The sequence below is a fragment of the Agrobacterium sp. MS2 genome, from assembly GCF_003261015.1.
GTDB classification, from domain to species: Bacteria; Pseudomonadota; Alphaproteobacteria; order Rhizobiales; family Rhizobiaceae; genus Agrobacterium; species Agrobacterium pusense.
Genome location: NZ_QLNF01000026.1, coordinates 57,672 through 169,607, shown reverse-complemented (window position 1 = coordinate 169,607; position 111,936 = coordinate 57,672). Strand labels below are relative to the sequence as shown.

At 59.6% G+C, this 111,936-nt stretch carries 109 protein-coding genes (1 of these 109 cut by a window edge); 55 read left to right on the top strand and 54 right to left on the bottom strand.

Annotated features, from left to right (window positions below):
* Positions 1-38: 38 nt before the first annotated feature.
* On the top strand, positions 39-647 hold the full coding sequence (locus tag DOU54_RS12250; protein ID WP_113381248.1) for a DUF2026 family protein: 609 nt from the start codon (positions 39-41) through the stop codon (positions 645-647).
* Between the two features lie 170 nt (positions 648-817).
* Here DOU54_RS12250 and DOU54_RS12245 read toward each other — a convergent pair whose 3' ends face one another.
* Both DOU54_RS12245 and DOU54_RS12240 read right to left on the bottom strand, forming a co-directional pair.
* Positions 818-1,867, bottom strand: coding sequence for a bifunctional monoglucosyl/glucuronosyl diacylglycerol synthase (locus tag DOU54_RS12245; protein ID WP_113731333.1), 1,050 nt, complete (start codon positions 1,865-1,867; stop codon positions 818-820).
* Positions 1,868-2,005: 138 nt separating this feature from the next.
* Positions 2,006-2,926: a sugar kinase gene (locus tag DOU54_RS12240; protein ID WP_162749597.1), complete on the bottom strand. Its 921-nt coding sequence runs from the start codon at positions 2,924-2,926 to the stop codon at positions 2,006-2,008.
* 155 nt (positions 2,927-3,081) lie between these two features.
* On the opposite strand from DOU54_RS12240, the gene bglA reads away from it, so the two are divergent.
* The 3 genes from bglA to DOU54_RS12225 all read left to right on the top strand — a co-directional run bounded on the left by bglA (position 3,082) and on the right by DOU54_RS12225 (position 6,015).
* Positions 3,082-4,746 (top strand): beta-galactosidase BglA, encoded by a 1,665-nt coding sequence (gene bglA / locus DOU54_RS12235; RefSeq protein ID WP_113381247.1) that lies wholly within the window; start codon positions 3,082-3,084, stop codon positions 4,744-4,746.
* On the top strand, positions 4,743-5,198 hold the full coding sequence (aac(6'), locus tag DOU54_RS12230) for an aminoglycoside 6'-N-acetyltransferase (protein ID WP_113381246.1): 456 nt from the start codon (positions 4,743-4,745) through the stop codon (positions 5,196-5,198). Before bglA ends, aac(6') begins: the two co-directional genes overlap by 4 nt.
* Positions 5,199-5,319: 121 nt before the next feature.
* Entirely contained in the window at positions 5,320-6,015 is a 696-nt protein-coding gene (locus DOU54_RS12225) for a hypothetical protein (protein ID WP_286079895.1), read from the top strand.
* A gap of 67 nt (positions 6,016-6,082) precedes the next feature.
* Here the strand turns inward: DOU54_RS12225 and ade are convergent, their stop codons facing one another.
* Positions 6,083-7,777 (bottom strand): adenine deaminase, encoded by a 1,695-nt coding sequence (ade, locus tag DOU54_RS12220; protein ID WP_113381244.1) that lies wholly within the window; start codon positions 7,775-7,777, stop codon positions 6,083-6,085.
* A 276-nt stretch (positions 7,778-8,053) separates the two neighbouring features.
* On the opposite strand from ade, the gene DOU54_RS12215 reads away from it, so the two are divergent.
* Positions 8,054-8,998, top strand: coding sequence for an HD-GYP domain-containing protein (locus tag DOU54_RS12215; protein ID WP_045532087.1), 945 nt, complete (start codon positions 8,054-8,056; stop codon positions 8,996-8,998).
* On the opposite strand, the gene DOU54_RS12210 is transcribed toward DOU54_RS12215, so the two are convergent.
* The gene (locus tag DOU54_RS12210; protein ID WP_113381242.1) at positions 8,995-9,504 is read right to left on the bottom strand and encodes a GNAT family N-acetyltransferase; all 510 of its coding nucleotides are present in this window, start codon (positions 9,502-9,504) and stop codon (positions 8,995-8,997) included. The two genes, DOU54_RS12215 and DOU54_RS12210, sit on opposite strands and share 4 nt — an antisense overlap.
* Positions 9,504-11,693 carry an anthranilate synthase gene (locus tag DOU54_RS12205; protein ID WP_113381241.1) on the bottom strand — a complete coding sequence of 730 codons (2,190 nt, stop codon included), beginning with the start codon at positions 11,691-11,693 and terminating at the stop codon, positions 9,504-9,506. The genes DOU54_RS12210 and DOU54_RS12205 overlap by 1 nt, the downstream gene beginning before the upstream one ends.
* A 282-nt stretch (positions 11,694-11,975) precedes the next feature.
* Here DOU54_RS12205 and DOU54_RS12200 point away from each other — a divergent pair, with 282 nt between their 5' ends.
* Positions 11,976-12,914: an extensin-like domain-containing protein gene (locus tag DOU54_RS12200; RefSeq protein ID WP_113381240.1), complete on the top strand. Its 939-nt coding sequence runs from the start codon at positions 11,976-11,978 to the stop codon at positions 12,912-12,914.
* 56 nt (positions 12,915-12,970) lie between these two features.
* Here DOU54_RS12200 and DOU54_RS12195 read toward each other — a convergent pair whose 3' ends face one another.
* Positions 12,971-15,211, bottom strand: a complete 2,241-nt coding sequence (locus DOU54_RS12195) for a TonB-dependent hemoglobin/transferrin/lactoferrin family receptor (RefSeq protein WP_113381239.1) — start codon at positions 15,209-15,211, stop codon at positions 12,971-12,973.
* A 353-nt stretch (positions 15,212-15,564) separates the two neighbouring features.
* On the opposite strand from DOU54_RS12195, the gene DOU54_RS12190 reads away from it, so the two are divergent.
* The gene (locus tag DOU54_RS12190) at positions 15,565-16,086 is read left to right on the top strand and encodes a TIGR00645 family protein (RefSeq protein ID WP_004443046.1); all 522 of its coding nucleotides are present in this window, start codon (positions 15,565-15,567) and stop codon (positions 16,084-16,086) included.
* Between the two features lie 95 nt (positions 16,087-16,181).
* Positions 16,182-16,898: a helix-turn-helix transcriptional regulator gene (locus tag DOU54_RS12185; protein WP_004443044.1), complete on the top strand. Its 717-nt coding sequence runs from the start codon at positions 16,182-16,184 to the stop codon at positions 16,896-16,898.
* Between the two features lie 30 nt (positions 16,899-16,928).
* On the opposite strand, the gene DOU54_RS12180 is transcribed toward DOU54_RS12185, so the two are convergent.
* From DOU54_RS12180 to DOU54_RS12170, 3 genes are all read right to left on the bottom strand, one after another.
* The gene (locus tag DOU54_RS12180; protein WP_113381238.1) at positions 16,929-18,086 is read right to left on the bottom strand and encodes a DUF2333 family protein; all 1,158 of its coding nucleotides are present in this window, start codon (positions 18,084-18,086) and stop codon (positions 16,929-16,931) included.
* Between the two features lie 236 nt (positions 18,087-18,322).
* Positions 18,323-18,772 (bottom strand): pseudoazurin, encoded by a 450-nt coding sequence (locus DOU54_RS12175; RefSeq protein WP_072494710.1) that lies wholly within the window; start codon positions 18,770-18,772, stop codon positions 18,323-18,325.
* A gap of 111 nt (positions 18,773-18,883) precedes the next feature.
* Entirely contained in the window at positions 18,884-19,465 is a 582-nt protein-coding gene (locus DOU54_RS12170; RefSeq protein ID WP_113381304.1) for a thymidine kinase, read from the bottom strand.
* 373 nt (positions 19,466-19,838) lie between these two features.
* Between DOU54_RS12170 and DOU54_RS12165 the strand changes: the two genes are divergently transcribed.
* From DOU54_RS12165 to DOU54_RS12150, 4 genes are all read left to right on the top strand, one after another.
* Positions 19,839-20,741: a choline ABC transporter substrate-binding protein gene (locus DOU54_RS12165; RefSeq protein ID WP_502695965.1), complete on the top strand. Its 903-nt coding sequence runs from the start codon at positions 19,839-19,841 to the stop codon at positions 20,739-20,741.
* A 187-nt stretch (positions 20,742-20,928) separates the two neighbouring features.
* On the top strand, positions 20,929-21,780 hold the full coding sequence (gene choW / locus DOU54_RS12160) for a choline ABC transporter permease subunit (RefSeq protein ID WP_004443035.1): 852 nt from the start codon (positions 20,929-20,931) through the stop codon (positions 21,778-21,780).
* Complete coding sequence (gene choV / locus DOU54_RS12155; RefSeq protein WP_004443032.1) at positions 21,777-22,823, top strand: choline ABC transporter ATP-binding protein; 1,047 nt, start codon at positions 21,777-21,779, stop codon at positions 22,821-22,823. Before choW ends, choV begins: the two co-directional genes overlap by 4 nt.
* A 536-nt stretch (positions 22,824-23,359) precedes the next feature.
* Positions 23,360-23,680, top strand: a complete 321-nt coding sequence (locus DOU54_RS12150; protein WP_003524068.1) for an ArsR/SmtB family transcription factor — start codon at positions 23,360-23,362, stop codon at positions 23,678-23,680.
* Between the two features lie 128 nt (positions 23,681-23,808).
* Here the strand turns inward: DOU54_RS12150 and DOU54_RS12145 are convergent, their stop codons facing one another.
* Positions 23,809-24,984 carry a DUF3095 domain-containing protein gene (locus tag DOU54_RS12145; protein ID WP_113381303.1) on the bottom strand — a complete coding sequence of 392 codons (1,176 nt, stop codon included), beginning with the start codon at positions 24,982-24,984 and terminating at the stop codon, positions 23,809-23,811.
* Between the two features lie 286 nt (positions 24,985-25,270).
* Between DOU54_RS12145 and DOU54_RS12140 the strand changes: the two genes are divergently transcribed.
* The 4 genes from DOU54_RS12140 (at position 25,271) to queF (ending at position 28,382) form a co-directional block, all read left to right on the top strand.
* Positions 25,271-26,374 carry a branched-chain amino acid ABC transporter substrate-binding protein gene (locus DOU54_RS12140; protein WP_004443027.1) on the top strand — a complete coding sequence of 368 codons (1,104 nt, stop codon included), beginning with the start codon at positions 25,271-25,273 and terminating at the stop codon, positions 26,372-26,374.
* Between the two features lie 67 nt (positions 26,375-26,441).
* Positions 26,442-26,843, top strand: a complete 402-nt coding sequence (locus tag DOU54_RS12135; RefSeq protein ID WP_112554114.1) for a glyoxalase superfamily protein — start codon at positions 26,442-26,444, stop codon at positions 26,841-26,843.
* Between the two features lie 155 nt (positions 26,844-26,998).
* Positions 26,999-27,901 carry a cation diffusion facilitator family transporter gene (locus DOU54_RS12130; RefSeq protein ID WP_004443025.1) on the top strand — a complete coding sequence of 301 codons (903 nt, stop codon included), beginning with the start codon at positions 26,999-27,001 and terminating at the stop codon, positions 27,899-27,901.
* 16 nt (positions 27,902-27,917) lie between these two features.
* Positions 27,918-28,382, top strand: a complete 465-nt coding sequence (gene queF, locus DOU54_RS12125) for a preQ(1) synthase (RefSeq protein ID WP_004430149.1) — start codon at positions 27,918-27,920, stop codon at positions 28,380-28,382.
* Between the two features lie 25 nt (positions 28,383-28,407).
* On the opposite strand, the gene DOU54_RS12120 is transcribed toward queF, so the two are convergent.
* Positions 28,408-29,160: a DUF2076 domain-containing protein gene (locus tag DOU54_RS12120; RefSeq protein ID WP_072494708.1), complete on the bottom strand. Its 753-nt coding sequence runs from the start codon at positions 29,158-29,160 to the stop codon at positions 28,408-28,410.
* Positions 29,161-29,260: 100 nt separating this feature from the next.
* Positions 29,261-29,851 carry a HupE/UreJ family protein gene (locus tag DOU54_RS12115; RefSeq protein ID WP_004443023.1) on the bottom strand — a complete coding sequence of 197 codons (591 nt, stop codon included), beginning with the start codon at positions 29,849-29,851 and terminating at the stop codon, positions 29,261-29,263.
* A 233-nt stretch (positions 29,852-30,084) separates the two neighbouring features.
* Here DOU54_RS12115 and DOU54_RS12110 point away from each other — a divergent pair, with 233 nt between their 5' ends.
* Entirely contained in the window at positions 30,085-30,666 is a 582-nt protein-coding gene (locus DOU54_RS12110) for an ATP-dependent Clp protease proteolytic subunit (protein ID WP_003523060.1), read from the top strand.
* A 71-nt stretch (positions 30,667-30,737) separates the two neighbouring features.
* Here the strand turns inward: DOU54_RS12110 and DOU54_RS12105 are convergent, their stop codons facing one another.
* The gene (locus DOU54_RS12105) at positions 30,738-30,995 is read right to left on the bottom strand and encodes a pentapeptide MXKDX repeat protein (RefSeq protein ID WP_113381236.1); all 258 of its coding nucleotides are present in this window, start codon (positions 30,993-30,995) and stop codon (positions 30,738-30,740) included.
* A gap of 182 nt (positions 30,996-31,177) precedes the next feature.
* Here DOU54_RS12105 and DOU54_RS12100 point away from each other — a divergent pair, with 182 nt between their 5' ends.
* Together DOU54_RS12100 and DOU54_RS12095 are read left to right on the top strand one after the other, a co-directional pair.
* Positions 31,178-31,726, top strand: coding sequence for a sigma-70 family RNA polymerase sigma factor (locus tag DOU54_RS12100; RefSeq protein WP_113381302.1), 549 nt, complete (start codon positions 31,178-31,180; stop codon positions 31,724-31,726).
* Positions 31,723-32,367 (top strand): NrsF family protein, encoded by a 645-nt coding sequence (locus DOU54_RS12095; protein WP_034498755.1) that lies wholly within the window; start codon positions 31,723-31,725, stop codon positions 32,365-32,367. Before DOU54_RS12100 ends, DOU54_RS12095 begins: the two co-directional genes overlap by 4 nt.
* 79 nt (positions 32,368-32,446) lie before the next feature.
* Here the strand turns inward: DOU54_RS12095 and DOU54_RS12090 are convergent, their stop codons facing one another.
* Entirely contained in the window at positions 32,447-33,529 is a 1,083-nt protein-coding gene (locus tag DOU54_RS12090) for an esterase-like activity of phytase family protein (RefSeq protein WP_113381235.1), read from the bottom strand.
* Positions 33,530-33,803: 274 nt separating this feature from the next.
* On the opposite strand from DOU54_RS12090, the gene DOU54_RS12085 reads away from it, so the two are divergent.
* The 4 genes from DOU54_RS12085 (at position 33,804) to leuA (ending at position 37,538) form a co-directional block, all read left to right on the top strand.
* Positions 33,804-34,982 carry a benzoate/H(+) symporter BenE family transporter gene (locus tag DOU54_RS12085; RefSeq protein WP_113381234.1) on the top strand — a complete coding sequence of 393 codons (1,179 nt, stop codon included), beginning with the start codon at positions 33,804-33,806 and terminating at the stop codon, positions 34,980-34,982.
* A gap of 36 nt (positions 34,983-35,018) precedes the next feature.
* A complete protein-coding gene (locus tag DOU54_RS12080) occupies positions 35,019-35,309 on the top strand; it encodes a BrnT family toxin (protein ID WP_004443015.1) in 291 nt (96 codons plus the stop codon).
* Entirely contained in the window at positions 35,269-35,511 is a 243-nt protein-coding gene (brnA, locus tag DOU54_RS12075; RefSeq protein WP_004443014.1) for a type II toxin-antitoxin system BrnA family antitoxin, read from the top strand. The genes DOU54_RS12080 and brnA overlap by 41 nt, the downstream gene beginning before the upstream one ends.
* A gap of 317 nt (positions 35,512-35,828) precedes the next feature.
* The gene (leuA, locus tag DOU54_RS12070; RefSeq protein ID WP_113381233.1) at positions 35,829-37,538 is read left to right on the top strand and encodes a 2-isopropylmalate synthase; all 1,710 of its coding nucleotides are present in this window, start codon (positions 35,829-35,831) and stop codon (positions 37,536-37,538) included.
* Positions 37,539-37,739: 201 nt separating this feature from the next.
* Here leuA and DOU54_RS12060 read toward each other — a convergent pair whose 3' ends face one another.
* A complete protein-coding gene (locus DOU54_RS12060) occupies positions 37,740-38,705 on the bottom strand; it encodes a metallophosphoesterase family protein (RefSeq protein WP_004443010.1) in 966 nt (321 codons plus the stop codon).
* A 65-nt stretch (positions 38,706-38,770) separates the two neighbouring features.
* On the opposite strand from DOU54_RS12060, the gene DOU54_RS12055 reads away from it, so the two are divergent.
* A complete protein-coding gene (locus DOU54_RS12055) occupies positions 38,771-39,262 on the top strand; it encodes an NUDIX domain-containing protein (protein WP_004443008.1) in 492 nt (163 codons plus the stop codon).
* Positions 39,263-39,277: 15 nt separating this feature from the next.
* Here the strand turns inward: DOU54_RS12055 and DOU54_RS12050 are convergent, their stop codons facing one another.
* Positions 39,278-40,270: a glutathione S-transferase family protein gene (locus DOU54_RS12050; RefSeq protein ID WP_113381301.1), complete on the bottom strand. Its 993-nt coding sequence runs from the start codon at positions 40,268-40,270 to the stop codon at positions 39,278-39,280.
* Between the two features lie 295 nt (positions 40,271-40,565).
* Here DOU54_RS12050 and DOU54_RS12045 point away from each other — a divergent pair, with 295 nt between their 5' ends.
* Complete coding sequence (locus tag DOU54_RS12045) at positions 40,566-41,135, top strand: GNAT family N-acetyltransferase (RefSeq protein WP_113381232.1); 570 nt, start codon at positions 40,566-40,568, stop codon at positions 41,133-41,135.
* 336 nt (positions 41,136-41,471) lie between these two features.
* On the top strand, positions 41,472-42,785 hold the full coding sequence (locus DOU54_RS12040) for an MFS transporter (RefSeq protein WP_113381231.1): 1,314 nt from the start codon (positions 41,472-41,474) through the stop codon (positions 42,783-42,785).
* A gap of 56 nt (positions 42,786-42,841) precedes the next feature.
* On the opposite strand, the gene DOU54_RS12035 is transcribed toward DOU54_RS12040, so the two are convergent.
* A complete protein-coding gene (locus DOU54_RS12035) occupies positions 42,842-43,807 on the bottom strand; it encodes an MBL fold metallo-hydrolase (RefSeq protein ID WP_113381230.1) in 966 nt (321 codons plus the stop codon).
* Positions 43,808-43,893: 86 nt separating this feature from the next.
* On the opposite strand from DOU54_RS12035, the gene DOU54_RS12030 reads away from it, so the two are divergent.
* Entirely contained in the window at positions 43,894-44,847 is a 954-nt protein-coding gene (locus DOU54_RS12030; protein WP_022556707.1) for a LysR family transcriptional regulator, read from the top strand.
* Between the two features lie 19 nt (positions 44,848-44,866).
* Here DOU54_RS12030 and DOU54_RS12025 read toward each other — a convergent pair whose 3' ends face one another.
* The 5 genes from DOU54_RS12025 to DOU54_RS12005 form a co-directional block, all read right to left on the bottom strand.
* On the bottom strand, positions 44,867-45,280 hold the full coding sequence (locus DOU54_RS12025; RefSeq protein WP_045532056.1) for a GNAT family N-acetyltransferase: 414 nt from the start codon (positions 45,278-45,280) through the stop codon (positions 44,867-44,869).
* Between the two features lie 89 nt (positions 45,281-45,369).
* Complete coding sequence (locus tag DOU54_RS12020; protein ID WP_113731332.1) at positions 45,370-47,454, bottom strand: hypothetical protein; 2,085 nt, start codon at positions 47,452-47,454, stop codon at positions 45,370-45,372.
* Between the two features lies 1 nt (position 47,455).
* Positions 47,456-50,266: a DUF4159 domain-containing protein gene (locus tag DOU54_RS12015; protein WP_113381228.1), complete on the bottom strand. Its 2,811-nt coding sequence runs from the start codon at positions 50,264-50,266 to the stop codon at positions 47,456-47,458.
* Positions 50,263-51,189 (bottom strand): DUF58 domain-containing protein, encoded by a 927-nt coding sequence (locus DOU54_RS12010; protein WP_004442988.1) that lies wholly within the window; start codon positions 51,187-51,189, stop codon positions 50,263-50,265. The genes DOU54_RS12015 and DOU54_RS12010 overlap by 4 nt, the downstream gene beginning before the upstream one ends.
* Positions 51,190-51,214: 25 nt before the next feature.
* Positions 51,215-52,225 carry an AAA family ATPase gene (locus tag DOU54_RS12005; RefSeq protein ID WP_004442986.1) on the bottom strand — a complete coding sequence of 337 codons (1,011 nt, stop codon included), beginning with the start codon at positions 52,223-52,225 and terminating at the stop codon, positions 51,215-51,217.
* Between the two features lie 175 nt (positions 52,226-52,400).
* Here DOU54_RS12005 and DOU54_RS12000 point away from each other — a divergent pair, with 175 nt between their 5' ends.
* From DOU54_RS12000 to DOU54_RS11990, 3 genes are read left to right on the top strand one after another with little or no spacing between them, the layout of a single operon-like run.
* Positions 52,401-53,030, top strand: coding sequence for a DUF1285 domain-containing protein (locus DOU54_RS12000; RefSeq protein WP_113381227.1), 630 nt, complete (start codon positions 52,401-52,403; stop codon positions 53,028-53,030).
* Positions 53,027-53,665, top strand: a complete 639-nt coding sequence (locus DOU54_RS11995; protein ID WP_006699454.1) for a CoA pyrophosphatase — start codon at positions 53,027-53,029, stop codon at positions 53,663-53,665. The genes DOU54_RS12000 and DOU54_RS11995 overlap by 4 nt, the downstream gene beginning before the upstream one ends.
* Positions 53,662-54,918, top strand: coding sequence for a CCA tRNA nucleotidyltransferase (locus tag DOU54_RS11990; protein WP_113381226.1), 1,257 nt, complete (start codon positions 53,662-53,664; stop codon positions 54,916-54,918). The genes DOU54_RS11995 and DOU54_RS11990 overlap by 4 nt, the downstream gene beginning before the upstream one ends.
* A 26-nt stretch (positions 54,919-54,944) precedes the next feature.
* Here DOU54_RS11990 and DOU54_RS11985 read toward each other — a convergent pair whose 3' ends face one another.
* From DOU54_RS11985 to hemF, 3 genes are all read right to left on the bottom strand, one after another.
* Positions 54,945-55,130, bottom strand: coding sequence for a DUF1059 domain-containing protein (locus DOU54_RS11985; protein WP_004442982.1), 186 nt, complete (start codon positions 55,128-55,130; stop codon positions 54,945-54,947).
* 119 nt (positions 55,131-55,249) lie between these two features.
* Entirely contained in the window at positions 55,250-55,516 is a 267-nt protein-coding gene (locus DOU54_RS11980) for a hypothetical protein (protein WP_004442981.1), read from the bottom strand.
* 121 nt (positions 55,517-55,637) lie between these two features.
* Entirely contained in the window at positions 55,638-56,549 is a 912-nt protein-coding gene (gene hemF, locus DOU54_RS11975; protein ID WP_004442979.1) for an oxygen-dependent coproporphyrinogen oxidase, read from the bottom strand.
* Between the two features lie 128 nt (positions 56,550-56,677).
* On the opposite strand from hemF, the gene DOU54_RS11970 reads away from it, so the two are divergent.
* Complete coding sequence (locus DOU54_RS11970; RefSeq protein ID WP_004442978.1) at positions 56,678-56,953, top strand: hypothetical protein; 276 nt, start codon at positions 56,678-56,680, stop codon at positions 56,951-56,953.
* 59 nt (positions 56,954-57,012) lie between these two features.
* On the opposite strand, the gene DOU54_RS11965 is transcribed toward DOU54_RS11970, so the two are convergent.
* Together DOU54_RS11965 and DOU54_RS11960 are read right to left on the bottom strand one after the other, a co-directional pair.
* Positions 57,013-58,665, bottom strand: coding sequence for a Na/Pi cotransporter family protein (locus tag DOU54_RS11965; RefSeq protein WP_045532041.1), 1,653 nt, complete (start codon positions 58,663-58,665; stop codon positions 57,013-57,015).
* Positions 58,666-58,838: 173 nt separating this feature from the next.
* Complete coding sequence (locus DOU54_RS11960; protein WP_113381225.1) at positions 58,839-59,312, bottom strand: tRNA (cytidine(34)-2'-O)-methyltransferase; 474 nt, start codon at positions 59,310-59,312, stop codon at positions 58,839-58,841.
* A gap of 234 nt (positions 59,313-59,546) precedes the next feature.
* On the opposite strand from DOU54_RS11960, the gene DOU54_RS11955 reads away from it, so the two are divergent.
* From DOU54_RS11955 to DOU54_RS11945, 3 genes are all read left to right on the top strand, one after another.
* Positions 59,547-60,422, top strand: coding sequence for a phosphodiesterase (locus DOU54_RS11955; protein WP_004442973.1), 876 nt, complete (start codon positions 59,547-59,549; stop codon positions 60,420-60,422).
* 377 nt (positions 60,423-60,799) lie between these two features.
* On the top strand, positions 60,800-62,650 hold the full coding sequence (locus tag DOU54_RS11950; RefSeq protein ID WP_113381224.1) for an ABC transporter ATP-binding protein: 1,851 nt from the start codon (positions 60,800-60,802) through the stop codon (positions 62,648-62,650).
* Between the two features lie 144 nt (positions 62,651-62,794).
* Positions 62,795-64,663 (top strand): ABC transporter ATP-binding protein, encoded by a 1,869-nt coding sequence (locus DOU54_RS11945; RefSeq protein WP_004442969.1) that lies wholly within the window; start codon positions 62,795-62,797, stop codon positions 64,661-64,663.
* A gap of 9 nt (positions 64,664-64,672) precedes the next feature.
* Here the strand turns inward: DOU54_RS11945 and DOU54_RS11940 are convergent, their stop codons facing one another.
* Positions 64,673-65,605 (bottom strand): endonuclease/exonuclease/phosphatase family protein, encoded by a 933-nt coding sequence (locus DOU54_RS11940; protein ID WP_113381223.1) that lies wholly within the window; start codon positions 65,603-65,605, stop codon positions 64,673-64,675.
* A gap of 309 nt (positions 65,606-65,914) precedes the next feature.
* On the opposite strand from DOU54_RS11940, the gene petA reads away from it, so the two are divergent.
* The 4 genes from petA (at position 65,915) to DOU54_RS11920 (ending at position 69,469) form a co-directional block, all read left to right on the top strand.
* On the top strand, positions 65,915-66,493 hold the full coding sequence (gene petA, locus DOU54_RS11935) for a ubiquinol-cytochrome c reductase iron-sulfur subunit (RefSeq protein ID WP_004442965.1): 579 nt from the start codon (positions 65,915-65,917) through the stop codon (positions 66,491-66,493).
* Positions 66,494-66,507: 14 nt separating this feature from the next.
* Entirely contained in the window at positions 66,508-67,791 is a 1,284-nt protein-coding gene (locus tag DOU54_RS11930; RefSeq protein WP_004442963.1) for a cytochrome b, read from the top strand.
* Between the two features lie 22 nt (positions 67,792-67,813).
* The gene (locus tag DOU54_RS11925) at positions 67,814-68,701 is read left to right on the top strand and encodes a cytochrome c1 (protein WP_004442961.1); all 888 of its coding nucleotides are present in this window, start codon (positions 67,814-67,816) and stop codon (positions 68,699-68,701) included.
* A gap of 225 nt (positions 68,702-68,926) precedes the next feature.
* The gene (locus tag DOU54_RS11920; protein ID WP_004442960.1) at positions 68,927-69,469 is read left to right on the top strand and encodes an adenine phosphoribosyltransferase; all 543 of its coding nucleotides are present in this window, start codon (positions 68,927-68,929) and stop codon (positions 69,467-69,469) included.
* A gap of 43 nt (positions 69,470-69,512) precedes the next feature.
* Here DOU54_RS11920 and DOU54_RS11915 read toward each other — a convergent pair whose 3' ends face one another.
* The 3 genes from DOU54_RS11915 to ychF form a co-directional block, all read right to left on the bottom strand.
* Positions 69,513-69,980: a MaoC family dehydratase gene (locus tag DOU54_RS11915; RefSeq protein ID WP_004442959.1), complete on the bottom strand. Its 468-nt coding sequence runs from the start codon at positions 69,978-69,980 to the stop codon at positions 69,513-69,515.
* Positions 69,977-70,450, bottom strand: coding sequence for a MaoC family dehydratase (locus DOU54_RS11910; RefSeq protein WP_006699462.1), 474 nt, complete (start codon positions 70,448-70,450; stop codon positions 69,977-69,979). The genes DOU54_RS11915 and DOU54_RS11910 overlap by 4 nt, the downstream gene beginning before the upstream one ends.
* Before the next feature lie 296 nt (positions 70,451-70,746).
* Complete coding sequence (gene ychF / locus DOU54_RS11905; RefSeq protein ID WP_004442957.1) at positions 70,747-71,850, bottom strand: redox-regulated ATPase YchF; 1,104 nt, start codon at positions 71,848-71,850, stop codon at positions 70,747-70,749.
* Positions 71,851-72,091: 241 nt separating this feature from the next.
* Here ychF and clpS point away from each other — a divergent pair, with 241 nt between their 5' ends.
* Complete coding sequence (gene clpS / locus DOU54_RS11900) at positions 72,092-72,403, top strand: ATP-dependent Clp protease adapter ClpS (RefSeq protein ID WP_006699463.1); 312 nt, start codon at positions 72,092-72,094, stop codon at positions 72,401-72,403.
* Between the two features lie 3 nt (positions 72,404-72,406).
* Here the strand turns inward: clpS and DOU54_RS11895 are convergent, their stop codons facing one another.
* The 5 genes from DOU54_RS11895 to DOU54_RS11875 all read right to left on the bottom strand — a co-directional run bounded on the left by DOU54_RS11895 (position 72,407) and on the right by DOU54_RS11875 (position 77,708).
* The gene (locus tag DOU54_RS11895) at positions 72,407-72,859 is read right to left on the bottom strand and encodes a GNAT family N-acetyltransferase (RefSeq protein WP_113381222.1); all 453 of its coding nucleotides are present in this window, start codon (positions 72,857-72,859) and stop codon (positions 72,407-72,409) included.
* A gap of 7 nt (positions 72,860-72,866) precedes the next feature.
* On the bottom strand, positions 72,867-73,583 hold the full coding sequence (gene pth / locus DOU54_RS11890; protein ID WP_113381221.1) for an aminoacyl-tRNA hydrolase: 717 nt from the start codon (positions 73,581-73,583) through the stop codon (positions 72,867-72,869).
* A 99-nt stretch (positions 73,584-73,682) separates the two neighbouring features.
* Positions 73,683-74,396: a substrate-binding periplasmic protein gene (locus DOU54_RS11885; protein ID WP_037089780.1), complete on the bottom strand. Its 714-nt coding sequence runs from the start codon at positions 74,394-74,396 to the stop codon at positions 73,683-73,685.
* Between the two features lie 17 nt (positions 74,397-74,413).
* Entirely contained in the window at positions 74,414-76,801 is a 2,388-nt protein-coding gene (locus DOU54_RS11880; protein WP_113381220.1) for an EAL domain-containing protein, read from the bottom strand.
* A 298-nt stretch (positions 76,802-77,099) separates the two neighbouring features.
* Positions 77,100-77,708, bottom strand: coding sequence for a 50S ribosomal protein L25/general stress protein Ctc (locus DOU54_RS11875; protein WP_004442950.1), 609 nt, complete (start codon positions 77,706-77,708; stop codon positions 77,100-77,102).
* Between the two features lie 302 nt (positions 77,709-78,010).
* Between DOU54_RS11875 and DOU54_RS11870 the strand changes: the two genes are divergently transcribed.
* The 3 genes from DOU54_RS11870 to adh all read left to right on the top strand — a co-directional run bounded on the left by DOU54_RS11870 (position 78,011) and on the right by adh (position 82,837).
* Positions 78,011-80,092, top strand: coding sequence for a putative bifunctional diguanylate cyclase/phosphodiesterase (locus DOU54_RS11870; RefSeq protein ID WP_113381300.1), 2,082 nt, complete (start codon positions 78,011-78,013; stop codon positions 80,090-80,092).
* A 94-nt stretch (positions 80,093-80,186) separates the two neighbouring features.
* A complete protein-coding gene (locus DOU54_RS11865; protein ID WP_006699467.1) occupies positions 80,187-81,146 on the top strand; it encodes a helix-turn-helix domain-containing protein in 960 nt (319 codons plus the stop codon).
* A gap of 173 nt (positions 81,147-81,319) precedes the next feature.
* Positions 81,320-82,837 (top strand): aldehyde dehydrogenase, encoded by a 1,518-nt coding sequence (adh, locus tag DOU54_RS11860; RefSeq protein ID WP_112766604.1) that lies wholly within the window; start codon positions 81,320-81,322, stop codon positions 82,835-82,837.
* Between the two features lie 142 nt (positions 82,838-82,979).
* Here adh and DOU54_RS11855 read toward each other — a convergent pair whose 3' ends face one another.
* Positions 82,980-85,244: a methyl-accepting chemotaxis protein gene (locus DOU54_RS11855; protein ID WP_045532019.1), complete on the bottom strand. Its 2,265-nt coding sequence runs from the start codon at positions 85,242-85,244 to the stop codon at positions 82,980-82,982.
* Positions 85,245-85,432: 188 nt separating this feature from the next.
* Between DOU54_RS11855 and DOU54_RS11850 the strand changes: the two genes are divergently transcribed.
* The 4 genes from DOU54_RS11850 to DOU54_RS11835 are packed head-to-tail and all read left to right on the top strand — an operon-like array spanning position 85,433 to position 88,901.
* Positions 85,433-86,272 carry a glycosyltransferase family 2 protein gene (locus tag DOU54_RS11850; protein ID WP_072494686.1) on the top strand — a complete coding sequence of 280 codons (840 nt, stop codon included), beginning with the start codon at positions 85,433-85,435 and terminating at the stop codon, positions 86,270-86,272.
* A gap of 20 nt (positions 86,273-86,292) precedes the next feature.
* Positions 86,293-86,580: a lipid-A-disaccharide synthase N-terminal domain-containing protein gene (locus tag DOU54_RS11845; protein ID WP_035209260.1), complete on the top strand. Its 288-nt coding sequence runs from the start codon at positions 86,293-86,295 to the stop codon at positions 86,578-86,580.
* Positions 86,555-88,063 carry an ArnT family glycosyltransferase gene (locus tag DOU54_RS11840; protein WP_162749596.1) on the top strand — a complete coding sequence of 503 codons (1,509 nt, stop codon included), beginning with the start codon at positions 86,555-86,557 and terminating at the stop codon, positions 88,061-88,063. The genes DOU54_RS11845 and DOU54_RS11840 overlap by 26 nt, the downstream gene beginning before the upstream one ends.
* Positions 88,053-88,901 (top strand): phosphatase PAP2 family protein, encoded by an 849-nt coding sequence (locus tag DOU54_RS11835; protein WP_113731331.1) that lies wholly within the window; start codon positions 88,053-88,055, stop codon positions 88,899-88,901. The genes DOU54_RS11840 and DOU54_RS11835 overlap by 11 nt, the downstream gene beginning before the upstream one ends.
* Before the next feature lie 229 nt (positions 88,902-89,130).
* Here the strand turns inward: DOU54_RS11835 and DOU54_RS11830 are convergent, their stop codons facing one another.
* The 6 genes from DOU54_RS11830 to lgt form a co-directional block, all read right to left on the bottom strand.
* Positions 89,131-90,063: a ribose-phosphate pyrophosphokinase gene (locus DOU54_RS11830; RefSeq protein WP_003522877.1), complete on the bottom strand. Its 933-nt coding sequence runs from the start codon at positions 90,061-90,063 to the stop codon at positions 89,131-89,133.
* A 220-nt stretch (positions 90,064-90,283) separates the two neighbouring features.
* Positions 90,284-91,018, bottom strand: coding sequence for a hypothetical protein (locus tag DOU54_RS11825; RefSeq protein ID WP_113381218.1), 735 nt, complete (start codon positions 91,016-91,018; stop codon positions 90,284-90,286).
* Between the two features lie 89 nt (positions 91,019-91,107).
* The gene (locus tag DOU54_RS11820) at positions 91,108-92,259 is read right to left on the bottom strand and encodes a M24 family metallopeptidase (protein WP_113381217.1); all 1,152 of its coding nucleotides are present in this window, start codon (positions 92,257-92,259) and stop codon (positions 91,108-91,110) included.
* A 1-nt stretch (position 92,260) separates the two neighbouring features.
* Positions 92,261-93,055, bottom strand: coding sequence for a peptidoglycan editing factor PgeF (gene pgeF / locus DOU54_RS11815; RefSeq protein ID WP_004442938.1), 795 nt, complete (start codon positions 93,053-93,055; stop codon positions 92,261-92,263).
* A 151-nt stretch (positions 93,056-93,206) separates the two neighbouring features.
* On the bottom strand, positions 93,207-94,307 hold the full coding sequence (locus tag DOU54_RS11810) for a class I SAM-dependent methyltransferase (protein WP_077987400.1): 1,101 nt from the start codon (positions 94,305-94,307) through the stop codon (positions 93,207-93,209).
* A gap of 16 nt (positions 94,308-94,323) precedes the next feature.
* Positions 94,324-95,136, bottom strand: a complete 813-nt coding sequence (gene lgt, locus DOU54_RS11805) for a prolipoprotein diacylglyceryl transferase (protein ID WP_162749609.1) — start codon at positions 95,134-95,136, stop codon at positions 94,324-94,326.
* A gap of 308 nt (positions 95,137-95,444) precedes the next feature.
* Between lgt and DOU54_RS11800 the strand changes: the two genes are divergently transcribed.
* From DOU54_RS11800 to DOU54_RS11785, 4 genes are all read left to right on the top strand, one after another.
* The gene (locus DOU54_RS11800) at positions 95,445-95,708 is read left to right on the top strand and encodes an accessory factor UbiK family protein (RefSeq protein WP_004442935.1); all 264 of its coding nucleotides are present in this window, start codon (positions 95,445-95,447) and stop codon (positions 95,706-95,708) included.
* 426 nt (positions 95,709-96,134) lie between these two features.
* Positions 96,135-96,635: a type III secretion system chaperone family protein gene (locus DOU54_RS11795; RefSeq protein ID WP_004442934.1), complete on the top strand. Its 501-nt coding sequence runs from the start codon at positions 96,135-96,137 to the stop codon at positions 96,633-96,635.
* Between the two features lies 1 nt (position 96,636).
* Positions 96,637-97,455 (top strand): pyrroline-5-carboxylate reductase, encoded by an 819-nt coding sequence (gene proC, locus DOU54_RS11790; RefSeq protein WP_004442932.1) that lies wholly within the window; start codon positions 96,637-96,639, stop codon positions 97,453-97,455.
* Between the two features lie 11 nt (positions 97,456-97,466).
* Positions 97,467-97,808: a tRNA-binding protein gene (locus tag DOU54_RS11785; RefSeq protein ID WP_004442931.1), complete on the top strand. Its 342-nt coding sequence runs from the start codon at positions 97,467-97,469 to the stop codon at positions 97,806-97,808.
* Between the two features lie 14 nt (positions 97,809-97,822).
* Here DOU54_RS11785 and DOU54_RS11780 read toward each other — a convergent pair whose 3' ends face one another.
* The 4 genes from DOU54_RS11780 to DOU54_RS11760 form a co-directional block, all read right to left on the bottom strand.
* A complete protein-coding gene (locus DOU54_RS11780) occupies positions 97,823-99,202 on the bottom strand; it encodes an ATP-binding protein (RefSeq protein WP_006699624.1) in 1,380 nt (459 codons plus the stop codon).
* 31 nt (positions 99,203-99,233) lie between these two features.
* On the bottom strand, positions 99,234-99,947 hold the full coding sequence (locus DOU54_RS11775) for a response regulator (RefSeq protein WP_006699625.1): 714 nt from the start codon (positions 99,945-99,947) through the stop codon (positions 99,234-99,236).
* Between the two features lie 2 nt (positions 99,948-99,949).
* Positions 99,950-100,456: a MarR family winged helix-turn-helix transcriptional regulator gene (locus DOU54_RS11770; RefSeq protein WP_004442928.1), complete on the bottom strand. Its 507-nt coding sequence runs from the start codon at positions 100,454-100,456 to the stop codon at positions 99,950-99,952.
* Positions 100,457-100,692: 236 nt separating this feature from the next.
* Entirely contained in the window at positions 100,693-101,292 is a 600-nt protein-coding gene (locus DOU54_RS11760) for a DUF1236 domain-containing protein (RefSeq protein WP_004442927.1), read from the bottom strand.
* A 229-nt stretch (positions 101,293-101,521) separates the two neighbouring features.
* On the opposite strand from DOU54_RS11760, the gene DOU54_RS11755 reads away from it, so the two are divergent.
* Entirely contained in the window at positions 101,522-102,166 is a 645-nt protein-coding gene (locus tag DOU54_RS11755; RefSeq protein ID WP_037089803.1) for an MBL fold metallo-hydrolase, read from the top strand.
* 86 nt (positions 102,167-102,252) lie between these two features.
* On the opposite strand, the gene DOU54_RS11750 is transcribed toward DOU54_RS11755, so the two are convergent.
* The 4 genes from DOU54_RS11750 to DOU54_RS11735 form a co-directional block, all read right to left on the bottom strand.
* Positions 102,253-102,468, bottom strand: coding sequence for a cold-shock protein (locus DOU54_RS11750; RefSeq protein WP_003494703.1), 216 nt, complete (start codon positions 102,466-102,468; stop codon positions 102,253-102,255).
* Positions 102,469-102,913: 445 nt separating this feature from the next.
* On the bottom strand, positions 102,914-103,816 hold the full coding sequence (locus DOU54_RS11745; RefSeq protein ID WP_113381215.1) for a DMT family transporter: 903 nt from the start codon (positions 103,814-103,816) through the stop codon (positions 102,914-102,916).
* Positions 103,817-103,968: 152 nt separating this feature from the next.
* Entirely contained in the window at positions 103,969-104,280 is a 312-nt protein-coding gene (locus DOU54_RS11740; protein WP_113381214.1) for a hypothetical protein, read from the bottom strand.
* 136 nt (positions 104,281-104,416) lie between these two features.
* On the bottom strand, positions 104,417-105,340 hold the full coding sequence (locus DOU54_RS11735) for an EAL domain-containing protein (RefSeq protein ID WP_006699629.1): 924 nt from the start codon (positions 105,338-105,340) through the stop codon (positions 104,417-104,419).
* A gap of 212 nt (positions 105,341-105,552) precedes the next feature.
* Here DOU54_RS11735 and DOU54_RS11730 point away from each other — a divergent pair, with 212 nt between their 5' ends.
* On the top strand, positions 105,553-106,755 hold the full coding sequence (locus DOU54_RS11730) for a pyridoxal phosphate-dependent aminotransferase (RefSeq protein WP_004442922.1): 1,203 nt from the start codon (positions 105,553-105,555) through the stop codon (positions 106,753-106,755).
* Between the two features lie 59 nt (positions 106,756-106,814).
* Here the strand turns inward: DOU54_RS11730 and DOU54_RS11725 are convergent, their stop codons facing one another.
* The gene (locus tag DOU54_RS11725; protein WP_113381213.1) at positions 106,815-107,921 is read right to left on the bottom strand and encodes a calcium:cation antiporter; all 1,107 of its coding nucleotides are present in this window, start codon (positions 107,919-107,921) and stop codon (positions 106,815-106,817) included.
* A gap of 195 nt (positions 107,922-108,116) precedes the next feature.
* On the opposite strand from DOU54_RS11725, the gene DOU54_RS11715 reads away from it, so the two are divergent.
* Positions 108,117-108,383 carry a DUF2188 domain-containing protein gene (locus DOU54_RS11715; RefSeq protein WP_004442919.1) on the top strand — a complete coding sequence of 89 codons (267 nt, stop codon included), beginning with the start codon at positions 108,117-108,119 and terminating at the stop codon, positions 108,381-108,383.
* Between the two features lie 102 nt (positions 108,384-108,485).
* On the opposite strand, the gene DOU54_RS11710 is transcribed toward DOU54_RS11715, so the two are convergent.
* Positions 108,486-109,430, bottom strand: a complete 945-nt coding sequence (locus DOU54_RS11710) for a LysR family transcriptional regulator (RefSeq protein WP_006699631.1) — start codon at positions 109,428-109,430, stop codon at positions 108,486-108,488.
* 89 nt (positions 109,431-109,519) lie between these two features.
* On the opposite strand from DOU54_RS11710, the gene DOU54_RS11705 reads away from it, so the two are divergent.
* Together DOU54_RS11705 and DOU54_RS11700 are read left to right on the top strand one after the other, a co-directional pair.
* Entirely contained in the window at positions 109,520-110,557 is a 1,038-nt protein-coding gene (locus DOU54_RS11705; protein WP_113381212.1) for an NAD-dependent epimerase/dehydratase family protein, read from the top strand.
* A complete protein-coding gene (locus DOU54_RS11700) occupies positions 110,557-110,946 on the top strand; it encodes a DUF6220 domain-containing protein (protein ID WP_113381211.1) in 390 nt (129 codons plus the stop codon). The genes DOU54_RS11705 and DOU54_RS11700 overlap by 1 nt, the downstream gene beginning before the upstream one ends.
* 47 nt (positions 110,947-110,993) lie before the next feature.
* On the opposite strand, the gene DOU54_RS11695 is transcribed toward DOU54_RS11700, so the two are convergent.
* Positions 110,994-111,936 carry the 3' portion of an alkene reductase gene (locus tag DOU54_RS11695; protein WP_022556662.1) on the bottom strand. Its footprint extends 173 nt past the window's final position, so only the last 943 of its 1,116 coding nucleotides appear in the window; its start codon lies beyond the right edge, outside the window; it ends in the stop codon at positions 110,994-110,996.

The following is a 111,936-nucleotide window of genomic DNA, read 5'->3' as shown; positions in this document are numbered from 1 at the left end:
GACGCTCATCCAACGCCTTGTTTTGAAGAGTAAAAATCATGCTGATCAAGCAGACCGACTATCAGCGGATCTACCGCGTCATCAACAGCCTGCTCCTCGCCCAGAACGCCGATCCCGCTTCGGCCTCGATGTATTTCAGCACTTTCGGCGCCTTCATCCTGCAGCAGCACTACAAGGTGAAAGCGGTGCCGAAGGGCGGGCTTGCGGCCTATAATCTTGGCGGAAAGGTGCTCCTGTTCGCGGATCATCGCGACGATGGTTACGTGACAGGTGCGGGCGAGAATTTCCACTGCTGGATCGAGGCCGATGGCTGGGCGATCGATTTCATGGCGCCGGCTTTTGCCGATAGCGCCCGGGGGCTGTCGGTGCCGGCGAAAATGTTCCAGCGGCCACTCTCCGCCATGGCGGCATCCATCAACGATCTCGGCCAATCCGGCGATTTCTTCTATCGTTCGGAGCCTGAAGCAACAGCCAGGCGCTTTGCCGAATGGCACAAACAGGCGGCGATCGGAGATATGGCAAGCGTCGCCGCCAACTGGTTCCGCAAGTCACCCAAGCAGATTGCCGCATCTCTTTCGGTCAAGGACCGAGACGGAAAGGAACGGGCCGTGCCGCTGACGGGCGAATCTCTGGTCGGTGCCTGGTAGGCACCGGTTTATCGGACTAAAGGACGGCCAGCGTAATCTCGCGGCAGCCGCCTGACGTCAATCAGCAGCCCGACCCCGTTCTAAAGATAACGGCAGTCGCGTCCTGATCGCCTTGTGACATTCCCGATCGGTTTCGTCCACTATCCCTGAAGAAAATCTCGGGGATCGACTCATGCAAGTTGGGAGCGGGAGAGCAGCGGCAGCGATTTGCCAGCGGCATGAATGACATTGTCGAGGAATTGCCTGGATGCCTTTTCCCAGCTGTAGCTCCTGGAGAGCGTCAGCGCCGCCTGGGGCGAACAATGAAGCGCGGCAAGACAGGCATCGCGAAGATTGTCGTCCAGCGCTCCGGCCGCCGGGTTGCCGCCAAGGATGTCGATTGGTCCGGTAACAGGGAAGGCGGCCACGGGCACGCCGCTAGCCAGAGCTTCCAGAATGGTGTTGCCGAAGGTGTCTGTCTTGGACGGGAAAACGAAGACATCGGCCTGCGCATAGGCGTCGGCAAGATCCTCGCCGGTCTTGACGCCGGTGAAACGGACGTCAGGGTATTTTTCCTGCAATTCATGGCGGGCGGGGCCGTCGCCGATGACGACCTTAGATCCCGGCAGGTCGAGATCGAGGAATTCCGGCAGGTTCTTCTCCACCGCTACACGTCCCACGGTCATGAAAATCGGTCTCGGCAGCTCGAAGGGCAGCTTTGCCTTCGGGCGGGGATGGAAAAGCTCGGCGTCGATGCCGCGGCTCCAGCGCTTGAGGTTGCGCACGCCGCGCGCCTCCAGTTCTGTCTCAAGGCTTGGCGTCGCCACCATGCAGGTGTTGCCGCCATTGTGGAACCAGCGCACGAAAGCATAAAGCCAGCTTTCCGGCACGGGAAAACGCGCCGCCACATATTCGGGAAAACGGGTGTGATAGCTGGTGGAAAAACGCATGCGGTTCTTTACGCACCAGCGCCGCGCCATGAAGCCCAGCGGGCCTTCTGTGGCAATATGCACGAAGGAGGGCTGGCTTTTTTCGATCTCTGCCGCCACGCGGCGATAACCGGCGACCGAAAGGCGGATTTCCGGATAGGTGGGGCAGGGGATGCTGTAAAAACTCTGCGGCGTCACCATGCGCACATCGACGCCGAGCCGCGCGAGTTCGGTATTGGTGTTTTCGATCGAGCGAACCACGCCGTTGACCTGCGGGTGCCAGGCATCTGTGACAATCGTGATTCTCGTCATGAACACCGATCCTGCTCATCTGCGCACGGGCGAATCCCCATTGCCCGGCTTCCGCCCGTATATGCGGCGCGCGTGTTACAGGATCATGTCAGGGTCTGTGACGGCTGCAAAACCTTGTTTGCTGGCCGGGCGTGGCGGCTATCCGACGAGAGGGAGCAATTCGGGGCTGATCAGCGCGCCGTGGTGGCCGATGACGGTTGCCGCCGCCCTTGCGGCGAAAGTGGCCGCTTCTTCCGGAGAGCTTCCGGTCACATAACGGGCGAGGAAGGCGCCGTTGAAACTGTCGCCGGCGCTCGTCGTGTCAACCACCTCAACGGCCTTCATCGCCGGGGCGTGGCTGCGGCTGCTGCCAAAATCGAGTGTTGCGCCCTTGGCGCCGTCCTTCACAACGATGTTTTCAACACCGAGCGAACGGTAACGGGCAATGGTCGCTTCCACGGAGGTATCGCCGAAATGGCTCGCCTCGTCGTCGAAGCTCGGCATGACAAGCGTCGCGGCGCGGGCGCCATTGGAGATCGTCTCCAGCATGATGTCCTTGTCCGCCCAGAGGCGCGGGCGGATGTTGGGATCGAAGACCACGGGCTTGCCCGCCGCCTTGGCGCGGCGCAGTTCCGCAAGGAATGTATCGACATCATGGGCGGAGGCGAGGATGGCGAGCGTAATGCCGGAGAAATAGACCACGTCGGCGTTTTCGACCGTTTTGCGCAGGTGGTCCGCGTCCGCAGCGAGCTGTCTTGCCGCCGCGGCATTGCGCCAGTAGCTGAAGGTGCGTTCGCCGTCTTTCAGGTTGATCAGGTAAAGGCCGGGCGTGCCGCCCTTGATGCGGCGGATTTTTTCCGTGCCGATGCCGGCTTCCGCAATGAATGCCAGCATGTCTTCCGAAAGCGGATCGTCGCCGAGTGCGGTGAAATAATCGACGGACCAGTCCTCCGGCAGGCAGGCGCGCGCATACCAGGCGGTATTGAAGGTGTCGCCGGCAAAACCCTTACGCAGCAGCCCGTTGCCGGCCTGCGACAGTTCCACCATGCATTCGCCAATCGACAGAAATCGTCCGCCCACGCCGTCATCCTCCCGTTTTTTCCAGCCATGCGGCTTACGACGAGTGCGCGCTGCTGACAAGGTGGTTTTGGCCGTTTGTGCAGGTGCGAAGTTAAGGTTTACGCGGAGGCGGCTGCTTTATATTCTCTCCGTCAGACACGATCAGGAGATTGCCGATGACGTTATCCCATGCCCCGGTCCACAAACCCCAAGCGCAATCGGACTGGTGGAAGGGAGCGGTGATCTATCAGGTCTATCCGCGTTCGTTTCAGGACACGACGGGCGACGGCTATGGTGATCTCGCCGGCGTGACCAAGCGCTTGCCATACATCGCCTCGCTCGGTGTCGACGCAATCTGGCTTTCGCCCTTCTTCACCTCGCCCATGGCGGATATGGGCTATGACGTCTCGGATTATTGCAATGTCGATCCGCTGTTCGGCACGCTCACTGATTTCGATGCGCTGATGGCCGAGGCGCATCGTCTCGGCTTGAAGGTCATCATCGACCAGGTCATCTCGCACACGTCGGACCAGCATCCCTGGTTCGTGGACAGCCGGGCGAGCCGGACGAACAGCAAGGCCGACTGGTATGTCTGGGCCAATCCCAAACCGGACGGCACGGCACCGACAAACTGGCTTTCAGTTTTTGGCGGGCCGGCCTGGGAGTGGGATGGCGTGCGCAAGCAATATTACATGCACAGCTTCCTGACGTCACAACCGGACCTGAACTTCCACAATCCCGAGGTTCAGGATGCGCTGCTGGAAACGGTACGCTTCTGGCTGGATCGCGGCGTGGACGGTTTCCGGCTCGATACCGTCAATCACTATTTCCACGACAAGCTCCTGCGTGACAACCCGCCGCTGTTCGACGAGGAAAGCTTCGGGCTCGACGCTTCCGACGTCAATCCCTACGGCATGCAGGACCATCTCTATGACAAGACCCGGCCGGAAAATATCGGTTTCCTGAAGCGCTTCCGCGCACTACTCGATGAGTATGAGGGCCGCGCCACCGTGGGTGAAGTGGGTGACGGCGCGCGGTCGTTGAAGACCGTTGCTGCTTACACGTCCGGCAACGACAAGCTCAACATGTGCTACACCTTCGACCTTCTGGGGCCGGATTTCACCGCCAAACACATCCGCGGGTCGGTCGAGACTTTCGGCAAGGTGGTGACGGACGGGTGGGTCTGCTGGGCCTTTTCCAACCATGACGTGGTGCGCCATCTCAGCCGGTTTTCGGAAGGCGCCGAAGAACAGACGCGGGTTGCCAAGCTTGCCATCTGCGTTCTCGCCAGCCTGCGCGGGTCCATTTGCCTCTATCAGGGCGAGGAACTTGGCTTGACGGAGGCTGAGCTGGCTTTCGCTGATTTGCGTGACCCCTATGGCATCCGCTTCTGGCCAGCCTTCAAGGGGCGCGATGGATGCCGCACCCCGATGGTGTGGGAAACAGGCAAGCAGAATTCCGGCTTTTCGACCGCTGACAAACCGTGGCTGCCGGTGCCCTATGCGCATGCCATGCACGCCGCGGATGCGCAGGAACGAAGGCCGGACTCGATACTGAACCATTACCGGGCGGTTCTGTCGTTCCGGAAAAGCCATGGCGCGCTGCGTGACGGGGACATGACGTTCCTGAAAACCAATCTCGACGTGCTGGCCTTCACGCGTCACAAGGGCGAGCATACGCTGCTTTTCGTTTTCAACCTGACGCGCAAGCCGGTGGAGTTTCCCATCCCCAAGGGCATGAACGTGACGACAATCCTGCCGATGCCGGGTTTCGAGCCGCTATTTGATGGCGGCATCGTCAAGCTTGAGGGGCTGGACGTGTTTTGCGGGAGCATTGAATGAGCGGGACTTTCGACGTCCGAAATGCTGGCGACTATCCGGATGACTGGTGCCTTCTGCGACACCGTCTCTGGCCCGATACGGCGCCTGAAGACCATCGGGCTGAGTTGCAGGACGTTTGCGAAACCGGGGCTGGATTTATCGTTCACGATCTTGACGGATCGGCCATTGGTTTTGCCGAGGTCAGCCTGCGGCGGGATTACGTCAACGGCTGCGATACGTCACCCGTGGCGTTTCTTGAGGGAATCTACGTGGAGGAGGCGTCTCGCAGGCAGGGCGTCGCCGCCCTTCTGGTGAAGCAGGTGACCCGATGGGCCATCGACCAAGGCGTCAGCGAACTTGCCTCCGATGCCGATATCGCCAATCTTAGCTCCCATCGCATGCATGCGGCCCTGGGATTTGAGGAAACGGAGCGCGTCGTTTATTTTCGCAGGTCGCTGATCCCGAAGCGATAAGCTGCCTGTGCTGATCCGCGAAGAGTCTCTGGCTGCGGGGCGGGTTGCCACCGCCGCATGTAACGTCATGGCTTTGTCTTAATGACGTAACGAAGTTATTTAAGTATATTCATAATTTAGAATGTTTATATTATCGTTTTTCCTCCGCATAAATAATGGTTTCGCATTTATTTCGGCTGTACTGCAAGTCCTGGGCAAGCTTTCGGCGTCAAATATCGAGTCCTGCATATTTCCATCACCACTCGTTAGTGAAGCAGGAATTGTCATGTCCGTTTCAATCAAGAATTTCAATCGACCCAACAGCGGTAATACTACATCCTCAGGCGGCAAAGCGAAGGCTGCCCTTCCGTCCATCCGCGATGTATTTCCTTCCGGGAAATCGGCGGCCCGCACATCCTCATCGACGCCAGCGGCAAAAACCTCTTCGGCCGACTATATCGCGTCGCCCGCTTTCATGCGGAATCTGAAAGCGAAGCTCTCGTTGGCTGGCGACGATCCGGCGCAATATCTGCGCGCCCGGGCAATGGTAGGCGCTCTCGAGCGCGGGGCCCTGCAGGTTACCAATCCCACTCAGGGTAAAACGATCAATGCGTGGGATCCCAACCAGAAAAAAGCAACGCCGACCACAGCTACCGATACCGCCAAGACCAACTGGGTCGACTTCCTCAATACTCAACTGAAGCGCAGCGAAGACGGTGCGCTTTCCAAGGACGGAAACGGGAGTTATGTCGAAAAGGCGACGGGGAAAAATGCCTATTTCGGCAGGGTCGCGGGCAAATATTATTATGTCACCTGGCCTGCGGAGACGAAGGCATGAGGCCGCGCCAGCGGCCTCAAAAACGGAGGCGAAGCGTTCTTCGCTGCCGCTAGTCGCCAAGCCACCATCAGATCAGCGCAAACCGGTCCACATCCACCATGCCCATGTCGGAAATCTTGAGATGGGGGATGACGGGCAGGGGCAGGAAGGCGACCTGAAGGAAGGGTTCTTCCAGCGTGGTGCCCAGCGCATAGGCTGCTTTTCTCAGGGTGTGCAGCGTATCGCGAACGGTCTCGTAGGGTTCAAGGCTCATCAGCCCGGCGACGGGCAAAGCGATTTCGCCTGTCACCCTGCCGTCTTCCACCACGACAAAACCGCCCTTGATTTCGCCCAGCCGGTTAGCGGCCAGCGCCATGTCGTCTTCGCTCACCCCGACAACGCAGATATTATGGCTGTCATGACCGACGGTGGAGGCGATGGCGCCCTTTTTCAGGCCGAAACCTTGAACGAAACCATTGGCATGGTTGCCGTTCTTGCCGTGGCGTTCGATGACGGCGACCTTGATGATATCGTTTTCGAGATCGACGGTGGTTTGGTTGCCGTCCGTCGGCAGTCTGTAGCGACGGTGCTCGGTAATGATCTTGCCTGGAAGCACGCCCATGACAGGGCTTTCGCCTTCCGTGACCGGCACGCCAAAATGCGAGGCGAGCACGGGTCTCGCCTTAACGCTGTCGAGACCGACCGGTGCGACCGGTTTGCGCGTGGCAAAGAGCGCATCGTTGACGATCCGGCCGCCGGAAAGAACCATGCTGGCTTTGCAGCTTTGCAGACTGTCGATCACCACAAGATCGGCGCGCCAGCCCGGCGCGACCAGGCCGCGATCGCGCAGGCCAAAGGCTTTGGCGGCGGAAATAGAGGCGGCGCGATAGATGGCGAGCGGTTCCACGCCGCTGGCGATCGCGGTGCGGATCATGTAGTCGAGATGGCCCTGTTCGGCGATGTCGAGCGGGTTGCGGTCATCGGTGCAGAGCGCCAGATAGGGCGACAGCCGCTCGGTTATGATGGGCATCAGGGCATGCAGGTCTTTCGAGACCGAGCCTTCGCGCACCAGAATGTGCATGCCCTTGCGGATTTTCTCCAGCGCTTCCGTTGCACTCGTGCATTCATGCTCGGTGCGGATGCCGGCAGCGAGATAACCGTTCAGCGCTGTTCCGGAAAGAAGCGGTGCGTGCCCGTCGATATGCTGACCCTGAAAAGCCTCCAGCTTCGCCATGCACACCGGGTCCTTGTGGATGACACCGGGGAAATTCATGAATTCAGCAAGGCCGATGACCTTCGGGTGGTTCCGGAACGGCAGCAGCTTTTCAATCGGCAGGTCGGCGCCAGCGGTTTCCAGGTGAGTGGCGGGCACGCAGGAGGAAAGCTGCACGCGGATGTCCATGATGGTTTCCATGGCGCTGTCGAGGAAGAACTGAAGCCCCTCCACCCCGAGCACATTGGCAATTTCATGCGGGTCGCAAATGGCGGTGGTGACGCCATACGGCAAAACGCAGCGATCGAACTCATGCGGTGTCACCAGCGACGATTCGATATGGAGATGCGTATCGATGAAACCGGGGACGACGATTTTGCCGGAAATATCTATTTCCCGGTAACCCTCATAGCTTTCACCGGTTCCCACGATCGTATCGCCACAACTGGCGATATCCGAGGCAACGAGTTCTCCGGTGACGAGATCGAAGAAGCGGCCGTTCTTGAGAACCATGTCTGCCGGTTCACGGCCCGTACCCTGGTCGATGCGCTTTTCAAGTCTGGAATTCATGCGGCTTTCTTCGGCTCCTGATTTACGTCGTATGCGAGAATCTTCATTATTTACATTCGAGGGTTGTTTCTGGATCAATTCGAATTGATTCTTTGAGTTTTAAATATATCGAGAGTAAAAAATTTTCATATTTGTGGTATCTAATCTTCGAGGTTCAAGTTTAGGCGGGATTGGGAAGGCTTGACTTCACCTTTATAGTTCAACCGGTTGTGCACCGGCATTTTTACGAATTGCGGTTTTAGGTTATATTCCCGGGAAGGAAAATAAAAGCGTCTGATGCTCAAACGAATTTCCACCCAGCAACTGACACTTGGCATGTTTATCGAAGCGGTCGAAGGAACGCTTTCGAATCAGGGATTTTTAAAGCGGCACCGCTTTCTTTTGCGGCAGGAGGAATTGATGCGGCAACTGAAATCAAGCGGCGCCGAAAGCATCATCATCAACACGGCCAGGGGATACGATACCGAAGGCGGCAGGCGTTCGGCTGCGGTTTCGCTGGCGCCGGACAATTGCCCGGAAACCATTGCCGCCGTAACCCATGCGGTCCGATTAGCGGCAGGCACTATTTCCGAGACCTTTGCTTCCGCAGAAGCCGGCGGCCTTGTGTCGCTGAAGGGCATGGCGGCGGCGGCGGGCAAGATTTCCGATGCCGTGCAGTCGAACCCGGCGATCTTCATCGGGGTCACCCGCCTGAAATCGAAAGATGAAACGACTTTCGTGCACTCGGTTTCCGTCAGCGGGCTGATGATCCTTTTCGGTAATTATCTCGGGCTCGACCGCGGAACGGTCGATCTGCTCGGCGTCAGTGGCCTGCTGCATGATATTGGCAAGGTGGAAATCCCCTCGTCCATTCTCAACAAGGCGGATGGGTTGAGCACCGACGAACGCAAAATCATCAATCTCCACCCGGCATTCGGGCGGGAAATATTGTCGCGAAACGAGCAGATGCCTGAGATGGTGCTTGATGTCTGCTTCAATCATCATGAGCGAATTGACGGCGGCGGTTATCCCAGCGGGCGTGCCGGCAGCGAGATCAGCCTTTACGCACGTATCGCGGCCATCTGCGACGTTTACGACGCCGTGACTTCGGTCAGACCCTACAAGAAGCCATGGACGGCGAATGACGCGCTGACCTGGATGCTGCGTCGGGAGGGACATTTCGACCTGCAGCTGCTGAAGAAATTCGCGCTTTGTATTTCCGCTGCGCTGCCGAGGGGTTAGTTACCGAGGATGATCGCCATGTTCAGGCTGTCGATATAGCGCCCGTCGATCAGAACGGCATCGCGGGCCCGGCCCTCTTGCACAAAGCCGATTTTTTCGTACAGCGCTATGGCTCTCGCGTTGTCCGCATGCACGCTCAGCTCGACACGATGCAGCCCGCATTGACGGGCGGAATCGAGCGCTCGCCGCATCAGCTGCGCGCCAAGTCCCTTGTCACGGTAGGCCTGTAGGATACCAATGCCGAGTGTGCCGCAATGGGCGCGGGTTACTCTGTCCTGGCGGCGAATGTCGCACCAGCCCGCCACTTCGCCATCCGCAATCGCTACAAATTGCGGATGGTTGTTCTCGATCATGTCGAGAACGAAGGCGCGCACCGCATCGAGCGGCGGCGCCTCCAGGAAGCTCAGATATTTCCGCTCGCGCGATACCGCATCGAGCGCACGGTGAAAGCTCTCAACGTGCTCCGCCCGTATCGGCTCGATGTTGGTGGTATCGGCGGCAGCCATCACGCGGCTTTCGTCTTCGCCTTGCGGGTGAGATGCACCACGACGTTCTCGATCATGCGCATGCCGGCGTCCTGGCCAAGCGTCATGATCGATTCCGGGTGGAACTGAACGGCAGCCACGGGTTCCTTGGCATGTTCGATGCCCATGATCGTGCCGTCCTCGCTTTCGGCCGTGATGATGAAATCACGCGGCAGGGTGGAGGGGTCGGCAAAGATCGAGTGGTAACGGCCAACGGTCACTTCCTTGCCGAGACCGGAGAAGACGAGGCCCGGTTCCAGCACACGGATGCGCGAGGGTTTGCCATGCATCGGCACCGCAAGCTGGCGAAGCTCGCCGCCATAGGCTTCCGCCAAAGCCTGAAGGCCGAGGCAGACGCCGAAGACCGGCAATTCGCGGGCGCGGGCCGCCTTGATCGTCGCCTTGCAGTCGAAGTCCGTCGGGTTGCCCGGTCCGGGGGAAAGCACGACGAGATCGGGCTGGAAGCGATCGAATACGTCGGCTGCGACCGGCGATCTGACGGTGGAGACGGTCGCACCGGTCTGGCGGAAATAATTCGCCAGCGTGTGGACAAAGCTGTCTTCGTGATCGACAAGCAGGATCTTCACGCCAGTACCGACCTTGGCCGCATCGCGCTTGGTGGAAGCGGCGTTGGTGGCTTTCGCGTCGCGAATGGCTGATATCATGGCGGACGCCTTGAGTTCGGTTTCGGCTTCTTCTTCCTGCGGATTGGAATCGTTAAGCAGGGTCGCACCCGCACGCACCTCGGCAATGCCGTCCTTGATCCGGATGGTACGCAGAGTGAGGCCTGTATTCATGTCGCCATTGAAACCGACCATGCCGATCGCACCACCATACCAGGCGCGCGGGCTCTTTTCATGGCCTTCGATGAAGCGCATGGCCCAGAGCTTCGGTGCGCCGGTGACGGTCACGGCCCAGGCGTGGCTGAGGAAGCCATCAAAGGCGTCCATATCGTCCCGAAGGCGGCCTTCAATGTGGTCCACCGTGTGGATGAGGCGCGAATACATCTCGATCTGGCGGCGGCCAATGACCTTGACCGAACCGGGTTCGCAGACGCGGCTCTTGTCGTTGCGGTCCACATCCGAACACATGGTCAGTTCGGACTCATCCTTCTTCGAGTTGAGCAGCTTCAGGATCTGCTCGCTGTCGGCAATCGGATCGTCGCCGCGCTTGATGGTGCCTGAGATCGGGCAGGTCTCGATGCGGCGGCCGGAGACGCGCACGAACATCTCCGGCGAAGCGCCGACCAGATATTCCTGATGGCCGAGATTGATGAAGAAGGAGTAGGGGGACGGGTTGATCGCCTTCAGGCGGCGCGAAATTGCCGACGGGTTGCTTTCGCAGCGTTCCATGAATTTCTGGCCGGGAACGACCTCGAACAGATCGCCGCGGCGGAAGCTTTCCTTGGCCTTCACGACAAGTTCGGAATATTCGCCGGGACGGTGATCGCCCTTGGGCGGGATCGTATCGGTTGTCTTGAAGGGATCGGGTGCTATGTCGAAGGACTTGCCGTCCGTCGTCACGCCGCCCTTTTCGAAATCGTAACGGTCGATCCAGGCCTTGGCGGAATAGTGATCAACGACCAGGATTTCATCGGGCAGGAACAACACCATGTCGCGCTGGTCTTCCGGGCGTGCCAGCGACAGCTTGATGGCGTCGAACTGGAAAGCGAGGTCGTAACCGAAGGCACCGAACAGGCCGATTGCCGAATCCGCGTTCGAATAGAAGAGGTCGACTATGGCGCGCAGCGCAGTGAAGACGGTCGGGATTTTTGAGCGTTCTTCTTCGGTGAAGACGCGGTCCGGTTCGTTGACGGTAAGATCAAGACGACGCGTGGTGGAAGCGCCGAGCGTGAGATCGGGCGTCGCCTTCAGCTTTTCGGTGATGAAGGAAAGCAGTACTTCGCCGCGGCCATTATAGGCCTCAATCCACATCTTGCGGCCAAAACAGGAAATTCCGAGCGGCGGGTCGATGATGGCCGTGTCCCAGCGCGTATAGCGGCCGGGATATTCATAGTTGGACGAGAAAACCGCGCCGCGATGGGAATCGAGCTTTTCGACATAATTGTCGATGGCGTTGGCATAATCGGCAGGCCGGCGCTTTCGGCTGACCTTGATGCCGCCTTTCGTCTCGTAGGTTTCCGCTCCGTCATCCTGAATGATCGTTACCATTTCTTTCGCACTTCCCGTTGTTCAGGCCCGATGACAGGCGGCAAGATAACAAAAAAGCCGCCTGAAAATTCGGGCGGCTTGGACTTTGTCTGAAGACATGACTGGTCAAGGCCGCGTAAAGCTGCTCCACCACCAGTTAGCAATGTTCTTAGACACGATGTTCATGCGAAAATTGTTAGCGTGCACGACCCGCCTTGGCAAGCGGATTTCGGCAAGGGAATGAACCTTACGGGCCGCCGCGGCGTTGCACCCCTGCCGAAACGGTCAGGAGTGCCCCGTCAAATGCTTCATCGCCTGTGTCTTCTGGTAACCACCCTCGCACTGATTTCTGCCTCAGAACCGCCGGCGCAGGTGCCGGTGCCGCAGCCGAAACCGGGTGAGGGGCAGTCCTCCACCCCCTCGGAAAAGCCATCCGACGAGACGCCGCAAAGGCCGGCGGAAGCACCCAAACCCGTTCCCAAGCCTCAGCCCGAGGAGAAGCCGGTCGCGAAACCCGATGCTTCCGGAAACCAGCAATCCGATGGTGAAAAGACACCCGCAGACAAGGGTTCCGATGACGCCAAGAAGGAGGGCGAGGACAAGGATGGCGTGGAGCAGAAGAAACCGACTGTCGAAACGGCGAAACCTGATGAGAAGCCACTGGAGCCGGTGAAGCCGGAGGACCCGGCCGCACTCCAGGCATGCCTTGCCTCCTTGAAGGGGATCGGTGCAGAGTTCAAGCAGCTTGAGCCGATCCGCGATACGGAACAGGGGTGCGGCATCGACGCGCCTGTCGAGCTTTCCGTGGTTCTGCCTGGCATCAAGCTTGAGCCATCTGGAACCATGCGCTGTGAAACCGCGCTTGCGCTTTCACGCTGGACCAAGGAGATGATGGTGCCGGCGACGGCTCTCGCTTTCCCGGACAGAAAGGTGACCGCGATCGCCAACGCTTCGACCTATATTTGCCGAAACCGCAACAGCGCGGAAAACGGCAAGATTTCCGAACATGCCAAGGGCAATGCCGTGGATATTTCCACCATTTCCTTCGATAAGGGCGAGCCGCTGGTGATGAAGCCGCGCGGTGAGGACGGGACGCCGGAGGGTGCTTTTCAGCGCACGATTACCGCTGCCGCCTGCCTGTTTTTCCGCACGGTCCTTTCGCCCGGCAGCGATGCTACCCATCAGGATCACCTGCATCTCGACGTGCTGGAGCGAAAAGGCGGCTATCTCTATTGCCGCTGACAAAAAGGGGCGACCCGAAAGGCCGCCCGGCTGGAGTTGATGCTTCCGCCCCGGATTTAGAACTTCTGGGTCAGGGAGATTTTGAAGGTGCGGCCTGCTTCCGTGTAGAAATCGACCGGCTGATTGACCGTGCTGACCGAATTCGGGTTCACGTCGCGGACGCCGACGGCATTCCAGTATTTCCTGTCGAACAGGTTGTAGATGCCGGCCTGGATGCGCAGGCCCTTGGTCTGCTCGGGTTCCCACCAACCGGTCAGGTTGAAGACGCCGTAACCGGGGGCGTCGAAAGTGTTGGCCACCCTGTCGTCACGCATGCCGGCGGAGAAAACGCCCGTCAGTTCCGTGCCCCAGACATCCTGCGCATAACCCACGCCGAGGACGGACTTGAACGGTGCCACCGTGCGGATGAACTCGTTGGTGTCGGTGTCCTTGCCATAGGCGTAGGCGAGCGAAGCGTGGGCGAAGAAGCCGTTTGCCAGATCCTTGCGGACCTTGGCCTCCACACCGGAGATTTCGACGTTGTTGCGGTTGCGATAGGTAAAGAGCGATCCGTTGCCCCTGCCGCCGAAGCCGGGGAAGAGCGTTGTCGAGGTCGTATATTGTTCGATGAAGTTCTTGTACTTGTTGTGGAACAGCGTCAGGCTTCCCGTCAGGTCGCCGGAGGCGTAGTTCGCACCGATCTCGAAACCGTTGCTGGTCTCGGGATTGAGGGCGGAGTTGCCGACAACAGCGTAACCGGAGCTGACGTTGGAGAAGTTCAGATACAGTTCGTTGATCGTCGGGGCACGATAGGCCATCGACCATTGTGCGAAAAGCTGCAGTTCGGGCGTGACGTCATAGGTGGCAAGAAGCTTCGGCGAGAAGCGCGAGCCGCTATTGCCGCTCGGCAGGCCGAATGTTCGGTAGCCGCTGTTGCTGGAAACGGAGCCATCGGGATCGTAATCGTAGGAATCGAAGCGCAGGCCGGGGGTCAGTCGGAAGCCGTTGCCGAAGGCGATTTCGTCATCGAGATAAAGGCCGAGGCTCTTGCCGCTCACGTCAGGCATGTCCGATTGCGACGATGAGGTCGAACCGGCCGTATTGGCGAAAAGCTCCTGGCTGAAATCGGTGGTCATGGCGTTGCCGCCGAAACGGACGGTGTGCTGCACGCCGCCAAGCTCGAACCCGGATTCCAGGCCGCCGACGATACCGAAGGCGCTGTTGCGCATGCTGTCTTCGCGAATATAGAGGGAATTATTGGTCAGCCGGTCGCCGGCGCCGGATTCCTTGGAGAGGCGCGTCCAGTAGAGCGACAGATTGGCGGCATCGATCATGCCGTCAGTCGAGGGCGCCTCGTATTCATAATCAAGCGAGACGCGGTCGCGCTCAGTGTCCTCGTAACCGCGGTAATCGCCGATGCGATAGGTCGAGCCCGATACGCTGACACCCTGAAGGGTTTTCATGTCGCTGCGGTCTCTCAGCGAATACCGTTCGGCAGTAAGTCCTATGCGGTGGCCACCTTCCAGATCCTGGCGGATCTTGAACATCAGGTTGCTTTCATAGGTATCGGCGGGGTTGGGCTTGGTGCGGCGCGTGCCGTAGATGTCGGCCGTACCCTTGTTATCCGTTTCATTGCCGCGTTTGTAGGAGCCCTGGAACAGGACCGAGGTGTTCTCGATCTTCTTGGCGACGGCGAGCGATCCGCCAACGCTCCTGTCCTCGCTGTCATAGGTGGTCTTGGCGACACCGCCCCAGTCCCTGCCTTCACCGATCAGGTCCTCCGGTTCGAGCGTGCGCAGTACCAGAGCGCCGCCAAGGGCACCGGAGCCGATGCGGCTGGAATCGGCGCCACGCACCACATCGACCGTCGAGAGCGAGGAAAAATCGAAGCTTGAGCTTGTGTCGCTGAGGGTGGTGGTTGCCTGACCCTGACGGGCGAAATTGTTGAAGTAAGGAACGGGAATATTGTCGATCAAAGTGACGACGCGTGCGCCGCCGAGGCCGCGAATGAACAGGCCGCCGGGCCGGCCGGGCTTGGCATCGACGTAATCGACGCCCGGTTCCGTACTGTTGCCGAGGTCCTTGATGCTGCCGATGTCCTTCTTGCGGATGTCTTCCGCAGTCGTCTGGCTCGCCAGCGGCGTATCGGCGACGGCATTGGCGCTTTTTACGCGCTTGCCCTTGACGACGATTTTTTCGAGCGTGGTGGTGCCATTGGTACCGGAAGCGGCATCCTGTGCCTGTGCGTGGCCGGTCAGGGGCAGAAGAGACATGGCGGTGCAGAGAAGCAGCGCGGAATGCGTGCGTGAGATGGACATTGATTACCCCCGAATATGCGCGCACAGGAGCTACGGCGCGCAAAAACGCGCCGCGCTCAGGCGCGGCTGGATATGTTCTGATTGGTTACGGGCGAGCCGATAAGCGAGGACTAAAAAACATGACGATAACTGTCAACATATTATATATGACTTTTTGCATCATGTTTTAAAGCGGGGCGCTATGTTGCAAAAATATTACGTTTGCGGTCCGTGGCCAAAAAAGATGGGTCAGGGCGAAAACGCCACGATGCGGTCAAAGTGCCGACATTGATGCTTGCTACGATCTTCGCGGCCAGTTTACATGGCGAAAGAAAGCATACCCGAAAATAACAGTTTAATAATCGGATACGGAAATGAAGTCTCTTGAACTGCTCGTCGAGCGGATCATTCTCTCCAGCCGCTGGCTGCTGGTCGTTTTTTATCTCGGCCTGGTCGCGGCACTGGCTGTCTACGCCTTTTCTTTCGCGCTCAAGTTTCTGAAAGTTGCGAAGAACGTTTTTACCTACGACGAAGCCGACATGATCCTTGCCATGCTGGGCCTGATCGATGCGGCACTCGTCGCCAGCCTGATCGTCATGGTGATGATTTCCGGTTACGAGAACTTTGTCAGCCGTTTCGACGATGCCGATGCGGAGGTTTCGTTTCTGGGCAAGCTTGATGCCGGAAGCCTGAAAATCAAGGTCGCGTCGTCAATCGTGGCCATTTCGTCCATTCACCTGCTGCAAATCTTTCTCAATGCCAATCAGTACTCGGACAGCAAGCTGATGTGGTTCACGATCATCCATCTGGCTTTTGTCGCCTCGGCGGTCATGCTTGGTTTCCTGGAGAAACTGATGGCCAAGCCGAAGGACAAGGCCGAAAAGCCGGTGCTTTAGCAGGGTAATCCAGACGATATGAAGGTCGCAACCCCGTCATGGCCACGCATTTTTTCGCTCCTGGCGTCAAGACCCGGCGCGGAGAAGGGGCGTGAATGGTGAAGACGGAGCGTCAGGCGAGGCTATGCGATGATCTGTCGGCTGCTGCCGACAAGTCCCAATGGCTGGAGGCGCTGCAGGAAGTGATGCACGCTTTCGGTTACGCCTATGTGACCCTGCTGCTCCTGCCCGGCGGCCAAAATGCCTATGGCTTGCCGACGGTCATTGAAAGCAGCCTGCCAATCTGGGTCGTGAATGCGATGACCAGCGACGGTGCGCTCGGGGATTGTCCCGTCATCAGGCGCGGCGCATCATCGATGATGCCGCAATATTGGTCGTTGCAGGACCCGGACATTGCGTGTGAAACGCTTCAGGATGCCGTATCCTCCGTGCGCAGCATGGGCATCACTTCGGGTCTCATGGTCCCGGTACACGGCATGAACGGCAATCGGTATCTGATGAATTTCGCAGGCGATCGCGATACCCTGCAACAGGCCGCGCTGAACGAGCTGGGCATGATCGCGCTACATGCGCTGGAGGTCTATGACCGGCTTTGCCGCACCGGCTCCAGAGGGCCTTCACCGCTGACGAAGCGGGAACTCGACGTGGTGCGGTGGACGGCGCAGGGGAAGACCTCTGTGGAGATTGCCGAGCTTCTCTCCATCTCGGAACATACCGTCAACGCCTATATGAACAACGCCATCCGCAAGCTCGACTGCGTGAACCGCACCCAGCTGGTGGCCAAGACCATACGCCTTGGCCTGATCGTCTGATCGGTCCCGCCCTTCGGGGAAACCTGCGCCTTATCGGTCGAGAACCGAGCGAAGCTCGACGAGATTGGAGCGAACCCGCAAAACGTAAAATCCCATGGTTGCCAGGTGCGACGGCATGATCCAGCCGCTCTCGTCACCATTGGAGATGATCGCCGGCTGGATGCGCAAGGCTGCGCGGGTCTGCAGGAGCGTGTCGTTCCACAGGTTCGTGAGGTTGCGTTCGCGGATGACCTGCGCGAAGTCGGATCCGGCTGCGGAAAGTACGCCATAATAACCGTAGAGCTGGCCATAGGCGAACCAGAAACGGTCGTCGGCGCGGGTATCGAACCAACCGCCATTATAGTTTTCCGAACGCTCACGCAGGATGGCCGATGTCGAGCCGATATCGCCGGCAATGCGGTCGATGAACTGGATCAGGTTGTCGGCGCGGGTGTCGAAGACGGCCTTGCAGGCGACGAGCTCGCCATTGAAGGCCTGGAAGCTGCGGATCGCGGCGCGGTAATAGCTGGGGGTCGGCGTCTTCGGGCCGAAAGGATCGAGACCGAAATACCAGGAATATTCGCTGAACTGCATATTGCCACGCGCTTCCTGGAGGTTGTTGTTGATGCCCGATGTCCCGCGCACGCGCCCGAGCGTATCCACCAGCTCCACCGAGGTGCGGCGCACGGCTTGGTTCACGCCGCGCTGGAATGAAGCCTTGTTGTCGAGAAACGGTGTGCTATCCCAGTCCATGCCGAAGAGACCGAGGCGATAGAGCAGCATGGAGGAAATCCATGCATTCTGGTTGACGTTGAAATCGGTGAGATCGGCGGCAGCGTCAACGATGGCCGAGCGCTGGCACACCGGCGCGGATGTGTTGGCGGCTGCACCGGTTGCGCCAGCGGGCGACGTCGGGGAGGCGGCCGGCAGTTCCTGTCCGGGCGGCACGGTCCGTTCAGCAAGCTTGTAACGGGAAATGTAATCCGGATCGAAATTGCTCCAGACCTGCGTTTGCCAGACGAAATATCCGTAGAAGCCGGCAAGCAGGATGAGAAACAGAGCGATCGGGCCCTTGATGAGCCAGTTGCGGCCGCTGTACCAGCCATGGGCGGCCATGAAGGGCCATAAAAGCCAGGCGACGAGAAGACCGGCGGCCCTGCCGATGGCACTGAAGGCTGCCTGAATCGTGGCGGTGATCCGGTCTATCATGTCGTCATAGTCTCCTCTGCCCGTGGGGCTGGATGCCGGAATAAAACCGCCATCCGGTGGGGCGCCCTTCGGCGCCTGGTCGGACTCCGGTCATTTACTGTCCTGCAGATATGTCCCGGTCAACCGGGATACAACATGATTGCGAAACTTTTCTCAACCTGCGGTCCGCGCTGGCCATCATCGCTCTCCATACGGACTGCGACGTAATGGCCGCCGCGGAGCCGGAGGGCAAGCAGTCAGAGGCCGAGCCTGGCGATCTCCTCATTCAGCCGGTCGCGTGCCTTTTTCGGCAGTTTGCCGCTCTTGACGGCATCGAGGTTGGCCGGCACGGCGTCGCCCACGACAACAAGCGCGACCATGCCCATGCCGAGATGCGGCGTGCATTTGACGACGTAGGCGCCTTCCTTCTCGACCGTCAGCTTCACCGCCTCGTTCATCTTGCCCTTGAACTCGGAAACCCCCTCGGGGATCATATCCTTCACGGCTGCCGCGTCATGGCCCTTGTCCACCGGAATGAAGGTGATGACGTCACCTACGGCAGCCTTGACGGTTGCGGGCTCGAAGACCATCGCCTGACCATCGCTGCCCTTGTTGAGCATCTTCACTTCGATTTCGGCAGACAGGGCGGGGAAGGCAAAAATTCCAGCAATGACGAGGCTGGCAAATCCGGCAATTTTGTTCTGCATAATTTTGCTCCTGAGAGAAAGCACATCCAAGCGGATGTCCCCGCCGTTCTAGCGCAGGAGCCGGGCGGTCATCTTTGCGAAAAATCAAATGCGGCAACCGGACGCAGCCGCTCAGCCGCCGTTGAACATCTCCACCCAGTGGCGGCGGCAGAAGGAAACATATTTTTCGTTGCCGCCTACCTCAATCTGCGCGCCTTCCGTGACGACATTTCCTTCATTGTCGAAGCGGGCCACCATCGTCGCCTTGCGGCCGCAATGGCAGATGGTGCGGATTTCGCGCAGCTCGTCGGCAATCGCAAGCAGTTCTTTCGAGGCAGGGAAGAGCTTGCCCTGGAAATCCGTGCGCAGACCATAGGTCATGACCGGGATGTTCAGCCGGTCGACAATCTCGGCAAGCTGCCAGACATGGTGTTCTGAGAGGAAATTGGCCTCGTCGACGAAAACGCAGGCGACGGGCGCCTGTACATGCAGGGCCGATACTTCAGCGAACAAATCGGTATTTTCATCGAAGGTCAGGGCGTCGGAGGACAGACCGATGCGCGAGGCGACACGGCCGACGCCGCCGCGGTCGTCAAACGCGGCCGTGAAGATCAGCGTGCGCATGCCGCGCTCCTGATAATTATAGGACGCCTGCAGCAGCATGGTCGATTTGCCGGCATTCATCGTCGAATAATTGAAATAGAGTTTTGCCATTATCCACTCCCGGAGCGCCTTCGCGCCTTTCGGACGCCTCGCAACCTCACGAAACGGCGCGCCGGATTTCACCAGGCGATCACAAAGCCCGGTCCGATGCCGCATCAGGCGTCTTTTGACGAGGAAGATGTGGATTGAAAAGTGCGCAGGCGCGAAAAACACAGATTTCTGCGGTCTGCTTTTTCCCATCTGCAGGTTCGAATCCCGACGTTTTTGCCGTTTTTGTCGCAAACGGGCGGGCCAAAGCACGCAAATGCACGCGAGTTGATTGTGGCCGGAAGATATTGATAATGGCAAGGGAACGAAAAAAAGGGAGCAAACAATGTTTGCAAATAGACGTCGCTGTCTGGTTCTGGCCGCAGCAATCTCCTCCATGACGTTCAGCGCGGCCGGTGCCGCCGAACCGGCAAGCTGCGGCACGGTGCGGTTTTCCGATGTGGGCTGGACCGACATCACCGCCACAACGGCCACCGCCACGGTGCTACTGAAAAGCCTCGGCTATGAAACCGACGTCAAGCTTCTTTCGGTTCCCGTTACCTATACATCCCTGAAAAACAAAGACATCGATGTCTTCCTCGGCAACTGGATGCCGACCATGGAAGGGGATATCGCGCCTTACCGCGAAGACAAATCGGTCGAAACGCTGCGGGAAAACCTGACCGGCGCCAAGTATACGCTGGCGACCAACGCCAAGGGTGCCGAACTCGGCATCAAGGATTTCAAGGACATCGCTACGCACAGCGACTCGCTTGGCGGCAAGATTTACGGCATCGAGCCCGGTAATGACGGCAACCGCCTGATCCTCGACATGGTGGCCAAGGATACATTCGGATTGAAGGCGTTCGAAGTCGTCGAATCCTCCGAGCAGGGGATGCTGTCGCAGGTCGCCCGCGCGGAAAAATCCGGCGAGCCGATCGTTTTCCTCGGCTGGGAACCGCATCCGATGAATGCGAATTTCAAGCTCACCTACCTGACGGGCGGCGATGAGGTCTTCGGTCCCAACTTCGGTGGTGCGACGATCTACACCAATGTTCGCAAGGGTTACGTCGAGGAATGCCCCAATGTCGGCGCCTTCCTCAAGAACCTGCAATTTTCCCTGCCCATGGAAAACGAGATCATGGGCAAAATCCTGAATGACGGGCTTGAGGGCGAAGCTGCCGCCACCGCATGGCTGAAGGCCAATCCGGCTGCGGTCGAACCCTGGCTCGCCAACGTCAAGACCAAGGATGGCAGCGCCGACGCCCTGCCCGCCGTCAAGAAGGCGCTTGGCCTTTAAAACGCAAGACTATGCATGACTGTATCCGGCCTGTGCGACAGGCTGGATGCAGCGGGAAATATCGATGCCCATGCATGACCTTGCCCGCGCATTTTCAACGCATTGCAGGTCATGCGCCAGCACCGCGTCCGGCCGCCGTCTGCCGGTCGTTGTTTCTGCATTTGTTTAAGAAAGGTCTTTTCTTACCGTGGAATGGCTCAGCGCTCCTGAAAACCGCCTGCCCGTCGGCCGATATGCCAAGGAGGCCATCGACTGGCTGACCGGCAATCTCGCTTTTTTCTTCGATTGGCTTTCCTTCATTTTCCAAAGCGTCATCAACGCCCTGCTTTATGTTCTCCAGGCGCCGCATCCGCTGGTCATCGTGGCAATTGTCACGGCGCTTTCGGCCTGGACGCGACGCTCGATCGGCATGCCCGTCTTCACCGCACTCGGCCTGCTGCTCATCATCAATCTCGGCTATTGGAAAGCGACGACGGAGACGCTGGCGCTGGTGATCGCCGCCAGCGCCGTGTGCATGATCATCGGCATACCGCTTGGCATATTGGCGGCGAGACGCAAATGGATCTATGCCGGCATGCGCCCTGTGCTGGACCTGATGCAGACCATCCCCACCTTCGTTTATCTCATTCCGGCGCTGGTGCTGTTCGGCCTTGGCATGGTTCCGGGGCTGATCGCCACCGTCATCTTCGCCATTCCGGCTCCGGTGCGGCTCACACGCCTCGGCATTGTCTCCACGCCGCCAGCGCTGGTCGAGGCGGCCGTCGCCTTCGGAGCAACGCCGTCGCAGGTGCTGCGCAAGGTGGAGCTGCCCTTTGCCGCGCCGCAGATCATGGCCGGTCTTACCCAGACGATCATGCTGTCGCTGTCGATGGTGGTCATTTCCGCGCTTGTCGGCGCCAATGGTTTGGGCGTGCCTGTCGTGCGCGCCTTGAACACCGTCAATATCGCCATGGGCTTCGAGGCGGGATTGTGCATCGTCATACTGGCAATCGTTCTTGACCGGCTTTTCCGCCTTCCCGGTACGGAGGATGATCTATGAGTGACGCCATCATCTTCGGAAATGTCGATATCGTCTTTGGCGACCGGCCCGATGCCGCGCTGCCGATGATCGACAGAGGCAGTACGCGCGACGAGATCAATGCCGAGACCGGGCTGGTGCTCGGTGTCGCCAATGCATCGCTGTCCGTCAGCGAAGGCGAGATACTTGTGCTTATGGGGCTTTCCGGCTCGGGCAAGTCGACGCTGCTCAGGGCCGTCAACGGGCTTGCGCCCGTGGTACGCGGCAATGTGGGGGTGAAGACCAAGACCGGCTTTGTCGATCCCTATCGCTCAACGGCCAAATCGCTCCGCGACCTGCGCATGCATACGGTTTCCATGGTGTTCCAGCAATTCGGTCTTCTGCCGTGGCGTAACGTGGCCGACAATGTCGGTTTCGGGCTCGAGCTTTCCGGCGTACCGGAAGCGGAACGCAAACGCATGGTGGCCGAGCAGCTCGAACTGGTCAATCTTTCCGCCTGGGCCGACCGCAAGGTGGGAGAGCTTTCCGGCGGCATGCAGCAGCGTGTGGGACTGGCGAGAGCGTTTGCCACCGGCGCGCCGATCCTGCTGATGGACGAACCATTCTCGGCGCTCGACCCCCTTATCAGAAGCCGCCTGCAGGATGAGCTTCTCGAATTCCAGAGCCGGCTGAAGAAAACGATCCTCTTTGTCAGCCACGATCTGGATGAGGCTTTCCGCATCGGCAATCGTATCGCCATGATGGAAGGCGGACGCATCATCCAGTGCGGGACGCCGCAGCAGATCGTCAAGCAACCGGCCACGCAATATGTCGCGGATTTCGTGCAGAATATGAACCCGATCTCCATGCTGACCGCTGCGGATGTGATGAAGCGGGGCGTAGATGAACGCAACGGCCAGATGACCGTTGCGGCCACCGCCCGCCCGTCATCCCCCCTGATCGACATTCTCGATGCGCTGGCCAAACATTCCGGCGCAATCGGTGTCGTCGACAATGGCGCGATCGTCGGCACGATTTCCGCTGACGAAGTCGTGGCAGGGCTGACCCGTCATCGCAAAAAATAACTGGCTTTTGCCAGGAAACAAAAGGGACCTCCCTCACCGGGGGTCCCTTTTGTTTTTCCGCAGATATTCCGGGCAAGTTACCTTCCCCCTGTTGGAAAGAGTATCTTTGACATCATAAGTTATGCATGAAAATTATTACTAATAAAAACCATATTGCAAATTTCGAGAAAATTGCGCAAAGTAAAACTAGATTCTGTAGCCCGTTGCTAAATTTAAGGTGGTATAAGCTTAAAGCCTCAAAATCGGTCGCGGGTTATGGTGATTTGGGAGCTGAAATTTTTATCATTTGTTGCTTATGAATACTTATTCTAATACATGTTTTTATTGTCAATGGGATAAAAATCAGGCAGAACGCCGATATTTTAGGTGAAGTGTCTTAGATGGATAATTAGTGAAGAATAGTCTTTGAAAGGGACACGATATAAGCAAGATTTAGGTATATACAACGTATCCACCGAATTATAAAAACACCTTTTGGAACACCTATAATAGCCACCATGACCGTCTTTCCGACTGTCATCAGGAGACTTGAGCGTATGGATAACCAATCTCTGTCGGAACATAGCATCGCCGCTGCAGACTTGCTCTCAGCGATGGCGAATCCCAAGCGCCTGATGATCTTATGCACGTTGGTGGATACGGAAGTGCCGGTCGGTGTTCTCGCCTCTCAGGTTGGTCTCAGCCAGTCCGCTCTTTCGCAGCATCTTTCGAAATTGCGGGCCCAGCGGCTGGTAAAGACACGACGGGATGCGCAGACCATCTATTATTCCAGCAACTCCGAATCCGTTAAGAAAATCCTGGCCTCCCTTGAGGAAATTTATTGCCAGGCGCAGAAGAGCAGCAAGACAGCCGCCTGATCCGGGGCCGTCAGGCCTCCGGCAGCATTGAATTGAAACCGGCGCTTGACGCCGGTTTTTCGTTTGTGAGTTACCTGGCCGGGCGGGTGATCCCGCAAGGAGCGCGCTGGTCTTTGCGCCGGGTGCGATCAGCGGGCGGGCACAGTCTGCATCTGCTGCTTGAGCAGGGTTGCTGCAGCCGCATATCCGCCGTCAGCGCCGTCCACGAAATGCATGTGATCCCGTGAAAGCGGGGAGGGTACGATACAGGTCATCAATGCGGCGTCCTGCTCATGCAGGCCGAAATAACAGCTTCCAGACAGGCGGCCTTGCTCCAGCCGGTCGCGAATTTTTTCGAGCCTTCCGGCGTCGATGTCCACGGTCATCTTCAAACCGTCGTCGAATTTCCTGAAATCGGTATTGCTGGCGACGGAGCGCCGATAGCGCTCCGCATTGAACCGTCCGAGCGAAAGACCCGTCAAGCCGAGCAAATTGATAAGCAGGGTCTCGCCGAGAATACGGGACGAACGGCGCAACTGGCCCCAGACGTCGCGATGGGCCGCTCCTGCGCGTGCCTCGAGATTCAGTCCCTCCCGCACGAAACCGAGCTTCGGGCCCTCCTCAGGCACGGGGTGGCCATGCCTTCCGTCCTGCTCGGCCAGATCGACAAGATCGGTAACAAGCTTGCGGAATGCCGGCATGTCCCGCGACGGCCCCGGCACCGCTATGATGGATACAACCTTGCCACGGGTCGCCGGAATGGGATTCCAGCGGCATGAGAGGCCGGTCAGATCCGGGCGTTCACCTGCGGCTGCGGTGGGCAGGATATAAAGGCCTTCCTTCATCCGTGCTTCAGCCCAGCTATTGCCGCCACCTGAAAACATCGCATAGGAAACATCGTTGCTTGCCTGAAAACGCGCGACGCGCACATCGAAGCCATTCTCACGAATATCCTCAACCGGAACCAGCGCTACCCGCATCGTAAGGTCGAGATCGTCCTTCACCCAACGCTGAACGGAAGAAAGAGCGGCGCTGGCAAGCGGCAGCCCGCCCGGGGGCACGGTGACGGCGGCGCCATCGCCGCCGAAAACGAAGGGCAGGTCGTGACGTCCGAGACTGTTCGACACACCGGAAATGACAGCCGCGCCGGCCATGTTCACCGCCTTGTATCGGCCGGTCTGGATCGCCGTCGTTGAATCGACGATATCGGCGATGGCAAGCCCCCATCCCGGTGGCAGGGCACGATAAAGCGCCGGATCAACCACGTCCTCAAAGCGCTGGAAAACGGGCAGGCCCGTCAGAAATTCGTCATCTGCTGTGATCATGCCGCGATTATCCTCCAGCGGCGGCCAAACGCCAAGCATTTCCATGGGTCGATACCGTGCTTCGGAGTGATAGGATCATGGCCCGCTTCGCGTTTGATTTACCTCTAATAGACCTAATCCAGCAAAGGTGACTTGCATAGATCATCAATCCTTCCGTATGAGTTGAGTGGAAGGCTCGGAATTCAAAAATGGAACGAGTTTTCGCCGGGAGGCGTCCGATAGTTTCATTCGGTCGGCGCCCATGGCGCTCACCGGGTCCCGCGACCCCCTTTAAGGAGACACCAGGATGAAACTGAAGACATTGACCAGCGTGACGCTTGCAGCGTCCTTCGCATTCGCACCCCTTGCCCATGCCGAAATCGTCATCGGCCTGATTGCGCCGCTTACCGGTCCTGTCGCCGCTTATGGCGACCAGGTCAAGAACGGCGCCCAGACGGCAGTCAATGAAATCAACAAAAAGGGCGGCATCCTCGGCGAACAGGTCGTGCTGAAGCTGGCCGACGATGGCGGCGAGCCGAAGCAGGGCGTTTCAGCCGCGAATCAGCTGGTTGCCGAAGGCATTCACTTCGTCGTCGGTCCCGTGACGTCCGGCGTCGCCATTCCCGCTTCGGACGTCTTTGCCGAAAACGGCGTGCTGATGGTGACGCCGACGGCGACTGCGCCGGGCCTTACCAACCGCGGCCTTTCCAACGTCTTCCGCACCTGCGGTCGCGATGACCAGCAGGCCGAGGTTGCGGCGAAATACGTTCTCGCCAACCTCAAGGACAAGAAGGTCGCCATCATTCACGACAAGGGCGCTTACGGCAAAGGCCTGGCAGATGCCTTCAAGGCGACGCTGAATGCCGGCGGCGTGACCGAAGTTCTCTATGATGCCCTGACGCCGGGCGAAAAGGACCTCGGCGCGCTGACGGCACGTCTGAAGTCCGACAATGCCGAGATCATCTATTTCGGCGGTTACCATCCGGAAGCCGGTCTTCTGGTGCGCCAGTTGAAGGATATCGGCTCCAAGGCTGCCGTTATCGGCGGTGACGGCCTGTCGAACAGCGAGTTCTGGAACATCGGTTCGCAGGCTGGCGAAGGCACGATCTTCACCAATGCTTCCGACGCGCTGAAGAACGCTGATTCCAAGGCTGCCGCGGAAGCGCTGAAGGCCGCCAACATTCCGGCGGAAGCCTTCACGCTCAACGCTTACGCGGCTGTCGAAGTCCTGAAGGCCGGCATCGAAAAGGCTGGCGCCAAGGATTCCGAAGCGGTTGCCAAGGTTCTGAAGAGCGGTGAAGCCTTCCCGACCGCAATTGGCAAGGTCACCTATGGCGAAAGCGGTGACCTGACCTCGCAGACCTTCTCGCTGTTCAAGTGGCAGGACGGCAAGATCGTCGCAGCCGAATAAGCTGACCTTACCGGCCGCACCTGTTGCGGCCGGTTTCATTTTATGGCCTGAAGAGGGTGAAGGCAGCATGGCCGATGCCGGGACGCGCATAGACGGAGATATCGCTTTCGAGCGGATATTCCCCATCCTCAGGATGTTCGACGAGGCCAAGGCACGGGAGTTCTATATCGATTTTCTCGGTTTCGAGGTCGACTGGGAACACCGCTTCGGCGAAAATTTCCCGCTCTACATGCAGATTTCACGCGCCGGAATGGGGCTGCATCTCAGCGGCCACCACGGCGATGCGACGCCGGGCTCGAACATCTTTGTCACGATGCACGGCGTTCATGCCTTTCAGCGCGAACTGGCAGCGAAGGATTATCGCTTCATGAAGCCGGGTGTCGAAGAGTTGCCATGGGGCGACGTGATGGAGGTGACCGACCCCTTCGGCAACCGCATACGTTTCTGCGAACAGAAAAGCCGGCCATGAGGCCTTGAAGGCCGCTACGGCTCTTGACCTTTGCCATGGTTTGAACGATAGAACGCGCAAATTGCGAACCGCGCGCACGGGTACCCCCGTGCGCGCGGTTCGTGCGTTTTGGGACTTGATGATGCAATTCGTTCGCATCCGCACGGGGACAGAAAATGAACGTTGAAGGCAATGCGCTGGTCAGGAAGCTCGCATTCTGGGGCATTCCGCTTTCTTTCGGTGTACTCGGCCTCAAGCTTGTGGCCTGGTGGGTTACCGGCTCGGTCGCGCTGCTGTCCGACGGTCTGGAATCGACCGTCAACGTGGTCGCGGCTTTCATCGCCTATTTCGTCATTCGTTATGCGCAGAAGCCTGCCGATGACGACCACCAGTTCGGCCACCACAAGGCGGAGTATATTTCCGCTGTCGTCGAAGGGGTGCTGATCGTTGTCGCCGCCCTGCTGATTGTGCAGGAGGCCTGGGGCGCACTCTTCAATCCGAGACTGCCGGAAGCGCCGGTACTTGGTCTTGCCATCAATGCCGCGGCCGGGATCATTAACGCTGTCTGGGCGACAATATTGATCCGCGTCGGCAAACAGCATTCTTCGCCGGCGCTTGCGGCGGACGGCCACCACATCATGTCTGATGTCGTGACATCGGCAGGCGTACTTGTCGGCCTCGTCCTGGCATTGCTGACGGGCTATGCCATTCTCGATCCCGCGCTTGCCATTCTCGTGGCCGTCAACATTCTGTTTCAGGGCTCGAAGGTCATCCTGCATTCGCTGGGTGGCCTGATGGACCGGGCAGTGGAGCCCGAGGAGGATGAGGCGATCAAGAAGGCGATCGCAGCCAATTCCGGTGGCATTATCGGTGTCCATGATCTCAGAACCCGCCGCGCCGGTTCGGCCGCCTTCATCGATTTTCACGTCGTCGTTCCTGCCATCATGACGGTGCGTGAGGCGCATGATATTTGCGACCGCCTTGAAGATGCCATAAGGGACGTCATACCGGGCGCCAGCCTTGCCATTCACGTCGAGCCGGAAGGCGAAAAGGCGCATGGCGTCAAAGTGATCGTTTAAAAAACAGGAGTTTTCCATGTCCGTGACGGATGTTTCCGGCCTGTCGCAGCTGGGCACGAAGGTCGATACGCCAGAGAGCCCTGAAAAGGCCGTTCTCGAAAAGGTGCCCAACGGCAATGCCGGCACCGATTATGTAGTGCGCTTTACCGCGCCCGAATTCACCTCGCTTTGCCCGATGACCGGCCAGCCGGATTTCGCCCATATCGTCATCGATTACATTCCCGGCGACTTTCTGGTGGAATCGAAGTCGCTGAAGCTGTTCCTGCAGTCCTTCCGCAACCATGGCGCATTCCATGAGGATTGCTCGGTCTATATTGCCAAGCGCCTTGTGGAATTGCTGCAGCCGAAGTGGCTGCGTATCGGCGCCTATTGGTATCCGCGCGGCGGCATTCCGATCGACGTGTTCTGGCAGACCGGACCGGCGCCCGAGGGCGTATGGCTGCCGGATCAGGGCGTTGCCACTTATCGCGGCCGCGGCTGATCCGGCTCTTTAGGTGATAAAAAGTTCAGGCGAACGAGCTGTCGTCGCCTGAATCGAAATCGGCATCATCGGCGCTGTCGTCGTAATCGGCCTGCTGGATATCGTCGTCATTGTTATCCTGCGGGTTCGCGCTGTCACCATAATAGTTGTTGATGACCGTTTCTTCGACTGGCGCATTGCCAGTGCCGCTATTGCCGCCGAAGGGCGAGCCGAGACCGAGCGACGACATGTGGCTGCCGAAGATGCCGCTCAGCGAGTTCGCAAGCAGCATGCCACCTGCAACGCCGGCTGCGGTGCCAAGCGCGCCCTGCAGGAAACCGCCGCCAGACCGGCCGGCTGCTGCGGGCTGCTGACCCCACGGTCCACCGGGCTGCTGCTGGGCTGCCTGCGATCCCCACGGACCGGCCGTCTGGCCAGCGGTATCGTTGCGCCACGAGGCCGGCGCGGCAGCAGCAGGTGCTGGTGTCGGAGCTGGCGGCTGCGGCTGGCCGGTGCCGAAGATGGAACTGAGAAAGCCGCCCTGCGCTGCGGCCTGAGGGGCCGGGTTGGCGCTTTCCAATGCGTGGATGCGCTCTTCGAGCTGCTTGATATGGGCTGCTGCCGCCTCCAGTCCCTTCTCCTGCACGATCACCGCCTGAGCGAGATAATAGGGAGCTGCGGGCTGATCGCGCACGGCGTCTGCGATCAACGTTTCCGCCTCGCGGTCACGCGGGGTGGCGGATGCGGCCTTGGTTCTTTCGAACAGGCCCTTGAGAAGCTGGCTTTCTTCCGGTGACATGTGCTGCCTCCTTACCGTGAAGCGAAATTCTACGATAAGGAGGTAGGCCACAATTTTGGCTTTTCAAAGCGGTCCGAATTTTAAATTTCGGTAATGATCCTCAGCCGCCGAAAGCGAGCGAGAGGCCCGCAATCGCCGTGAGCGCGCCAACCGTGCGGCTGGCGACCGAGCCGAAGCGGGCGATGCCGAGACCGAGGGCGATGCCGGCAAGGTGCAGGATGGCGGTGGCGATCATGAAGCCGATGCCGAATTGCAGCGCGCCCGCGCTGCCGAGTTCGCCGCCATGCGCATGGCCGTGGAAAAGCGCGAAAGCGCCGACAACGGCCGCGGCTGCTGCGGTGGGAAGCTTTGCCGCCATGGCGACCAGAAGGCCAAGGCCGATGACGGAGGCGAGAATGGCGGGTTCGACGAAGGGAAGGTCGATGCCGTAAACCGCCATCAGGAAGCCCACAGCCATGGTGCCGACGAAGGCGGCGGGCACGATCCACAGCGCCCTTCGGTCACTTTGCGCGACAGCAATCTGGGAGGCCCAGATGCCGACCGCCACCATCGCCAGAATATGATCCGCACCGAAGAAGGGGTGAGACACACCGGCCATGAAGGAGCCGTGTTCTTCCGGGTTCAAATGCGCGAAAGCGGGCAGGGTGGTAAGGCCGAGCGCGGCGGCTGCAAGGCTTAGTCTTTTCAGCATGGTTCCCTCTTAAGATTATCGCCGCTCACCTGCTGTCTTGGGGTTCCGCAGCGTGCGGCACTGCAATGAGACGCTGACGATATCGCGAAGACGAACGAGCTGTCCATGCGTCATCTGCCGGGGGTGCTGTTTATTGTTCGGGCGCGAACCTTGTCTTTTTTGCTCATTGCCTTACGTAACAAGTCGCACTATGTCCGAAGGGCATGCACGAATTTTGCTGGAGAGAGCCGTTGATGAACGAAGACGAAGACGACAAGAGCAAGGAACTGCCGATCGGCAAGGAAACGGAAGCGAATCTTTTCAAGTCGCGTTCGATCTTCATCTATGGTGGCATCACGCAGGAACTGGCGCAGAAGGTCTGCACGCAGCTCGTGGCCCTTGCCGCCGCCAGCGACGACGACATCCGCGTTTACGTCAATTCTCCGGGCGGTCATGTCGAATCGGGTGATTCCATCCACGACATGATCAAGTTCATCAAGCCGAAGGTTTACATCATCGGCACGGGCTGGGTCGCCTCCGCCGGCGCGCTGATCTATGTTTCGGTGCCGAAAGAACGTCGCCTTTGCCTGCCGAACACCCGCTTCCTGCTGCACCAACCCTCCGGCGGTACGCGCGGCATGGCGTCCGACATCGAAATCCAGGCCCGCGAAATCATCAAGATGAACCAGCGCCTGATCAAGATCTTCTCCAAGGCCACCGGCCAGAGCGAAGAAAAGATCGCCAAGGATATCGATCGCGATTACTGGCTCGGCGCGGAAGAGGCCAAGGACTATGGCCTCGTCGGCAAGATCGTCGAAAGCCAGTCGGAACTCTGAGTTCCGGATTTTCAGTCGAGAAAGCCCGTATCGGTAAAAACCGATGCGGGCTTTTTCCTTTCGGGCCGTTGTTATTTCATCATATCGCAGGCCTTCATCATGTCGGCTTTCTTCATCTTGTCCATTTCCATACCGGCCTTGTGCATGCAGGCCTTCTTGCCGGTCACGGACATGCCATCTTTTTTCATCGTCTCCATTTTCATCGCGTCGGGCTTCATCGCGTCGGGCTTCATGGCGTCGGTCTTCATGCCGTCGGCATGGGCGATGCCCGTGAGGGAAACAGTAGAGAGCAGGGAGGCGGCGGCAACGGCGGTGAAAATGCGGGTCATGAAGGGTCTCCTCTGGACGTTATCGAATGTCCGCCGGCATCATGTCGGGGATCACGATTGTCCATTCGGGAGAAATGGACGGTCGTTACAGCTTCACACGTTTGTGACAACATCTTCGGGCGAGATTTTTCAAACCACCGTGTAACAATATGCTGCCGACCGCGAATAACCCGATAGTGACAATGACAGGCAGCCTTTCAGAAGACACTTTAAAGACGCTGATGCTGCGTTCCCTCGACGGGGACGAAGGCGCCTACAGGCATTTGCTTCATGCCCTGCGCCGGCTGCTGACTGCTTACTACGGTCGGCGCATGGGCGCCGCTTCAAGGGCAGAAGTGGAAGATCTTGTGCAGGAAACGCTATTGTCGCTGCATGCGAAGCGGGCGACCTATGATCGCTCAAGACCGTTCACGGCCTGGTTTTTTTCGATAGCGCGCTACAAGCTCATCGATCACTATCGCGGCAGGGGCGCGCGCATGCGGGGGGAGGTGGAGCTGGATGGGACCCTGGAGGCGGATTGGTCTGTCGACGCCGTCACCGCGCGGATGGATATCGAACGGTTGCTCGAGGATTTGCCGGAGCGGCAACGCGAGCTCATTCGCAGCGTGAAGCTTGAAGGGCAGTCCATTGCCGAAGCGGCAAAAAAAACCGGCCAGACCGAGCTTGCGGCACGAGTCGGCATTCACAGGACATTAAAAACCCTGGCGGCGAAGTTGCGAGGCGACACGTGAAGAAGACGGAAGATATTATCGAGCGACTGGCAGCAGATCTCAGGCCCGTTCCGGCTTTTGCGCTCGAGCGTCGGCTGGCCTTTGCAGCCCTGCCGGCGCTTGGCGTTTCACTTCTGCTGATGTTCATCATTTTGGGACCGCGCGGCGATATGCGGGATGCGGTGAGCGAGCCAGCTTTCTGGGTGAAGTCTTTCTACAATGCCCTGCTGGCGATGGTCGCTTTTTTCGCGGTCAGGCGTCTTGCCCGGCCGGAGGGAGAAAGAAGCTGCCTGTTTGTCGGGATCGCGGTGATCGTTTCGGCAATGGCGGTGATGGCCTTCGTGCAGCTGGGATTTGCCCTGCCTGAAGCCTACCGCAGGCTCATCCTGGGTTCTTCAGCCCTGCATTGCCCGCTCTTGATCGTCGCCTTTTCTGTTCCGGTGTTTTTTGCGAATTTTGCCGCTCTCAAACGATCTGCTCCTGCCGATCCCGCCCTGGCAGGTTTTGCTGCGGGACTTGCGGCCGGAGCGGCCGGAGCCTGGGTCTATTCCTGGTTCTGCAGCGAAAACGGCCTGGCCTTCGTGCTGATCTGGTATTCGCTGGGTATTCTCCTCACCGGTCTGATCGGGGCCTTCGCCGGTTCACGTCTTCTCCGCTGGTGAAGGCAGGTTTCCTGTTGTGTCGTGTCCGCTCATGCCGGCGCTGTGGGCTGTCGGGGGCCGGCACGATCCTTATCGTGTGTTACTGACCGAGGTTTGCCGGCACTGCGAAGGCTGCAAACTGGGTGAACTGCTTGCCCGGGTTGAAATTATCGTCCGAGGCGATGACAAAGAGCTGTTTGTCATTCACGACCGGTCCAAAAGCAAGGCTTTCGATATTGTCTATGTCGAGGCCGAAGTCGCCTTCCTTGATTTCGAACCATGCCGATTTGGAAACGGCGGCCACGGATGCCGGATCGATCCTGTCCTTGCCGAGAATATTCTCGGCGCGGGAGAGGTCGACGACGAAGAAGCGGATATGGTTGCCGACCCCGGAGGCGAAATTGCGCTCGGCGGCGACGAGGCGGCCGTCCGGCAGGGCCGCAAGAGCGGAGAGGCCATTGTCATTGTATTTCGGCTCGGCGGCTGTCGGTGTGTTGGAGATCGCCTCCGTCACATAGACATGTTCAGCGACCGGCTTCAGGGTCGCGGTATCGATGACGAGAATACGGGCCGGGCTGCCCGCCTGCGGCGTCGCCTTCGGACCATCCTGAGTGAGCGCATTTTCGGTGGCGGCGATCAGTCTGCCAGGTGTCAACGTCAGGCCTTCGAAGCCAAGATTGTTTTGCACGCCCCTGGTCTTCGCGTCATCGATGAGATAGGCGTCGGGCAGCTCTAGCCGTTTGACATCGCTTCCATCGAGGTTTGACACATAAATCGCCGGCTGGTTTTTCAGGTCGCGTTCCGAAGACCAATAGAGCTTGCCGCCCTTGCGGTCGAGTGTGATGCCTTCCGCGTCGATGCCTTTGGGAGCGAAGGCCGCGCCGGTCTCATCCTTCAATTCATGCATGGCGGCGATATTGAGGGTGGCGACGCCTTCCGACACCGCCAGTTCCAGCTCGTAATAACGGGCCGGGCCCTTTTCCACGCGGTCGTCGGAAATTGCGAGATAACGCCCGGTTTCGCTGTCGAAAGCGAGATCGGAGAGTCCGCCGAAGGTGACTCCATCGATGGAGAGGCCAGAGGGAACGACGATCTGGCCCAGAAAGGCCGGCTGCGGCAGGGTCTGGGCAGCCGCCGGAAGGGCTGCAAAACCCAGGGCTGCAATGGTGACGATACGATACATGAAGCTCCCTCCTGTGGCGGATGATCCGTTGCGATGCAGGGAGGATTAGCGTGCTGCCGCTAAACTTTGATGACGTTTTCCATGCCGGCGTACCCGAAGTCCGGCGGTTCATCTTGCCAAGCCCCGTCTTTTTTGATCCTGAATATAGCCATGCTTCATCCAGAGCGTGCTGCTATCTTCAGATTCGCGCTTCACGCTTCAAATTTGTTCGTGTCCGTCGCCAGTGCAGATCGCTGCGGTTTCTTGCGACGGGCAGCAGGCCGCAGAGTGCTTCATGCTGAGAGATTTTTCCGTCCAGAGCCTGTTCATGGGCTGCCTCACCGCCTTTGTCGGTTTCGCCAGTTCCTTTGCCGTCGTGCTGCAGGGCCTCAAAGCCGTGGGCGCGACCGATTTCGAGGCCGCGTCGGGACTGATGGCGCTTTCGGTGGCGATGGGGCTTTGCGCCATCGTTCTTTCCGTCGCCACCCGGCTGCCGGTCAGCATTGCATGGTCGACGCCGGGCGCCGCACTTCTGGCCACGACGGGCGTGATCGAGGGCGGTTTTCCTGCGGCTGTCGGCGGCTTCATTGTCTGCGCCGTCCTGATCATCGTTGCCGGCCTGTTCAAGCCGCTCGGTCGGGCGGTTGCCTCCATTCCGGCGCCACTCGCCAATGCCATGCTGTCGGGTGTCATCATCGGCCTGTGTTTCGCCCCGATCAAGGCGATCGGCTTCAACCCGGCGCTTGGCCTGCCGATCATTCTGGCGTGGATTGTCGTGGGGGCTTTCAGGCGGCTGTTTGCAGTACCTGCGGCCCTTGCCGCCTTCGTGCTGGTGATGATTTTCGGCGTCGATATTCCGGCGGGTGCGTTCGATAGCGTCGCGCAATCGCTGACGCCGCCGATGGAATGGGTAACGCCCGTCTTCAGCCTGCATGCCGTCGTCTCCATCGCGCTGCCGCTCTTCATTGTCACCATGGCCTCGCAGAATATTCCCGGCATTGCGGTGCTGAAGGTCAATCACTACGACCCGCAGCCCGGCCCGCTTTTCGCCGCGACCGGCTTCTTCTCGCTGCTTTCCGCGCCCTTTGGCGGCCATGCGGTCAATCTTGCGGCAATAACGGCGGCGATGTGCGCGGGCGAGGATGCCCATCCTGATCCAAAGCGGCGCTATTGGGCGGCGATCATCGGCGGTGTCGGCTATATTATTTTCGGTCTGCTAGCCGGCGTGGTCACGGCCTTCGTGGCGCTTGCGCCGCCTATCCTCATTCAGGCGGTGGCGGGGCTGGCGCTGGTCGGCGCTTTTTCCGGCTCCGCGGTCGCCGCGTTCAAGGACCCCGAAACCCGCGAGGCTGCGGCCATCACTTTCCTCATCACGGCCTCCGGCCTCTCCTTCGGCGGCGTTTCCGGTGCTTTCTGGGGCTTGATCGGCGGCGGGTTGATGATGGCGTTGCAACGGTTGGTAAGGCGTGTTTAGATAGTGGAAATGGTATAGTTTTTATATTATATTCTCATGGAATTCGAATTTGATCCGGCCAAGAGCGCTGGCAATAAAGACAAGCACGGGATTGATTTTGTCGATGCTCAGGCGTTGTGGCACGACAAATTCGGTTTGACCGTTACCGCGCTGGGCGTCGGTGAAGAGCGGTTTGCGCTCATCGCTCTTCTCGGCGGCAAATTATGGCTCGCAGTGCATACGCTGCGGGATGGGCGTATTCGAATCATTTCCGTTCGGCGCGCCCGTGAGTTAGAGAGGCATCATTATGAAGACAATAAGCGCAGAAGAATTCGACAGAATGGCTGATGATGGCGAGGACATCGGTGAGTATCTCGACTGGACAACGGCGCGGCATCTGAATATCGAGCCCAAACGTGTCAACATCGATTTTCCGACGTGGGTCGTCAACGACCTGGACAATGAGGCTCGGAGACTTGGGGTGACCCGGCAGTCGCTTGTCAAATTGTGGATCGCGGAAAGGCTTGAGATCGGCCGACACGCAAAATAGGCCTGCACCGCACAAGATCACTTGTCAGACCGCCAGCCGCTGTTTATACACATCGCCATGAGCAACAGCATCGTAACCATTTCCGGCATGAGCGCGCAGATTTCTGCGAAGGCCTCGCCGTGCGGTGCACTCTCGCTTCTTAGCCTCGACCTTACACGCGGTTGCCGGGTCCAGTGAGGAGCGCCCGGCGGCCGAAAGCCCGCTGGTGCAAACGCTCCTCATCTCGAAATCTCATTTTATACTGGATTTAGGCCCTCAGGGGCCGCGCATCCGCCGATGGCTTCAGACGCCCGCGGACCGCGCAAGGAGGAAGCGATATGGACGGCAAGATCACTAACATTTCCAAGGGCATGAGCGACGCGAGCGTGAAGTATCGCCCTTACCCGACCATCAACATCCCCGACCGCACCTGGCCTTCCAAGACGATCACCAAGGCGCCGATCTGGTGTTCGGTGGACCTGCGCGACGGTAATCAGTCGCTGGTCAACCCAATGGGTCACGACCGCAAGGCCCGCATGTTCAAGCTGCTGCTCGAAATGGGTTTCAAGGAAATCGAGATCGGTTTCCCTTCCGCGTCGCAGACGGATTTCGATTTCGCCCGCTGGTGCGTGGAAGAGGGCAATGTGCCCGATGACGTCTCGTTGCAGGTTTTGGTGCAATGCCGCCCGGAACTGATCACCCGCACGTTCGAAGCGCTGGAAGGCGCCAACAAGCCGATCATCCATTTCTACAATTCGACATCGGAACTGCAGCGCCGCGTGGTGTTCGGCAAGGATGTGCACGGTATCAAGCAGATCGCGGTCGATGCGGCCAAGATGATCACCGATATGGCTGCGAAAGCCGGTGGTGGCTACCGCTTCGAATATTCGCCTGAGAGCTTTACCGGCACAGAGCTGGAAGTGGCGCTGGAAATCTGCAACGCCGTCGTCGAGGTTGTGAAGCCGACGGCCGACAACAAGCTGATCCTCAACCTGCCATCGACGGTGGAAATGGCGACGCCGAATATCTATGCCGACCAGATCGAATGGATGTGCCGCAATATCGACAATCGCGAAAACGTCATCATCTCGCTCCATCCGCACAATGACCGCGGCACGGGCATTGCGGCGACCGAGTTGGGCCTGATGGCGGGTGCGGACCGCGTTGAAGGCACGCTGTTCGGCAATGGTGAGCGCACCGGCAATGTCGATGTCGTGACGCTGGCGCTGAACATGTATACGCAGGGTGTGGACCCTGAGCTGGACTGCCGCGATATCGAGCGCATCAAGGCGGTCTATGAATATTCCAACGAGATGACGATCCCCGAGCGCCACCCTTACGTAGGCGAACTGGTCTACACGGCGTTTTCCGGCTCGCATCAGGACGCCATCAACAAGGGCATGAAGGCTATCAAGGTCGCCAATCATCCCGTCTGGGAAGTGCCCTATCTGCCGATCGATCCAAAGGATGTGGGACGCTCCTACGAGGCGATCATCCGCATCAACTCGCAATCCGGCAAGGGTGGCATCGCCTATATCCTCCAGCAGGATTACGGCATCAACCTGCCGCGCAATTTGCAGGTGGAGTTCCGCGAGGATATCCAGCGCATCACCGATGAAGAGGGTGTCGAGCTGCCGGCCAAGCGCATCTATGAGCGCTTTATCGAGCGCTACGTGACGCAGCCGAATGCGCGCCTCAAATTCGTCGATCACCACACCTATCCGGCCGGCGATTTCAAGGGCGTGCGCATCGTTGCCGCCGAGATCACCGACAATGGTGAGGTGAAGCGCATTGAAGGCAAGGGGACCGGTCCGATCGACGGGTTCATCAATGCGCTGTCGGTTTATCTCGGCATTGATCTCTCGGTGAATGATTATTCCGAGCACTCGCTGCAGCACGGCTCGAATGCCTCGGCCATCGCTTATGTCGAGATGGAACATCCGGGCGGCAAGCTGTTCGGGGCAGGGGTGAATACGAATATCGTGGCGGCTTCGCTGGAAGCGATCGTTTCTGCGGCCAACCGAGTGTTGGAAGAGCGGGTGAAGTAAGGCTTGCATTGAGGGTGGGGCAAAGCACCCCCCTCTGCCCTGCCGGGCATCTCCCCCTCAAGGGGGGAGATCAGCAGGAAGCACTAACATAGCCTCGTTTGCCAAGGTCGAGATGACCGAAAGATCGCCACGAGTCGATCTCCCCCCTTGAGGGGGAGATGTCCGGCAGGACAGAGGGGGGTAAGCTGCACGCGCTAAGGTTTACTCCTCCGGGCTCTGCTCCGCAGGCCGCGAAAACCCCAGCGGCCGCCCGTTTTCATAAAATACCCTGATATCCTCAAGCGCGACACCGGTTGCCGTCTCATTGAGGCTGTGCCGCTCGCAGGTCACGTTCCAGGTGCCGGGACCGCCGGAGATGTTGAAGAGATTATAGGCCGCGCGCGGTTTTTCTCCACCGGGCCCCTGGCTGGCAGAGGCGATGCCGACCACGGGAATGTGGTCTTCACCATGGTGCGTGTTCAGCCAATAGACTGTGTTCAAATGTGTATGGCCATGCAGCACGAGCTCCGCACCGCCGACGCCAAGCGCCGCGGCGAAACGGCGTATGCCGATCATGCGCTTGTGCGTTGGGGCGGCGCCACGGATCGGCGGGTGATGGATCATCACGACGCGGAACAGCCCCTGTTCCCCGGCTTTTTTCAACAGTTCCGCCGTGGCGCGCGCCTGCCGGTTGCCGAAATAGCCGGTGGCCGAGAAAGGTGGCGTCGCAATCGATGTGGAGCAGCCGATCAGCGCGATGGGGCCGCGCACGCGCATATAGGGGAATATCTTGCGGTCGTCGTCCCACTCGGCAGGGTCGCCATCGCCACGAACATAGGGGTACCAGGCCTGCATGGCCTTGTCATGCGCGCCGGACACATAGGCGTCGTGATTGCCGGGAACGACGGAGGTCTTTTCGGGGTCACCCACCTCTTCCAGCCAGTCGGCGGCGGCGCGAATTTCAATGCCGGTCGCAAGATTGACGAGATCGCCGGTGATAGCCAGATGATCCGGTGATTTTGTCTCCAGATCGTCCAGCAGCTTTTCCAGCGTATCGGTGAAGAGATGCTTGCGGCGGTTGCGATGCCAGTTGACGAAACCGGTGATACGCTTGGATGCAAGTTCGCGAAAAGTGAGTTTTGGAAGTGGCCCCAAATGGACGTCTGAAATATGCGCAAGTTTGAACATGGCGGCAGAGATAACCTATGATATGCCGCACGTCCAACAAAAGCCGGCAGGCGGGGAGAAACAGGGTGAATGACGAGACAACCGGGCGGCAGGCCCGTCCGTTCCATATGCGCGTCTTCATTCGTTTGCTGCATTTCGTTTTTCTGTTCACGCGCGGCGCAACTCTTGGCGTGCGTGCCGCCTGCTATGATGGAACCGGCAGGATTTTCCTCGTCCGCCACACCTATCTGCCGGGCTGGTATCTGCCGGGTGGAGGGGTGGAGCGGGGTGAAACCCTGCTCGCGGCGCTTCACAAGGAAATTCGGGAGGAAGGCAATCTCGAAGCCACGTCAAAGCCTGAGCTTTTCCATGTTTATCTCAATCTGGAAGGCAGCAATCGCGACCATGTCGCGCTTTATCGGCTTGAGGTTACCCAGACCAAGCCGAAAAAGCCGGATCATGAAATTGCCGAAAGCGGCTTTTTCGATCTTTCAAATCTGCCCGAAGGGGTGACGGCCGCAACCCGTCGCCGCCTTGCAGAACTTGCCGGCGAGGCGGCACTCGCCGATCACTGGTAGCAGTGTCCACCCTCGTCAGGAAAGCGAGTCGCGGCCATGCGCCTTTGTCAGGTCCAGCTCGGGGCCGATGGGCACGATGCCTGTCGGGTTAATGGTGCGGTGGCTGCGGTAATAATGTTCCTTGATATGGCGCATATCGACCGTGTCAGGCACGCCCGGCGTCTGGTAAAGATCGCGCAGGTAACCCGTGAGGTGCGGATAGTCGTGGATGCGGCGGATATTGCACTTGAAATGGCCGACATAGACGGGGTCGAACCGAACCAGCGTGGTGAACAGGCGCCAGTCCGCTTCCGTCTGCTCCGAACCGAACAGGAAACGGCGGTGCTTCAGCCGGTCTTCCAGCATGTCCAGCGTTTCGAAGACTTTGACCGCATTCTGCTGATAGGCATCCTGCGCTGTGGCAAAGCCAGCCTTGTAGACGCCATTATTGACGGTGTCGTAAATCACGTCGTTCAACGCGTCTATTTCGGCGCGCAACGTCTCGGGATAATAATCGGTCTGCGAGCCGGTGAGGTCGTTGAAGGCGGAGTTGAACATGCGGATGATTTCCGCCGATTCGTTGGAAACGATGGTGCCGCGCTTCTTATCCCAGAGCACCGGCACGGTCACGCGGCCGGAATATTTGGGATCCGCTTTGGTGTAGACCTGCCAGAGCGCGGATGAACCGAAGAGGTGATCCTCGGTCGCACCTGGCGTCCGCTCACCTTCAGGCTTAAATTCCCAGCCGTTTTCCAGCATCAAAGGGTCGACAACCGAGACCGAAACAAGCTCTTCCAACTTTTTCAGCTTGCGAAAAATCAGGGTTCGGTGCGCCCAGGGGCAGGCGAAGGAGACATAGAGGTGGTAACGGTCCTTCTCCGCCGCGAAGCCGCCTTCTCCTGAAGGGCCGGGTGCGCCATCCGCCGTTATCCAGTTGCGAAATTGCGAGGCGCTGCGCTTGAAATGCCCCTTGGTTTCCTTGGTGTCGTACCAGACGTCTTTCCATACGCCTTCCACCAGCATGCCCATGACGATCTCCTTGATTGTTTCCTTGGCGGCAATCCTACCCGTTTCACTCGTTGTCGCGAACCCGCAAGGCATTGAACAATGCGTTTCCGTGCTGCAGAGCTGGAATGGGGCGGCGACGAGATTTGTTCTGGACGGGTCGTTATTTTCCTGATAATTGCGATTTTCACAAATCTGAGGAAATTTTTGATTATGATCGAACTACGGATGCTCCGACGACGCTGACGCTCCTGAACGCCCTAACCGGCGCAGCCGTCATCTATTGTCGCATCCGCATTCTGGAAGTTTCGGTCTCTTCATGTCCAAGCACGATCTTGTCTACCTCACCGAGGACGCGTCGCACGACGCCATCATCGAAGTCATCAACGAAGAAGCATTTGGCCCCGGCCGGCACACCCGTGCGGCAGCGCGCATTCGCGAGCAGGGTCCGCATGACCGGTCGCTCTCCTTCGTCTGCGCCGACGATGGCGAGACGATTGCCTCGGTGCGCATGACGCCGGTTCTGGCAGGCAATGTGAAGGGTCATATGCTTGGCCCGCTTGCGGTTCGGCCCTCTCACAAGAACAAGGGCATCGGCCGGGAACTCGTCCGGATCGCCATTGCGGCGGCAAGGCGCAAGGGCTCCGAAGCCGTGATACTGATCGGCGATCCGCCCTATTACATGCCGCTCGGGTTCGAGAAGATCGCTTATGCGGCGCTTGATTTTCCGGGGCCGGTTGATCCGAACCGGGTGCTGGTCGTGCCGCTTGGCAATGACGTGCACCAGCGGCTGAAGGGCAATATCGGCTGGCGCAAATGCGAGGCCGTGATGCCGGCTGCGACAGTGGAAGATGAGGGTTTCGAGGCGCCTCTTCGGGTTTACGGGTGACGGGGTATCCGAAGAGCTTTTTGCTTCTTAGCGCAACACAAGCCCCGTCATTCCGGCCTTGAGCCGGAATGCAGCCAGGCCAAGTCTTTGGGCTGAAAAGGACTCTTCCCACAGCGCAGACGCGCCGTGACTGGATCCCGGCTCGAGGCCGGGATGACGGAAGGGGCGTTGCGCGCTATGGCAGACATCGAGACTGCCGTGCACATCTTTTCGTCTGGTAAAATCTTCTTCCGGTAGCCTGTTTCGAAACAACGAGTCTCCCTCCACAGAATTCAATTCCGTTTCCTCCCCCCATACGATAGCAAGTGAAAGTCGGTTTTTGCGAAGGGACGAGGCATGACGGCAATCACCATGAATGATGCGCTGGAGCGCGCGGGCGCAGGCGCCTATCAGCGCAGGCTGATGGGCATATTCGGCCTCGTCTGGGCGGCGGATGCCATGCAGGTTCTGGCCGTCGGTTTCACTGCGGCCTCCATTGCCGCAACCTTTGGGCTGACGGTGCCGCAGGCGCTGCAGACCGGAACAGCGTTCTTTTTCGGTATGTTGCTGGGTGCTGCGGGTTTCGGACGGCTGGCGGACCGTTATGGCCGTCGCCGGGTGCTGATCGTCACGGTGGCCTGTGATGCCCTGTTCGGCGTGCTTTCGATATTCTCGCCGGATTTCACCATTCTGCTTGTCCTGCGCTTTCTCACCGGGGCCGCCGTGGGCGGCACGCTGCCGGTGGATTATGCGATGATGGCGGAATTCCTGCCCGCCAGGAATCGTGGGCGCTGGCTCGTCTTTCTGGAAGGTTTCTGGGCTGTCGGGACGCTGATCGTGGCGCTTGCAGCCTGGGGTGCCAGCCTTGCCGGTGTTGCCGATGCCTGGCGATATATCTTTGCCGTAACCGCGTTCCCGGCTGTCCTCGGCCTTGGCCTTCGCTTTCTCGTGCCGGAATCGCCGCTTTATCTCCTGCGCACGGGTCGGTCGGAGGAAGCAAAGGCCGTCGTCAACCGTATGCTGGTCACGAATGGCCGCGCTCCGCTCGATGCCGGGGCAGGGCTTTTCCAGCCTGAAGTGTCCAAGGGGCAGGGGATATTTTCACCGGCGCTGCGCCAACGCAGCATCATGATCCTCGCCATCTGGTTTCTCGTCTCCGTTTCCTATTACGGTGTCTTCACCTGGATGCCGGCGAAGCTGGCGGGAGATGGCTTCGGCTTCGTGCGCGGTTATGGTTTCCTTGTGCTGGTGGCGCTGGCACAGATCCCCGGTTACGCGCTTGCGGCCTATGGTGTCGAAAAGTGGGGTCGCAAGCCGACGCTGATCGGCTTCTGCCTGCTCTCCGCGCTCGGATGCCTGCTTTTCACGCTTGCTTCCGGCGGTGCGATGATTGCCGCCTCGCTTCTCATCATGAGCTTTGCGTTGCTCGGCACCTGGGGCGCTCTCTATGCATTCACGCCGGAACTTTACCCGACGGAATCACGGGCAACCGGCATGGGTGCCGCAGGGGCGATGGCGCGGCTTGGGGGCCTGCTGGCGCCGTCACTCCTCGGTTATGCCATTGCGCAGGGTTTTGGTGTCGCGATCGGCATATTTGCCGGGCTGCTGGTACTGGCCGCCATTGCGGCGACGATGATCAATGCGGAAACGCGCCAGGTGGCGCTGACATAGGGTGTCGGTGCGGGACGATGGCCTGACCCTTGAGGATCAGGCCATTCGGTTCGGCTTTATAGCGTCGTGTAATTCACCGGCAGCCAATCATAATTGGTGCTGTCGGTGCGCACATGACCGATGCCGGGGAAGGCGATATGCGCGCCTGCCACCAGATATTTGCCTTCCACCGCCTGTTTAAATGCCAGATCACGCGTGGCGACGGCTGCCTTCTGATCGACGTCGAATGCGACGGCGACATCAGGTTCATCGAACTGGAGGATATCGCCATGGGTAATATCGCCCCAGAAGACGATTTTCTGGCCGTTGCTTTCGAGAACGATGCCGCTGTGGCCCGGTGTGTGGCCGGCGTAAAGTACTGAGCCGAGACCCGGAACCGGCGCGGCATTGTCGCCGAACGTCTCGAACTTGCCGGCATCGATATAGGGCTGGATGCTTTCTTTGGCTTCGGCATAGCCCTTCTTCAGCGCCTCCGGTGCTGCCTTGGCCTTCGCCTCATCGAGCCAGAAAGCGGCTTCGCGCTTGTTCACGCGCAGGGTCGCGTTGGCGAAGACGCGCTTGCCATCCGCGGAGAGACCCCCGGAATGATCGGTATGGATATGGGTGAGAACGACGTCATCTATCTCATCCGCTTTGTAGCCCGAGGCTTCGATATTGGCGACGAGCCTGCCGAGGCTTGGGCCAAGATAGGAGCCGGTGCCGGCATCGATCAGCACCAGCCTGTCACCAGTGTTGACGAGAAACGCATTGACGGACGTAGGCGTCTCTTCCGGAAGGAACGCATCCTGAAGCGCCTTCGTCGCATGTTCCGGTGTGGTGTTGGTGTAAATTTTGGCAAGCGGCAGCGCAATGACCCCGTCCGAAAGCGCAGTAACTTCCACCTTGCCGACCATCAGCCGGTAGAAGCCGGGCGCCTGCGTGGCGACAAGCGGTGCCTTCGCAAATGCGACGGTGGGCGCAACAAAGGGGGTGGCGATGAGGGCGCTGGCGGCGCCTTTGAGAAGTGAGCGACGTGATGGCATTGAAGGCTCCTGGGTTTAGGAATGTCTTGAAACTTTCCGATCTCCAGTTAAGTGTAGGCAGGTTAGCAATCAAATCGATGTGACTTATGCAAACTATCGATCATTTCAATCTCCGTTCCTTCGACCTCAATCTCCTCGTCGCTTTCGATGCGATGATGGAAGAGATGAACGTCACGCGCGCGGCACGGCGGCTGAAAATCCAGCAACCTGCCATGAGCCATAATATCTCCACCCTGCGCACACTGTTTCAGGATGAGCTGTTCATTCGCGTGGGGCAGGAAATGAAGCCGACGGCGCGGGCGCTCAATCTGGCGGGGCCGGTGCGGCAGGCGCTGAGACAAGCGCAGGCGGCGGTGCTGACGGCTGATGTGTTCGATCCGGCGACCGAGCGGCGGACGTTCCGGCTCGGCATGTCCAGTGAGGTGGAGCTGCTGCTTTTGCCGGATCTGTCCGCGCGGCTGCGCGAGATCGCACCCGGTATCCGTATCCTTGCGCGCAACGGGCAACAGCAGGAAATCACCGCTATGCTGGATACAGGCGTGATCGACATGGCTGTCGGATGCACCTATTCGAAGGAACAGCGGCACCATTGCGAACCGCTTTATTCTTCCAGCGTGCTCTGCTGCTTCAACCCGGCTCTGCTCGATCTGCCCAATCCCGTTGGACTGGACGCCTATCTGTCGGCCAAGCACGCGGTCATATCACAGACCGACAGTCTGCATGGCTGTATCAAGGACGCGCTGGAACTGACCGGACTGGAAATCGACGTCGTCGCCGCTGCGCCGGATTTTCTTTCCGTGCTGGCAACGGCGCGCTCCTCAGCCGTGCTGGCGACCGTGTCTTCGCGCATTGCTCAGCGTTATGCGCCCATGCTGGGACTGGAAGTGAGCCCGGTGCCGGTGACGTTGAATTTCCCGCCTGTTGCCATGGTCTGGACATTGCAGACCGATGCGGATGCGGGAGCCGTGTGGCTGCGTCAACAGATTCGCGACACCATGGGACGCACGGTCGACAGCGAGGTGTCGGGCATCGCCGCCTGAAATTTGCGTGGCCGGCGCTCTAGAACCGTTTCTCCAGCCAGGTGATGGATTGGCCGCTGGAGAGTGGCCCAAGCGAGCCGATCTTGGTGAAACCGTACCGCTCGTAAGTCCTCAGCGCATCCGGGTTCATCGTGTCGATATAGGCGCCCATACAGCCGCGCTTTTTCGCCTCGTCTTCGGCCATGGCCAGAAGTTTCGAGGCCGTGCCTTGTCCGCGCATCGTCTCCGGCACGAAAAGAAGCTGCACATAAAGCCAGCCGCGGGCGGTGTGGCCCACCAGACCGCCGGTGACCTCATTGTCGTCATTGCGGATGGTGATGATAATGTCGCGTTTGTCGCTTTCGCCGAAACGAGCAAGATTATAGGCCACCAGGGGATCGCGGATGGCTTTTTCGGCCTCTGGATCGGCGGCATCGCTTAAAACGAAATTCATGTTCATCTTCCCCGGCCGCCGGGCGGTGGCCGTTTCCCGTTTACGCGCCGAGACGAGGGGAAGGCTCCACGATCTTTGCTGGAACGACCTTACCTGCCTTCACGCCACCATAGAGCGGAGAAGGCAAGCAGCAACGCGCCTAGCCCGGCGAAACCTGCAAAGAGCGGCAGGGTGTTGACGCCTTTCAGCACCGTCTCGTCGGTCATGCGTATCAGCATGCGATCCTCATCGGCAACCCTGATATCGCCACGAACCGGCAAAATATCCGGCAGTGTGACCCGGCCGGAATTATCGGCGACACGGTGCACGCTGCCTTTGGTGGCATCTGCCAGCGGCTTCAGCGTTTCGGTCGTTGAAATCATCGCCTTGAATTCGGGTGCGTCCACTGCGCCAACATGGACGAGGGTGGTGAAATCGCCGTTCTTGATTTCGAACAGGCCGGTCTCATCCATGCGGCGTTCGATCCTGTAGAGACCGGGCTCGCTGCTGGTGAAAGCCATGTTTTCGGTTTTGCCGGAAGGGAAACGCACGCTGGCCTGACCGGGATCGTCGCCGATGGTCTGACGGGTGATCTGCAGGGTGCGGCCGTTGGCGCGTGCCGTCAGCGCCTCTTCCTCAAGCTCGGGTTCTTTCATCAGCCAGTGGGCGATGCGGCGGTAAAGCGCCACATGCGGGCCGCCGCCCTCATAACCACGCGCCCAGAGCCAACCCTGATCGGACAGCAGCATGGCGACACGGCCTTCACCCTGGCGGTTGAGCACCAGCAGCGGGTCCTGACCATCGCCCAGCATCACGGTCTGGCCCTGCGGCGGGTCGACGCTGATGGTGCGGAACCAGCGGCCCCATTGCGGCGGCTCATTGCCCGATCCCTCTAGCCCGCGGGTGACCGGGTGTTTCTTGCCCGCTTCCGAAAGACGCGGATAGAAGGCAGCCTGATGCACCTGACCGGTCGGCTGCGCCGGCAGCACGGAGGCCAGAGGCGTCATGGCGATCGAATCCTGACCGGCATGCTCCGGCCCGGCGGCAATCAAAAGTGCGCCGCCTTTTTCGACATATTGGGCGATGTAATCGTAATAGAGGATCGGCAGCACGCCGCGATGCTGGTAGCGATCGAAGATGATGAGATCGAAATCATTGATCTTCTCGACGAACAGCTCGCGGGTGGGGAAGGCGATCAGCGAGAGTTCGTTGATCGGCGTGCCGTCCTGCTTTTCCGGCGGACGCAGAATGGTGAAATGCACCAAATCGACCGAGGCGTCGGACTTCAGGAGGTTGCGCCATGCCCGCTCGCCGGCGTGCGGTTCGCCGGAGACGAGCAGCACGCGCAGGTTCTGACGGATGCCTTCGATCAGGTGAACGGCGCGGTTATTGGCAACAGTCACTTCGCCCGGGATTTCGGCGACGGAAAATTCCATGACATTGTTGCCGCCGCGTGGGACCTTGAAGCGGAACGGCGTCGGCTGACCGGGTGTCGCCTGTAGTGTGGCGATCTCTTCGCCATTCATCTTCACCGTCACCTCAGCTGCGCCACCGCCTGCCGGGCGTCCGTCATCGAAGACGCGCAGCGTCAGTTGCTGTTCCTCATTGACGATGCCGAAGCGCGGGGCGCGAACGATTTCGATACGGCGGTCGAACTCATCAGCCTTGCCCGTGATCAGGCCGTGCACGGGCGCGCGGAAGCCGAGCGCCTGCTCGGCGTTGGGCAGGGCATTGGGAATATCGTGAATCTGGCCATCGCTTAGGAAAATCGCGCCACCCACGCGGGAAGGCGACACATCGGAAACGGCGGAGGACAAGGCCGAAAAAAGCTGGGTCGAGGGCGAATCGCTCTCGCCATTGTCGCGCACTTCAACGATGCGCGGCTCGATGCGGGGGAAACGGGACAGCCGGTCTTTCAGCGCATTGAGCGCCGTATCCGTCATCTGCGGCCGGTCCTGCACGTCCTGGCTCTGCGAACGATCGACGATGACGGGGACGATGGTGGAAAGCGGCTCGCGCTCCTCCTGCGTCAAAAGCGGATTAGCGATGGCGGCAAGCAGGGCGGCGAGCGCGAGCCCGCGCAGCCATGCGCCACGCACGCCGCGCCACAGGCCGATGAAGGAAAGGAGAAGTGCTGCGACGGCCAGAACGGCGATCACGATCCATGGCAGGAAGGGGGCGAAGGTCAATGTCATGTCACTGCCCCAACCGTTCGAGAAGTGCCGGAACATGGACCTGATCGGCCTTGTAGTTGCCGGTCAGCATATACATCATGATGTTGACGCCGGAGCGGAAGGCATGTTCGCGCTGCATCTCGTCAGGCGGAACGGTGGGCAGAACCGGTGCGCCCTGCGCATCGACGGCCCATGCGCCAGCGAAATCATTGCCTGTAATCATGATCGGCGTCACGCCGTCCCCGGAGGAGGAGAGGCCGGAGGTGGTCTTGGCGGCACCCTGACGCGATTCCACCCAGAGCGGCGAGCCATTGTAACGGCCGGGGAAATTGGTGAGCAGGTAGAAGGAACGCGTCAGGACGTGATCCTCCGGCACGGGCTCCAGCGGCGGAATATCGATATTGGCGAGGATCGCCTGCAAACGCTCGCCATTGGCGCTGGTCGCGCCGGTATCGAGCGAGGAGAACTGGTCGCGTGTATCGAACAACACCGTGCCGCCGGCGCGCATATAGGCGTCGATGCGCGAGATGGCGGCGCTGGACGGCATGGGCGCAGAGGCCGAAACCGGCCAGTAGATGATTGGGTAGAAGGACAATTCATCCTTGGAAATATCAAGGCCGACAGGCTGGCCGGGCTCCAGCGTCGTGCGCCAGGTCAGGAATTCGCTCAAACCCTGCAAACCCTGTTCTGAAATGCGGTCGACATCGTCTTCGCCGGTGCGGACATAAGCAAGATGGGTGGTGTCCAGCCGCTCGAATATCTGCTCGTCGCCGGGTTTGGGATCGTCGGCACGGGCATCGGTTGGCGACACCGCGGCAAAGGCACCAAGCGCCAGCAGCATTGTGGCCACTGTGGCGCTTCTGGCTTTCGGCAGGCGGGCGAAGGCGCCGTTCATGAAGAGCACGATCAGGCTGTCGGCGATCAGCATCAGGAAGGCAGCGATGAAGAGGGTGGGACGCAGCGATTTCGCCGTCTCGCCGATCAGCGCTTCACTTGACGTGCTGACACCGGCGGCAGAGGTATCGAGCGGGCGCAGCGTCGCACCCGCCGGCAGGAGATTGAGAGCCACGAAACCGTCCTCTGTGCCGTAAAGGCCGGGGGGATTGTCGAAGCCGGTGCGCGGAAGCTGGCCCGCGCGCATTTCTAGCGGCCGGGCAGTGCCGATTTCGGCAGATAGCGCGCCTTCCGCCGTCAGCAGCCGGAAGGGTGGTAGAGCGGCGGCCGGGGCATTGGCGGAAGCCGAAGCGCCGCCCGCCTTGGACAATTGCACGATACGGCGAAGCATATCGACGAAGTGGCCTGATATCGGCAGGTCGGACCAGCTGGCCTCGGCGCTGACATGGAACAGCACGATGCGGCCCGCCTCGACGTTGCGGGTGGTGACGAGCGGCGTGCCATCGGCGAGGCTTGCCCAGGTGCGTTCGGCGAGGTCCGGTGTCGGCTCGGCCAGAACCTGACGTTTGACGAGAATGCCATCGGCCTTCGGCATGCCGGCGAAAGCGCCGAATGCAGGGAAATCGGCAAGCGGTTGCGGTTCAGCCCAGGAGAGTGCGCCGCCGAGCGCGCGTTCGCCCTGTCTCAGCGTCACCGGCACCAGCGGGTCGTCGGCGGGGGCTGCGGCAAGGCGCGGCCCGGCGAAGCGGATCAACGTGCCGCCGCCCGCAAGCCATTTTTGCATCGGCTCATAGGTTTCCTGCGGCAGGCGGCCGATATCGGCCATGACAATGACGGAGGGGTTGGATTGCAGGATTTCCGGGATGGCCTGCGCCAGATCGGCCTGCCGCTGCGGAATGAGATCGACGAAGGGCTGAAGTGCGCGGCTGATGTAATAAAGCGGTTGCAGCAGCGGCTGGAAGTCGTTGCCGGTTTCGCCTGCCAGCAGCGCCACGCGGCGGCGGCGGAAGCCGTCATCGAGAAGATGCACTGCACCCGCCGTGGAAACACCTTCAAGGGAAAGACGGGCGAAATCGTTGCGCAATTCGAAGGGTGCTTCCACCGTTGCCGTTGTTTCAGCCTGGCCGGGGGCGAAGGTGGCGATGCCATTGGCGAGGATGCGGCCCTGGCTGTCCTGCGCGTTGACCGTCAACCGGGCAGCTTCCGCAGTATCGAGCCTTGAAAGCGAAACGCTCATGGCGTCGGCATTGTTGGTTGCGCCCGTTATCGCGGCAATGGCCTTGCCGTCGCCGCTGACGATACGGAATTCGGCTGGTGAAAGACTGGCCAGCGTTTTCAGGGCGCTTTCGTCCTGCGCCGTCTGCACGCCATCAGCGATATAGGCGAGGGTGCCGGGGGTCGTGCCGTTAAGCGCTTCGGTGATGGCTTCGGCCGTACGGACACGATCGGGCACGAGCGGCTTCGGTTTTGCCGCTGCCAGCTTTTCCAGGGCGACCGCTGTCGTTCCGGGCACGGCGTCGTGTTCGGCATCAGCTGTAAAAGCGATGGCGACGGGGCGCTCGGCACGCTCTGCATCCCCGATCAGGGCTTCCGCGGTCGCCACGCGCCGCTCCCAGTCGGGCGCAGACGCCCAGCTATTGTCAACCACAAGGACCAGCGGGCCGCTGCCGGCGATGCCGCTGTTGCGTGGATTTACCACGGGATCGGCGAGAGCAAGAATCACGGCGGCGGCAAGCGCCATGCGCAGCAAGGTGAGCCACCACGGGCTTTTCGACGGCGTTTCCTCGCGTTTCAACACCGTCGCCAGAATCTTCAGTGGCGGGAATACCTCCGCCTTGGGGCGCGGCGGGGTAAGCCGCAGCAGCCACCAGATGGCAGGCAGCGCCAGCAAGCCGAAGAGGATGTAGGGGCTGGTGAAGACGAAAGGCAATGCGCTCATCGGCGGCCACCGCCTTGCCCACCGCCCTGTGCCGGCGCGCCGGAAAGATACATGTGCATGGCCACCAATGCCTCGGAAGCGAGATGGTCGGTGCGGTGGAACACGAAGTTCCAGCCCAGCCGGCGAAGCGACGAGGAGAGTGCCTCGCGCCTTGCGAGATAGGCGCGGGTATAGTCTTCGCGAATGGTCTCGGCGCGGCCGGACACCAGTTTTTCGCCGGTTTCCGGATCGCTAAATTCGGTGCGGCCGGAATAGGGGAAGGTTTCTTCGGCCGGGTCGGCAATTTCCACCACGTGGCCGCGCAAGCCCCGCCGTGCAAGCGGTGAAATACGCTCCATCACGGCCTGTGCATCATCGAGAAAATCACCGATCAGCACGATGTCGCTCGCGCCACGGATCATGCCCGTTTCCGGCATGCCTTCGGTCGGCGGCGCATGCATGATCGCGGTGGCGAGCCGTTCGGCGGCATTCCGGGCCGAAACCGGTTCCATGATACCGGGGCAGCCGATGCGCTCGCCGGAGCGCGCGAGGATTTCCGCCAGCGCCAGCATCAGCACCAGGGCCCGGCTTTCCTTGGAAACGGAACCGAGGGTCGATTTGAACATCATCGACGGCGACATGTCGGCCCAGAGCCAGATGGTGTGGGCCGCTTCCCATTCGCGGTCACGAACATAGGTATGGTCGTCGCGGGCGGAGCGCCGCCAGTCGATGCGCGAGAGACTTTCGCCTTCGGCATAGGGGCGGAACTGCCAGAAATTTTCGCCGATGCCGCGCTTGCGGCGGCCATGCCAGCCAGCGGTGACGGTGTTGGCGATGCGCTTTGCCTCGACCATGCAGTCCGGCACCAGAGCGGCGCGCTGGCGCGCGCGCGCCAGAACTTCGCTACCCGGCGTCTTGTCTACGATCTGGCCGATGGATGCCACATGCAGTCCTTTCGCGAACGTCGCTTCAGTTCTTCGCCTGCTCCACGAGGGCAGCGATGACATCGCGCACCGACATGCCTTCGGCGCGGGCCGCAAAGGTCAGCGCCATGCGGTGTTCCAGCACCGGTTCGGCCAGCGCATAGACATCGTCAAGCGAGGGCGCGAGCCTGCCTTCGTAAAGCGCACGCGCACGGGCCGTCAGCATCAGCGACTGGCCGGCGCGCGGACCGGGACCCCAGGCAACGTTCTTATCGGTCAACTTGTTGCCGTGGCCGGGGCGGGCGGAACGGACCAGCGATAGAATGGCGTCCACCACCTTGTCGCTGACCGGCATCTGGCGGATGAGCGCCTGTATCTCCATCATGCGGGGCGCATCGATGACGCCGCGTGCTTCGCCCGAGGCGGTGCCCGTGGTGTCGAGCAGGATCTGGCGTTCGGCGGCAAGTTCGGGATAACCGACATCCACCTGCAGCAGGAAGCGGTCGAGCTGGGCTTCGGGCAGCGGATAGGTGCCCTCCTGTTCCAGCGGGTTCTGCGTTGCGAGAACGTGAAACGGCTTCGGCAGCTCATATGTCTGGCCAGCCATGGTGATGTGGTATTCCTGCATGGCCTGCAGCAGCGCGGACTGCGTGCGCGGGCTGGCGCGGTTGATTTCATCGGCCATCAGCAACTGTGCAAAAACCGGTCCCTTGATGAAGCGGAACGAGCGGCGGCCGTTTTCGTCCTGGTCCATGACTTCGGAACCGAGAATATCTGACGGCATCAGATCCGGGGTAAACTGGATGCGGTTGGCGTCGAGGCCGAGCACGGTGCCGAGTGTGGTGACGAGCTTGGTCTTGGCAAGGCCGGGAACGCCGACGAGAAGGGCGTGGCCGCCGGAGAGGATGGCGAGAAGCGTGTTCTGCACCACCTTTTCCTGGCCGAAGATAACCTTGGAGACTTCCGCGCGGATCGCCGCAATGTCGGACAGCGCCTTTTCGGCCGAGGCGATGATCGCCTTTTCATCGAGGGTTTCGCCGGTATTCATCACGCCCATGTCGCTCTCCTCATACCTTCGCCGCTGTCACATTTGAATTCCGGTTTTACTGGCCGCCAGCCGGAACGGATTTTGCGCTGCATATAGCTTATTGCTCTCTTGGCCGCTGACAAGCGCCATTCGAATGACTATGTCGTGACTTAGTATTTCCTTATCGGCAAAGCGAGACTCGAATATGGCAGCGGAGACGATAAATTCGGCTGATGATGCGGCTGGCCTTGCGGCGTTGATTTCCCGCGCCGCGGAACAGACCGGTGACGCCAGGCGCGGACCGGCCCCGGTGGAGCGCTGGAATCCACCCTTTTGCGGCGATCTCGACATGGAAATCCGCGCTGACGGCACCTGGTTCTACCTCGGCACGCCCATTGGCAGGGCGCCGCTGGTGCGGCTGTTTTCGACCGTTCTGCGCAAGGATGAGGATGGCAAAACCTATCTTGTAACTCCTGTGGAAAAAGTCGGGATCCGGGTCGTCGATGCGCCTTTCGTCGCCGTGGAAATGAAGGTGACGGTGGGCGAGGAGGATGGGGAGCCTGTGCTCACTTTCCGGACGAATGTTGGCGACGTGGTAGAGGCGGGGCGGGAGCATCCGCTGCGGTTTGAAATTTCGGGCAAAAACCGCGAGTTGAAGCCCTATCTTCTGGTCCGCGGCCGTCTGGAAGCGCTTGTCTCGCGAGCCGTGATGTACGACCTCGTCGCCCTCGGTGAAGTGATCGAGGTAAACGGCGTCGACATGTTCGCGGTGCGCTCGGGCGGCGTCGTTTTTCCAGTCATGCCCGCCAATGAACTGGAACGGCTTTCGCAATGACGATCACGACAATAGGCCTCAGGGCTTTTACTGCCAGCGACTTCCGCCGCCGGGTGCTGCAGGAGGGCGAGGGCGTGGCCGAGCGCGAAAATGGCGACCATGTCCTCAATCCGGGCGTGGTGCTGTCCGGGAACGGCATCAAGCTGAAAGACGCCGCCGTGCTGGTCCCGGTTATCGATGACGGCAATGATGCCCGGGTGATCTTCACCCAGCGCACCTCCACCTTACGCAAACATTCAGGTCAGATTTCCTTCCCGGGCGGCGGTATCGACGCCGAGGACCGCACGCCGGAAGAGGCAGCATTGCGCGAAGCGGAGGAGGAAATCGGTCTGTCCCGGTCCTTCGTGGAAACTGTGGGGCGATTGCCGGATTATATCTCCGGTACGGGTTTCCGGATAAAGCCGGTGCTGTCCGTTGTTCGGCCGGGCTTCGACCTCACGCTCAATCCGGCGGAAGTGGACGAAGTTTTCGAGGTGCCGCTGTCCTTTCTGATGAACCCTGAAAACCACGCGCGCGGTAGCCGCATCTTTCAGGGGAAGGAGCGGTTTTTCTATGAAATGCCCTATGGCGAACGCTACATTTGGGGCATTACGGCGGGCATCGTCAGGACGATTTACGAAAGGTTTTATTCATGAACAGCCTTGCCGGCCAGGACTGGTTCGAAAAACCGGCGCTGAAGCGCATTTTCGCGCTTTTGAATGCCGGTGGCGGCGAGGTGCGGATCGTCGGCGGCGCGGTGCGCAACGCGCTGATGGGACTGCCGGTGGTTGATATCGACATGGCCACGACGCTGACCCCCGACGTGGTTGTTGCGCGGGCCAAGGCTGCGGGTATCAAGGCGGTGCCAACAGGCATCGAGCATGGCACGGTAACGCTGGTCATCGACGGTGAAGGTTTCGAGGTGACGACGCTGCGCCGCGATGTGGAGACCAATGGCCGCCACGCACAGGTGGCCTTCGGCACCGACTGGCAGACCGATGCCGAGCGGCGCGATCTCACCATCAATGCTCTTTATGCCGATGAAAAGGGCGAGATCATCGACCTTATCTACGGGTTGCCCGATATCGAAACCGGAACCGTGCGCTTCATCGGCGATGCGGCGACGCGAATTTCGGAAGATTATCTGCGGATTCTCCGCTTTTTCCGCTTTTTTGCCCATTATGGCTCTGGCCGCCCGGATGCCGATGGCTTGCGAGCCAGCGCACGGGCCAAGGACAGGCTGGCGACGCTTTCGGCCGAGCGGGTGTGGAGCGAGTTGAAAAAGCTGCTTTCGGCCCGCGATCCTTCCCGCGCCCTGCTCTGGATGCGGCAATCGGGCGTTCTAACGGAAATTCTTCCCGAAACCGAGAAGTGGGGTATCGACGCCATTCACGGTCTGGTCGCGACGGAGCAGGCTCTTGGCTGGGCGGTAGATCCAATGCTGCGCGTTGCCGCGATCGTGCCGCCGGATACGGAGAGGATGGCCTCTCTGGCCGCGCGGCTGAGGCTGTCGAAGGCAGAAGCTGCCTACCTTGCCCATTGGGCCTCGGCCCCGCCGGCAGATCCCGAACTGAAGGAGACGGCGCTCGACCGGCTGCTTTATCGTCAAGGTGTCGAAGGCGTGAAGACGCGGCTGAAACTCGCGCTTGCCTCCGCTCGTGCCGATATTTCGGCCGGCGAGACAGCCATGCAGAAGGTTGCGCGGTTTTCGACGCTGCTGGCGAGGGCGGAGAAATTCCAGAAGCCCGGATTTCCGTTAAGCGGTGCAGACGTGATGGCAGCGGGAGTCGCGGCCGGTCCGCAGGTCGGCGAGGTGCTGAAAAGCCTTGAGGAAAAGTGGATCGACGTCAATTTCTCGCTTGACCGGGCAGCGTTGACCGCCCGGCTTAAAGAGATGCTTCAGAACTGATATTGCCAGAGCGCTGACACTCCGGTCTAAGCCGCATTCGCCTCGTCGCGGATGCGGGCCTTGATGTTCTCGATCATATTTTCGCGGATAACGGTTTCGCCGTGGGCCGAGCGCATATGCTCCACCGTGCGGCGGACGACTTCAGCATCGTCATCTGCGCGTGTATGCCAGGCGCAGCCCGGCACGAGCGTTCCACATTCAAAAAGTCTCATGGTCTTGCCTCCCTGCTTCAGAAAAAGGCAGCATTGAAGTGACGTGCTGCCCTTCCGTTATGAAACAAAAGTCCGCCGCTTATGTTCCAAAGCGGCGTCCTTGAGCGCTGATACCGGACTTATTCGGGCATCGCCCAGCACTGGAAAACGGAGGACGTCCCGGCCGGCGGGATTTTTGTGCTGGGTCGTTCGTCGTTATCCGCGCGCTTCACGGCTTTTCCGGCGAGCGTGCGTTTCACCTGTTCGACATAAAAGGAATGCGGCAGTTCGCGATCGCCTGTTGAGCGCATTTCGGCGGCCAGGCGGTCAATCAACGCGGTGGTATCGATGGATTGCGATGCTCCCTCGGCGGAAGCAGAAATAGGCATGCTGTTCGAAGTAATCATGACGATAGCTCCTCCAGTACGTCTGCGGGAGGAGACTACCACTGCCTTGATTTTTCCATAAGTCCTAATTTACGCTATTTGCGACAAAATGGCTGATAAGCGTCAAATTTGCGTGAGGTTTTCACGGCCAGCGCACTACCGGCGGCAGGGAGGACAGGATCGATTCGACGTTGCCGCCGGTCTTCAGTCCAAAGATGGTGCCGCGATCGTAGAGAAGGTTGAATTCCACGTAGCGGCCACGGCGAATAAGCTGCTCGTCGCGGTCCTCTTCCGTCCAGTTCTGGTTGAAATTGGCGCGGACGATTTTCGGATAGACCAGATTGAAGGCCCGGCCGACATCCTGCACGAAGGCGAAATTGGCGTCCCAGCCGCCATTTTGCTCTTGCGGATGCAGCCAGTCGAAAAAGATGCCGCCGGTGCCGCGCGGCTCGTCGCGGTGCTTCAGGTAGAAATACTCGTCGCACCACGTCTTGTATCGTGGATAGTCCGCCACGGGATGGCGGTTGCAGGTGATCTCGAAGGCGCGGTGGAACAGCTGGGTATCGGCGTCCTGTTGCGTCCGCCTGCGGCCAAGCACCGGCGTCAGGTCCGCGCCGCCGCCGAACCAGTGGCTGGTGGTGACCACCATGCGGGTATTCATATGCACGGCCGGCACATTGGGATTGACCGGATGGGCGATGAGCGACAGTCCCGAGGCCCAGAAGCGCGGGTCTTCTTCAGCGCCCGGTATCTGCTTGCGGAATTCCGGTGAAAATTCGCCGTAGACGGTGGAGGTGTGCACGCCAACCTTTTCGAAGACGCGTCCTTCCATCATAGACATCTTGCCGCCGCCGCCTTCACCATTGTCACGCAGCCAGTCTTTCTGGACGAAACGGCCCGGTTCCTGATCGGACAAGGGGCCGGTCAGTTCGTTTTCCAGGGTTTCGAAGGAGGCGACGATGGTGTCGCGCAGATGCTGGAACCATGCCTGGGCAACGGCCTTCTTGTCTTCAATGTCCTCGGGCAAGCCCTTCGGCAAGATCGGCCGTTCCATGTTTCATTCTCCTGCGGTGTAGTCTGTTATGCCGCCTCTAGCAGGTGTTTGCGCCGCGCACAAATTCGACTCGCCAAGTCAGCGTGTCGACACTATCTTTAAAGACGTAGGTGCCAGAGGTGAATATCATGACGAAATTTACCGGACCGCCGCCCCTCGACGGGCTGAAGCGCAGAATTGCCAATCACCGCAGGGAGCGCGACAGCGCCGGCGGCGAACAAAAGCGTGAGGGCATGTTCGTGCGGCAGACGTTCTGTCTGGGACGCGAAGAAGCCCGCGCCAAGGCCCGAGAATGGTTCGACAGCTTTCCCAAGGCCGCTTACTGGACGGAAGTGGAAAGCTGGCGGCAGCTGGAAGGTGACCGCATCGAATTCACCATGCGCCGGCTTCCCTCGGCAGACTGATTTTTAGAGTGCTTTCGTCTTTCCGTACCGAAAAACCGGGCGACGCTTCCTGAAATCCTCTAGGCGCGCGGCTCGGCGTATCGCAAACGGCTTTCGATCAGCACGCCGCTTTCATCCAGAATGGGGTGCGCCACCGAAACGATATGGGCGTTGATACGCTTGAGGTCGCGCAGCATGTCGAGATGCAGCGAGCTTGTCTGCATGCTTTCCGTCAGTCCATCGCGCAGCCGCTCCAGATGGCGGTTGGAGGATTGTTTTTCGAGGCGGCGAATATCCACCTTGCTTTCCATCAGCCTGCGGGCAAGTTCGAAATCGCCGGTCACCAGAATGCTCTGGGCGGCGCGCAGGTTCTCGATGGTCATGTCGAACAGGGTCTTCAACTCCTCATAACCGTCATCGGAAAATTTGAAGCTGTTCAGCACCTTCTTGCGGATCTGTTCGCAAATGCCCTTTTCGATGATGTCGCCGATATGTTCGAGGTTGATGGCATAATCGATGATTGCGATCGAACGGCGGGCATCCTCATCGTCAAGCCCCTTGCGGCCGAGCTGGGACAGATAGACCTTTACTTCCTGCTGGCGGCGGTCGACCTTTTTTTCGAGCAGGGATATTTCGGCAAGTGGCGCCAGGTCGTTGTGCTTGAAGGCGTTTTCGGCGCGGATCAGCATTCGCTCGATGCTGTCGCCGACGCCCAGGACCTCCCGCGTTGCATTGGCAAGTGCCACCACCGGCGTTGCCAGCGCCTGTTGATCGAGGAAATTCGGGCCGTCTTCGGCTTTCGGATCACCGGGAACCAGCTTCGTCATCAGATCCGAGATGAGGCCCGAGAAGGGCCATGCGAGCGCGGCCAGGATGACGTTGAAGATGAGATGGGCGTCGACCGGCAGTTTCGCGGGTGAAAGCGGCAATTGCTGCAGGAACTCCGCGCCATAGGAGGCGAGCGGCAGGGCGATGAGGCAGCCAGTGGTGCGCACCGCGAGATTGCCTATGGTGATGCGCCGCGCCGAGGCGGGGCCGGAAAGCGTGGCGATGACCGGAGGAATGGCGCCGCCGAGATTGGCGCCGAGAATGAGGACGATGACGAGGCCGGTGGAAAGCGTTCCGGTGGCCGCAAGCGACAGGATCAACACCACCACGGCAAGGCTGGAGGAGGAGACGAAGGCAAGCACCGCGGAGAAAATCAGCGCAACGGGCCAGGCCCCGTCGAGCAGGCCGATAAAGACGGCAAGCGCGGGCGAGGCGCGCATGGGCTCGGTCGCGCCGCTCAGCAGATGCAGTGACAAAAGCATCAGGCCGATGCCGATCAGCGCCGTTCCGCCGCCCTGCCTGGCGTTGGAGCTTCCCTTCTTGAGCACGATGCCCGCGAGGATCAGAAGCGGTGACAACCATTCGACGCCCGCCGCCACGATCCACGCGGTCACGGCGGTGCCGACATTGGCGCCAAGCAGCACAACCTGCGCCATGCGCGGCTTGATGAGGTCACGTTCGGCGAAGGAGGCGACGGTGAGAGCGGTTGCCGTGGAGCTCTGCAGCGCGACGGTGGCGAAGAAGCCGGAAAAGAAGGATCGGGGCCCGTTCTGGGTGCCGGTGGCGAGTACGCTCCTCAGTTTCATGCCAAAGGCACGGGTCACGCCATCCTTCACCTGGGCGAGGCCGAAGAGCAGCAGCGCGACCGCGCCGAGAAGATTGACGATGACAATGGTGGACTGCATGCGACGTCTCCACACACCCGCCGGCGGACCGTCTCGGCGAGGGCGATTTTTATTGTCCGGCTAATCAGTATAGGAGCGTGAACGCCTCCGGTACAGGCCGGGTTGCGACAGTTTCGCGGCAAAAACGGCCAATTTTCAAATTTGCCTGAAAAATTGGCTGTAAAGATGGCAGGTCAGGACCATGAGGTCTGGCGCAAGGCCTCGCCGGTGACCATCGCAGCCGACATCGCAACGTTGATCGAGCGCTGCCCGGCGACCATCGGAATGATGATTCGCTCATCCGCCTTTTCATGCACGTGATCAGGCACGCCCGCACTTTCGCGGCCAAAGAGCAGGATATCGTCGGCACGATAGGTGATATCAGTATAGGGCTGGGCTGCCTTGGTGGAGGCGAGGACGAGCCGCCGGCCGGTGGTTGCCCGCCATTCCTCGAAGCGATCCCAGCTGACATGGCGCGTGAGGGCGGCCGCCGCAATATAGTCCATGCCGGCCCGTTTCAGATTGCGATCCGAGATGTCGAAACCTGCGGGTTCGATGATGTCGACGCCAAGGCCAAGGCAGGCGGCCATCCGCAGGATGGTGCCGGTATTGCCGGGAATGTCGGGCTGGTAAAGGGCGATTCTGATTTCGGTCGTGGTGCCGGACATGGAGATCTCACTGCGGTTGCTGTGCTCGTCCGATTATCACGCGCAGGCAAGGGACGACAGGCAGTTTGCGAAAAGTCCCTCTCGGGTGCCATTCCAGACCGGATATTCATGCGCGTGACACACTGGGCGGCTACCCATTCACCAGTACATCATCAGGCTTGCCCGAACCATCGGGGACGGTTGACGTCGGCCTACTTGAGCCGGATCTTCTGCACGCAGCAACAGGGGGATAGCATGTCCGAACGGGTGAATTTCGTCCATCTGACCGATCTGCATGTGGGCAATCCGCAGGTGCAGGATGACGATCTTTATTCAGAGACCTCGGCCACGCTTTCCACGACGCTTGCGCAGATCAAGGCGCTGGTGCCGCCGCCCGAATTCATCGTCGTCAGCGGCGATCTGACCAATCGGGGCGATGCCGGCAGCTATGAGGAGCTCAAGCGTCTGATAAAGGAAGCGGAACTCGGTATGCCTGTGCTCTTCGCGCTCGGCAATCACGACCGCCGCGATGGATTTTATCCCGTGATGCTCGATCGCCACGAGGATCTGGACGAGCCCTATGACCATGCCGAGGTGATTGCCGGCATTCACATCATCGTCATGGACACCAGCGTTCCCGGCAAGGTTGGGGGTGCTTTCGAACCCGGACAGGTCGAATGGCTTGAGGATGAGCTGGAAAACCATCCCGAATTGCCGAAGCTGCTGGTGATGCACCATGCGCCGGCGCTTGATTTCGACCGTCCCGATGCGGAGTGGGAATCCCTGTCCTTTGACGATACCGAGATTCTGGACGAGCTGCTGTTCGAACATGACGTCATTGGTATTCTGGCAGGCCACATCCATTACGACCGCATGTCACACTGGCAGGGCATTCCCATCGTGGTCGGTATCGGCCAGCATTTCGCGACCGATCCTCTGTGGCTGCATGAGGGCGTACGCATGCTCTCCGGCGCATCTTTCGCCATCGGCACGATAAGGGATACGGGTCTGACCGTTACCTTTGCCCCGCAGCCCAGCGACCGGCGGGAACTCAAGCGCCATACTCAGGCCGGAATGATCGAGTTGATCACGGAATATGAGAGTGGTCAGGCGCAGGACGCAGCCGAATAAGGCGATGCAGCGCGGCAGGCGGTGGTCGGAAACCTTTGCGGGTAAATCCGTCCCATTGTGCTACTCGACACATCTTGAGTTTTCGAGCGTGTCGGTGTCTTTCCGGCTGGTCATTGCTTAATTTTTGCGCTACAAGGCCATATCTTCAACACCAGCCAAGGGAGGTTCTTATGCCAAATGACATTCGTATTCGCCTCCCGGCCCCAGTAGTGCTGCTGCTGGCCTAGGTGTTACTCCGCGGCTCGGCCGCGTTTCCCATATTCCGATTCGTCATGTGGCTGTCACGGCCATGTTCAAAGACTTTTCCGTTCCGTCGTGGGCCATATTGCGTCCGCTTACCTTTGACGACGGGGCGATTTATTGCCGGAGCTTGGCCTATGTTTGGCTGGTTTGAAAAACGTCTCGATCCCTTTCCGTCTTCGACGCCTTCCGTGCCGCCGAAGACGCTTCTGCCGTTCCTGTGGTATTATGTGAAGCCCGCCTGGCCGTGGCTGCTGCTGCTCGGCCTGATGTCGATGGGCATCGCCGTTGCGGAAGCGATGCTTTACAAATTCCTCGGCAATATCGTCGACTGGCTTTCCACGGCCAATCGCGAGACGTTTTTTGCCGATGAGGGCTGGCATCTGATCATCATGGCCGGGCTGGTGCTGTTTCTGCTGCCGCTGATGGGCGCGATCCACACCATGACGATGCACCAGACGCTTGCCGGCAATTTCGGCATGATTGCGCGCTGGAAAATGCACCGTTTCCTGCTGCGCCATTCCATGACGTTTTTCGCCAATGAATTTGCCGGCCGGGTTTCGACCAAGGTCATGCAGACGGCGCTGGCGATCCGCGAAGTGGCACTGAAGGTCATCGACGTCTTCGTCTACGCTATCAGCTTTGTCGTTTCGATGCTGTTCATGGTCGCGGCTGCCGATTGGCGACTGGTTATCCCCCTTTTGGTTTGGCTGGGTATCTACATGGGTATCCTCGCCTATTTCGTGCCCAAGCTCGGCCGGCTGGCGCAGGAGCAGGCCGATGCGCGCTCCATGATGACGGGCCGGATCGTCGACAGCTATACGAATATTTCGACGATCAAGCTGTTTTCCCATGCGGGCCGCGAGGAGAGATACGCGCGTGAGGGCATGAACGTGTTTCTCGGAACCGTTCACCGCCAGATGCGCAAGATTTCCGGCTTCAACATCCTGATCGACCTGAACAATGCGATGGTTCTGTTTTCAACGGCCGCGCTCGGTCTTTATTTCTGGATGCAGGGTTCGGTGACGGCCGGTTCGGTTGCCATCGCCATCAGCCTTGCGATGCGCGTCAACGGCATGTCGCAGTGGATCATGTGGGAAGTCACGTCGCTGTTCGAGAACATCGGCACGGTCTATGACGGCATGTCGATGATGACGAAGCCGCATGACATCGTCGACGTTCCGAAGGCTCCGGAACTTGCGGCCCCGCAGGGCGGCATCCGCTACGACAACGTCCGCTTCCACTATGGCAAGAACAAGGGCGTGATCGACGGGCTGACGCTTGATATCAAGCCGGGCGAAAAGGTCGGTCTGGTCGGGCGTTCGGGGGCGGGCAAGACGACGCTGATGAACCTGCTGCTGCGTTTTTACGATCTGGAAGGCGGCAGGATCACCATCGACGGTCAGGACATCTCCAAGGTGTCGCAAGACAGCCTGCGAGAATTGATCGGTGTCGTGACGCAGGATACGTCGCTGCTGCACCGCTCGATCCGCGACAACATTGCCTATGGTCATCCGGAAGCCACCGACGAGCAGGTGATTGCGGCAGCAAAGCGGGCCAATGCCTGGGATTTCATCGAAACGCTGGTCGACATGCATGGTCGCCAGGGCCTCGATGCCCAGGTAGGTGAACGCGGCGTGAAACTGTCGGGCGGCCAGCGCCAGCGTATCGCAATTGCGCGCGTCTTCCTCAAGAATGCGCCGATTCTGGTACTTGATGAGGCGACCTCGGCGCTCGATTCAGAAGTCGAGGCGGCAATTCAGGAGAACCTGTTCTCGCTTATGGAGGGCAAGACGGTGATCGCCATCGCCCACCGTCTCTCGACGCTCACCGAAATGGACCGGCTGATCATTCTGGACAAGGGCCGGATCGTGGAAGCGGGCAGCCATGCGGAACTGGTGGCAATGGGCGGCATTTACGCCGATCTGTGGCGGCGCCAGTCCGGCGGCTTCATCGCCGATCACGAGGCGGAAGCGGCCGCGGAGTAAGGAAAGACGGAGGGCGGGAAACAGGGTTCCCGCCCTCCGTCTTTTATTCCCGCCTTTTTCAGTTCCCGAACGTTACCGAAATATAATCTCTCACCGTAGCCTCCGCGGCTGTTCCCGCACCGGGAATCCGCCTATATCCGGATCATGCTCATTACCCGCATCTTCGAGTATTTCGAGAACTGGATAAAGCCCTTCGACCGCAAGGACGATTTGCGGCCGCCGGAAAGCACGTTCGCCTTCATCTGGTTTTATATTTCGCAGGCGAAAGCGCCGTTCTTCGCGATGCTGGTGCTGGGTGGGCTGACTGCGGCCATCGAGGCGGCGCTTTTCTGGTTCGTCGGTCGGCTTGTTGATATTCTCTCGACGGTAAAACCGGAAGAAGGCTGGGCCGGGTTGCTTTCCACCCATGGCGGCGAGCTCGTCGGCATGCTTGTCCTGATCGGGGTCATCCGCTTCATCGTCACGATGCTGACGGCGCTGGTGGATCAGCAGATCATCACGCCCGGCTTCTACAACCTGGTGCGCTGGCAATCCTACATGCATGTGGCGCGGCAGTCGCTGACCTTTTTCCAGAACGATTTTTCCGGCCGCATCGTCACCAAGGTCTGGTCCGGCGGGCAGGCGGCGGGCGACCTTGTGACCTCGTTGATGGAAAGCGTCTGGTTCGTCGGTATCTATTCCGTCTCGATGCTGTTTCTGATCGGGGGGCTGGACTGGCGGCTTGCGGTCGTCGTCGTTGTCTGGGTGGCGATCTTCTCGCTGCTGGCGCGCTATTTCGTGCCGCGCATCCGCTATCATTCAAAAGAAACGGCGGAAGCCGCCTCCATGCTTTCCGGCCGCATGGTAGATGCCTACAGCAATATCCAGACCCTGCGGCTGTTCGGGCGCGACGACGCCAATGACCGCTACATGCGGCAGGGCTTCGATATCTTTCAGCGTGCGACGATGACGTTCACGCGGTTCATTACCGGCGTGCGGGCATCGATGGCGCTGCTGTCAGGCGTTATGATCACGTCCATGGCGGCTCTCTGCATCGATCTGTGGCTTTCCGGCAAGATCAGTTCCGGTGCGGTGGCCTTCACGCTGGCGCTGGTGCTGCGTCTCAATTTCCTGCTGGGGCGCCTGATGACGCAGTTCAACGGCATCATGCGTAATTTCGGCACGGTGCAGAACGCCGCCGAGTTGATCTCTCAGCCGATCGGTCTCGTCGATGCGCCTGACGCGGTTATGCTGGAGGTTAAAAAACCGAGCATTCGTTTCGAGAATGTCAGTTTCCACTATGGCCGAAAGAACGGCGTCATCGATCATCTCAATCTCGACATCAGGGCAGGGGAAAAGGTCGGCATCGTCGGACGCTCCGGCGCGGGAAAATCTACCCTCGTCAATCTGCTGCTGCGGTTTTACGATGTCGAGAAAGGACGCATTCTCATCGACGGGCAGGATATTGCGGGGGTAACCCAGGAATCGCTGCGGGCCCATATCGGCATGGTTACGCAGGACACCTCGCTGCTGCATCGCTCTATCAGGGACAACATCCTGTTCGGCCGCACCGACGCCAGCGAAACGCAATTGCAGGAGGCGACGCGACGGGCCAAGGCGGACGACTTCATCAAGCGGCTGGAGGATCAGCGCGGACGCACCGGTTTCGACGCCCATGTGGGCGAACGCGGGGTGAAACTCTCCGGCGGCCAGCGCCAGCGCATAGCCATTGCCCGTGTGATGCTGAAGGATGCACCAATCCTCGTGCTTGATGAGGCGACCTCGGCGCTCGATTCCGAGGTAGAGGCTGCGATCCAGAGTAATCTGGACGAGCTGATGCAGGGCAAGACGGTGCTGGCAATCGCCCACCGCCTTTCGACCATCGCGGCGCTCGACCGGTTGATCGTGATGGATCAGGGGCGCATCGTCGAGCAGGGCACGCATTCGGAACTGGTCTCGCGGGGCGGACTCTATTCGGAGCTCTGGGCGCGGCAATCGGGCGGGTTTCTCGCGGCAGACGAGGCGATCCCGTAAAGCGCGGCGCTATTTGCCGATCATGAAGTCGGCCATCAGGCCGTAATGATTGGAGCCGAGACTGTCCGGCAGGCGCGTGGTTTTTATCAGCGTTGCCGGTTCACGGGCGAAAATATGGTCGATGGCTATGCCGAAACGTCCTGCTTCCGTTGGCCAAGTCGCGGGCTCCCAGGGCGCTTTCCTGAGATCGTTGGCGGCCAGAAAATCCCGCATATCGGGAGCGATGCTTGCCGAATTGAAGTCTCCTGCAAGAATGAGCGGTCCGGTGACGCGGTAGAGAATTTCGCTGACCTCGTCCAGCTCGTCGCGGTGATAATCGTCGAAATAGGGCTTGGTAAGATGTGCCGCGGCAAGCGTGACTTCCCTACCGTCGAGATCGATTTTGGCGATCGCGAAACGGTCGCGGCGCAGGTCGCTAAGACTATGAAAATGGCCTTCGAGCAAAGGCCGCTTCGATAGGATCACGAGGTCACAGCCCGGCGTTCCCTCGAAGCAGCCCAGCCTGTGCGGGTATGTCTGTTGCAGACGCGGCAGAGCCGATTGCAGGGCGTCCGCTTCAAAGAGATAAACCGCATCGGCGTGTGATTCGACAATCGCGTCGGCAATAACCTCCGCATTGGCGGCGTTATCCATCAGAACATTGAAAGAAAGCAGCCGGAACGGCTGCGCATCCGGTGCGGCCGTGGCCGATGTCGAAAAATCCAGAAGCATGGCCACCGCATGGACGGCGAGCGCAATCGACCAGACCAAGAGCACGGCGGAAAAGGCGTCGCGCATGAGCCAAAATACCAGCCATGACAACAGGACGCAGATGATGGCGATATGAAGCTGGAAGCTGGTGACGAAGGCAAGAAGCCAGAAATCGGTGATGTAGCGCAGACTGGCAATGACGAGAACGGCAGCAACCGCCGTGGAGACCATGCACGAGAGCTTCGCCGTCATCCGAATCCCTGCTTTCCAAGCTCTCCCTCGTAGTCTCCTAACATGGCGCCTTTGGGTGCACAATGTTGCCCGACTGCCAGAGGCGGCGAAAAAATGAGAAGCAAATCGGGCGCTTCGGGCAGAATTACGGCAGCTTTGTGTGCTTTGCTCTTGCCAAGTCGGTCAATATTTTGCGATCACACAGAGTGACGCGGTTTCTTGATGCCGCAGTTGTGTCCAGGACGGTGGGACGGAGATTGTCCTGGATCAAATCATAGCGGGAGGACTCATGCGATTTACGGCAAAAACAGCGCAGAGGATGGTGTAGCGGTGAGCGAGCACGTAACCAATCACGACGCTTCGGGTGAACCGACCCGTCGCGATTTTCTTTATCTAGTGACAGGAATGGCGGGCGCCGTCGGTGCCGCCGCAGTTGCATGGCCTTTCATTGACCAGATGCGCCCCGACGCATCGACGCTGGCGCTGGCCTCCATCGAAGTGGATGTCGCGGCGGTCGAGCCGGGCATGTCACTTACCGTCAAGTGGCGCGGCAAGCCGATTTTCATCCGCAACCGCACGGAAAAGGAAATCGAGGAAGCCAAGGCGGTCGCTCTTGGCGAACTCAAGGATCCGGTGGCGCGCAACGCCAACATTGCCGCCGACGCGCAGGCGACCGATATCGACCGTTCCGCCGGCGAGGGTAAGGAAAACTGGATCGTCATGGTCGGTTCCTGCACCCATCTCGGCTGCGTTCCGCTCGGCCAGGCCGGCGATTTCGGCGGATGGTTCTGTCCCTGCCATGGCTCGCACTACGATACGGCGGGCCGCATACGTAAGGGTCCGGCGCCGCAGAACCTCGCCATCCCGACATTTGCATTCACATCCGATACCGTGATCAAGATCGGATAAGGGGACAGATATTCATGAGTGGTCATTCCAGTTATCAGCCGTCCACCGGCATCGAGAGGTGGATCGATTCGCGGCTTCCCTTGCCGCGCATGATCTATGACAGCTTCGTTGCCTATCCTGTCCCGCGTAATTTGAACTACGCCTACACTTTCGGCGCGATGCTCTCCGTCATGCTGATCGTGCAGATCCTCACCGGCGTCGTGCTGGCCATGCATTATGCGGCCGAAACGACGGTTGCCTTCAATTCCGTCGAAAAGATCATGCGCGACGTCAACCACGGCTGGCTGCTGCGCTACATGCATGCCAACGGCGCGTCGTTCTTCTTTATCGCGGTTTACCTGCACATCGCCCGTGGCCTCTATTACGGCTCCTACAAGGCGCCGCGTGAAATCCTCTGGATTCTTGGCTGCGTCATCTTCCTACTGATGATGGCGACGGGCTTCATGGGCTATGTTCTGCCCTGGGGCCAGATGTCCTTCTGGGGCGCGACCGTCATCACCGGCTTCTTCACGGCGTTTCCTGCCATCGGCGAATGGATCCAGCAGTTCCTGCTCGGCGGCTTTGCCGTGGATCAGCCGACGCTGAACCGCTTCTTTGCGCTTCACTATCTGCTGCCCTTCATGATTGCGGGCGTCGTTATCCTGCATATCTGGGCGCTGCACGTCACCGGCCAGACCAATCCTACCGGCGTCGAAGTGAAGAGCAAGACCGACACCGTTCCCTTCACGCCCTATGCGACGCTGAAGGATGCGCTCGGTGTTTCCGTGTTCCTGATCGGTTATGCCTGGTTCGTCTTCTACATGCCGAACTTCCTTGGCCACCCTGATAACTACATCATGGCAGATCCCTTGAAGACCCCGGCGCATATCGTTCCGGAATGGTACTTCCTGCCGTTCTACGCCATGCTGCGCGCCATCACCTTCAACATCTGGGTCATTGACTCCAAGCTGGGTGGCGTTCTCGTGATGTTCGGCGCAATCGTCGTGCTGTTCTTCCTGCCCTGGCTCGATACGTCGAAGGTTCGCTCCGCCGTCTATCGTCCCTGGTACAAGATGTTCTTCTGGCTGTTCGTGGTGAACGCCATCATGCTCGGCTGGCTGGGTTCGCGCCCGGCGGAAGGCACCTACGTCATCATGTCGCAGATCGGCACGCTTTATTACTTCGGTTTCTTCCTCGTCATCATGCCGATCCTCGGTCTGGTCGAAACGCCCCGGCGTATTCCGAATTCGATTACCGAGGCCGTTCTCGAAAAGAACGCCGCCAAGTCGGGTGCCGCGCCTGCGGCTGCCGAAATCTGAGCGCGAAGGAAGGATGACGACAATGAAGAAGCTTGTAACGAGCATCGCGCTTTTCGCCGCCATCGGCTGTTCCTTCACCGTCGCCTCGGCGGCGGAGGAGAGCCATGACCTCGCCACCAAGACGGAACATGCGATTGCCGGGGGCCACTTCCCGGTGATCAAGCCCGAGGAGCAGAGCTGGTCATTTGCCGGTCCTTTCGGCAAATATGACAAGGGCCAGCTTCAGCGTGGTCTCAAGGTCTACAAGGAAGTCTGCTCGGCCTGCCATTCCATGAGCCTTGTCTCTTTCCGTACGCTGGAGGATCTTGGCTATTCGGAAGAGCAGGTAAAGGCTTTCGCCGCTGAATATGAAGTGCAGGACGGTCCGAATGCCGACGGCGAAATGTATAATCGCAAGGCCGTGCCGTCAGATCATTTCCCGTCGCCATTCCCTAACCATGAGGCGGCTGCTGCCGCCAATGGTGGCGCCGCACCGCCAGACATGTCGCTGCTTGCCAAGGCGCGCGGCGTGGAGCGTGGTTTCCCGCAATTCATCATCGACATGATCCCGATCGTCGGCGGTTATCAGGAGGGCGGCCCGGACTACATCCATGCGCTGCTGACCGGATATCAGGACCCGCCGGCTGGTGTTGAAGTGGCCGAAGGCACACATTTCAATCCGTATTTCGTCAGCGCGGTCGCGTTGAAGATGGCGCCGCCGATCAGCGCCGATCAGGTGACTTACGACGATGGTGCGCCGCAGACCGTGGATCAGTATTCCAAGGATGTGGCCGCCTTCCTGATGTGGGCTGCAGAACCGCATCTGGAAGAGCGCAAGCGCACCGGCTTCATGGTCATGGTGTTCCTGTTCATCTTCACCGCGCTGATCTACCTCACCAAGAAATCGGTCTACGCCAACAAGGAACATTGATCGGCACTACGGTGCCGGCAGTCATCGGCCCCCATGGTCTCCATGGGGGCCTTTTTATTAGAAGTCTGGCATTGACCTGGTTGTCGTTCACAAGATGCGGATTTGCGATGCGCCATACCAATCGCGTTGGCCGAAGGTTGCGCGGGTCCTTTTTAGTTGGTGCGCCGCCGTCAAGTTGATAGGGTGGCCCGAACCATCCATTTCCCATTTTTAACTGGAAATACCATGACCGTTATCGCTTCGGAGCTTTCCGCTGCCATCCGTTCCATTCCCGACTATCCGAAGCCGGGCATCATCTTCAGGGACATCACCACGTTGCTTGGCAACCCCCGCGCATTCCGCCGCGCCGTGGACGAACTCGTACAACCTTATGCGGGAACGAAGATCGACAAGATCGCGGGCATGGAAGCGCGCGGCTTCATTCTGGGCGGCGCGGTGGCGCATCAGCTTTCGGCCGGTTTCGTGCCGATCCGAAAGAAGGGAAAGCTCCCGCATGCCACGGTAAGGGTTGCCTATAGCCTAGAATACGGCGTCGATGAAATGGAAATGCATGTTGATGCGGTGCAGCCGGGTGAAAAGGTCATTCTGGTCGATGACCTGATTGCGACCGGCGGGACTGCCGAGGGCGCTGTCAAGCTTTTGCGCCAGATGGGCGCCGAGATCGTCTCCGCCTGCTTCGTTATCGATCTGCCTGATCTCGGCGGCCGCAAGAAACTCGAGGACCTCGGTGTCGAGGTACGGACCCTGGTGGAATTTTCCGGTCATTGAGCGGCGGGTGGGGCAGGTCGCAATGACATGCCCCGAAGCTCGCTTATTCGAATTCCAGAACCCCGCTCTGGAAAGTCAGGACGGTCTCTCCCGACTGGTTGACCCCTTCGTTAAATGTGGTGTTCAGCCAGATACCGGCTCGGGATTCCAGCGCCCGGGTATCGAGCAGGGTGACGAAGTAGGTGACATCGTCTCCCGCGAAGACCGGCTTTTTCCATTTAAGTTCGCGAAAGCCCGGTGAAGGGCCGAGTTTTGGCGGTTCAAGGCCCTCAAGCTTCAGTCTTTTAACCTCTTTGGCCCAGTACGAGAGAAAACACTTCATCCAGCCTGCACCAGTGTGCCATCCAGATGCGCAAAGTGCGCCAAAAACGCTGTTCTTTGCGGCTTCGGCATCAAGATGAAATGGCTGCGGATCGAAATCGCGGGCGAAGCGAATAATGTCTTCGGCGGAAAAATGCAGCGTATCGAGGGTCACTCGTTCGCCGATCGGGGAGAGTTCTGCCAGTCTCATGCCGCAATACCTCCATTGCCGCGCATCAGGAACATCACGGTGTTTTCGCCGTGCGACACCAGAACGCCGCGCTGGTTATAAAGCTCGTGGCGAAATTTCACGAGGCCGATACCGGGGCGCGAAGCCGAAGGGCGCTGCTCCAGCACGATGGATTTCCCAGAAAGCCTATCTCCTGCCAGAACCGGCTTCTTCCAATCAACGTAGTCGATGCCGGGGCTGCCCTGCGACGTCGAATCCGAGATATAGCTGTCCGCCATCATTCGCATCAGCAGACTGCAGGTGTGCCAGCCGGAAGCTGCAAGCCCACCAAGAATGCTCTGGCGGCCTGCTTCTTCGGAAAGATGCATGGGTTGCGGATCGAATTCGCTGGCGAAAGCAATGATCTGCCCCGCGGAGATCGGTTGCGGTCCAAGCGGAAACTCCCGCCCTACCGTGAAATCCTCGTAAGCATAGGTCGCGACCGGCGCCATGGTTTCCTCCCTTCGCACAGTCAATACCGTCGCATCTAAGAGGATTTTTCCCTTTACGTAAAGGTCAAATCGGTGGCGCAATATCGGAGCGGGAAGGCGCTATGGAGCGAGCGGATGCGTCTTGCATCTTCCCCCGCCGCGGAGAAGGTCGCGGCAGCGGGATGAGCGGGCGAAGGTAGCGAGCTGCGGCAACGTCGCCCTTCATCCGACCCTTGGGGCAATCTTTTCCCCGGTCGGGGAGAAGAAACAAGCGGCTGGGTCCGCCCCACAAAAGAAGCAAGCCCGTTCAGATCAAATCAGGTATTAAAGCGGAAGTGGATGACGTCGCCGTCCTGAACCACATATTCCTTGCCTTCGTCGCGTCCCTTGCCAGCTTCCTTGGCGCCGACTTCGCCCTTGTAGGTAACGTAATCGTCAAAGCCGATGGTGAAGGCGCGGATGAAGCCGCGTTCGAAATCGCTGTGGATGACGCCGGCGGCGGCGGGTGCTTTGGTGCCGCGCACGATCGTCCATGCGCGTGTTTCCTTGGGGCCGACGGTGAAATAGGTGATGAGGTCGAGCAGGTGGTATCCCGCACGGATCAGCCGGTCGAGGCCGGCCTCGTTAAGACCAAGGGCCGAGAGGAATTCTTCAGCTTCATCGGCTGGAAGCTGTGCGACTTCGGCTTCGATCGCCGCCGAGATGATCACGCATTCCGCACCCTGTTGCTTCGCCATTTCTGCGACGGCTGCGGTGTGCTCGTTGCCGGACGATGCGTCGGCTTCCGAGACGTTGCAGACATAAAGCACCGGGTGCGATGTCAGAAGGTTGAGGCCTTTGAGGATTTCGATTTCCTCGTCCGCCAGTGTCTTCAAAAGCAGGCGTGCCGGCTTCCCGTCGGTGAGCAGCGCGATGACGGCTTCCATGACAGGCAGTTGGGCCAGCGATTCCTTGTCCTTGCTGGTGGCGCGCTTGCGCGTCTGCTCGACGCGGCGTTCCAGGCTTTCGAGATCGGCGAGCATCAGCTCGGTCTCGATCGTTTCGGCATCGCCAACCGGGTTGATGCGGCCTTCCACATGGGTGATATCGTCGTCTTCAAAGCAGCGCAGCACGTGTACGACGGCATCGACTTCGCGAATGTTGGCGAGGAACTTGTTGCCGAGACCCTCGCCCTTCGATGCGCCGCGAACCAGACCGGCAATATCGACGAAGGAGATGCGGGTCGGGATGATTTCCTTCGAGCCGGCGATGTCGGCAAGGATTTTCATGCGCGCATCGGGCACCGCCACTTCGCCGGTATTCGGTTCGATGGTGCAGAAGGGATAGTTGGCGGCCTGTGCGGCGGCCGTTTTCGTCAGCGCGTTAAAAAGAGTGGACTTGCCGACATTCGGCAATCCAACGATACCGCATTTGAAGCCCATGGCTTGAAACCTGTCCGTTTGAAAGAATTCGTTGAGGAGCCTTTTGCGGAAAGGGCGGGGGAAGGTCAAGCCCGCGGGTCGATTTGGGCCGGCAAAGGCTTCTTAAAGGCGAGGAATTCCTGACAGACTTGCCGATGGCGTGGTTGCGGCGCAATATAAGCGGGTCAAGCGATCGATCTTTCGTCATCAACGGGGTTTTCCCATGAGCAACCGCGATGAACGGCAGGCACGAGCGGCCATGATGAGCGACAGTCCTGTCGATCTCAAACCAAAACCGAAGGTCAAGCCAAAGCTGGAGCGGCCGAAGCTCTACAAGGTCATTCTGCTGAATGACGACTATACGCCACGTGAGTTCGTGACTGTGGTGCTGAAAGCCGTGTTCCGCATGAGCGAGGAGGCCGGCCACCGGGTGATGATGACGGCGCACCGTTTCGGCAGCGCGGTGGTCGTCGTTTGCGAACGTGATATTGCCGAGACGAAGGCCAAGGAGGCGACCGATCTCGGCAAGGAAGCGGGATTTCCGCTGATGTTCACGACCGAGCCGGAGGAGTGAGCATCAATCCTGCCGGATCTGGAAGCCGGTCTTGTTCTGCACGAAGCCGCAGCTTTCGTAAAAGGCGTTAACCTCCGGGCGTTGTTGCCCTGTCAGCAGCATCACCTTGTAACAATTCGCCGCAAAAGCCGCCTCGACGGCATGGCGCACGACCGCGCGGCCATATCCGCGGCCGCGACGGTTTTCCAGTGTCACCACGTTTTCGATAAGAGCATAGGGACGGGCGGCGCGCGTGAGATTTGGAACAATCTGCAGCGTGGCGGTAGCGACCGCTTCCTCGCCTTCGGTCGCAAGAAACACGGTCAGACCCGGCTGGGCGAGCATGGCCGCAAAAGCCGTCTTTGCTTCTTCCGTCGTCATTTCCGGGTCGGATGGATTAAGCGCCCGGTAGAGATCAAGCAATCCAGCCAGATCGCTGGTTCCGGCTTCGCGCGGGGCGATGGTCTTCGAAGACATTCGCGATCTAATCCTTCTTGCCGAACATCCGCTTCAGCATCTCGGCCATCGGCCCGGTCTCCGGCAGCTTTTTAGGCTGGGCGCTGTTGCGTGCCTGGTGGATATGAGACTGCGCGGTGGGTTTGGCTGCCTTGGCCGGCTTCTCGGCCTCGGGCTTGCTGCCCGTGGCCAGCGCCAGCTTGTTCATCAGCTGGGAATCCTCCGCCTTCACCAGCATGGCGGCGTTGTCGGCAATCGCATCCAGCAGCGGCTCCAGCCAGACCCGGTCGGCCTTGGCGAAATCGCCCAGCACATGGCCGTGCACGCGCTCCTTGTCACCGGGATGCCCAATGCCGAGGCGCAGGCGTCGGTAGTCCTTGCCGCAATGGGCGTCGAGCGATTTCAGGCCGTTATGGCCACCGTGACCGCCGCCGGTCTTGATGCGCACGCGCCCGGCCGGAAGATCGAGTTCGTCATGGATGGCGATGATGTCCGCCGGCGTGAGTTTGAAGAAGCGCATCGCTTCGCCCACGGATTCGCCCGACAGGTTCATATAGGTCTGCGGTTTCATCAGCAGGACTTTTTCTCCGGCGATCTCGCCTTCGGAAATCTCGGCCTTGAATTTCTTTGACCAGGGCGCGAACGAAGGCAGGCGCTGTAACGCATCCACCGCCATGAAGCCGATATTGTGCCGGTTTCCGGCATATTGCGCGCCGGGATTACCAAGTCCTGCGATGATCTTCATGAAGCATGTCCGCGTTGTGCCTGATGATGCTGTTGTCACCACCCTGAAATCCGCTGGCTGTCAATCTTTTTGTGGGGTTGCGGCAATGCCGGCCGACGCTCAGGGCCTGATGAGATCGTAACGGTCGAATATCCGCTGTTGTGTCCCGTCGGCGATCAGCTCATCGAGACGGGCCTGCAATTTCGCGATAACCTCGTCCGGCACGCTCTTGTTGCAGGCAAGCCCAAGCTGCTGTCTCGACAGCGTTATCACTTCCCTGAAAGTGTGCGCCGGCAGGCTTTTGAAGGTGCTTTCCGACATGGGCATAAGGTCGATGCGTCCGGCCGTCAGCTTGTGAAGCGTGATCTCGAAATCCGCGCCGACATCCACCTGCGGAAAACCGAGCGTTTCCAGAAGGGTTTCGGTGTAGTCGCCGCGCTGGGTTCCAACCCGGTATTTCTTGGCGTCTTCGAGGCTCAGGACGTTGATATTCGCTTTGCGCCGCGCCACGAGAATGTTGCGATCGATATGGATTGGCGAGACCCATTTGAAAAGCTTTTCCCGCTCGGCGGTCCTCGCCGTGGCGAAGGCACAATGCATCGGCTGTGTTGTGGCAAGGGCGATCGCCCGGGCCCACGGCATGACGGCGACCTCGTAGCTGGTGCCGGTGTCCTCAAGAATGATCTTGAGCTGGTCGAAATAGACGCCGCGTACGCTGCCGTCACTGCCCTGCAGGTTGTAGGGCGGGTAGACTTCCGTGGTCAGGAAAAGCTTGGCCGCGCAGACGGGATTGGCAAGAGCAAGAAAGACCAGGCAAAAGCGGATCAATCCCATGACTACTCCCCGTCGGCTCAGGCTTGTCGCGCCGCTGCGCGGCTTTGTCCGGACCCGGCCTCATAGGCGGCAATCAGCCGCTCGACGGGCTGCGGGCGAGCGAAAAAGTAACCCTGGCCATAATCGGCACCCATATCCGCCAGAAGCAGCTTCTGCTCCTCCGTCTCGACACCCTCGGCGATGACAACGCAATTCATCTTGTGCGAGATGGCTGCGATACCTTCGACCAGCATGCGGTTGCGCTGCCGGATTTCCACCGTATCGTCGCAGATCGAGCGGGTGAAGGATTGGTCGATCTTTACAATATCGACCGGAAAGCGGCTGAGATAGCTGAGCGACGAGTAACCCGTGCCGAAATCATCCAGCGCGATGCGGCAACCCAGCTGATGGATGGCGGTGAGGATCGCCCGGATCTGCGGATCGTCCTTCATGATGACCGCTTCGGTGATTTCGATGACCAGCCGCCCGGGAAGAATGCCGTGCCGGTGCAACAGTCCGGCAATGCGTGTCGGCAGTCCCGGTTCGAACTGCAATGGCGAAAAATTCACCGCCACATAGGTTTGCGCCATGCCCGGCAGGCGCGACAGCCTGGCGAGATTGGCGACCGACTGATCAAGGATCACGTTGCCGATACGGTGAATGGTTCCGTTCTCTTCCGCAAGGCTGATGATGGCAGCAGGGGAAAGCAGCCCCTTATCCGGATGGTTGAGGCGCAGCAAGGCCTCGAAACCCGCTGTCTGGCCGGTTGCAATGTTTTGAATTGGCTGAAAATAGGCCTCGAACCAGTCTTCGGAAAGCGCCTGCGCGATATCCCGTTCCAGTTCCGCATGTTCGCGGGCCCTGTCCATGATCGAGCTGTCGAAGACCTGGGAGCCGTTCTTGCCCGTCCGCTTGCGGGTATACATGGCCATGTCGGCGTTCTGCAGAAGCTCGGAGGCACTCGCAGCGTGAAGAGGGTAGACCGCCATACCGATACTGGCGCTGAGGCGGATGCTGTTGTTCTCGATTTCAAATGGAGTGTCCAGCAGGGTGCAGATGCGCTCACAGAACTGCAGGGCGCGCTCTTCCACCTTGTCACCGGCCAGCAGGATTGCGAACTCGTCTCCGCCCAGACGCGAGGCGCTGTCCAGCGGTGTCAGCAGCGGCTGCAGTTTTAATGTGAATTCGCGCAGAACGGCATCGCCTGCGGCGTGACCGAGATTGTCGTTGATGGCCTTGAACCGGTCGAGATCTATGAACAGGCACGCGAGTTCGCTGCCGTTCCTGTCCGCATCGCGAATCTGCAGGTCGAGGATGGCCTCGAAGCCCTGACGGTTGAAGAGGCCGGTCAGATGGTCTGAAATGGCCTGCTGGCGATTACGCTTTTCCGACTGCCGAAGTTCGGTGACGTCGGTCATAACGCAGAGGCAGGTGCTGTGATGGGCCGTATCGCTGGAATCGAGGGCTTTTTCTAGGATGAGGGCATCCATGACGCTGCCATCCCTGCAGTGGAAGCGAACGGTGATGCCTGCCTGTTGGGTGTCAGCCGCCTGATGCGCCGCCTTGCGTTCCTGGAATAACGTCCGGTCATCGGGGTGGATGAGGTCGGCGAAATTCAGGCCGAGTATTCTGGCGCGGTCATAACCGGTCGCCTGCACCCAGTAGTCGCTGACGGCGGCGATCCTGTCGTGCCTGTCCAGCGAAAACAGCATGGCCGGCGTGCGGTTGTAGATTTCCGTCTTGCGGGCGTGGGCGTTCTTTATCTCCAGCTCTTCCTTTTCGAGCTGGCTCTGCATTTCGTTGAAGCTTTTCGCCAGCCGGCCGATCTCGTCTTTCGACCGCCAGTCGACGTGGTGGCGGGAGCCGAGGCGTCGTGTCGCTTCTATTGCCGCGGCCAGCCGCATCAGCGGGCGGATGACCATGAAGCGGTTACCGGCAATGGCGGCAAGGACCATGGTGAGAATGGCGAGGATGAAAATCGTGATAAAGGCCAGTTCGGTGCGGCTTAGAGAGGTCAGAAGACCGACATCATCGTAATACACCGTCAATTGGCCGACCGTGACGGGCCCCTTGGTCGTCTTGTAGATAACCTCGCGCGTCGTCGAGGCGGCATCCTGGATGATGTCGCTGCCGGCGGTCTGAACGACATCAAGCTGGCCGGACGTATCCTTGACCTCGACCATACGGATCATGGGATCGGAGACAAGGGTTCCGGTAATCTGGTTTATTGTGTCGTCATCGAGGTCCCACAGGGGGCGGGCCAGCGCCTGCGTATTCGTCGACAGCAGAATTTCGATATGGTTGCGCTGGCTGCGAATAGCCTCGTTATAGGAAAGTGTCAGCAAAAGCGTGAAGAGCGGGGCGACCACTGTAAGAAGTGCGCCGGAAACAATCGCGATAAAGCGACTTTCGACGGAATGAGCCATGTTCGATTGCAGCTACCCTTTGCCCCAGACTTGCTGCGCCCTGTTTCATCCTTTCGGACAGAGATGCGTCAGATTCCGGGCCGAGCCCTTTCCCCACGCTATTTCTCGACCCGCCGGTGTTTCCATGAGGGCGCAAGGGTATCGTTTCATGGAAGTGTTAATCGACGCTGAAACAGGGCCCGCATCGCTGGCGGGGAGCGGGCTTTCTGTTTTTAAAGTTCATAAAAACTAAAAGGCCCGTTCCGGAAACGGAACGGGCCTTGTTCTTCAAAGCTGTCCGGCCTTGCGGCCGCCGATTTTATTCTTCGGAAGCTTCTTCAGTTGCTTCTTCTTCAACGCCTGCTGCCGGGGCAACGATCGTTGCGATCGTGAAGTCACGGTCGGCGATAACGGGCGTGATGTTCTTCGGCAGCTTGACGTTCGAGATGTGAACGCTGTCGCCGATCTTCAGGCCGGAGAGATCAACCGTGATGGCTTCCGGAATGTCGTTGGCCGGGCAGTGGAATTCCACCGTGTGGCGAACGATGTTCAGAACGCCGCCGATCTTGATGTCCGACTTTTCTTCGTTTTCGAAGTGAACCGGAATTTCGACGTTGACGAGCGTGTTGCCCGAAACGCGCAGGAAGTCGACATGCATGGTGAAGTCGCGGACCGGATCAAGCTGGTAATCCTTCGGGAGAACCTTGATCTTCTTGCCGTCGACGTCGATCGTCGCAACCGTCGTCATGAAACCGCCGGCGTGGATACGCTTGGTGACTTCGTTGGTGGACAGGGCGATAGAAATGGGGGCCTGCTTGTCACCATAGATGACAGCGGGAATCAAACCGTTGCGGCGAAGTTCACGAGAGGACCCCTTACCAACTCGTTCGCGCGCCTCGGCCTTGAGCTCATACGATTCTTTGCTCATGGCAATTCCTTTCGAGGTTATATGGAGAGTTCATGCCCGCGGGCGCTGAACTGGGGAGGCGGCAAGCGCCATCCCACCCGCGTTGCCTCCAAGGGTGTCTACACGGGTGCGGGCGCTATAATACAAACGGGAGACAAAGACAAGAGAGGCCTGCTTTTCGATCGCACGCCCTGCGGGTTTATTAGGTTGTACTAATTCACTCGCATGTTGCAACTTTTAATATGTGCTTATCCATTCATGTAAACCGGGCGAAAACTTGGCGAATGATAAGGCTACGCGAAATTCCAACTGCGTAGATGACAATGCTCAAAGTTCTCCAGTGCCTTACCATCGATCACGACTATCGATATACCGTCGCAGCGGTTTTCGTCTGCATGCTCGGTAGTTTCGTGTCGATGCGCCTTTTTTCGAAAGCACGCCTGGCGACGGGGGTGCAGAAGGTCAACTGGCTGTTTCTGGCAGGTGTCAATGGCGGCGCGGCGATATGGACCACCCATTTCGTGGCGATGCTGGGCTATGTTGCCGCGGGTGACGTGGGATACGATCCGTATCTGACCGGGCTGTCACTTCTGATTGCGATTACCACAACGACTGCCGGTTTCGGAATTTCTGCCTATGGCGGACGCAGCGTGCTGGTGGAAGCCGGCGGGATCATCCTTGGTCTCGGCATTGCAGCCATGCACTACACCGGCATGGCGGCCTACAATGTTCAGGGCATGATTTTCTGGGATCAGAATTATGTCATCGCGTCCCTGGCACTGGGGGCAGTGCTGGGCGCCGTTGCAGTCAATCGGGTCTCGCGGCCCGTCAATCGGTTCTGCCAGTACAGCGCGGTGGCGTTTCTGATCCTGGCGATAGCGTCGATGCATTATACCGGCATGGCCTCCATGTCTTTCGCCTTCGACCCGCGCATCGTCATTCCTGAAAATCTACTGCCGCCGGCCATCATGGGCGGAGGCGCCATTGCGGTTACGCTGTTGCTGCTGGCGCTGGGGCTTTCCACTTATGTCATCGACGCCCAGTCCACCCAGCAGGCGGTCGCCCGCTATCGCCATCTTTCCCTGCATGATCCGCTGACCGGCATTCCCAACCGGGCAGCCTTCATCGAACATCTCAATCGTCGCACGCGTCATATTTCGTTGGGCGCACACACCGCGCTTCTTTCCATCGATCTCAACCGTTTCAAGGAAATCAATGATGTGCACGGCCATGCGGCGGGCGACGCCGTGCTTCGCACCATCGCCGACCGGGCGAGTTCCGTGCTGAAGGCCGGCGAATTTCTGGCGCGCATGGGCGGTGATGAATTCGTGGCGATGACAAATTCCTATTATACCCGCGCCGATGGCGCCGAATTCGCCCAGAGGCTGATCGACCAGATCAGCAGGCCGGTGGAATGGAACGGGCAGACATTTTCGGTCGGTGCGAGTGTGGGCATTTCAGTCCGCAATACCGGCTCCATCGATGCCGATACGCTGATGGCGCAGGCGGACGTCGCGATGTACCGGGCAAAAAGCGGCAGTTCGGATACGATCTGCTTTTACGATAAATCGATGGATGAGGCCGCGCGTGAGCGCAATGTGCTTGCCGTCGCCATGCGCAGCGGCCTCGCCAATAACGAGTTCGAGCTTTATTACCAGCAGCAGAACGACACCAGAAGCGGCAGTATCGTCGGCTTCGAGGCGCTTTTGCGCTGGAACCATCCCGATCGGGGCATGATTTCTCCCGCCGAATTCATTCCGATCGCGGAGCAGACGGGGTTCATCGTCGAACTCGGCGAGTGGGTTCTGAGAGAAGCCTGCGCGCAGGCGGCACTCTGGAAAAAATCGCTTTCCATTGCGGTGAATGTGGCGCCGCAGCAGCTTGCGGATAACGAGTTCCCGGACAAGGTCGAAAAAATCCTGGCAGAAACGGGCCTTGCGCCTGAAAGGCTCGAGCTGGAAATCACCGAGGGCAGCATCATCGCCGATCACCGCCATGCGCTCGTCACCATCCGCAAGCTCAAGGCGCTCGGCGTCAAGATCGCGATGGATGATTACGGCACGGGCTATTCCTCGCTTTCGACGCTGCAGAGTTTCCCTTTCGACAAGATCAAGATCGACCGCGCCTTCATCGACGGGCTGTCGACCAATGTGCAGTCCGAAGCGATCGTGCGTTCGACGCTTATTCTGGCGCATAGCCTGAATATTCCCGTGCTTGCGGAGGGTGTGGAAACCAAGGCCCATGTCGAGTTCCTGCGCCGCGAAGGCTGCCTGCAGGTGCAGGGCTTCTTTTTCGGCAAGCCCGGTCCGCTGACATCCATTGCCAGCCTCGTGGATGACACCTTCCTGTCCGTTGAGGACGAACCGGAGGTCACTGCCGGCAGGCGTTACTTCAAGGCGGTCTGACCGTCAGCTGCGCCTCCGATGCCGGTCGCGAAGTTTTTTGTTGAAACATCGACGCTTCCAGCGCACCATCGCCCAAAAGCTTTGGGAGGAGCGCATGCCGACAGACATCGCCCATGCGGAACGCGTGTATGAAACCGCACGCCACCGTTCCGCAGCCGCAAGTTCGCCGATTGTCGCCTCGTGGCGTCGCTGCATGGTCAAGCACCGTCTTGCACCGGAAGAAAATCGCAAGCCGATCTTTCTCAGCGAGACGGAGTTTCGGCGCGCCCGTGAAAGTGCCGCTGGCCTGATTGCTGAAAGCACCGACGAACTTGACCGAATTTTCCACAGTGTCGGGAGATCCGGCTGCTGCCTGCTCCTGACCGATGCTCAGGGCGTTGCGCTGGAGCGGCGAGGCGCGTCCGGCGATGATCGCGATTTCCGGGCGCTCGGCCTCTGGTCCGGCGCCGTCTGGAGCGAAGAGAGCGTTGGCACAAACGGCATAGGCACCGCGCTCGTCGACGAGCGTTCGGTGGTTGTCTATCGTGACCAGCATTTCTTCACGTCGAATACGGAACTGTGCTGCACCACGGCTCCCATTCGCGATCATACCGGCCGGGTGACGGGTGCGCTCGATATTTCCACCTGCCGCGATGACATCAACGAGATGACCTTTTCTTTTGTCACCCAGGCAGTGAAGGACGCGGCGCAGCGCATCGAGGGCAATCTGTTCCGCCGTGCCTTTCCGGGGGCACGCATCGTCGTCGTGCCAAGTGGGTTCGGGGCGGCGCTTTCGCTGCTCGCCGTGGATCAGGACGATCTCGTGCTGGGCGCGACCCGCGCCGCTCGTCTTGCGCTGAAGCTGGACGATGCCCGCATCGCGCAGGGTCTCCCGGCCGCGGATATCCTGCAGGAACAGCGCCATGACAGCGGTTCCGACCTCGCGGAAGCGGAGCGTTCGGCGCTGCGGCGCGTGTTGTCGCGCACCAACGGCAATGTCACGCAGGCCGCGTCCTTGCTCGGCATCAGCCGGGCCACGCTTCATCGCAAGATGAAGAAATTCGACGTTCATTGACGTTCTTGTTGTTGCGATCCGGCCGATCGCGCCGGATCAACGCGGCTTTGTCGCAGATGTGAGACAATGTGCGCTGCGGAACCGCGTCGCCCCTCTACCGAACCGCGCCATCTGGGCCCACCTTCCTTTCATGCGGTCCGCTCAGGATCGTTTTCATCAGGGAGGATGAAATCATGAATATTCAGGTTCAGCAGAAAGCGGGCGAAGCGCCCTTCAAGCTGAAATACGGCAATTACATTGGCGGCAAGTGGGTGGAGCCGAAATCCGGCCGCTACATGGACAATCTCTCGCCGGTGACCGGCCACAAGATCTGCGAAGTGCCGCGTTCGGATGCAGCCGACATCGAGTTTGCGCTCGACGCGGCCCACAAGGCCCGCGACAAATGGGGCAAGACGAGCATAACCGAGCGCTCCAACATCCTGCTCAAGATCGCCCAGCGCATTGAAGACAATCTAGATCTCATCGCCCGGGCTGAAACCTGGGATAACGGCAAGCCGCTGCGTGAAACCACCAATGCGGATATCCCGCTCGCCATCGACCATTTCCGCTATTTCGCAGGCTGCATCCGCGCTCAGGAAGGCACGATCGGCGAGATCGATAACGATACCGTCGCCTATCACTTCCATGAACCGCTCGGTGTCGTCGGCCAGATCATTCCATGGAACTTCCCGATCCTGATGGCTGCGTGGAAACTCGCACCGGCGCTTGCAGCAGGCAATTGCGTGGTGCTGAAGCCGGCCGAGCAGACGCCCGCCTCCATTCTCATCGTGATGGAGCTGATTGAAGACCTTCTGCCGCCTGGCGTCCTCAACATCGTCAATGGTACTGGCCTTGAAGCCGGCAAGCCGCTGGCGCAGAGCAACCGCATCGCCAAGATCGCCTTTACCGGTTCCACCTCGGTCGGCAAGGAAATCATGCGTTATGCCGCCGACAACGTCACCAACATCACCTTGGAACTGGGCGGCAAGTCGCCGAACATCTTCTTTGCCGACGTGATGAACGAGGACGATGCCTTCCTCGACAAGGCGCTCGAAGGTTTTGCCTTCTTCGCGCTGAACCAGGGTGAGGTCTGCACCTGCCCCTCGCGTGCTCTGGTGCATGAATCGATCTATGACCGCTTCATGGAAAAAGCGATCAAGCGCGTTCAGGCCATCAGCCAGGACGATCCGCTCAATCCGTCGACGATGCTGGGCGCACAGGCCTCGCAGGAACAGTTTGACAAGATCATGAGCTATCTGGAGATCGGCAAGAAGGAAGGCGCCAAGGTTCTGACCGGCGGTGATCGCAAGACGCTGTCGGGTGATCTGAAAGACGGTTATTACATCCAGCCGACTGTCTTTGAAGGCAACAACAAGATGCGGATTTTCCAGGAGGAAATCTTCGGTCCCGTTGTTTCCGTCACCACCTTCAAGACGGTGGAAGAGGCGCTCGAAATCGCCAATGACACGGTTTACGGGCTGGGCGCTGGCGTCTGGAGCCGTGACACGAACATCGCCTACCGCGCCGGGCGGGGCATCGAAGCGGGCCGTGTGTGGACGAACTGCTATCACGTCTATCCGGCGGGTGCGGCCTTCGGCGGCTACAAGCAGTCTGGTATCGGTCGCGAGACCCACAAGATGATGCTCGACCACTACCAGCAGACCAAGAACCTGCTCGTGTCCTACAGCCCGAACAAGGTTGGTTTCTTCTGAGGTCCTCCCCGGAAGCCGGCGAGGGGCTGTGGTGCCAGGTCGCCGGCGTGTTCCCAGGGGCGCCTGCCCCTGGGAGCCCGGATCGGGCTTTCAGGCAAAATAAAAGGCCGGAGGTTTTGCCTCCGGCCCTTTTTGTTGCGCATCATGCCGCGTAACGCTGGTCTCGCCGGCGAGGATCGCCCACGGAGAATTGCCCCACCTGTTCGGTCAGGCCATCCGCCTCGTTGGCGAGCGAGAAGGCGGCGGCCGTTGTCTCCTCCACCATGGCGGCGTTCTGCTGCGTCACGTGGTCGAGTTCATTGACGGAGGCATTGATCTCGCTGAGACGGCCGGATTGTTCGCGCGACGCGGTGGCGATTTCGCCGATCTGGTCGTTGACCGACTGGATGCGTTTCTGGATCTGTTCCAGGCTTTCACCGGTCTTCAGCACCAGCGCCACACCGCTTTCCACATCACCCGCAGAGGTGGCGATGAGCTGCGTGATGTCGCGGGCGGCGGCGGCCGATTTCTGGGCCAGTTCGCGAACTTCCTGCGCCACAACTGCAAAGCCCTTGCCGGCCTCGCCGGCGCGCGCTGCTTCAACACCGGCATTCAGCGCCAGAAGATTGGTCTGGAAGGCAATCTGGTCGATGACATCGATGATCTGGCGAATTTTGGCCGAAGAGGTCTCGATGCGTTCCATGGCAACGATCGCTTCTTTGACGACAGCCGTGGATCTATGGGCATCCTGCATCGTATCCGCCGTAGCGGCGACGGCGACATTGCAGCGCGACAGCGACAGATTGACAGCCTGCGTCATGTCTCCGAGCGCCGCTGCCGCCTCCTCGAGGGCTGCTGCCTGACGTTCTGTGCGCCGCGACAGGTCTTCCGAGGCGCTTTTCAGCTCGCCGGAACCGGAGCGGATGGCATTGGCGCTTCCGCCGATATTGGAGATCGTCGCTTCCAGCCCTGCCATGGAGTTGTTGAAGTCGATGCGCAGATGATCGAGTGACGGAACGAAGGATTTTTCGATGCGAAGATCGAGCCTGCCGGCGGCGAGATTGGCAAGACCGGTGGCGAGCGCGTCCACGGCTTCTTCCAGTTCCCTGGCGCTTCTTGCCTTCTCCATCTCGCGCTGGGCGCGTTCCTCGTCCAGTTCTTCACCCTTGCGGTGGGCTTCGGCTTCCATCCGCTGCTTGTCCAGAATGCCCTGGCGGAAGGATTCCAGCGCGCGCGCCATGGTGCCGATCTCGTCGCCACGGGAAACTGCCTTGATCTCGATGTTGTTTTCACCGCCGTTCAGGCGCTCCATAAGACCGGCTAGTCCGGTCAACGGCTTGGTCAGGCTCGCGGAAACGAAAATCCCGATCAGCGTCATTATTGCAAGTACGGCCAGCGTTGCGACCGCTGCCCAGAAGGCGAGATCGTTGGCAGCGGCGAGAACCTTGCTTTCCTGCTGGCCGATGGCAAGAAGATGTTTCTGTCCGAAGACGGCGACCGGACGATAGGCATAGAAGATATTGCCCGCAGGTGTCTGCGCCATGACCGTTCCGGCGTCGTTTACGTTGGAAAGGGCAGCGAGACTTTCGGAAACGGCAGCATCCGCACCGCCCGAGAGGACGCCAGCCCTGAGTTTCCCGTCGGCGCTCAGGAGAACGGCGTCATCGATGGTCTTGCCGGTTTCCTCGGGCGTCACCACCGCGCCGATGCGATCGGCGGCGATGCGCATGATAACGGCACCCTTGCGCTGGAGCTGACCCCAGTTGGAGACGGCGAGCGGCATGCCGATCATGGCCGAATTATTCTCGCCATCGCTGAAGCCCGTGGTGCTGACGACGCCGTCCTTGCCGGCTTCGATGCGGTCGAACAGCTCCTTGATCGCGGCGTTCTGCGGTTCCGTTACATTGGTCAGGAAGTTCTTTCCCTTGGTCACGGAATAGATAATCAGGCCGTTCTTGTCGATCACGTAGATATCGCTGACGCGGGTATTACGCCAGACGCTGGCAATGGCGGCGTTGATGGTCGCATGACGAATGGCGTAGAGCAGCCGCAACCCTTCGCCGTTGAAGGAGGCGCGCTCCTCTTCGGAGACGCCCTCTCGGCGGAAAGCCTGGATGATTGCGTCCTTTTCCGTTGGGACAACGGTGGTCATCGTTTCGAGCGCCTGGGCCACCGCGGCGTTCTGCGACAGTTCGGAAATGCTCTGTTCGACGCGCAACGTATAGGCATCAAGCTGCTTGGACTGGTTGCCTGCAACCGTTTCGAGCCTGATCTTGCTGGCGTCGATCAGCCCCGATTTACCCATCTCGTAGGACAGCAGCCCCACCGACAGGCAGGAAACCAGTGTTGCACCGGTAACGAGCGCGGCAAATTTGGCTTTGATTGACAATGATTTAGCTTTGACAGCAGTCGGATTTCCACCCGGCATCCTGTTTTCCTCCCCCCAAAAAACGTGGCCGTACCGTTGCAAAAATTGTTTACGGTCGCGTTAAAGGACAGGGAATTGTAGGATAATTTCCCGCATGGCGTGAAAAAATCGAAGAGCCGCGCCGACGGCACCACGTAATAAAACTGCAACAGAACGGGCGCATATCCAGCGAAGATCAACGGCTGTTCATGTTCATGCAAGCTTTTCACGCTCCTTCTCTCGCCACAATCGATGATGTTTGCGGAACCCGCGCAGACGGATGTGACGGAGCCAATTTGCGATCTGCCCCGGATTTTGCCGTTGTGGTGCCCATGCACAATGAAGAAGCGAGCGTTGAAACGCTGGTGGCAGAGATCGTGAGCGCCTGTGCGCCGGTCGGCCGCTTCGAGATCGTGGTAGTGGATGACGCTTCTTCTGACCGCACGGCGGAAGCGGTTCTGGCGCTCGCTGCCCGTTACAGCATGTTGCGGCTGGTGCGGCACGACCGCCAGGGCGGTCAATCGGCTGCGATCCACAGCGGAGTGCAGGCGGCGCGCGCGCCTATCGTGTGTATGCTGGACGGCGACGGCCAGAATCCGCCGGATAATCTGCCGGCACTTCTTGCACCGCTTCTGTCCGCCAATGCACCGCGCCGGCTTGGGCTGGTGGCCGGCCAGCGCGTCGGCCGGCGCGACACGCTGGGAAAACGCCTTTCCTCCCGCTTTGCCAACGGGCTTCGGGCGCGAATTTTGAAGGATGGCACGCGCGATACCGGCTGCGGCCTCAAGGCCTTTCGCCGCGACGCCTACCTCGCTTTGCCCTATTTCGACCATCACCACCGCTACTTCCCGGCGCTGTTCAATCGTGACGGCTGGCAGGTCGCCCATGTCGACGTCACGCACCGGGCGCGGCTGCATGGAAATTCCCATTATACCAATATCGGCCGGGCGCTGGTGGGCATCCACGACCTGATCGGCGTCGCATGGCTTTTGCGCCGGCGCAAGCGGTCAAGCTGGGCTGAAACTTTCATAACGGAGACATTGCCGTGAACGTACCGGCTTTATGGTCCATGCTGCATGTGAACAGCTGGGAAGAATTCGTATGGGTCTTGACCGGTTTCATGGGCCAGATGCTGTTCACCATGCGTTTTCTGGTTCAATGGATTTCATCGGAACGGGCCAACCGGTCGGTCATGCCGGTGGCATTCTGGTATTTTTCGATTCTTGGCGGTGTGGTGCTGCTCTCCTATGCACTGTGGCGGCGCGATCCGGTCTTTGTTCTCGGGCAGGCATCCGGCCTCTTTATCTATGCTCGAAATCTCTGGTTGATCCATGCAGAACGCCGCCAGCATGCATGAGGCGGCGACCCTGCCTTATGCGCGGGCAGGCGCTGAGCGCCAATGGCTGACATTCGCGTTTTCGGCGATTGTCCTCGTAACTGCCCTGCGCGTCCTCGGGCTCGCCTTCAACCGCACCGACCTTTTTGTCGATGAGGCGCAATACTGGCTGTGGGGTCGCGAAATGGCGCTCGGCGCCTATTCCAAGCCACCGCTCATCGGCTGGCTTATTCGCGCGGCCACCATTCTGGGCGGCGGGGAGGGCACGTTTCAGGTGCGGCTCGCCGCACCCGTCGTGCATGGCGTTGCGGCGGCGGCCATTTTTGTGCTCGGCCGCATGATCTATGATGTCAGGCTGGCCTCGCTTGCGGCAGTGATCTATCTGACCTTGCCAGCCGTGACGCTCGGCAGCCTGCTGATCTCGACCGATACGCCGATGATGCTGTTCATCGTGCTGTCGATGATATCCGTGCGCAAGCTTGCGCTCGCCCGCAGCGAGGGCAGGGCGGCGTTGGGTTGGAGCATCGCTCTGGGTCTCTGTTTCGGCTTCGGGCTGATGTCGAAATATGCGATGATCTATTTTCTGCCGTGCTTCATCGCCGCCAGCTGGCTTTGCGAAGCATGGCGGATCCGGCTGCGTGACGCGGTCATTGCTGCGCTCGTCTGCGTTGCCGTCATCGCGCCCAATCTGTGGTGGAATGCGGCCCATGATTTCATGACGGCACGCCACACCGCCGACAATGCCAACTGGCACGGTGTCCAACTCAAGATCGGCTCCGCGCTTGAATTCTTCTTTTCCCAGGCAGGTGTGGTTGGGCCATACGTCTTCGTCGGCATGATTGTTGCGACAATCCGCGCAAAAACCGGTGAAGCACGGGCGCTCGTCGCTCTTTCTGTACCGATCGTGCTTTTGATCACGGCACAGGGCCTCATGTCGCGGGCACTCGCCAATTGGGCGGTGGGAGCTTATGCGGCAGGCGTACTGCTGGCGGTGCCGATCCTGGCATCGCGACGTTGGCTCATCGTATCCACACTGGTCCTCGGCGGCATCGTCGCAATCGCGCTGCCGCTGATGACGATAGTGGGAACGGGCCTGCGCCTGCCGAACGGTAAACTGGCGATGGCACGTTATCTTGGAAGCTCCGAGCTGGTATCGACCGGCCTGTCGCGGGCGCGTGAAGCAGGTGCTGACGCTATCGTCGCCAATGATCGTTCGATATTGGCCGAGCTCTTTTACCAGTTGCGGGACGAGAAACAGATGTTGACGCGTGCGCTTCCGGAAACCGGCGTGCCGTCCAGCCATTATGCCCTTCTTTATCCATTGAAGCCGGGCGAAGCGAAAAATCCGCTGTTTCTGGCAAGTGCCGATGGCTTGCCGGCGTGTCTTGCAGGCGAGGCGCCGGTGGCGCACTGGACCGCCGGCCCGGGCTTTGTCGAGGGCAGGGAAATCGGGCTGTGGCGCCTGCCACCACAGTGCATCCCGGAGAGCGTCAATGGACAATGATCTCTCGCATATGCGGATCACCATCTGGGTTACGTTCGCAGCGCTTGCGCTGGTGATCCTGTTTGCGACCTTCCCCTCTATAGATCTGCGCTTTTCCGCCTTGTTTTTCTCGCCGGTGGGCCAGCCATGGCCTGGCCGGGAGCCGTTTCCCGAATGGCTGCGCGACACGTTGCGGGAAGGTGTCGAGCTCGCCGCGCTTCTGACTTTCCTGGTCCTTGTCGGCAATCTCCGGCTCGGCACTTCGCAGCGAACCGGCTGGCGAGTCTGGGCGTTCCTTTGTGGTCCCGTGATCCTCTGTGCCGGGCTGCTGGTCAACGGCGTGCTGAAGGCCATGATCGGTCGCGCGCGTCCGTTCAGCGTTACCGAATTTGGCGGGCAGCAGCTTTTCACGCCACCTTTTCAGTTCAGCACGCAATGCTATTCGAACTGTTCGTTTTCTTCGGGTGAAACCGCGCTGATCGCGAGTTTTTTCCTGCCCCTCTGTGTGCTTGTCTGGCCGCGCCTGCGGCCCTATGGGCGATGGGTAGTTGGTGCCCTTGCCGCCGGGGCAATCATTCTCATGTCCGGTCTTCGCATCGCGGCCGGCGGGCATTTCCTCAGCGATGTGGTGATGTCCATCCTGTTTTCGGCCCTGACGACACTGTTTCTGTACCGGGTGCTGGCGATAAGCCACCACCGTCACCTCTTCAGCGGTGCTGCCATCTCAGCCGATACGATCAGCCTTTGGCGCAATGGCCGCCACGCCATACTTACCCGCGTTCGGGGCTGGTGGCCGAAAATCAGGGCTGCGGCCACCCGTCTCCAACGGCCCCCGGACACGGGTGCGGCGTCGTCTTAGTTGGGAGTTCGAGGTGCAGCATCGCTGGGGTGGGAGCGAGCGGCAAGACAGTTCCGACTTATCCTCGGGGTTGTCCCTATTGCCCGCGCGCCTTGATTTTATCGACGTGGTTAGCTCCTCGGCACAAGGCCGAGGATTACGTTGAGTGAATATGCGCCCACTTTGGCTCAAGCGCATGCCGGAAAAACCGGCAGACGTAGGCAACCCTCAGCGTGATTGCTGAATTTATTCAGTCGAACAGGCCGGAAACCGACTGTTCCTGCGCGGTCCGGTTGATTGCTTCGCCGAGCAGGCCGGCGGTGCTCACCACGCGGATATTATGCGCGGACTGGACACCGGTGGTCGGCTGGATGCTGTCGGTGATGACGAGTTCGCGCAGCTTGGAAGAGGCCACGCGAGCCACCGCGCCGCCGGACAGTACGCCATGGGTGATATAGGCAGTAACGCTGGTCGCGCCCTTTTTCAGCAGGGCTTCAGCGGCGTTGCAGAGCGTGCCGCCGGAATCGACGATGTCGTCGATGAGGATGCAGTCCTTGCCGGAGACATCGCCGATGACGTTCATGACTTCAGATTCGCCGGGACGGTCACGGCGCTTGTCGACGATGGCCAGAAGACAGTCGAGGCGCTTTGCCAGCGCACGGGCGCGAACCACACCACCGACGTCAGGCGAAACGACCATGACATTGTTGGTGTCGTAGTGATCCTTCACGTCGCGGGCGAGAATCGGTGCTGCAAAGAGATTGTCGGTGGGGATATCGAAAAAGCCCTGGATCTGTCCGGCATGAAGATCGAGGGTGAGAACGCGGTCGGCGCCGGCTTCGGTAATGAGATTGGCAACGAGCTTGGCGGAAATCGGAGTGCGGGGGCCGGCTTTGCGGTCCTGGCGGGCGTAACCGAAATAGGGAAGCACCGCGGTAATTCGTTTGGCCGAGGAGCGGCGCATGGCATCGATCATGATGAGCAGTTCCATCAGATGATCATTTGCCGGGAAGGAGGTGGACTGGACGATAAAGACGTCCTCGCCGCGCACGTTCTCGCTGATTTCTACGAATATTTCCTGGTCAGCAAACCGCTTTACAGTGGCATTTCCGAGAGGAACATTAAGATACTTGCAGATCGCTTCGGCAAGGTGCCGGTTCGAATTGCCTGCGAAAACCTTCATTGCGGCCGCCTGTTTCCATGCCATCGCCTTGCGCCACGGGGCTCAATCCGCCGTAACCAAGCGTCGTTCAAGGGGAGGAACATCCGGCTGAAAAGCCTTTGCCGGATACGCCTTGTTGCCATGCGCGCCTTAATAGCGCTGTTGCTTCCGATTGCAAGAGGACTCCGCGCTTTCGCAATGATTTTCGTGAAATCTCTGTGACTTCTCCCGTCGTTTCACCTCATCCGCTTTGAGACTGCTTCCATGACGTGTAGTCGTTGAGTGTTTTTGCAGCGATGTCCTGCATGACTTTGTCGGTCACGGCCGCCCATGGATCACTGCCTCGCGCGGTCACTGCCTCCTGCCCCTGCAGGCGGTGCAGCCGCACGCCATTGGCGTCGAGAATGTCCCACACGTATACGACATTGACCTTGCCGCCATCGGCAAAGGCGGAAAAATATCCCTTCAGAATATTTTCGGCGGAATTGTCGTTGGATGCGCGGATTGTCAGCCCCTTGGCCCGCGCTTCGGCCCCCAGTTGGCGGGATAGCGGTGTCACCGCCTGAACCGGTGCGCCGATGATGGGCAGGAAGCGGATGGAATTCGCGGCGGTGGCAGGTGCAAGGGAAGCCGTCTGCTGTGATGGCGGTTGTTGCGTGACGGCGGGGGCCGCGGCCGCGGCCTGGTTCTGACGGAGCGGTTCCCCGTACTGGCTGCCATTGGACAGCGCCTGTGCCTGTGCCTGCAGAGAGTTCTGGGGTGCATAGGCAGGGACTGACGATGCGATTGCCGGCCCGCCTGCGGGTGCGCGGTCGGCGGCTGCCGCCATCTGGTCGAGATCACCCTGTGTTACCGGCGTCGACTGTGATGCATTGTGGCCGACATCCACCTGTGGCGTCAGCGCTTCCGTGGTGTTGCAGCCGGACAGGATCAGTGCCAAAGCCGGAACGATGAGGGCAACCCCCAACCGGCTCATGCGATTTTCCCTCTCATGTTCCGCTCCTTCTTGCCCAAGGTGGCGCAATGTAAGGGCGGTTTTCCCGCTGTGTCAAACCCGGGGGCGATTTAAGCTGTGAGAAGATCGAGGCTGTGACGCGACAGTGGCTCCGGCGCGCCGTCCGTGGTCAGATATGTCTGGCCGAGCGTCATGGCCGTGCCGGAATCGGAATCCATCACGATCATATGCACAAAGAGCGTCATGTCAGCGGTGATCTCCTGCGGATTGCCGGAGTGGAACATCTGATGCTCCATCCAGGACGGGGAGAAGCGCGCGCCCAGCGAATAACCGCAGGAGTTCAGCCGATGGCGGGTGAGGCCGCGCTCGTCCATGACGCGGGCATGCACATCGAAGACATCGCCAAAGGTATTGCCCGGCCGCAGCACCTCCTCGATGGCGGTCAGGTTTTGCAGGCAGGCGCTGTAAAGCTCCTTCTGCCGGAAATCCTGTTCGCCGATCACCACCGTGCGCATCATGGCGGCATGGTAATGGGCGCTGACGCCGGCCCATTCCAGTGTCAACTGATCCTTGCTGTCGAGGACACGACGGCCTGCCTTGTAGCGGCAGAGAAGCGCATCCGCGCCTGAGCCGATGATGAATTCATTGGCGGGGTAGTCGCCGCCGCCCGCGAGCACCGCACCCTGCATTGACGCAAGAATGGCGGCTTCGTCCGCGCCGGGCTTGATGAGCGGCAATGCTGCATCGAGAGCCTCATCGGCCAGCTGGCCAGCCTTGCGGGCATAGGCGATTTCGGCGGGACTTTTGACGAGCCTGAGGGTGCTGACGAGATACGACGCATCGACCATCTGGCCGAAGCTCGCAAGCTGGTTATCCAGCAGGCGGGCGACACGGCCGGTCATGCCGTGGGTGTCATATTCCACGCCGATCTTTGCGCCCAGAAGGTCGAGATCGCTCAGCAGGTTTTTGAGATCGAGCGTCGGGTCGGCATTGGGTCGATCGACCCAGAGGAGGACGTTCTCGATGATCGAAGTATTGCGGGCCTGACGCAGATCGGCCGAGCGTGTCAGCAGCGTCATGGAGCCGTCCGATTTCACCACCAGCGTCTGGAAGAAGCAGTAGCCGAAAGTATCGTAGCCGGTCAGCCAGTACATGCTTTCCTGGGCGAAAAGCAGCAGCGCATCCAGCTTCTCCTCGGCCATTTTCGCCAGCAGCCGCTCGCGGCGGGCATCGAATTCCGAAAGCTCGAAATGCAGGGCCATCTTAGTCCTCCAGAATTGCGATTGCGGAAATCTGCCGGCCGTAATCGGGTTCGGCGCGGTGGGTGGTGCGGCGGTAGGAATAGAAGCGTTCTTCGTCCGGGTAGGTGCAGAGACCAAGATTTTCCGCCTTCACACCGGCTTTGGTCAGGCGGTCGATGGTGAACTGCTTGAGATCGAACAAGGCGTGGCCCTCTTTCTCCGCCCTGGAGAAATAATCCGCGTAAGCGGGCTCGATATCGGTGAAACGCGCGACATATTCCGGCCCGACCTCATAATTGTCCTGGCTGATGGAGGGGCCGAGCGAGGCAGCAATACGATCGCGGCTGGCCCCGAGCTTCGTCATCGCCTCGATCGTGTTTTCCAGCACGCCGAACAAAGCACCCTTCCAGCCGGCATGGGCGGCACCCACGACGCCCGCTTCCGCATCGGCGAACAGGATGGGGCCGCAATCGGCGCTCAACACGCCGAGGACGAAACCCGGTGTCGCTGTCACCATCGCATCTGCCTGCGGACGGCTGCCGTCATAGGTTCCGTCAACCACGACGACCTCGGGAGAGTGGACCTGATGGACCGTGGCGAGGCGGTCTGGGGCAAGGCCGAACCATTGGGTTACGCGGCGGCGGTTTTCCTGCACCCGTTCCGGCTCGTCATCAGATCCGAGCCCGACATTGAGGCCTTGATAAAGACCATCGGAAACGCCGCCCTGCCGGGTGAAAAAGCCATGGCGGATGCGATTTTTATCGAAGGCGGCGAGGAGGGGACTCTGGATGGGGAGCGGCAGCGTTACGTTCTGCATGGTGCGGGAGTTCCTTGGAGAATTTCGCTGTAGCCCAATGGAGTAGGGTCAAGCGAGATGTTTCCTGTTGCCGCGGCGTTGCGCGGCGTGTGTGATGCAGTGTGCCTGCTTCGTGTGTCGCGACGATGTTGGCCCAGAGGTTATTACGCTGTCAATCCACCGCACGAAACGGCAGAAGATGGAGCGCGGGACTGGAAACGGCGATGACTTTGAAAAGTTCCCCCATCTTGCCGGCGCCTTCGCCGGCGAGGCGGTTGACGGCTTCGGCGATGGCGAGGGTCTGGTCCGCGGTTGCCTTGGCGGCGAGCGCCCCGGCCCGTTCCTTGAGGCCGAGGCCGTAGAGGAAATCGCCCTGTCGCAGCGTGCCGTTAACGTGAACACCGGTCGCCTCGGCCGTTTTTACAAGACTTTCGAAATCGACATGGCTGGTCAGATCGGCTTCGCCTGGATGGGCGAGCGGCGGATCGAAGGCATGGTTGCGCATGGCCTGCAGCGTGTCGCCATAGCCGGCAACCAGATGGCCGTAATCAATGGCGAGCGCGGTGCCGCCATGGGCAGACAGGCGCTGGCAGATTGCGGTCATCACCGCTTCCCGGGCGGGCGAAATCTCGAATATCGTGCCAAGCGGCTGCCGTTCGGGCTGCGGCGGAAGCAGCGCCGGGTCTATGCTGGCAAGACCGGTGGAGAAGACGAGGTCGCCATTGGCATCGAGGCTGACTACGCGTTCGCGGAAACCCTGCGGCGTCCTGACGAATTGCCGGATCGGAATGGCGTCGAAAAGTTCGTTGGCGACAAGCAGCAGGAAACCTTCAGGCACATCGTCGAAACTGTCATGCCATGCCAGTCGACCCGCATGTTCGGCCAGCGTTTCCTTCTGGATGGCGGAAAGGCGGGGGCTGGTTTCCACCAGATGCACCCGCATCGTCTCATAGAGCGGCGGCGCGATGCGGCGAATGACGCGCAGCATGTCCGCCATCATGGTGCCGCGGCCGGGGCCGATTTCCACCAGCCGGGTTTCAGCGGGTGCACCGTGCCTCTGCCAGGCATGAACCACGAAAACACCAAGCATTTCACCGAAAAGCTGGCTCACCTCCGGGGCAGTGATGAAATCACCCGAACGGCCGAAGGGCTCGCGGCTCTTGTAATAGCCATGTTCCGGATCGGCGAGGCAAAGTGAAAAGAAGTCGGTTACGCTAAGCGGACCGTTGAGCCGGATAAGTGATTTGATGCGTTGCGCGAGCGGTGTGGTCATGGCTGGCCATACCGCTTTAGGCGACTTTTGCCGCGCGGCGCGCGCGCAGGACGGCCCAGAGGCCCAGAAGGAACATTGGAGTGGACAGAACCATGCCCATGGTCAGCCAGTTGCCGGCGAGATAACCGATCTGCGCGTCCGGTTCGCGAAAGAATTCCACGAAGATGCGTGACAGCGCATAACCGCAGACGAAGATGCCAGTGACGGTGCCGGGCCGCTTCAGAGCCTTGAAGGCGTAAATGGCGATGGCCAGAACGATGGCCAACACGAGGCCTTCGAGGCCAGCCTCATAAAGCTGGCTCGGATGGCGCGCGAAAGGGCCGCCTGTGGGAAAGACGACGGCCCATGGCACATCGGCAATGCGGCCCCACAATTCGCCATTGATGAAATTGGCAACGCGCCCGAAGAGCAGCCCGATGGGCGCTACGGCCGCGACTATATCGAACATGCTCCAGACAGGAATGCCGTTCTTGCGGGCGAAAAGAATCATGGCGATCGTCGTGCCGATCAGGCCGCCATGGAACGACATGCCGCCATTCCATATTTCGATGGCTCTGATGGGATTGGCGGCGACCGCAGCGAGATCGTAGAACAGGATGTAGCCGATGCGTCCGCCGAGCACGATGCCGCCGGCTGCCCAGAGAATGAAATCATCGAGGTGCTGCGCCGAGATTGGCGACACATCGTTAGGCCACAGCCGATCCGTGCGGGCGAGGCGGCGGGCGTAAAGCCAGCCGAGCATGATCCCCGCAACATAGGCGATGCCGTACCAGTGGATCGCCAGAGGACCGATGGACAACGCTATCGGGTCGATGTTCGGGAAGGGCATGATGGCGAGTGAAGTGGGAGCGGCTATCAATCCGTATATATTCCGTCATCGTTGCTGGGCGGACAACGGATCATCCATTGTCTCAAAGGACCGGGCGATGATGCTCACCGGTTCTTTGACGCCAAGGAAAATGGCGATTGCGGTGGCGGCGGTCAAGGTGATTCTTTAAGCTATGGCTCAACATACCAAAGGTGACGCAAGCTCTTGGGATTTTTCGATTTCGCTTGCAAGGCGACGGTGGAGTGCCTACCTGAATGCTATCAACAGCGGGCAAGATGATGCCCCTGAACCGACGAAGGATGAGCGCCATGAGCACGACAGGCACCAATCGTTTTCTCGATGAATTCGCCAAGCTGATGACGGATGCGGCCGGGGCGGCCCAGGGCGTGCGCAAGGAAGCCGAGGCTGCGTTCCACGCACAGGCCGATCGCTGGCTGAACAGTCTGGATGTCGTCCGGCGCGAGGAATTCGACGTCGTGCGGGAGATGGCTATCCAGGCGCGGGATGAAAATGACGCCCTGCGCGCCCGGATCGAGGCTCTCGAAGCAAAGCTTTCGGCCACGAAGGACTGATTCTTCATCACTTTTCTCAGAAGCCCCGGATCGCAGGCGATTCCGGGGCTTTTTGTTTTTCGGCTCTCTCTGGTCGACTTGATCTCCGGTTGCCGAAAGTCGTGCTCAGACGCGAATTTTTTGGGCCTGTGGACACTTCCAAAAAACACAATCGGCAGAGTCGCTTAAGACTCTCGCCTGAGGTGATGGGGGAGAAGATATCCACTGCTCAAAAAGCAAAAATGGCGAGCGAGGGGTGGCAGCGGGACTCGGCCATTATACACTGATTTTAAATGATGATTCGAAAAGACCGGTAAGCTCCAGGCAGGGTGAATGCGTTATTCTGGTGGTGTCGGGCAATCGTCTCAAATGTTTATCCCGGTTTGTATGTGCGTTTTGTGCCCGGCGTTCAAAACACGACATTCCGACCGGCTGAGAAGGTGCCGCATGAGTCTGATAGAATTTGAAATTGAGCGTCAGTCCAATCCCGTCGATATGATCGAGATTGTCGCTGCCTCGAATGACTGGTCGTTCGAGCGTTCGGGCGAGGACGAGATCGCCATGACTGTGGCGGGCCACTGGGCCGATTATCACGTTTCATTTGCGTGGATGGAAGATTTCGAAGCGCTGCATCTTGCCTGCGCCTTCGACATCAAGGTGCCCGATCACCGTGTCAACGAAGTCATTTGCCTGCTGTCGCAGGTCAACGGTCAGGTGCTGATGGGGCATTTCGATCTGTGGCGGCAGGAAGATGTCGTGATCTTCCGCCAGTCGCTGCTTCTGTCAGGCGGTGCCGAGCCGAACAACCAGCAAGTAGAAGTGCTGCTCTCCAGCGCGCTGGAGGCCTGCGAGCAATATTATCAGGCATTCCAGTTCGTCGTCTGGTCGGGTCTGGATGCGAAAAGTGCAATCGAAGCGGTCATGTTCGAGACCGTTGGAGAAGCGTAACATGGTGTACAAGGCTTCCGGGCCGCTCGTCCTCGTGGGCGCCGGCAATATGGGCGGCGCCATGCTGTCTGGCTGGCTGAAAAAGGGCGTGCCGGGATCGCAGGTCATTGTCGTTGACCCGCGGCCCTCCGACGCCATGCGCACAACGATTACGGAAGCGGGTGCGGCCCATAGCGAAAGCGCGCCTGAAGGCGTCAAGGCTGGCATTCTTTTCGTGGCAGTGAAACCGCAGATGATGGAAGCAGTGCTGCCTTCGCTGAAGCCCCTGCTGGGCCCGGAAACGGTCGTCGTCTCCATCGCGGCCGGCACCACCATTGCCACCTTCGTTTCGCATTTCGGTGCGATTGCCGCGGTACGCGCCATGCCCAATACGCCAGCGATGGTGGGCCGTGGTGTTACCGGCGCATATGCAAATGAACTTGTGACGCCCGAGCTTAAAGCCGTGGTGGACGGATTGCTGAAGGTCAGCGGTCCGGTCGAATGGGTGGATGCCGAAAGCGATATCGATGCCGTGACCGCGGTTTCGGGCAGCGGGCCAGCCTATGTCTTTTATCTCGTGGAATGCATGGCTGAAGCCGGCCGTAAGGCCGGTCTGCCGGCGGATGTGGCCATGCGTCTGGCGCGTGAAACCGTGGCTGGCGCCGGCGAGCTTCTGCACCAGTCCTCCGACGAGGCGGCGCGCCTGCGCCAGAATGTGACTTCGCCGGGCGGCACCACGGCCGCGGCACTTTCCGTGCTGATGGCCGAAGACGGCATGCAGCCCCTGTTCGACAGGGCGGTCGCCGCTGCCAAGACCCGCGCAGAAGAACTGGCGGGCTGAGGAGGCGGGCGATGAGCGGCGAAATTTCCTATGCCGATTTCGAGAAGGTGGATATCCGCGTCGGTACGATCGTTGAAGCCGAGCCTTTTCCCGAGGCGCGCAAACCGGCAATCAAGGTGAAGATCGATTTCGGGCCGGAGATCGGCATCAAGAAGTCCTCGGCGCAGATCACTGTGCACTATACGCCGGAAAGCCTTATCGGCCGGCAGGTTCTGGGCGTGGTGAATTTTCCGCCGCGCCAGATCGGGCCGTTCCGCTCCGAGGTCCTGACGCTTGGCTTTGCCGACGCCAATGGAGATATCGTACTCGCTGCGGTTGAAAGGCCGGTTCCTAACGGCGAGAAAATGTGCTGATTGGCGGCCTGCCGTCAAGCCGGGATTTTGACGATAACCCTCAATCCGCCCATCGGGCTTTTATCCAGCGACACGTCGCCGCCATGGCTGCGGGCGATGTCGCGGACGATGGAAAGGCCAAGACCCGTGCCCGAGGCATTGAGGTTGCGCGCCTCGTCCAGTCGGAAAAACGGCTTGAATACATCCTCGCGTGAATTCTCCGGAATGCCCGGACCGTCATCGTCAAAGGTCATGATAATGGAGCGTGGCGCCTTGCGGATATCGACGTGGAGGTTGCTGGCGTAACGCCGGGCATTTTCGGCGAGATTGGCGACGAGCCGTGAAAGTGCGTTCGGCCGCGCGATGATCCTCTCGATATTATAGAGTTCGTAGCTGAATTTCTTGCCGTGCAGTTCGAAATCATGGCCGATTTTTTCGAGAAGTGCAGGAAGCTCCAGCGTGCCGACATCCTCTTCCACATCGGTACGGGCAAAGGTCAGATAGGCTTCCAGCATCGACTGCATGTCTTCCACATCCTTGTCGAGGCCCTCGAGATCCGGATTGTCGCCGGCGAGCGCCAGCTGCAGCTTGAACCGGGTGAGGATGGTGCGCAGGTCGTGGCTGACACCGTTCAGCATGGCGGTGCGCTGCTCCATCTGCCGTTCAATGCGCTCCCGCATCAGGATGAAGGCAAGGCCCGCCCGGCGTACTTCATCCGCGCCGCGGGGAGAATAGGCGCTGACCTTCTGGCCCTTGCCGAAATTCTCCGCCGCCTTGGCAAGCGCTTCTATCGGCTTGATCTGGCCGCGCAGGAAGAGGATCGAAATGGCAATGAGCACCAGCGATGCGCCAACCATCCAGACAAGGAAGATGTGGGTGTTGGAGGCATAGGCCGCGCTTCTGCTGGTGAAGACGCGGAGCGTCTTGTCATCGAGCTGGACACGGATTTCCACCAGTGAGCCGTTGCCATAGGTATCGATCCAGAAGGGCCTGCCGATCTGTTGGCTGAGCTGGTTTGCGAGGATGGTATCGAGAATCGAGAACAGCGGCTCCGGCCGTGGCGCCGGCAGATCCGTCTTGGGCTCGATATAGACGCTGAGACCCAGCTTGTCGCGGGCGATACGGATGACCCGCTGATAGTCATCCTCTTCGGGGTCTGTCTGTAGAAGTTCGATGATCGCGGCGATATCCCGGGTCACCGCTGCCGAAAGGCGTTCGGTCACCAGCTGCCAGTGGCGCTCCATGAAGACGGCCGCGACCACGGCCTGCAGCAGGATCATCGGCAGGATGATGATGAGGAGCGAACGGGTGTAAAGCCCAGTGGGCAGCCAGTGTCGCAGCCATCTGCCGAGGGAGCGCCAGGTCTTTGCGACGGCGCTTTTTTTAAACGTGTCGAGAAAATCGAGGCTCGCCATGGTCGTGCGTTCGCCCTTCGTTGGGTGCTCGTCAGTCCACGCTGAGGCGGTAACCGATGCCACGCACCGTTTGCAGATAGACCGGGTTGGCAGGGTCGTCCTCGATCTTGCGGCGAAGACGGTTGATCTGCACGTCGATCGTTCTTTCGCCCACTTCCGACTCCGCTTCCACCAGCTCGTGCCGTGGAATGGTATCGCCGGCGCGTAGCGCAAAAAGCAGCATGATCTCCTGTTCGCGATCTGTCAGGCGGATCGTTTCAGGACCGCGCCGCAGTTCCCTCCTGGGAATGGAGAAGCTGTAGGGGCCGAACATGATCTGTTCGATCTTGGGCGTGTCCGGGGAGGTGTTGCGCCGCAGAATATTGTTGATGCGCAGGACCAGTTCGCGCGGATCAAAAGGCTTGGCGAGATAATCGTCCGCTCCCGCTTCCAGCCCGGCAATACGTGAATCCGCTTCCGAGCGGGCGGTCAGAAGAATGACCGGCACGGATTTGTCTTCGTTCAGCGAACGGGTCAGCGAAAGCCCGTTCTCTCCGGGCATCATCACGTCGAGGATCAGCAGATCGAAACGGATGCCCACCATCTTGCGGCGAGCTTCTGCTGCATCGGCCGCAACGGAGATGCGATATCCCTTGTCGCCAAGAAAACGCTGCAGGAGATCGCGGATGCGGGCGTCATCGTCGACGATCAGGAGATGAGCCGCATCGTCGTCCGCCGGTGGACGTTTTGCCGGAGCTTGCGCCATCGTCACTCATCCTCCACGCTGGTCATCGTCGCCGGGCTGCGCATCTGCGCCAGAAATTTGCGCACGCAGGCGCGCGCATCGGGACCGAGCCCTTCCAGCGCGCGGTCGATGCGGCGTGATTGTGGTTCGCTGAGCGCCAACGCCAGTTCGCGGCCTGTCAGCGTCGGATAGAGCCGGCGCTGGCGGCGGTCTTCAGGACCTGCCATCTGGCGGATGTAACCGTCGTCGATCAATTGTTTCAACACTCGGGCGAGGCTCTGTTTGGTTATCTGCAGCGTATCGAGCAGATCCGCCACGGTCATGCCCGGCTGCCGGCTGACAAAATAGACCACCCGGTGATGCGCGCGCCCATAATCAAGTTTCGACAGGATGACGTCGGGATCGGAGACGAAATCGCGATAGGCGAAAAACAGTGCTTCGATCGTGTCGAAGTCAATCTTGCCGTCGTCAACCTTCGGCAGTGCCGGTGTCTGTCTGGCGGCGGCGGTTTTGAGCGATTGCGGTGGCACTGCGGTTCCTTCATATTCTGCGGCTGTCTGATCATATGTTGCAGGCGTCGATGCGCCAATATTCTGTAAACATAGCCGAAAATGCGTCCGCTCGGGAGAATGCCGCGATCATTTTCTGTTGCGGTGGATAATATGGCGAGGGTGCCGGTGCAACTGGAATCCTGAGCGACCTTTACCGCAAATACAAAAGAGCGCGGAAACTCCGCGCTCTCAGCATTACTGTGGTCATGGCCGTCTTACTGGTAGACGTAGACGATACGACGTGTCGAGGGTTCTACGAGTACAGGTACATCGTTCACCCGCACATACCGATACTGATAATCTGGAACTTCAACCAGACGGGTATCGGCCGGCAGGACGCTGCCAACGGCAATGTCACCGTCATAGGTGATGGTATCGGCAGGGTGCTCGTCAATATAGGTGATGACCGACTGAGGCGGATCGACTTCGCCGACGCGGCCCAGATTCGGATCGCCGGGGTTCGGTTCAGCCTGAACACTCGAAGTTTTTTCGTAGGTCACGACCGGCACGCTGAGTTCCGTGCGGCGTTCCTTGAGAATGACGGGCGAACCTTCATACATCACGTTCAGGTAATCGGCATGGGCCCAGCCGCGCAGACCGTTCACCTCGATGCGACACCAGCTGCTGCCTTCCATGCAGCCGTCCAGCACGGCGTTGCTGCCACGCGTGGCGAGGCCGACTTCCGGATAGTCGTCACCGGGGCCAGACCGGACAGAAATATCCGAGGCGGTTGTTGCGACCATGGCGGCATTTGCATAGCCCGCCATCAAGGCGAAGGCGCCACCAGCGATCAGCATTTTAAGCGTCTTGTCCATGTGTCTCACTCCTTTCAAGACTGGTGCTACAACGTCGCAATCCCCAGGGCGTTCCACATTTTTCGGGAAGATCATGTCTCATCAAGCCGCCTCTTCGTGTTATCTAACTGTATGGAATAGGGATTTTCTTCGTGAATTCGCCGCTGAGAACAAGGCAACCTGTCGCCATTGTGCCGCAACCGGTAGCGGGCTATAGGATGGCGGATCTTTCAGACAGGAGACACGGGATATGGGAAAGTTGCAGGCCGGGATTATTCCGGTCACGCCATTTGAGCAGAATTGTACCGTCCTGTTTGATCAGGACACCAAGGAAGGCGTCGTCGTCGATCCTGGCGGGGATGTGGACGTCATTCTTCAGGTAGTTGCTGAAAACGGCATCACGCTCAAGGAAATATGGTTGACGCACGGCCATCTCGACCATGCCGGTGGTGCGGATGAGTTGCGCGAAAAACTCTCCCTGCCGGTGATCGGGCCGCATGAAGATGACCGGCCCCTGCTGGAGAGAATTGAGGTGCAGGCGCAGAAATACGGCATCAGCGGTCTGAAGAACGTCGTGCCGGATTCATGGCTGAAGGAGGGTGACAAGGTCTCCTTTGGCGGTCACGTCTTCGAGGTCTATCATTGCCCGGGGCACGCGCCCGGGCACGTAATCTATTATAACCGCGACCAGAACTTCGCCCATGTCGGCGACGTGCTGTTTGCCGGGTCGGTGGGGCGCACGGATCTGCCGGGTGGAAACCACGAGCAGCTGATGGCGTCCATTCGCGATAAGCTGCTGCCGCTTGGCGACGATGTCGGTTTCATCTGCGGCCACGGCCCGGGCGGACGGCTGGGTGAGGAGCGGCTGACCAACCCCTATCTCAAGGGACTGTGAGCGCCGGCCGACTGCGGCCTGCGGCGCGCACAAAAAAACCCGGCATTCCTGCCGGGCTTCAACTAGAAAAGAAAGCCGTTTTAGGGTCAGCCAGCAATCTGCAGATTGACTGCCTTCGGCCCTTTGCCGCGACGATCCGGTTCCGTGTCGAAGCTCACTTTCTGATTTTCTGAAAGTCCGGACAGGCCGGAAGCCTGTACGGCAGAGATGTGAACAAAGATATCAGCGCCACCATTGTCTGGCTTGATGAAGCCGAAGCCTTTGTCTGTATTGAAGAATTTTACGGTGCCAGTTTCGGCCATGCATCAGGTCCTTTTCGCTCTGCCCGCGTTCAGCTACAGGCAGCATTACAGTTTTGCCCCGCGTGGGCGTTGGCAGGCAGTTTTTGACTATTGAGAAAATGGACCTTCGCAGCGGGAAGTAATGGCGTTCTCATCCAACGTTTTTCGTCCCACCGCCCGAGGTTTATAGCGTCCCCAGTGCGCAAATTTATAGGCCTTCCCATGCTCGCAAATTGCCCGAACCGCAGTAGATTGCTGCGTTTATCGAAAATTGGCAAGCAAAAGTTTTTACGGGCTTTTTGTCAGATAAAAAACCTGCGGTAGAGTTACGCGTGGGAACCGCACATTTTTTTCGCATAAGTGATAGTTGATGAAATAATTGCCGGTCGGTCTGAGCTTTCCCGGCAAAAATTTGGACGCGTGACCGCGATTTCCCGAGAAAACAGAAAAAACAGTTCTTTTCGCGTCACGCCGCTTCTGTCGCGGTTTTTTGCCGTTTGCGCGTCAGTTCCGGTACCAATTCCACGATCAGGATGGCGATGAAAATGATCAGGCAGCCGACATAGCCGGCACCGGAAATGGTTTCCTTGAGGAAAATCGAGGCCAGCTGGGCGCCGAAGAGCGCCTCCGACGACAGGAAAATCGCGGCCTGCGGCGCTGTTGTGTAGCGCTGGGCAATCACCTGAAGCACAAAGGCAAGGCCGGAAGAAACGAGGCCGACATAGAGAATTTCTACCATCGACGCCTCGATGGCGACCATGCTGATCGGTTCGGACACAACGCCGATCATGCAACTAAGAAGGGAGCAAACCGCGAATTGTGTGCAGGAGAGCGCAAGCGGCCGGCCGCTTTCGGAGACGAAGCGCCCTGCGAGCGTAATCTGGATCGCCCAGAAGAAAGCGCAGATGATGCTGAGAATATCCCCTTTCGTCAGCGTCTCGAAGGCGCCGCCGGAAAGGAGGAATATACCACCGAGCATCATCAGCGCGCAGGGCCAGACGACCCAGTGGGGGTGACGGCGGTAAAGCAGAACGGCAATCACGGGCACGAAGATGACATAGAGCCCGGTCAGGAAGCTGGAATTGGTGACCGTCGTGGTCAGCAGCCCGACCTGCTGGGTGGTGGCGCCGCCGAACAGCGCAAGACCGACGAGAATGAAGCTGCCGATCTGACGCGGGCGGGGCGGTGATTTCAGGGACCGGGTTTCCATGAGCGCGAAGGGCAGCACGGCGATGGCGGCGATGGCGAAACGCAAACCGACGAACCAGAAAGGGCCAATCGAGGCCATGGCTGAGGATTGTGCGACAAAGCCGCCTCCCCAGATTGCTGCGGCGAGCAGAAGCAGCATATTGGCCTGAATTCGCGTCATTATTGGCACCAGCAACGCGGGGCCGGGAGATCATTGACGTCACGGCCGGGCAAACAGGGGATTTTGTGAGGTGTCATCCAGCTGTGTCGGACGACTGTTTCCCGGGTGCTTTAGCAGCAACATGCCGATGCCGCAAGTCGAGGGGAGGGCCGTTATTTATAACGGCGGGCCTCGTCCTTCAGGCTGCGCCGGGTAAGCATCAGGCCGCCAAGGCCGAGGCCGACGAACGCCGCGGCCGAGAGGACGATGAGCAGGATATGTGGACCTGCCTTCGTCGTCGCAGCCACCTGCGGTATGGCGGAGGTATGCAGGGTGTCCACCGCTTGCGCAGCCGCATTGGCCGATGTCGCGATGCCGGCTGCCATGGTGATGATGACAAGAAAAGCCGCGACCGCCATCCAGAGGGAAAACAGCGTTCTCTGTGCCCTTAACCTTTCAACGGAAGTGCGGTCGTTGGTAAACATGGCTGTCGCCTCTTGTCCCTGTTCTTAAAGGACAAAAGAGGCTTCGAAATGGACGGCTTGGAGACCGAATTCTGGCGTTCCGCGGCATTTATTGCGGCAATATTGTGGCGCGAGCGTTTTTGAACCCGAATTGGCGTCAGAGGCCGCGTTTTCCGAATGTCCGGGTCTGGCGCAGGGGATGCGCGTCAGAGGTGCGCTCCTCACGGAAAAAAGCCGCGGAGCCTTTCTCCATTCGTGCGGCAGGGGAAAAATATGCGCTGCCCAGCTCGGGAAAGCGCGCGTCGAAACTGGTGGGCGCAAGTTCCGGTTTTGCCAGAATGTAGCCCTGCATCAGGAAAACGCCGAGTTCTTCACATTGCTCCACCTGCCAACCGGTTTCCAACCCCTCGAAAACCGGCTCTATCCCATCCTCCCGAAACTGGCTGACAATGACGCGCAGGAGAGCGGCGCCCGCAGAATTCTGCATGAAGTCGCGCACCCAGCCCGCTTCGAATTTCACATAGTCCGGCTTGATGAGCTTTACCCGTTCGATGGCGGTATCGCCGGCGCCGTAGTCATCGAGCGCCACGCGAAAGCCGATATCGTGCATGTGGTAGGCGAAATCTGCGACCATCTGGGTGTCGGAGGCCTTCTTCTCGGAGATTTCGCAGACGATACGGTCTGCCGTCATGCCGGCCTCGTGGGCTGCGAGACGCATGCGCTCCACTTCCTGCCGCATCTTGGCTGGCGTCTGGAACAGGCCGGGATGGAAATTGACGAAGATGCGCGCGCGGGAGCGGCTGAGCCTGCCGGTGTTGAGAATGTGGATGGTCCGCAGGATGCTGTCGATATTTTCGATGTCTTCGGGTGCCACCAGCGAGAAAAATTCACCTGGTGTTACCGGTTCACCGTTGCGGTGGGGTCGCACGAGACCTTCGAAGGAATCGATGTCCAGCGGGCCGCCTGATGTGCGACGGAATATGGGCTGCAGGGCGGACTTGAGGTTGAAGCTGTTATAGGCGGTGGACCATGTGCCATCGGCCTCGCGGACAAGACTGGAAAAGATGCTTTTGGGCGCCATTTTTCAACCAGCTATAGAGAGACACGACCCCTAGGCTCGCGAATGTAGCTCAATAAGCGTTACTTCCGGGTTAAGGAAGGCTTAAATTGTACCCCACGGCGGATAGGCTGGCTTTTGGCCTTGAAACTAGGCCCGTCTTTCGACATAGAAATTGCCGCAGCAGACGAGATTTCCAAGCTCTGCGATGTCAACCCCAATAGGACCGATTAAAAATGGCCTTCCTTGCCGACATTCTCTCCCGCGTAAAGCCATCCGCCACCATCGCCGTTAGCCAGAAAGCCCGCGAGCTTAAAGCGCAGGGCCGCGATGTGATTAGCCTTGGCGCCGGCGAGCCGGATTTCGATACGCCCGACAATATCAAGGAAGCGGCCATTGACGCGATTAAACGCGGTGAAACGAAATACACGCCTGTTTCCGGCATTCCGGAACTGCGCAAGGCTATTGCCGACAAGTTCAAGCGTGAAAACGGCCTCGACTACAAGCCGGAGCAGACGATTGTCGGCACCGGCGGCAAGCAGATCCTGTTCAACGCTTTCATGGCGACGCTGAACCCCGGTGATGAAGTCGTTATCCCGGCGCCGTACTGGGTCAGCTATCCCGAGATGGTCTCGATCTGCGGCGGCACGCCGGTATTCGTCGACGCGACGCTGGAAGACAATTTCAAGCTGAAGCCGGAAGCGCTGGAAAAGGCGATCACGCCGAAGACCAAGTGGTTCGTGTTCAACTCGCCGTCCAACCCGTCGGGCGCGGCCTATTCGCACGACGAGTTGAAGGCGCTGACCGATGTGCTCGTCAAGCACCCGCATGTATGGATCCTTACGGATGACATGTATGAGCACCTGACCTATGGCGACTTTAAATTCGTCACGCCGGTGGAAGTAGAGCCTTCGCTCTATGACCGCACGCTGACGATGAACGGCGTTTCCAAGGCCTATGCCATGACCGGCTGGCGTATCGGTTACGCTGCCGGCCCGCTGCCGCTCATCAAGGCCATGGACATGATCCAGGGCCAGCAGACCTCGGGCGCGAGCTCCATCGCACAATGGGCCGCGGTCGAAGCCTTGAACGGCACGCAGGATTTCATTCCGGCGAACAAGAAAATCTTCGAAGGCCGCCGTGACCTGGTCGTCTCCATGCTCAACCAGGCCAAGGGCATCAGCTGCCCGGCTCCGGAAGGTGCGTTCTACGTTTACCCGTCCTGCGCCGGCCTGATCGGCAAGACCGCGCCGTCGGGCAAGGTCATCGAGACGGATACGGATTTCGTCTCCGAGCTTCTTGAAGCCGAAGGCGTTGCCGTTGTGCAGGGCTCGGCCTTCGGTCTCGGCCCGAACTTCCGCATTTCCTATGCCACCTCGGAAGAGTTGCTGGAAGAGGCCTGCAAGCGCATCCAGCGCTTCTGCGCCGATTGCCGCTAATCGGTTTGTAACCTCGATTGAAGAAGCCCGGCAGCGATGCCGGGCTTTTTTCGTTTCGGTCAGAGCCCCAGGAACAGCAGCATGATGAAGGTGGCGAAGAGAATGAAATGCGTCATTCCTTCAATCGCGTTGGTTTCACCGTCATTGAGGTTGATGGCGGCGGCGATGAGGGTGATGAAGACCATGACGGTCTGAACGGGCGTCATCGCCATGATGAAGGGCTGGCCGGTATAGAGCGCGATACCCTCCATCACGGGCACGGTCAGGATGACCGTCGAAAGCGATGCGCCCATGGCGATATTGACCACGGCCTGCATACGGTTGCGCAGGGCGGACCTGAGCGCGGTGAGGATTTCCGGCGATGCCGAGATCGTCGCCACCACCACGGCCATCAGCGCTGGCGGTGCGCTGGTGCCTTCAAGACTTTCGCCCAGGAAGGCGGACATGAATTCCGCCAGTACGCCGATCAGAACCACGCCGGCGATGATGAGGCCGATGGAGAGTGGTACGTTGCCTTCATCGTCCTCTTCCGCATGGCTGCCTGCTGGCTGGCCGGCCGAATGTGGCTTTCGAGGGTAAGTGTAGCTGAAAAAATAGCTGTGCGGGCCCACCTGCATTTTGAGGAACAGCGCATAAAGCGCAACCATCGCCACGATTGTGAACACCGAGTAGATGTGCCAGCTCTGTTCAGGAATGAACTCAGGCACTATCATCGATATGCCCATGGCTGTCAGGATCATCACGCCATAGGTCTTGCCGGAATCATCGTTATACGGCTGTTCTCCGTGGCGAAGGCCTCCAAGAAGCGCGGCGAGACCAAGAATGCCGTTGATGTCGATCATCACGGCGGAATAGATCGTATCCCGCACCAGCGTGGGTGAACTGGATTCGCTCATGATGATGGCAAGGATCAGCACTTCCACCGCAACGGCCGACAGCGTCAGGATCATGGTGCCATAGGGGTCGCCCACCTTGGCGGCCAGGATTTCGGCGTGATGGGCAACCCGCATCGAGACGAGAACAATGAGCCCGATCAGCACGACGGCAGCGATGATCGTCGCCGTCTTTCCCGCTTCGAAGATTGCATGTTCGGCCAGATAGGCGACGATTGCCGCCGGTATCGCCAGAAGCAGCATACGCTCCTGTTTCAGAATAGAACCCGCCATTGATTTCCCTTCCCCCGGATCGGCTTAGGCTGTGACGTATCGTCCCTCAGATCAAGCAGGATTTGCGCTTGAGTGCTTTTGGTAGGATAGTGATGTCGCAGGACATGCTGCTCATGCCGCGGTGTCCCCATCGGGTGCAATGCTTGAAGCGCGGTTGTGGTTGCCATGTCGCCTACCGAAACAGGAGGAACATGCATGACCAAAGTGGTGTATGAAATCGTCGAACATGACGGAGGCTTTGCCTACCGCATGAACGGCGCTTATTCCGAAACATTTCCTACCTATGCGGATGCCGTCGAGGCTGCGCGCATCGTCGCTGCCGAACAGCAGGTGGGTGGCGATGACGAGGAAATCAGCTATCAGGATGAGAGCGGCCACTGGCATGAAGAATACAGCCAGGGCGGCGACCGCCCGGAAGCCGAGGTGGTGGACAAGACAACGCAGCAGGCCGAACCATTCTGACGGGCGATCCGTGGATTTTAAGCAAACCAGGATCGCTTTTCCGATCCGCCGGTCCCTTCCAGTTGGGGATCGCGGGCTGCCTCGTATCGACGCGGCACTGCCTTAGCGCCGTTTCGGTGGCGCGCCCGGATCGGTTTCCTTGAGATGACCCTTGAGGCCTTCGACCAGGGCGCTGAAGACGGCGCGGCATCGCGGTGAGGTCTTGAGGTTTTCGTGCATCGCGACCCAGGTATGGAGCGGGATATCGATGTTCGGCAGAACCTGAACCAGTCGCGGGTCCTTGCGGGCCAAGCCAATCTGACAGACGCCGATGCCCGCGCTGGCGCGGATCATGGCAAGTTGTGCAAGGTTGCTGTCGGCGCGTATTTCGAAGGAAATTTCCTCAACATCGGGGATGTCAGGATCGAGCGAACGCATCCGCTGGATGGCCGCCCGGATGAACGGCGTCTTGCGATCAAAACCGACCATCCGGTGGTGGTTCAGGTCTTCCATGCTCTTTGGTGTTCCGGCTTTTGCCAGATAGTCGCGCGTCGCATGAAATCCAAGACGGAAATTGCCGATGTAACGCATGACGATCGCGTCCTGCAGCGGCTCGGTCATGCGAATGGCAATATCCGCCTCGCGTCTTAGAAGGTCTTCCAGCGTATCTGATAATGACAGCTCGATTTCAAGCCGCGGGTGAACCTCCTGCATGGCCGTGATAATCGGCGGCAGCATTTCGACGCCGATGATGTCAGATGCGCTGATGCGCACCGTGCCTTCGATCTTGCCGACTTCGCCGGAGGCCGCGCGCATGAGGGCGGCGGTTGTCGCCGCCAGATTTTCCGCATAGGGGCGGAGCGCAAGGGCTGCTTCCGTCGGCATTAAGCCGTGCGGCGAGCGGATGAACAGAGGAAAGCCGACGGCCTCTTCCAGCGCGCCGATATGACGTCCCGCCGTCGGCTGGGTGATGCCAAGCTCGCGGGCGGCGGCGGACAGCGAACCGTCGCTCAGCACGCTAAGGAAGGTGCGATAAAAATCCCAGCTGACGTCGCGGTTCTTGCTCATAAAATTTTGTATAGCCGATCCACTGATTTCGATAATTTCGTATATCGCGAAACGCGACGATACTCCATCCCAGAACAAGGAGTACGGCGATGATATATGAAAACAACGCAGATTCAGCAGAGAATGATCGGCCACTGGCGCTGGTTCTGGGCGTGAATGGGGGTGTCGGCGGCCAGGTCTCCCGTATGCTGCAGCAACGGGGATGGCGCGTGAGGGCGATGACGCGGCGGAAGGGGGCTTCCCACATCACTGGCGATGTCGAGTTCGTGGTGGGTGACGCCATGAGCGGACAGGACGTCTTGAAGGCGGCACAAGGTGTTCGGCTGATCGTCCATGCGGTTAATCCTCCCGGATACCGCGATTGGGAGAAGCAGGTATTGCCGATGCTGGACAACACGATCGCGGCTGCTGAAAGCTGTGGGGCGAGGATTGTTTTCCCGGGGACCATCTATAATTTCGGCTCTGACGCCTTTCCGCTGCTGAGCGAGGAGAGCCCGCAAAAGCCCTTTATCCGCAAGGGCGCATTGCGTGTGGAGATGGAGCGGCGGCTTAAACTGGCTTCAATGCGCGGCGTGCCGGTGCTGATCGTCCGGGCGGGCGACTTCTTTGGGCCAGATGCGAGAAACAACTGGTTTTCGCAGATGCTGGTGCGACCCGGGAGGCCGGTTCGCAGCGTGCAGAACCCTTCCGCCCGCCATGCAGGACACCAATGGGCTTATCTGCCTGACGTGGCGGAAACCGTTGGCCGACTGCTCGACCGTGCAGACGAGCTTCCGGCCTTTGCCGTCTATCACATGGAAGGTTTCTGGGATTTCGACGGGCTGCAACTGATTGAAGCGATCGAGCGGGTTGTGGGCCATCCGGTCAAGCGGCGACGTTTATCCTGGACAGGCATCAAAATGGTTGCGCCGTTCGTTCCGCTGTTCCGCGAAGTGCTGGAAATGCAATATCTCTGGCAGATGCCGATCAGGATGAGCAATCGTAAGCTGACAGATTTCCTTGGAAGTGAGCCGAAGACACCTATCGACATTGCGGTGGCGACCACTTTGGCGGGTCTCGGTTGCCTTGACGAGAGGCCGCGGCCGTCGAACCTTGCGCATCCGGCCGACGCCGAAGGCAGGGCGTGATGGGCGCGGTTGCGAACGGAATGTCGACCAGGCGTCGCGTCTTTGCCGTGATTTCGGCAAGCGTGCCCGTGCTGATCTTCGCTCAGGTGCTGCTGGCCGGGCTGTCGATCTATTACGATGGATCGCTGCTGTCGCTGCACAAGGGGCTCGGCCTTCTGATCGCCGTTCCGATCCTGTCGCTGGCGGTCCTCGCTTTGCGATACGAGGACCTGCGGCCCAATCTTGGCCGTTCGCTGGTGCTGCTTGCTATCTATTGTCTGCAGGTGGCGCTGATGAGCATCGGTCGGGAAACGGGCAATGGCCTGTTGCAGGCGCTGCATCTGCCCAATGCCTTCGTGATGGGCGCCATTTCCGATTTTGCCGCCCGGCAGGCGAGAAGCGCGCAATGAACGAAAACGCCGCATCGCTTTTCAACGATGCGGCGTCTTTTTCATTACTATTGGGCGAGGGCCGGATAGTCGGTGTAACCTTCGGCGCCGCCGCCATAGAAGGTCGGCTGGTTCGGTTCGTTCAGCGGCGCGTCGTTTTTCAGGCGGCGCACCAGATCAGGATTGGCGATGAAGGCCTTGCCGAAAGCAACGGCATCAACCTTGCCACTTTCCACGGCTTCGATGGCGCTCTGCCTGTCGTAACCATTGTTGGCGATCCACAGGCCCTTGCCGCCGGCATTACGATAAGCCGCCTTGAAGGACGCGTAATCGAAAGGCTTGTCGCCCTGCTTGAAATCGCGCGGACCGCCCGTCGCACCTTCTACGACATGGATGAAGGCGAGATTGCGCTTGCCCAGCTGCTCGACGACGTAATTATAGAGCGGTTGCGGATCAGCCTCGAAAATATCGTTGGCAGGGGTAACCGGCGAGAGGCGGATGCCGGTGCGGCCGGCGCCGATCTCTTCCGCCACCGCGTCGACGACTTCCAGCAGGAAGCGAGCGCGGTTTTCGATGGAGCCACCGTAATCATCCGTGCGCTGGTTGGTGCTGGATTTCAGGAACTGCTCGATCAGGTAACCATTGGCGGCATGGATTTCGACGCCGTCGAAACCGGCCTCCAGTGCCGCGCGCGCGCCACTGCGGTAATCCTCGAGGATGAGGCCGATATCGTCGATGGTGAGGGCACGGGGCTCGGAGGTTTCGGCAAAGGCACCGGTGCCGTCATCATTGATGATATAGGTCTTCGATTTGGCGGTGATGGCCGAGGGGGCGACCGGCTGGCCACCATGCGGCTGCAACGAGGTGTGGGAAATTCGGCCCACGTGCCAGATTTGGGCAACGATCTTGCCGCCCGCCGAATGAACGCCGTCAGTGATCTTTTTCCAGCCTTCAATCGCTTCCCGCTTATAAAGACCGGGAACATCGGCGTAACCCTGGCCCTGCTGGGAA

Coding starts and splice junctions, on each gene's coding strand:
- DOU54_RS12250 (WP_113381248.1), top strand. CDS start 39: ATGCTGATCAAGCAGACCGACTATCAGCGGATCTACCGCGTCATCAAC.
- DOU54_RS12245 (WP_113731333.1), bottom strand. CDS start 1,867: ATGACGAGAATCACGATTGTCACAGATGCCTGGCACCCGCAGGTCAAC.
- bglA (WP_113381247.1), top strand. CDS start 3,082: ATGACGTTATCCCATGCCCCGGTCCACAAACCCCAAGCGCAATCGGAC.
- DOU54_RS12225 (WP_286079895.1), top strand. CDS start 5,320: ATGTTTATATTATCGTTTTTCCTCCGCATAAATAATGGTTTCGCATTT.
- ade (WP_113381244.1), bottom strand. CDS start 7,777: ATGAATTCCAGACTTGAAAAGCGCATCGACCAGGGTACGGGCCGTGAA.
- DOU54_RS12215 (WP_045532087.1), top strand. CDS start 8,054: ATGCTCAAACGAATTTCCACCCAGCAACTGACACTTGGCATGTTTATC.
- DOU54_RS12210 (WP_113381242.1), bottom strand. CDS start 9,504: ATGGCTGCCGCCGATACCACCAACATCGAGCCGATACGGGCGGAGCAC.
- DOU54_RS12205 (WP_113381241.1), bottom strand. CDS start 11,693: ATGGTAACGATCATTCAGGATGACGGAGCGGAAACCTACGAGACGAAA.
- DOU54_RS12200 (WP_113381240.1), top strand. CDS start 11,976: ATGCTTCATCGCCTGTGTCTTCTGGTAACCACCCTCGCACTGATTTCT.
- DOU54_RS12195 (WP_113381239.1), bottom strand. CDS start 15,211: ATGTCCATCTCACGCACGCATTCCGCGCTGCTTCTCTGCACCGCCATG.
- DOU54_RS12190 (WP_004443046.1), top strand. CDS start 15,565: ATGAAGTCTCTTGAACTGCTCGTCGAGCGGATCATTCTCTCCAGCCGC.
- DOU54_RS12185 (WP_004443044.1), top strand. CDS start 16,182: ATGGTGAAGACGGAGCGTCAGGCGAGGCTATGCGATGATCTGTCGGCT.
- DOU54_RS12180 (WP_113381238.1), bottom strand. CDS start 18,086: ATGATAGACCGGATCACCGCCACGATTCAGGCAGCCTTCAGTGCCATC.
- DOU54_RS12175 (WP_072494710.1), bottom strand. CDS start 18,772: ATGCAGAACAAAATTGCCGGATTTGCCAGCCTCGTCATTGCTGGAATT.
- DOU54_RS12170 (WP_113381304.1), bottom strand. CDS start 19,465: ATGGCAAAACTCTATTTCAATTATTCGACGATGAATGCCGGCAAATCG.
- DOU54_RS12165 (WP_502695965.1), top strand. CDS start 19,839: ATGACGTTCAGCGCGGCCGGTGCCGCCGAACCGGCAAGCTGCGGCACG.
- choV (WP_004443032.1), top strand. CDS start 21,777: ATGAGTGACGCCATCATCTTCGGAAATGTCGATATCGTCTTTGGCGAC.
- DOU54_RS12150 (WP_003524068.1), top strand. CDS start 23,360: ATGGATAACCAATCTCTGTCGGAACATAGCATCGCCGCTGCAGACTTG.
- DOU54_RS12145 (WP_113381303.1), bottom strand. CDS start 24,984: ATGATCACAGCAGATGACGAATTTCTGACGGGCCTGCCCGTTTTCCAG.
- DOU54_RS12140 (WP_004443027.1), top strand. CDS start 25,271: ATGAAACTGAAGACATTGACCAGCGTGACGCTTGCAGCGTCCTTCGCA.
- DOU54_RS12135 (WP_112554114.1), top strand. CDS start 26,442: ATGGCCGATGCCGGGACGCGCATAGACGGAGATATCGCTTTCGAGCGG.
- DOU54_RS12130 (WP_004443025.1), top strand. CDS start 26,999: ATGAACGTTGAAGGCAATGCGCTGGTCAGGAAGCTCGCATTCTGGGGC.
- queF (WP_004430149.1), top strand. CDS start 27,918: ATGTCCGTGACGGATGTTTCCGGCCTGTCGCAGCTGGGCACGAAGGTC.
- DOU54_RS12120 (WP_072494708.1), bottom strand. CDS start 29,160: ATGTCACCGGAAGAAAGCCAGCTTCTCAAGGGCCTGTTCGAAAGAACC.
- DOU54_RS12115 (WP_004443023.1), bottom strand. CDS start 29,851: ATGCTGAAAAGACTAAGCCTTGCAGCCGCCGCGCTCGGCCTTACCACC.
- DOU54_RS12110 (WP_003523060.1), top strand. CDS start 30,085: ATGAACGAAGACGAAGACGACAAGAGCAAGGAACTGCCGATCGGCAAG.
- DOU54_RS12105 (WP_113381236.1), bottom strand. CDS start 30,995: ATGACCCGCATTTTCACCGCCGTTGCCGCCGCCTCCCTGCTCTCTACT.
- DOU54_RS12100 (WP_113381302.1), top strand. CDS start 31,178: ATGACAGGCAGCCTTTCAGAAGACACTTTAAAGACGCTGATGCTGCGT.
- DOU54_RS12090 (WP_113381235.1), bottom strand. CDS start 33,529: ATGTATCGTATCGTCACCATTGCAGCCCTGGGTTTTGCAGCCCTTCCG.
- DOU54_RS12085 (WP_113381234.1), top strand. CDS start 33,804: ATGCTGAGAGATTTTTCCGTCCAGAGCCTGTTCATGGGCTGCCTCACC.
- DOU54_RS12080 (WP_004443015.1), top strand. CDS start 35,019: ATGGAATTCGAATTTGATCCGGCCAAGAGCGCTGGCAATAAAGACAAG.
- brnA (WP_004443014.1), top strand. CDS start 35,269: ATGAAGACAATAAGCGCAGAAGAATTCGACAGAATGGCTGATGATGGC.
- leuA (WP_113381233.1), top strand. CDS start 35,829: ATGGACGGCAAGATCACTAACATTTCCAAGGGCATGAGCGACGCGAGC.
- DOU54_RS12060 (WP_004443010.1), bottom strand. CDS start 38,705: ATGTTCAAACTTGCGCATATTTCAGACGTCCATTTGGGGCCACTTCCA.
- DOU54_RS12050 (WP_113381301.1), bottom strand. CDS start 40,270: ATGGGCATGCTGGTGGAAGGCGTATGGAAAGACGTCTGGTACGACACC.
- DOU54_RS12045 (WP_113381232.1), top strand. CDS start 40,566: ATGTCCAAGCACGATCTTGTCTACCTCACCGAGGACGCGTCGCACGAC.
- DOU54_RS12040 (WP_113381231.1), top strand. CDS start 41,472: ATGACGGCAATCACCATGAATGATGCGCTGGAGCGCGCGGGCGCAGGC.
- DOU54_RS12035 (WP_113381230.1), bottom strand. CDS start 43,807: ATGCCATCACGTCGCTCACTTCTCAAAGGCGCCGCCAGCGCCCTCATC.
- DOU54_RS12030 (WP_022556707.1), top strand. CDS start 43,894: ATGCAAACTATCGATCATTTCAATCTCCGTTCCTTCGACCTCAATCTC.
- DOU54_RS12025 (WP_045532056.1), bottom strand. CDS start 45,280: ATGAATTTCGTTTTAAGCGATGCCGCCGATCCAGAGGCCGAAAAAGCC.
- DOU54_RS12020 (WP_113731332.1), bottom strand. CDS start 47,454: ATGACATTGACCTTCGCCCCCTTCCTGCCATGGATCGTGATCGCCGTT.
- DOU54_RS12015 (WP_113381228.1), bottom strand. CDS start 50,266: ATGAGCGCATTGCCTTTCGTCTTCACCAGCCCCTACATCCTCTTCGGC.
- DOU54_RS12005 (WP_004442986.1), bottom strand. CDS start 52,225: ATGGGCGTGATGAATACCGGCGAAACCCTCGATGAAAAGGCGATCATC.
- DOU54_RS12000 (WP_113381227.1), top strand. CDS start 52,401: ATGGCAGCGGAGACGATAAATTCGGCTGATGATGCGGCTGGCCTTGCG.
- DOU54_RS11995 (WP_006699454.1), top strand. CDS start 53,027: ATGACGATCACGACAATAGGCCTCAGGGCTTTTACTGCCAGCGACTTC.
- DOU54_RS11990 (WP_113381226.1), top strand. CDS start 53,662: ATGAACAGCCTTGCCGGCCAGGACTGGTTCGAAAAACCGGCGCTGAAG.
- DOU54_RS11985 (WP_004442982.1), bottom strand. CDS start 55,130: ATGAGACTTTTTGAATGTGGAACGCTCGTGCCGGGCTGCGCCTGGCAT.
- DOU54_RS11980 (WP_004442981.1), bottom strand. CDS start 55,516: ATGATTACTTCGAACAGCATGCCTATTTCTGCTTCCGCCGAGGGAGCA.
- hemF (WP_004442979.1), bottom strand. CDS start 56,549: ATGGAACGGCCGATCTTGCCGAAGGGCTTGCCCGAGGACATTGAAGAC.
- DOU54_RS11970 (WP_004442978.1), top strand. CDS start 56,678: ATGACGAAATTTACCGGACCGCCGCCCCTCGACGGGCTGAAGCGCAGA.
- DOU54_RS11965 (WP_045532041.1), bottom strand. CDS start 58,665: ATGCAGTCCACCATTGTCATCGTCAATCTTCTCGGCGCGGTCGCGCTG.
- DOU54_RS11960 (WP_113381225.1), bottom strand. CDS start 59,312: ATGTCCGGCACCACGACCGAAATCAGAATCGCCCTTTACCAGCCCGAC.
- DOU54_RS11955 (WP_004442973.1), top strand. CDS start 59,547: ATGTCCGAACGGGTGAATTTCGTCCATCTGACCGATCTGCATGTGGGC.
- DOU54_RS11950 (WP_113381224.1), top strand. CDS start 60,800: ATGTTTGGCTGGTTTGAAAAACGTCTCGATCCCTTTCCGTCTTCGACG.
- DOU54_RS11945 (WP_004442969.1), top strand. CDS start 62,795: ATGCTCATTACCCGCATCTTCGAGTATTTCGAGAACTGGATAAAGCCC.
- DOU54_RS11940 (WP_113381223.1), bottom strand. CDS start 65,605: ATGACGGCGAAGCTCTCGTGCATGGTCTCCACGGCGGTTGCTGCCGTT.
- DOU54_RS11930 (WP_004442963.1), top strand. CDS start 66,508: ATGAGTGGTCATTCCAGTTATCAGCCGTCCACCGGCATCGAGAGGTGG.
- DOU54_RS11925 (WP_004442961.1), top strand. CDS start 67,814: ATGAAGAAGCTTGTAACGAGCATCGCGCTTTTCGCCGCCATCGGCTGT.
- DOU54_RS11920 (WP_004442960.1), top strand. CDS start 68,927: ATGACCGTTATCGCTTCGGAGCTTTCCGCTGCCATCCGTTCCATTCCC.
- DOU54_RS11915 (WP_004442959.1), bottom strand. CDS start 69,980: ATGAGACTGGCAGAACTCTCCCCGATCGGCGAACGAGTGACCCTCGAT.
- DOU54_RS11910 (WP_006699462.1), bottom strand. CDS start 70,450: ATGGCGCCGGTCGCGACCTATGCTTACGAGGATTTCACGGTAGGGCGG.
- ychF (WP_004442957.1), bottom strand. CDS start 71,850: ATGGGCTTCAAATGCGGTATCGTTGGATTGCCGAATGTCGGCAAGTCC.
- clpS (WP_006699463.1), top strand. CDS start 72,092: ATGAGCGACAGTCCTGTCGATCTCAAACCAAAACCGAAGGTCAAGCCA.
- DOU54_RS11895 (WP_113381222.1), bottom strand. CDS start 72,859: ATGTCTTCGAAGACCATCGCCCCGCGCGAAGCCGGAACCAGCGATCTG.
- pth (WP_113381221.1), bottom strand. CDS start 73,583: ATGAAGATCATCGCAGGACTTGGTAATCCCGGCGCGCAATATGCCGGA.
- DOU54_RS11885 (WP_037089780.1), bottom strand. CDS start 74,396: ATGGGATTGATCCGCTTTTGCCTGGTCTTTCTTGCTCTTGCCAATCCC.
- DOU54_RS11880 (WP_113381220.1), bottom strand. CDS start 76,801: ATGGCTCATTCCGTCGAAAGTCGCTTTATCGCGATTGTTTCCGGCGCA.
- DOU54_RS11875 (WP_004442950.1), bottom strand. CDS start 77,708: ATGAGCAAAGAATCGTATGAGCTCAAGGCCGAGGCGCGCGAACGAGTT.
- DOU54_RS11870 (WP_113381300.1), top strand. CDS start 78,011: ATGCTCAAAGTTCTCCAGTGCCTTACCATCGATCACGACTATCGATAT.
- DOU54_RS11865 (WP_006699467.1), top strand. CDS start 80,187: ATGCCGACAGACATCGCCCATGCGGAACGCGTGTATGAAACCGCACGC.
- adh (WP_112766604.1), top strand. CDS start 81,320: ATGAATATTCAGGTTCAGCAGAAAGCGGGCGAAGCGCCCTTCAAGCTG.
- DOU54_RS11855 (WP_045532019.1), bottom strand. CDS start 85,244: ATGCCGGGTGGAAATCCGACTGCTGTCAAAGCTAAATCATTGTCAATC.
- DOU54_RS11850 (WP_072494686.1), top strand. CDS start 85,433: ATGTTCATGCAAGCTTTTCACGCTCCTTCTCTCGCCACAATCGATGAT.
- DOU54_RS11845 (WP_035209260.1), top strand. CDS start 86,293: ATGCTGCATGTGAACAGCTGGGAAGAATTCGTATGGGTCTTGACCGGT.
- DOU54_RS11840 (WP_162749596.1), top strand. CDS start 86,555: ATGCAGAACGCCGCCAGCATGCATGAGGCGGCGACCCTGCCTTATGCG.
- DOU54_RS11835 (WP_113731331.1), top strand. CDS start 88,053: ATGGACAATGATCTCTCGCATATGCGGATCACCATCTGGGTTACGTTC.
- DOU54_RS11830 (WP_003522877.1), bottom strand. CDS start 90,063: ATGAAGGTTTTCGCAGGCAATTCGAACCGGCACCTTGCCGAAGCGATC.
- DOU54_RS11825 (WP_113381218.1), bottom strand. CDS start 91,018: ATGAGCCGGTTGGGGGTTGCCCTCATCGTTCCGGCTTTGGCACTGATC.
- DOU54_RS11820 (WP_113381217.1), bottom strand. CDS start 92,259: ATGGCCCTGCATTTCGAGCTTTCGGAATTCGATGCCCGCCGCGAGCGG.
- pgeF (WP_004442938.1), bottom strand. CDS start 93,055: ATGCAGAACGTAACGCTGCCGCTCCCCATCCAGAGTCCCCTCCTCGCC.
- DOU54_RS11810 (WP_077987400.1), bottom strand. CDS start 94,307: ATGACCACACCGCTCGCGCAACGCATCAAATCACTTATCCGGCTCAAC.
- lgt (WP_162749609.1), bottom strand. CDS start 95,136: ATGCCCTTCCCGAACATCGACCCGATAGCGTTGTCCATCGGTCCTCTG.
- DOU54_RS11800 (WP_004442935.1), top strand. CDS start 95,445: ATGAGCACGACAGGCACCAATCGTTTTCTCGATGAATTCGCCAAGCTG.
- DOU54_RS11795 (WP_004442934.1), top strand. CDS start 96,135: ATGAGTCTGATAGAATTTGAAATTGAGCGTCAGTCCAATCCCGTCGAT.
- proC (WP_004442932.1), top strand. CDS start 96,637: ATGGTGTACAAGGCTTCCGGGCCGCTCGTCCTCGTGGGCGCCGGCAAT.
- DOU54_RS11785 (WP_004442931.1), top strand. CDS start 97,467: ATGAGCGGCGAAATTTCCTATGCCGATTTCGAGAAGGTGGATATCCGC.
- DOU54_RS11780 (WP_006699624.1), bottom strand. CDS start 99,202: ATGGCGAGCCTCGATTTTCTCGACACGTTTAAAAAAAGCGCCGTCGCA.
- DOU54_RS11775 (WP_006699625.1), bottom strand. CDS start 99,947: ATGGCGCAAGCTCCGGCAAAACGTCCACCGGCGGACGACGATGCGGCT.
- DOU54_RS11760 (WP_004442927.1), bottom strand. CDS start 101,292: ATGGACAAGACGCTTAAAATGCTGATCGCTGGTGGCGCCTTCGCCTTG.
- DOU54_RS11755 (WP_037089803.1), top strand. CDS start 101,522: ATGGGAAAGTTGCAGGCCGGGATTATTCCGGTCACGCCATTTGAGCAG.
- DOU54_RS11750 (WP_003494703.1), bottom strand. CDS start 102,468: ATGGCCGAAACTGGCACCGTAAAATTCTTCAATACAGACAAAGGCTTC.
- DOU54_RS11745 (WP_113381215.1), bottom strand. CDS start 103,816: ATGACGCGAATTCAGGCCAATATGCTGCTTCTGCTCGCCGCAGCAATC.
- DOU54_RS11740 (WP_113381214.1), bottom strand. CDS start 104,280: ATGTTTACCAACGACCGCACTTCCGTTGAAAGGTTAAGGGCACAGAGA.
- DOU54_RS11735 (WP_006699629.1), bottom strand. CDS start 105,340: ATGGCGCCCAAAAGCATCTTTTCCAGTCTTGTCCGCGAGGCCGATGGC.
- DOU54_RS11730 (WP_004442922.1), top strand. CDS start 105,553: ATGGCCTTCCTTGCCGACATTCTCTCCCGCGTAAAGCCATCCGCCACC.
- DOU54_RS11725 (WP_113381213.1), bottom strand. CDS start 107,921: ATGGCGGGTTCTATTCTGAAACAGGAGCGTATGCTGCTTCTGGCGATA.
- DOU54_RS11715 (WP_004442919.1), top strand. CDS start 108,117: ATGACCAAAGTGGTGTATGAAATCGTCGAACATGACGGAGGCTTTGCC.
- DOU54_RS11710 (WP_006699631.1), bottom strand. CDS start 109,430: ATGAGCAAGAACCGCGACGTCAGCTGGGATTTTTATCGCACCTTCCTT.
- DOU54_RS11705 (WP_113381212.1), top strand. CDS start 109,520: ATGATATATGAAAACAACGCAGATTCAGCAGAGAATGATCGGCCACTG.
- DOU54_RS11700 (WP_113381211.1), top strand. CDS start 110,557: ATGGGCGCGGTTGCGAACGGAATGTCGACCAGGCGTCGCGTCTTTGCC.